Source organism: Halobacillus litoralis (genome assembly GCF_009856415.1).
Lineage (GTDB): Bacteria > Bacillota > Bacilli > Bacillales > Halobacillaceae > Halobacillus > Halobacillus litoralis_C.
Window position 1 is genome coordinate 459207 of sequence record NZ_WMEZ01000002.1, and the last position, 115343, is coordinate 574549.

Consider the following 115343-nt stretch of genomic DNA (forward strand, 5'->3'; position numbering starts at 1 on the left):
CATCCCACTTATCTGTAATCGTAACATCAACATCGCTTCCAGATACTTTGTTACCTAGTGTATCTACCAATGTAAGGTTAGCGATTGCTTGGGATCCACCTTCAACAGCGAAGTTAAGCGTTTGCTCCCCTTTATTAGCAGTGATTGTATCTGTAACTGTTTCGAAGACTCCTGGTCCACGAACAACGAATGTGTAAGATCCTTCCGCTAGATCTTCATCATCACCAATCATGTAAGTACCTTTATTTGCAGCATCATCCCACTTAACTCCATCTACTGCAACTAGAGTACCATTTTGATTGTAAACATACACATTACCAAAGACTTCTTCGTTCTCAAGATCTCCGTCATAACGTACATATCCTTCTACAGTAACTTCAGGATCTGCTTTGATTCCGAAATCAGCTGGAGATTGATCTGTGAATTCTACAACTTCAAATTCTTCTGAAGTGTTAGATTCAAATCCTGGAGCAGATACTTTGATTGTGTACTTACCAGGCTCAACGCTGTTAAAGAATGGTGAATCCATTGGGATAACCATATCACTGTCATCATTATCATATCTGTCTAGCTCAAGATAAGGAGATGTCTTAACTGTTTCACCATCAGCGTTTACAAGTTCTGCTGTTACAGGAACTTGTGTACCTTCAGGAAGGTCAAGTGTATTTCCGTCATTATCCAACAATGCTACATCTGCAGAAGCCGTTCCAGCTGGTTCAACTTCTAGGGATGGAGATGTCGTCTTATCTTTTACGATAGAAACAGTTTCAGATACTGGGTTTAAGATGTACTCACCTTCTACCTCAAACTTGTAATCTGTTGTTTCAGCTGTGTCAAAATCATAAGAAGCTACAAGAGCATCGTTATCAATAGTGTAAGTCAATTCGTTATTCGTATTAAGTGTATCCACCAATACTTCTACGCCACTTACTTCTTTATAAACATTCAATTGTCCCATGAACGTTTCACCAGTTGAATCTTTAGGGAAGCTTGTGAATGTGCTGGTAGCTGTAACTTCCTGCGCTGCTTCTAGAGAAACAGTAGAAGCTGTGTTATTTCCTTCCGTAACTTCAACAGCTACAATTTCAGTTGCAGCATTAGCATCGTTGATACGTAGGAAGTATGTTCCTGATGGAAGAGTTACTACTTCCTTACCGAATGCTTCAACCAAGTTGAATTCTGCTTCGAACTTATCATTGCTGTTCTTAGTATCATCACTTAGGTCTGCATTATCAAGAGAAGCTAGTACACTAGATCCATCTACATCAAGAAGTTCTACGGAACCGTTTTGAGTGTTCCAAGCACCTGAGAGCTTCATAGATTCGATTTCTTTAACTGGAGTAAACTCAGTTCCAACTGTTGTAAGAGCCATGTCATCACTAGAAGTGAACTCTGTTGTAGTCTCGTGGTAAACCTCGTCAAGATTACTGCTTGAAAGGTCTTTAGATACGACTACGCGGTACTCACTGTCCGTGCTGATTTCGTTTACACGCTGCCCCAAGATGTTCTCGAATTCAACAGATGCGCGGCTATCGTCAGCAGAAACACCACTGTTATAGAATCCGTATTTACCGTCGTCTTCTGTTTCTGTAAAGCCAAGAGTTAACCACTCGTCACCGTTCTTCTCTTGAAGACTAACCATAGCACCTTCAACAGACTCACCAGTCTTGTCATCGACGATGTTACCTTCAATTGCTAGTTCACTTACGTTTACAAGCTCAAGAGAAATGTTCTCAGCCGTTTTGTGGTTACGAGTAACATTTACTTCTTCCGTCTTCGTGAAGTAACCTTCTTTGCTTACTTCGATTTCAGCTAGTCCTGGAGTTGCAGGGATAGAGTAGTAACCATTGGAATCAGCAACGACTTCTTCGTCACCGACTTTAACTGTTGCGCCAGGAGTTACGAAACCTTGGATAGCTGTATCCGCTTCAACATCAGGATCGTCTCCACCGTCACCAGGGTTATCTGGTGCGTCAAAGTCAACGGTTACTGTGTACATTTCACCTTTGTATTCAACAGTTACTTCGTTTTCACCGTCAACAAGTACTTCATCGAGATCGTACTCCATTGTTTCACCGTCAGAGAACGTTACAGAAATTGTATCTTCATCGACAACAGTCGCACTGGATACTGTTACTTCTGGAGCTTCCTCATCGAATAGGCTTCCGAATTCTTTTTCAACGTTGTAAAGCAACCATGCAAAGTGGTCACGACGCATGTCTTCCATCGGGCTGAACTCTGTTCCTTCTTCGTTCGTACCAGAGATTAGACCGTGTGCGTATAGAGTTTCAATTGCTTCTGTGTACCAAGCATCTCCATCCACATCTTCGAAAGTAGTATCGGCAGATTTTTGTGGAATGTCATAAGCATTAACTAGAAGTACAGCAATTTGAGCACGGTTGATGTTATCAAGTGGACCGAATGTTCCATCCGGGTAACCATTGATATCACCGGAAGCTACAAGTGCGTTTACGTACTCTGCATACCAAGCTTCTTGATCAACGTCAGGGAAGTCAGCCGCTGCAACGTCCGTATCAAGTTTAAGCGCTTTTGTAAGCATAACTGCTGCTTGACCACGGTTAATGCTTGCCGTTGGGTGGAAGTCACCATCTGGGTAACCATTGATGACGTCTTTAGCTACTAGGGCATTGATCGCTTCGTTGAACTGGTAACCGTCCGGAAGGTCAGGGAAATTTGAATCCGTGCTTGCAGATACTGCAACTGGGGCTACAGCTGAAGCTACCATAGCAGCCGTCAATGATGTAGCAAACAATTTACGTTGTGATTTAGATTTGTAAGACATGTAAATAATTCCTCCTTGAATATACTATAAAATAATACTGATCCTAGAGACTCATAGATCGTGGATGCCATCATGAGTCTTTATGTATACAAATCTCCAAGATAAGTAATAAAACTACAACAAATTTCTGATGACACAAGTCTTAGTATATTTCACTTATACTGGAAGGTCAACCTTTTTACCTAATAAATTGGAAGAAAATAATTTTAGTAGATTCCATTTCCAATTACAAACTCATTACATAGGTATACAACAGAGAATAGGGTATTCCTTCCAAAAACGCCAATAAATTTACATAAATTTAGCACTTACATAGGAAATATCGACAGATTGTCTGAGATCTTTAACATTTTACTGGTATTTTTTCAAAAAAATAGCGCCACCGAATAAATATTCGGTGGCGCTATTTCAATTTAATTCCTCTATTATTTCAAATCTATTACTTTATAAAGCATGTAAACGACCTCGGATCGCGAGATGTTTTCCATAGGTCTATAGGTCCCGTCCGGGTATCCATTAACAATTCCTGTGTCTTTTAGAGTGGCTACACTGTCGTAATAATAATTGTCTTTTGATATGTCCGGGAAAGATTCCGATTCTTTATACCCCTCTATATTGAAAGCATAATGGATAAGAATAGCCACATCTCCACGTGTGACCGAATCTTTAGGCCTAAAGGTGCCATCAGGATATCCGTTAACAAATCCAGCTTCAACCGCTGAGTCTATATATCCTGATCCAAAAGTTTCTTTTGGGACATCTGAAAACTCCGTTTCTCTCTGTTCATTGTCTAAATCTAGGATCCTACCGATAATGGAAACAACTTCTTCCCTCGTAATCTCTTTTTGTGGCATAAATGAAGCATCTCTATATCCACTAATCCAATTATTTTGAGCCATCAACTCGAGGGCTTCACTGTACCAACGGGTTCTTTCAAAATCTGAAAAAGGTGTGGCAGGAGCCTGGATCATTCCGTACCCATAAATATTATCCTTGCCCTTCACTCCAAGGTCCAAACTGTTATTGATTGCAAGATTCAGCAACTCGTCTTTATTGAACTCAGGAAACATTTCTTTGTATAAGGTCAAAACGCCCGCGACGTGTGGGGCGGCCATCGAAGATCCACTCAGCATTTCATAACCACTCTGATCATCTTCCGTCGTGATATAGGTGCTCTTTATATTCATCCCGGGGGCTGTAAAATCAAGCGATGGCCCTCCATAGGTATAGCCCGAATCTGATTGGTCCTCTTCTACCGCCCCGACGCTTACGATTCCTGGATACCTGGCTGGATAAAGAACATCTGTCACATCCTCGTATGTACATACATCTTTATTTCCGGAAGCAGCCACTACAATAATCCCTTCATCCTTCGCATCTTTCAAAGCTTGTCTCGTTAAATCAGATGGAGTGCAAGCCGTCAAACTTAAATTGACAATATCCATTTCTTCTTCTATGGCCCATTCAATCCCTGCAAGTACTGAGCTGACAAGGCCATTACCATCCTGGTCCAATACTTTCACCGCATAAAGTTGTGCTTTAGGAGCTATCCCTACCGTTCCTTCATCGTTATCTAACGCTCCGATAATTCCCGCTACATGGGTGCCGTGCCCATTATCATCTACAAAGGTCTCGTCTTCCACAAAACTGACTCCACCAGTAACCTTTAAATCTGGATGATTTGTGTTAATCCCTGTATCAATGACGGCCACTTTTACTCCTTCACCAGTCAGGCCAAGGTTTTCAGATTTCTGTGTACCTACACTTGTGTACCCCCACCCTTCTTGCTGGGCACTTACTTTCACCCGCTGGTCTTCCTCGATCGACGTGATGGCCTCTTCTTTTTCCAATAGTGGAAGATCGGATTCGCTCACAGTTACCGCTGCCGCTCCCAACCGTTCATAATGATGATGAATCGTGTGAGGAATTTCGTCCAAAAAGGTCATTCCTTCATCCTTTTCATATGTGAGGATCACTCTTTTTTGATCATCTGTCTCAGATGATGCAGAGACGAAGGTTGGCGTTACAACTACTACCAGAAAAGCAACCAAACAGACTTTAACCCATTCTTTCATTTAAGGACCTCCTATGAATGTAATCTATGAAGTTAAAAAAAAGAGAGCGGAACAAAATCCCGCTCTTCATTTATCAATCTCTCCAATTGTAATAATCAATGATCCCTAAAGCAATAGCTTGAGCCGCTTCTTCACGATAATGTTGAGTTTTAAGCTTTCTTGCATCATGATCGTTCGTAAGGAAGCCGATTTCTGTCAGCACAGATGGTAGAGTGGTAGCTTTGATTACTCGATACCCTACATTTTTTACTCCGCGATTATTCATATCCATCGCTTTATACAAACGATCATTGATGAATTTTGCCAGATGGTAGCTTTTTCTTTCACGGTCGGTCATTCCAGCCGCATAATAGAACGTTTCAACACCAGTCGCACTGCTCATGAATGCATTGGCGTGGACACTGACAAATGCGTCCGCGTTACCTTTTTGCGCAATGGCTACTCGTCCATCCAAAGATGGGTACCAGTCACTTTGACGTGTCATCACCACATCAATACCAGAGTCTTTCAGGTAATCACGCACCATCAATGAAACATCCAAAACGACTTCTTTTTCTACTAAGCCGTTTGCTGAAGCCCCTGGATCTCTGCCTCCATGACCTGGATCAATGGCTACCGTTCGAGGTGTGGCCTCCCCTGGTTTAGCAACAAGGTAATAGGTGTGGACATAACCCTTTAGTTCCCCGTGAGAAACATAGGCCCAGTCCCCTTCCAGTTTATGAACTTTGACAGCGTTTCCTGTTGTTAATTTTCCAACGATATCGTAATCAATGCTTGGACCTTGACGAACATTCAAAGAATCCGCCGTGACAATCCTTTCATCAATTACCTCAACTGTTTCATCTTTCGGCTCTTCCGGTTCTTGAGGCTCCTCAGGCACATCTTCTGATGGTTCTTGAACAACGTAATCCCCGTTTTCGCTAATGGCCTTAGCAACTAAAATAGAGAACTCTTCTCTAGTCAGCTTATTATAAGGCTTGAATGTTCCATCCGGGTAACCGACAGAAATTCCTGCAGAAGCGATGGAATTGATCGCTTCATAGTAAAGGCTATCATTCTCTACATCCGGGAAAGATCTCTTCGTCTCCCCTTTAATATTAAAAGCACGGGAGATGATAATGGCCATTTGAGCTCTCGTTACCGTTTCATTCGGGCGGAATTTCCCATCAGAATGGCCTGTAATGATCCCTTTTTCTGTCGCAGATGCTATGTAACCTGAAGCATACATATGAGAGGTGACATCCGGGAAAGTCGTTTCTTGTTTTGTGTTGTCTAAATTCAAAGCACGACCAATCATTGCTGTAGCTTCTTGTCTGGAAACAGGATTCTTCGGTTTGAATGTACCATCTGTATAACCAAAGATGATCTCTTTTTCTATTAATAGTTGAATGTTCTCTTTAGATCGATCTGGGATATCACTCAATTCCTCAGCAGACACTTCTTGAATCGGTTGGAAAATGACCAGGGACAAAACAGAAAGGGCAAACAGCAGACTTCCAATTTTCTTCAGCATAGTAATTCTCATGCTCCTTCTATACATTATTTTAGATTGTCCATAATCCTCGCGTTCACGTTGACATTTGTAAAACTGACTCACCGGCCTCCCTTGTAGGTTCCTGTGCTATTTTGTAATTTTATGTAAATGAAACCAATATTTTGTCTCTTATTATATCGTTCACTATACCAAGGAATTTCATCATACAAAAGTCTCATTTTATTAATTTTTGTAGATTTTTAGATTTAATTATCATAAAAACGGGTATTTCCTGATCCTTTCGACCCCACTTTTCCAAAAATTCTTGAATTAAACTATTCATCCTGTTCATTATTTGATAGATTAATAGTGGTAAATAAAGGAGGATGGAATGTGAAAAAAATATCGTTACTTATGCTTTTTCTCCTCTTCTTCGCGTCTTTCGGCTCCGCTGTTCATGCCGAAGATGACATCACAGGAACACCTTTCGAAGAAGACTTAAGAGCATTAATTGAAGCCGGAATTATGACCGGGTACGAAGATGGTACATATCAACCAGAGAAATCAGTCACTCGTGCAGAATTTACAATTTTTATTAACAAAGCTTTAGAACTAGATGAAACGGAACTGGATGTTCCTGCTGATCAGTTCAGTGATATCCAAGTAGAAGATTGGTATTACGATTCTATTATGACTGCCTACAGTCACGGTTTGATCAATGGATATCCAGATGGGACTTTCCGCCCTAAAGAAATCATTTCACGTCAAGATATGGCGGTCATGATCATGAATGCGGCTGACTCCAAGAACATCATTTCTGAGCGTAAAGAATTAGCATTCGAAGATAATGACAAAATTCGTGAGTATGCGGTTGAATCCGTAGAACGCTTGACGAGCTTAGGAATTATCAGTGGAAAACAACACAAAGATGGAACCTTGTTCTTCGCCCCTTATGATGAAACTTCACGTGGGGAAACGGCTGCTGTAATCAATCGTTTGTTGAAGGTTCTTTATCCACCTGAGGATCCTACTGAGGAACTTGATTTTAAAGTTGCTTCTCTAACTGAGTTGGAAGATCCAGTGATTGAAGGAGAATATGAAACATACGAAGAAGCTGTGAAGAACGCTGAAGCGAACCAAGTTGTATTAAGCGGAAATCAGGTGGTATGGATTTCTGAAGGAGCAGCTGTCGCAAATACGAAGGCTACCATTTTCACAAGCGAATCCTTTACTTCTCACGCCACTTACATCCAGGCTGGCATCGAGGTAGAGTTATTGAATGTAAATGAGAACTCTTTAGAAGTTAAAATCGCAGATACAGAGGGTTTCGTTAAAAAAGAAGAATTCAACTTGATTCCAGTACATTTACTTAAAGGTAAAAGCTACTATTCCGTTAAGGAAGGGAATCTCCACCACTACATTTACTTCCCTATCACAGATGACCTTAGGACTTACATGTACGGTCCTGCACCTTCTTTCATGAACGAAGGCACCAAATACTATAGTGACAATGGGAATAGCTTTTTCGATGAAAACGGAAATCATGCAGGAGAAGCTTATCAATACTTCAACCGCATGCCGTTGTACACAGAAACGAAATACACAGCCGAACAATTGAATGAGTATCTAGAATATGGGCGGCCGGATAACCTCCTGATCGGGACGGGGGAATCTTTCAAAAAGGCAGAAGAACTTCATGGCACGAATGCCCTTTACCTCATGGCACACGCTATTCATGAAAGTACATGGGGTACAAGCCCGATTGCTGTAACTAAGAATAATCTATTTGGAATTAATGCCATTGATTCAGATCCAATGGCAGGTGCAAAAACGTATGATGATTATGAAACTGGAATTTTAGAGGCGGCTAAAGACTTTATTGTTCCAGGGTATTTCAACCAGGTTAATTGGAAGGCCAACGGTGCTCACTTAGGAAACAAGAGTTCCGGCATGAACGTCCGATGGGCTTCAGACCCTTATTGGGGACAAAAAATCGCCGGATTCATGTATCGGGCAGATGCCTATTTGAGCGAGAAATACGGTACAGATCCGGAATACGGTCAATATGAACTTGCCAAAACCGTAACACCAAACGTCAATGTCCGTTCTACACCTGAAACAGGGACTGACAACTTTCTTTACCAAATGAAAAAACCTGCATCAAATGTGCAGATTTTAAACACCATAGAAGGAAAGGGCACATGGTATGAAATCACGCCAAAAGCCTACGGTGACCATGATTATGAACAAGCTTTCGTCTACAGTCACGGTTACACAGCCTATGGCACGAGCTTAGAGAAGCTCCCAATAGCTGAATAATTCCGACTACACGAAAAACGGGGAGTAACAACTATATGTTACTCCCCGTTTTATGTTATATTATGGAGAGCGTGAATGTGTGTAAATTAAAGGAGTCACATCATAAAATGAAGCAGGTAAACATTTTAGGAATACCTTTTACCAACATGGACCATATCACCTTAGTCCAACAATTACAAAAACATATAGAAAACAAGGAAAAATCCTTCGTCGTAACAGCAAACCCTGAAATTGTTATGCGTGCTCATGATGATTCCTATTATATGGACTGCCTTCAACGAGCTTCCTATATAACTGCTGATGGAATAGGTATTGTGAAAGCTTCACAACTCTTGAAAGCCCCTCTTCCTGAGCGGGTGACCGGTTATGATATTATGATGGAATTCCTTGAAAAAGCGAATGAAAACAACTATCGAATCTACTTACTCGGTGCAAGAGAAGAAACCTTACATCGAGCTATAAAGAATATAAATATCGACTACCCGAATATTGAAGTGGTCGGCCATAGAAATGGGTACTTCACCTGGAATGATTCTTCCGTGGCGGAAGACATCAAAGAAAAGAAGCCGGATATTGTTTTTGTCGCTCTCGGCGTACCGAAACAGGAACGATGGATTGCAGAAAACTTCTCTAACTTTGATCGGGGTGTATTCATTTGTGTGGGAGGAAGTATTGATGTCGTGGCTGGTGATGTGAAACGGGCACCCTTGCGGTGGCAGAACATGAATTTAGAGTGGCTTTATCGCTTGCTCAAACAGCCGAGCCGATGGAAACGGATGCTCGCTCTACCGAGATTTGCCTACCAAGTCTTCCGACAAAGGTCTGATTCCCAATCGTGAAACCTTCTACTTTTCTCAAAAGTACCTTAATATTAACGGTAGCTACTCTGCTATCAAAAATTTTAGGAAGTTTATTCCGTGTGCCTTTGCAAAACATTGCAGGAGACGAAGTGCTTGGGATTTTCAGTCTTGTCTATCCCGTTTATATGGTCGCTCTCATTCTTTCAGTAGCCGGGATTCCCATCGCTATTTCGAAGTTGATCGCTGAAGCACGCGCATCTGGAACAAAACAGGATATTTACTATATTCAAAAGACAGCCCGCATTCTTGGCTTGCTGCTTGGTGCGATCAGTCTGAGCTTCATCTTGCTCTTTTCTCGTTCGATTTCCCAACTGATTGGCGGTATCTCGACAGAACCTGCTTTGATTGCGGTTTCCTTCACCTTACTCTTCGCCCCTTATATGGCTGTACATCGAGGGTTCTTCCAGGGGTATGAAGATATGAGACCTACGGCTGTCTCACAGGTCATTGAACAGTTCATTCGAGTGATTTTTATTATCGGTGTTGCTTCTTATATGGTTTCGCTAGGTTATAATCCCCCTTACATAGCTGCTGGAGTGATGGTAAGTTCGCTATTAGGCGTCCTCAGCTCCATGGTCTATTTAAAAACACGATTATACCGTTCCCATATAAAGGTCGACCGAACGTACAATTATAATCTGAATACATTTAAAATCTGGGGAAAGAGAATTCTATCTGTTTCCCTGCCCATTGCCATAGGTACTGTCACTATGGCTCTTTTTAACGTAGTCGATTCACTTACCGTCCCTCATTTCTTAAGGACAGACAGTGGAAGTGAAACGACCTATTTGTATGGCATCTATGGCCGTGGACTCGCAGTCGTGCAAATCGCGACCGTTTTTGCTACGTCTGTGGTGCTCCCGTTGATTCCATCATTAACCAAACATTTAGAATCAAAAAATATAAACGAAGCAAGAAAACTGATCGAGACGACGCGGTGGGCCACGCATGTGTTGTCATGGCCGGCAGCAGTTCTTCTTTTCATCCTAGCGGTACCGATCAACATTGCGCTTTTCACCAACACTGAAGGAAGCCTTATGTTGAGCATTACTGGCTTTTCTTCTGTATTCATCTCTATGACTCTCGTTGGAACAGCCATTTTACAAGGAATGAATGCTTCTCGATTAGCGGCGACCATCATTCTATTCGGTACTCTGTTCAAAGCAATAGCCAATGCCGTTCTCGTTCCTTTTTATAGTATAGAAGGTGCTGCAGCAGCAACATTGATCACATACCTTTTCATTGTTGTGATCAATAACAAGATGATCAGGAGACTTGTCGAAGTTCCTGTCATCCCTGTTCACTTGTTGAAAATCCTGGTGATGTCTGCCCTGTTAGGAGGCATGACTGCGACCACTTACTTACTTGCTAACCCATTTGAATGGTCCAGAGTTTTCTCCTTTTCGTTCGTGGCCATGACTGGTTTGCTCTTTGTAGCGATTTATTTCCTATCGCTCCTTAAGTTAAAAGCCTTCGATTACGAGATGATTCAGCATGTTCCCTTTTTGTCAAAATGGCTGAAGTGATGGCTCTGGTTCAAGCTTATCTAAGAGTTGTCTCAATAGGTGTAGGTTTGTAAGTGTTTGATATTAGTGGAAGAGGTGAGAACAATGAAGGTTGTACTGTCCGGTTATTATGGATTTGAGAATACAGGAGATGAAGCGATCGTAAAATCGATGATTCAACATCTGAGAACCTTCGACCCTGATATCCAAATCATTGTTCTATCTCAGAACCCATCCAAGACGGAAATCGATTATGGAGTATCCGCCGTGGATCGATGGAATTTTAAAGAAATCATTCGAGCGTTAAAGGAATCGGATGGCTTGATTAGTGGTGGAGGCAGTTTATTACAAGATGCCACCGGGCCGAGATCCGTGTTGTACTATACAGGCATCATGCATATGGCCAAATGGCTGAGGAAGCCTGTTTTCATATACGCCCAAGGCATGGGACCCATACGAAAACCTATCCACCAGCTGTTGGTTCGTATTGCTTTGAATGGAGTTACTGGAATTTCTGTTCGTGATAAGAAATCAAAAGAACTTCTTGAAAGAATCGGGGTAAGGAAAAGCATAGATCTCTTCCCTGATCCCGTTTTCGGTTACGACTACAAGGATAAGATGGAAGGTCAACATTCAGAAAAACCATTAATTGCTGTGAGTATCCGTGAATGGGGTGACTCAGAAGAACTTGTGGAGAAACTAACGGAAGCATTCTCCGGCTGTATAGACAAAGGGTATCGTCTTCGTTTTATCCCTATGCACGGGGAATCGGATGAAGCTTTTTCTAATAAAGTTGCTCAACGCTTGAACCAGGATGTAGAGGTCGTGTCCGGCCAGATGTCGATCGATGAAAAACTGCACTCGTTATCAGAGGCAGACGTATTGATCGGCATGCGCCTTCATGCCCTTATTTTTGCAGGGGTTTGTTCTGTGCCGTTTGTCGCCCTTTCCTACGATCCTAAAATTGATGCACTAGCAGCTCAACTCGATTTTCCTGTTACTGTCGATACCAACGAACCAGATTGGGAGTCTTCAGCCATCACGAAAGAAGTCGAGCGACTGTATGGAGATTTGCCGGCTCACAAAAAAAAGCTGGAACAGACGGTTTCTACCTTATCGACGAGAGCGAAAGAAACGGCCCGAGCGGCTTTACATCACATCCAACATAAAAAATAGAGAGCACCCTCAAGGGGATGCTCTCTATTTTTTCGTTTTCAAAACCTTCAACAAGAAGGTAGGTAATTTGATTTGACGTTTGATCCTCCACGGTTCTTTGATCAGTCTGTACAACCATTCAAGACCGACTTTTTGGAAGGCATCTGGTGCCCTTTTCACCCGTCCGGACAAGACGTCAAAAGAACCCCCTACTCCCTGGAAGACTTTCGTGTCCAACTCTTCCATGTGGTCGACAATCCAGTATTCCTGTCTAGGACTGCCTAAGGCCACAAAGACAATATCAGGTTTCGCCTGATTAATGGTATCTTTTATATAATCCTGGTCTTTTTCATAACCATCAATGATGCCGGCTATTTTCAAGTCAGGATACATTTCTTTTAAACGATGACTGGCCTTTTCTGCTACTCCAGGCTTTGCTCCATATAAAAATACGGATTTTCCATGAAGGGAAGCTTGTTCGCACAAGGCGAGCAGCATATCAATACCGGTGACTCGCTCACGTATCGTACCGCCGGTCATTCTGGAAGCGATCAGGATTCCCACACCATCAGGAATCTGATAGGTGGCGGTATTCAACAAGTGTAACAAGTCTGCATCCTTCTGCGCCTGCAAAATTTTTTCAGGGTTGATGGCCACAATAAAGGACTTGCGGTGCTCATTAATATCCGTCATTATATTTTCCTTGAGCTGATCGTATGTGTAATTACTAACGTCAACCCCTAAAAACTTTTCCTTCATGTTTTCACCTAGACCCTTATCCGTTTTTTGAATCTCCCAAGCGCTTCGTTACGTATCCTGCATTTTTCCATTCATCTAACGATAACGCATTTTTCGTATCAAAGACAAGCCTATTTTTCATTTTACCTTTTATATACTCAGGGTCAAGTTGTTTAAACTCATCATGATCTGTGAGGATGACTAGAATGTCGGCATCCTTAAGTGCTTCGTCCATATCCTGCGTTTGGTTGGAAGCCACATTATCTTTAATATGAGGGTCAAACGTCGTGAAACTGATCCCTTTTTCAACGAGTTCCATGATCACTTTAAGAGATGGGCTTTCCCTTTGGTCATCAATGTTTGCTTTAAACGAAAGACCGAATAAGGCCACTTTCGGATCGTTGATGAATTGTTCTTTCGATATCTGCTGAATTTGTTCAGCCGTGTACGTCGGCATATAATCATTCGTATTTCGGGACAACTGAATGATCTTAGAAAGATCAGGTTCAATTTCTGCTAAGAACCATGGATCAACAGCGATACAGTGTCCCCCAACCCCAGGGCCTGGCGTATGAATGTTCACACGTGGGTGGTAATTGGCAAGCTTAATCGCTTCCCATGAATTCACACCGATTTTATCACTGATGAGGGCCAATTCGTTGGCAAAAGCGATATTCACATCACGATAGGTATTCTCAATGACTTTGGCCATTTCCGCTGTTGTAGCATCCGTTAAATGGATGTTTCCTTTAACAAAAGATTGATAAAGCTCCTTTGTCATCGTAGAAGACTTCTCGTTGATTCCTCCAACGATCCGATCATTATCCACCAGTTCCTGGAAAACCTTCCCTGGAATGACTCTCTCTGGTGAGTGAGAAACGAAAAGCTCTTCGCCGATGGCTAGTCCGGTTTGTTCTAAGACGGGGATCATGACATCTTCAACCGTTCTTGGTGGGACAGTCGATTCCAAGATCACTAAGTTCCCTTCTTTAACAAAAGGTACAATCGCTTCTGTCGCTTTTCTTACGTAATCAAGGTTCGCCGTTTTATCTTCGCGGATCGGAGATGGTACGGCAATGACGAAGACATCTGCCTCTGTAGGTTCAACCGAAGCTTGGAACAATCCAGCATCTACAGCTTCTTCCAGCCGTTCCTGTAATCCATTCTCTTCTATATGAAGTTGTTTATTGTTGATCATTTCTACTGCTTTATGGTTGATATCCACCCCATGAACTTTATGACCGTGGATAGCAAACATTACTGAAGTGGGCAGCCCGATATAACCTAACCCGACAACACATAATGACTTCTTCATTCCAATACTCCCTTTCTCTTCCAAACATTCCTGCTGATCATCTTAACTAGATGCACTCACGATTGGCCGGTATTCCTTCAAAGGCGACCTGATGTAGATGAATTGTAATGATTTGTTCCATGATACTATAAAAACATAATTTCCTATGTAGAAAATTAGTTTAATCTTTGAATATCTTTGTGTCGTTGACGCCTTAAAGCGCTTTGTTTATATTATTCGTTTCTTCAGCCGGTTTGTGACGTTCCACTCCGACATTCATACTATTCTGTTTATTGCGAATAATCCTATGTGTCCATTACTCGTATTATCTGTTCACACGAACCATTCTATCCTATGGATCCACAGGGAATTTCCAATTATGATCATGTATTCACAACTATTCATTATACTTGTTTTTCCCTTGGAGCATCAACATAAATTTCGACTTGCCAACACCGTTAGACAAGTTCGATCATTTATAGACAGCTGTCAAGTAATGGTTTATACTTCAATGTGGCTAATCCCATATTCAAGGAAAATTACTGAGGTGTTATTCATGTCGAAATTATTAAACAGAGAACTGTTCGAAAAGCTCTTATTGATCTTCATCATCATACAGCCAATACTAGATATTTTAACATACTTTTCAATGCAAGCGTTGAATGCGAGCCTGACAATCGGCATAATCGTCCGGGTCCTTTTCATGGCCGCTTCTCTCTGGTTCATCTTCTTTGGTAATTCCAGCCGCTTGAAGAAATACGTCATTACTTATTTGATAGCCTTAGCCGCTGTGCTTACAATCGGATTGATTTATAACTTTTTTGCAAAACCGATCTTCAACCCGTTCCTTGAACTACAGTTCCTAGCGAAAACCGTGTATTTCCCGATTATGCTTGGAGCGTATCTGTTACTGTTTACCACGTTAGATAAAACATTAATCGTACGTATGCGAATCATGAAAGCCATCACGATTGCCATGGTCATCATCGCTGTCAGTATGTTCCTTGCCATCCTTACAGGAACGTCCTCAGAAACGTATGAATGGAACAAGTTCGGATTCAAAGGTTGGTTCAACTCCGGAAATGAAATCGGCTCAATCATCGCCATTTCTTTCCCATTGGTCTATATCTACACGTTGAATAAAGTCGATAACCTTAAAAAGCTGTATTACTTTATCCCAATGATCTTCATTGCCCTTGTTTCCATCCTTCTTGGAACGAAAGTCGGGTTCTTCGCCGTCCTGGGTGCTTCGGTCATTGTCTTTGTCAGCTACCTTATTTATTGGTTGATTTCGAAAGTGAAAACATCGACAAAAGAATCTCATCTGCATTTACGATTGATCAGCTCTCTGATCTTTTTGATCCTATTCTTGGTTGCCACACCATTCTCTCCGACCTTCTCGAACGTGTCAGGAGATGTCGGTCAAATCAATGAGCAAAGAGAAGCCACGGAAGACCCTGATCAAGATGGAATCGAAGAAGGAGCCGGTGAGGATCCAGCTGGTGAAGAAGATGGAGGAACGAAAGGTGGAGATGATGCTGCTGCAGCACTTGGCGAGCAGGCACTGATTGAATCACCTATTCTGAAAATTATCTTGAGTTCACGGAACATTTATTTCGCTCACATCTACGGCATGTATGAAGAAGCAGATGTTGTACAGAAAACTTTTGGCATGGGATATGCAGGAAATTATGAGGACATTCGAAAGTTGATCGAAATGGATTTCTTTGACCTCTTCTTCTCTTTCGGTATTCTAGGAATTCTTTTAATCCTTACACCATTCTTAATAATCGCCGGCCTGTTTTTAAAACTCCTCTTTAAAGCGCCGGGCGAAATGTTACATCCACAAAACATATTGATTTTACTGTCCATCGGATTTGGTACAGGAATCGCGTTTTTAGCTGGGCATGTGCTTTACGCTCCTGCGGTAAGTATCTACCTTGCCATCAGTATCGTCCTGCTATTGACGAATATGCTTCATCTTAATAATCGCTTACGCAAAGCTTAACAACTCTGAGGACTCCTATTTTAGGAGTCCTCATTTTCTTTCATCTGTTATAATGGGAAAGCAATACACCGTGAAAGGGAAGAAAACTATGACTGTCAGACATTATCAGCCTGGAGATGAAAATCAAATTCAGGAACTTTTCAAGAAAACATTTCGTCAAGATCGCCCCCTCCAATCCTGGAGCTGGAAGTTTATAGATAACCCGAAACAAACCGAGCCGTTTATTCTATTGTACGATGAAGGTGGCAAAATTCTAGGTCACATTAGTTTATGGATTACCGAAGCCTATATCGATGGCAAGAAATCAAAGATTGGGCTGCGAGCTGATACGATGGTGGACCCTGAAGCTCGAGGGAAAGGGATTTATAAGCAATTGAACGATTCTCTGCTCCTTGAGGCTAAACAGGCAGGCATTGACTATCTCTATGGTTTCCCTGCACCGAAAGCTAAAGAGTTGTTCCTGCGCTATACAGGAGCCCATCATATGACGGATATGCCTCGCTGGCTGTTTATCCAGCAGCCTTTTTCGCTTTTATCATCAAAAGTAAGTCCTCTAGGGATCTTTAAACCATTCGATAAGATTTATAAGAAATTCAGAGGACCTAAGAGAATAGACAGTGATTATAAGTTCAAGAAAATCAACAAGTGCGACCACTCTTTTGACCGCCTTGCTGATCAAGCAAAAGACCATTCACACGTTATGGTGGTAAGAGATTCAGCCTACTTGAACTGGAGATATCATGACCACCCGGAAAACTCCTATGACATGTACGGTTGTTTTGAAGGTGACGAGTTAAAAGGGTACGTGGTAACGACGAAAGAAGAAGGAAAATTCACCAACGGATTCATCGTGGACTGGCTTACCCTCTCGGACGATGTCTGGCCACTACTATTGCGACAGGTTTTTCTCAATCTTCATGATGCCGATATCATCCAGACCTGGTGTTTAGAACACTCCCCACCGGTAAAGGCGCTGAAGAAACAAGGGTTTGTCCATAAAGACAGCCCTATGCCTCTTGTTGGCAAAGAAATATCAGCCCATACCATCGGGTTAGAAGATCCAGAGAAGTGGTTTATTACATTTGGAGATGTGGATTCCTTCTAAATCAATGAAACCTAAAAAAGTCTTGCTGGACAGAAGCCAGCAAGACTTTTTTAATGGTCTTTCTCTTTCTTTTTTTCATTTTTCGTAAAGAGGTCAATGATCGGTCGCTTCCCTCGGTAAACGACTCCAGTCATTTCCGCAAACAAGTGAAGCAGTAAGAGCAAAACGAACGTAATGATCAATGAAATCCCAAATGACGTTAACGAGAATAATAAAGCTAAAAACCCGAATAGTGCACTGAACGCGTAAATAATAAGAACAGTGGCTCGGTGACTAAAGCCCGCGGCTAAAATTTGATAATGAATGTGTTTATTATCCGGCATCATGATTTTCTGTTTATTGATGAGCCTTCTTAATATGGAAAAGAGTGTATCGAATACTGGAATGGCCAGGACGATAATCGGAATCACAAAACTGAAGAGGGTCACGTTCTTAAATAAGCCAACCATTGAGATGACAGACATCGAGTATCCTAAGAAAAGCGACCCGGTATCGCCCATATAGATGCGTGCTGGATAAAAGTTATGGAAAAGGAAGCCGATATTACTTCCTATTAACACAACACAAAGGTAAACGATGGCCACTTGAGGTTCAATGGCCAGTGCCATGACCGCAATACTGATTAATGAAATGGTCGACACTCCAGCCGCAAGTCCATCAAGTCCATCAATTAAGTTGATGGCATTCGTAATCCCAATGATCCAAAAGAATGTAAAAAGGATACTGATAGGCTCATTTAATGTCACCATTCCAATAAAAGGGATACTCAACACATCAATTTTTAATCCCGAGAAGATGAGAATAGCCGCAGCTAAAACTTGCCCCCCCAGTTTCATGATCGGACGTATTTGGAAACGATCATCAAAAAGTCCTGTCAACACGATGATAATGGCTCCAATACAGATCGGAACGATGTAAGGCAGGTCCGGTCGTATAAAAATAATCCCTGCTGCCGCCCCTCCAAAAATAGCCAGTCCCCCCATCCTTGGGGTAACTTCTTTATGTATTTTCCGAAGTTCTGGATAGTCCATCATCTTCCATTTCACCGCTAGTTTCATAACAGGAAAAACCAGCAAATAACTGACGGTCATGGATAGTAAAATCGCTATTGTCATTTCTACATATATGTTCATAAAAATCCTCACTTATTTTAAAGTTTACGTGAATTTAGGCGGTTACATTATATCATACGGATGCAACCATCATGTCGTTTATTGTAAAAAATTCTCTAATTTCCAATTACACAGTAAATTTTGAGCATGTACCTCTTCCTACTGTATGTTACAATATTCGTTGTGCAGAAATATTTGAAACATTATTTTCCATTATGGAAAGGAGAAAAAAGACCTTATGAAGGTTCTTATCATTATACCAGCTTATAATGAAGAAGATTCGATTTATGATACCGTTCAAAGTGTAAAAGCCTCTACCGATTACGACTATATCGTTATTAATGACGGTTCAAAAGACCGCACCCCTTATATTCTTGAAGAAAATGGCATTCATCACCTGACCCTTCCTAATAACTTGGGAATTGGGGGAGCCATGCAAACCGGGTACAAGTATGCTCTAAGAAACGGTTATGATTACGCCATTCAACTGGATGCCGACGGCCAGCATAATCCAGTGGATTTGAGAAACTTGATTGATGAAATTGAAAATACGGGATATGACATGATCATAGGCTCCCGATTTGTTGAGCGAAGTGGTTACAGAGGAAGCATCACAAGAAGAATCGGAATCTATTACTTTTATGCCATGCTTAAGCTACTCACTAGAATCAGAATCACCGATCCTACCTCTGGTTATCGGGTAGCCAACCGAAAAGTCATTCAGGAATTTGCCAACCATTATCCTATCGATTATCCAGAAGTGGAAGTCCTGGTTCATTTAACGAAGAAGAAATTCAAAATTAAAGAAATTAAAGTCGAAATGAATAACCGACAGGGAGGACAATCTTCCATTACTCCCATCAAGTCTATTTATTACATGACAAAAGTCACCTACTTCTCTTTAATCAGGTCGATATTTTAAGGAGGACCTATGAGCATCGTACAAATCATCGTTATCGTCTCAGCTCTATTTTTTTTCGGGCAAGTGATGTACTTCACTTCCAAAAATAAATTACAAGATCAACAAGCGTTTATTTGGTTGATGTTTGCAAGCATCGGTGTCTTACTGGCATTATTCTTAGATAAAATCAATCAGCTCGCAAGTTCCATTGGGATCGCCTATATGCCATCCCTTATTTTTGTGCTCGCGTTCTTGATCATTTTGAATCTATTAATCTTTCACACCATCAGCCTTACGAAGCAACAGAACAAAGTGAAAAATTTAACGCAAGAATTAGCGTATTTAAATAAAGAAATACGAGAAATAAAGAAAAATCAACTCAAAGGATAGATGTATTACATGGGAATCGTGAACTTTGGTTTAATCTTTTTAAACACCCTAGTACTAGTTTCAGGACAATTTTTATGGAAATATGGACTCATGCAGAAAGAAGTCAACTTTCAAAATATCGGTGACATCATTTCATTATTTTTATCACCTTTTATCATTGGAGGACTGACTCTATACGGATTTGCAACCGTCCTTTGGTTGTTCATTCTAACAAGAGTCCCACTCAGTGTCGCTTACCCGATTCAAAGTATCGCTTATATTCTTGCTGTATTTGGCGCCTATTTCATCTTTAATGAGCCATTATCAACGACGAAAATTGCCGGTGTCCTATTAATTATGATCGGGGTTTCACTGATCGGCTTTTCTAGTAACAGCATGTAAGGAGCACGACATAATGATTTCTTTTCTCAAACGATATAAAAATCACTTCATCTGGCTCATTGTTGGACTGGCATTAGCCCTAAGGTTAACCGCTCTGCTCAATTACGGCTTGTCTCTATATCTAAATAGTGACGATGCCGGATATATCTCTAGTGCGGTTACCTTTCTTGAAACCGGTATGCTTACCTATCATGATCCTACACACCCGACCGTCCACATTATGCCTGGTCAGACCGTGCTGTTAGCAAGTATTTTCTTCTTCCTTGGTCATGGTGATTTAGGCATTTATGCAGCTAAAACCTTATTCATCCTATTAGGTACATTGAATGTGTACCTCGTTTATTGCCTTGGCAAGTACATAGCAAACATCAAGGTCGGACTTCTAGCCGCCTTTTTCTTAGCTATTTTTGTGCCCCAAGTTTTGACGGATAATTTATTATTGACAGAAACACCATTTATGACCTGCTTGCTCGGTCTCGTTTATTTTTCCATCAAATTAGCCAATGAGAAGAAAATGTCTCATTTCTTTCTATTGATGCTTTTTTACGTGAGTGCGATCATGTTCAAAGCTACGATCGCTTTATATCCATTCGTACTGCTCATCTATTTCATCGCAAAAAAATACCCGCTAAAGTTAGCTCTCAAACAAGCACTTATTGCGATTGGTATTTTACTCATCACTCTCGGCCCATGGTGGGTGAGGAATTATATCCATTATGACGAATTCATCCCACTGACGGGCGGATCCGGAAACCCTCTTCTACTAGGAACGTACCAGGGACATGGATATAATATTGGCGAACCCTATGAAAAAGTGAAGCAGGATATAAAAGATATGGACACTGCCCATGCCTACGAAAGGTTGAGTCTACAAAAAGAAGCAGCCATAGAAAGAATAAAAACATGGTGGGAAGAAGATCCCCAACTGTTTTTAAAGTCTTACATCGAATTTAAAACCATTAACCAATGGGAAACCCAATTCTATTGGATTGAAATATTCAATATAAGCAAAGAGCTGGTCAACAAAATCCAAGTTTGGATCATGTATTTAGGATTAGCTTCCTTAACGGTCTTCTTCCTGTTGCGAGAAGGGAAAAGAGAATACATGTTTTTGCTATTGCTCATTCTCTACACGACAATCTTAAACAATATTTTCTTTTCCTATGATCGGTACAACCAACCGTTCATGTTCATAGTATTCTTATTCATTGCCGGTTTTTTGACCACATTCATTCATTTGGTTATGAAGAAAGTATTCTCCCTAAAGCCGCAATAAAAAAAGACGTCCTCGCAGGGCGTCTTTTTCTATTCTTGCAGCTGCTCTATTAATTGATCAATAACTTCTCTAGACGATAGCAATTCAGCATTTTCTGTTCGTTGAATAATGTTTTGTAATACTTCCTGTAAATTATCCATGCTACCCACCTTTTCTGTTCTCTTAATCTCTTATATTTACTTAAACCTTCGTCTTTAAACGACTTTTTCTGACGGCTGTCTATGTATGTACTGCATTAGACGATTCCATCTCCTAAAAGGTTTCAAAAATCTACTTATTTCCTGGGAAATTTGTCTAAATAATAAACACTCATATAATAATAGCTTAATTTTTTAATAATTAAAAGCATTATATTATTAATTTATGAAAATCCTAGCCTCCCGTGAATAAAACGATTAAAAAGCCTAGCCCAAAATGATCTGGTTGAACTAAGCTTCCATTATTTTTTCATGAGGGTGTGGACGGTCCACGCTCTATGTTAAGAGACTGTAGCCCATGTTCTTCGGAGTGTCCTGAGCTTATAACTTCCTCCCACGTCAAACCTGTGTACATGTTTTTGGATGACCTCCAAGCCTTCGACATGGTAAGTGAAAAAGATGACAGCAGGGTGCATAAAGGAATCATAAAAAAAGAGGGGGTTAAAGCTTCTATTCACTTTTTTCAACTTCCACTTTCTTAGTAGATCCAACTGGCGAACATAGTCATCATCAATGATTGCCTGTGATATGACATCGGTTCTTCTATGACTATACTCCAGCAGGTGATGATAACACATCGCTGCTTGTACATAAGATAATGGAGACTCATCCCCTGCAATACTTAACATAAATTCCTCCTCATCTCCCCGTTCATAGTGATTAGCAACCACATCATTGTTTGAACACAATAAAGACCATCCATGTTTTAGGGATAGTTGTGAATACTGATGGACCACACCATCTAAACGGATGCTCTCCTCCGTTTTTAATGGAATAGGAGGGATGGGAAAGTTGATTTGATTTTTAAAGGTGGCTTCGCGCTTAAATATCGTTTTATTTTTCACACATGCTCCTCCTACTTTTCCATTTTAAGAAGCTCGTAGTTATTATTTTTTTGGAGAAAACCTTTGACGTCATCTATGGATAGCCCTCGTTCTTTTGCTTCTTTGATCAGAGTCACCCACTCATCATCCATATCTTTCTGATCATCACACAAGCTTTTTCTCCTTTCATTCACGCGTCACCTTTTCCCTTTGGTCATCTTCTCCGTACTTATGCGTCAATAATTCTTCTAATGGTACATCCAGTGTCCTTGCCAGTTTTCCCATGATAATGAGTGAAGGATTTTTTTGTACGCCCCTCTCGATATTACTGATGTATGACTTAGAAACTCCGGACTCTTTCGCAAATTCATTCACAGACAACCCTTTTCCTAAACGCAACACGCGGATCTTTTCCCCAATAGACATCATCCATTCTCCCTCACCTTCATTGTAATTGACTTTTGTTCTTTATAAAGAATATTATAATATCTCAGTTCTTTAAAGGAAACATCTGAATTTGTTTACTATCTACGTTTTATAAACAAAATACTACCGATATCATGCATATCCTTTATTTTCATTTCTTTTTTGAGAACAAAAAAACAGCCAAGATAACAATCCATGGCTGTTTAACTCTTTTCTATTTGATATTTTCGTCTAAATTCTTTTGGGCCGATGCCTTCCATGCTCTTAAAAACTCTCGTGAAGTAACTTTGGCTGTTGTATCCGAGCAGCATACTAATATCCATCAATGAGTGATGGGTGATACATAAAAGTTCTTTCGCTTCCTTAATTCGCTGCTGGTTAATAAAGTGAGTGATGGACATCCCTTTTTCTTTCGTAAACACCCCTGATAAGTAATTGGGATTCACTTTCAACGTTTCTGCAATCCCCTTCAATGTGAGCTCTTTCGTCAAGTTCTGAAAAATGTATTTCTGTGCTCTTTCTACCAGTGGTGAATGATAAGGGTGTTCATCAATTTTTTTTATACGATCGAGAAAGGATTGCAGGATGTTCAGTTCGAGAGACTTCAAATCTTCCAACAAAACCTTTGACTCTAAGAAATTGATATAGAAGTCACTAAGGGAGTTGATTTCATCCTGCTGGGCTCCTTTTTCAATGCATATGTAACCTAACTCGGACACAAGACGAATCATATGATTTTTCATCGTTCGCACGTCAGGGTTGATGAGGGATTTTTCTCTGTGTGCCTGATACTCTTCTAAAGCTTGTGCTTCCCCTTTCTTAAAGAGATCAATAAAATGCTGTTTTGAAGCTACAATTTCAGGGTACGAGTGAAGCGACTGAGTAAAAGCTTGATAATGGTTACGGACTTTTTCTTCCTCTAGTGCATATCTGACTTTATTTTCTTTATTTGGAAATAGTTGGTTAAGCAACCGTTTAACCGAATGGATTTGAACTTGATTCCATATAGGAAGCTGTTGGTAATATTGAACGAACTGTTCCTCGAATTCCGAATCCAGATCATTCATGACAAGACTCATTTTCACACGTTTTCTTGATACATCCTGCTGCAAAAATGGACCGACACCTAATACATACTCCTTACCTTCCATCTCCATGGGATAGAGAAAAAGATGTTGATCATAAGGATCTGTAAACAACTGAATGGTGTATGGACGTTTTCTGCTTTCATTGATATAACTTCTATGTAAGTCTCTCAATACGGACGGTGGTTTTTGAAAACTGTCTGGAAAATGGTAGGACAATTTGTTTCGTTCGTTAATTAACAAAACCGGGGTGTGTAGAGCGATGGAACAATCCTTTAATAAATTTATAATTTCATATTTCGTCATGATAGACCCCTCACTGCATCATAATACTCATTAATTCTATCATGTCAAAAAAAGAACACCCTTTCAAGTAAAGGGTGTCAAACCGTTTTCTTTTGTTTTTGATTCTTTTGTAAAAAGCGTTTGACCTCTTCTGTACTTAATCCTAGCGCTTTCGCTTCCTTTATGAGAGAAACCCATTCGTCATCCAACTTATACTTACCAGAAAGCGTCTCCATCCGGTCACCCTCCCTAATATGGTTAAATCGATGAGGTGAGCTTCATGATCGGTTGTATCCCCGATTCTATGAGCTCTCATGCTCCTATACCTATCTCTTCTATGTACTATTATAATAGATGGATATAGATGGAAATTTAAAAATACTCATTATTTTTTCACAAATTTCAGTTAATTTTTCTGATTTTTCACAAAGTTATTGTAACTTTTTGTAGAATGTAGTATTAGGATAAAATACCCAGGCATGATTAGGTTCATACCTGGGTGTTTTTACGTGTACATGTTATTCCATTTTTCAGTGAGAAGACGGAAGGCGTCTTCATCATTTTGATCGATCGCCTTGTCGATGAGGCGTCGAAGGTTGTTTTTTTCTAATTCACGGATGATTTCCTTTACTTCTTTAGATGATTGCTGACTGATTTCGATCCCCTCTTCATAATACGGCGACACAATCGTATGAAGGTGCTTGATAAACTCAGGCAGTTGCAGCAAATCGGAGACAGAAACATAAACCATTTTCTTGCCCCGTTGAAAAACGAATATATCGAAAACGTTATGCACCCGTTGACGATTGCGGTCGATTATAATTTCTCTTGATTCCATTGGGATGAACTGATACAACTCATTGTCAATGAATAGCGAAAAGTACTGGTAGGCTAGAACGACTCGAATGAAGCGTTTGTCTTCTTTAACATAGTATGGCTTTAGCATTTTTATGTTCAACATGGGCCCACCCCTTTTTCATTAAATCTGAATTTTCAGTATTTTATTCTATTATGGCGCATTTGTCAACAAAATGAAAGCGATTCATACGGAATGGGCTGTGGGTTGCGCTTGTTTTTAGAGTGGTGTTTAGGAAGGTTATGTAGCGATTAAACGCTGGTGGGGAACGACCCAACTTCGTGGAACAGCGATCTAACGTAGGTTCATAACGACTTAACATAAAAAAACCTCGGTCCCGCGTGAAACGGAATCGAGGTTTAATCATTCAGATGAGCGCATGCAAGCGTTCGTTGACTGTTGCTTTCACTGAGGCCAGTAGTTCTTCACTTTCTTTTCTTGTGTCGGATTTCACTCCGTAATAAAACTTGATCTTCGGTTCTGTACCTGATGGGCGCAAGCAGAACCAGCAATCGTCTTCAAGGATGAACTTGACGACATTGGATGTCGGAAGATCGATTTCCTCTTCCGTTCTGTCCTGCACATGTTTACGAATGGTCTTCGCGTAATCTTCGATAGCAACGACTTCTTTTCCACCCGCTTCTTTGATTTCCGCGTTACGGAAGTCGTCCATGATGGCTTTGATCTGTTCCGTTCCTGATTTTCCTTCGAGCTTCATCGACTGAAGGTCTTCAAGGAAGTAGCCGTGTTTTTCATACAATTCATCGAGCGCATCGAGCAACGTTTTGCCTTGATTCTTCCAATGCGCACCCACTTCTGCAGCAAGGACAGCGGCCTGGACAGCGTCTTTGTCACGGGCAAAATCTTTTACAAGGTAACCGTAGCTTTCCTCATAACCGAACATGAACGTGTGCTCGCCTGTCTGTTCGTATTCACGGATTTTTTCCCCGATAAACTTGAAGCCTGTCAGCGTATCGAGGGAACGGATGCCGTAGGAGTTTGCGATCACTCGCCCGAATTCAGACGTGACAATCGTTTTAATTAGGAGACCGTTTTTAGGCAATTGTTCAGATTGACCGAGAATGTAATCCAGTAACAACGCCCCAGTCTGGTTTCCTGTAAGGACGACATATTCTCCTTTTTCATTCGGAACGGCAACACCGAGTCGGTCGGCATCCGGGTCTGTCGCCATCAACAAATCAGCTCCGATGGCTTTTCCTTGGTCAATTGCCATTTCGAAAGCCTGATGTTCCTCAGGGTTCGGAGATGCGACGGTAGAAAATTCAGGATCCGGCTTCGCTTGTTCTTCTACAATATGGATGGAAGTGAATCCACTTTGCTCCAGTCCTTTTTCCACAAGATCACGAGCTGTGCCGTGCAGTGGTGTGAACACGAGGGATAGGTCCTTTTTGATATCCGGCTGGACGGTAACGCCTTTTAGTGCTTCAAGATATGCCGCATCAACGTCATCATCAATCCAGCGAAGCAGCCCTTTTTCTTCAAGCTCCTGCTGATCAGCGGCTTCAACTTTCAATTCGTTTTCCACTTTGTTAACGAAATCGATCATGATTTCCGCCTGCTCAGGAGGGAGTTGACCGCCGTCCTCGTTGTAGGCTTTGAAACCATTGTATTCCGGAGGGTTGTGGCTCGCCGTTACGACTACGCCTGCTGCTGCGTTCAAGTGACGGACAGCAAATGATAGCTCCGGTGTCGGTCTTAAGGATGTAAATACGTAAGAAGGAATGCCGTGGTGACCAAGGACACGAGCGGTCTCTACCGCGAACTCCTTGGACATATAACGGGAATCATAAGCGATCGCTACGCCCCTGTTGGACAAGCCCTGGTCGTTGACATACGTTGCCAGACCTTCAGCCGCTTTTCTCACGGTATAGATGTTCATGCGGTTTGTTCCTGGTCCGAGCTTTCCGCGCATTCCACCTGTCCCGAATTCCAGGTTCTTGTAGAAAGCATCTTCCAAAGATTGTTCATCTGATGTTAGTTCTTCTAGCTTTGATGCAAGATCAGCATCAAGTTCGGTAAATTCTTTCCAACGGTTGTAATCATTTTTCCACATGCACAACACTCCTTCGTAATTATTTTTTCTTTAGCTATTTAGGGAAGTTCTTTTCTAAGAGCGGAAATTCGACTAGTGACGGCTGTAGTAGCCCGACATAGAAATCCTGCTCGTTCTTCTCTAGTTCTTTTCATTCGCCATTATTTGGTCGAATTCCTGTTTTTTCGGCGCATTTAGATAGAAATCTTTTCATTTTCTTTACCTTTTACACCAATAGCTATGAAATTATGTAACTACTTATATAATTATAACATTTAAGTAGGAGGGTTCTTTTGTGGAAATATCTGTATGACCTGGTCACCCTATCTTTTCCATAAAAAAAAGAAGACCGCTGTGGCAGGCTAGCGGCCTTCTTCCTTTACTGCTCCAGGTGTGACTTTAATCTGAGGGGAAAAAATTAAGTAGGGATTTGTGGATTTCACCACAAACTTCCATGTGCATTGCATCTTGATTATAGCTGTTCTCTTTTTCTCTGTGTACTCGATAGGCTGTTCTCATGCCTTCGCGAATAAATTCATCTTTTCTCGTGTGTACACCCCATTTTTGCACCAGATCATTAATGTAACGGTCGTAAACGATTAATGAGAATGGCAGCATTGGGGGTCCCCCATATTTCATCTTTTTCACCTCCTGGAATATATTTTCATATTAGTTATAAAGTACCTTGAATGAATAGTCAATATCTCCTAATCTTCTTCTGTATTCGACCTTACAAACTTTACAATAAATTATTCTAAAAAATTGCATTTCTCCATGATAATCTTTTCGAAATCTAGTTTCTTTATAGTCAAGGTAGGTATAAAACTCTTTTATCAGCTGTTTATTAATCAATTGTAAATGTTATGTAAATTGTGTTTACATCCCTATTCCAAAATATGTATGACCAGGTCACCATAATAGATATTTCATAATTCCATTTTCTGGTGTACCAGGTCATACAATATTTGGTTATTATGAATCGTCGGATAATTCGGTCTTGTGCTTCAATTTCCTTTCCGTTACAATGTCCTTTATACAAAGAATAATGTTTATTTCAAGTAGACAAGGAGTGTGAACGATGAATAAAGCCATTACCGTAGGACTACTAGGACTTGGGACGGTCGGAAGTGGAGTGATTGAGATCCTCCGCGATCATAAAGAACGCATTGAACATAAGACAGGGTGTGATGTCACGATTAAGTCTGTGCTTGTCAGTGACATGTCCAAACCCCGCGAGGTTCCGGCTGAGACCCAGTTGACGGATCAGTACCAGGATATTACGAGAGATCCGGAGATTGATGTCATCGTAGAGGTGATGGGTGGGATCGATCACACGCTTACTATATTATTAGAAGCGATTGAACATGGAAAACACATCGTGACGGCGAACAAGGATCTTGTCGCCCAACACGGTGAACAGCTATTCGAAGCTTGCCAGAAGCATAACTGTGACTTGTATTATGAAGCGAGTGTCGCCGGTGGGATTCCGATTATCCGCTCGATCATGGATGGACTTTCCTCTGATCGTATTACGAAGATGATGGGGATCGTGAACGGTACGACAAACTATATCATGACGAAAATGGCGCAGGACGGCGTTGATTTTGACAGCGTCTTGAAGGAAGCGCAGGATCTTGGTTTCGCAGAGGCGGATCCAACGGCTGACGTGGACGGTCTGGATGCGGCGAGAAAAATGACGATTCTATCAATCTTAGGTTTTTCTATGCCTTATAGTTTAGAAGATGTCGATATCAAAGGCATCCGCGGCATTTCTTCTGATGATATTACCTATGCGGAAGAGCTTGGCTATCGCATCAAACTGATCGGGATTGCGGAAAATGACCACAATGGAGTTTCTGTCAGTGTCGAGCCGACATTGCTTCCGATTCAACACCCGCTTTCTTCTGTGAATGATGAATTCAATGCGGTTTATGTATATGGAGATGCCGTCGGCGAGACGATGTTCTACGGTCCGGGTGCCGGTAAACTTCCGACAGCGACGGCGGTTGTAGCGGACTTGATCGCCGTATTGAAAAATATCCGCCTCGGGACAACGGGTACAGCCTATGTGCAGCCACAATTCCCTAAGCAGGTGAAAACGAAAAAGGAACAGGTGACGAAGAAATATATCCGTCTACATGCCGATGACAAGGCAGGCATGTTGAACGACTTGACGAACATTTTCGCTCAATACGACCTCTCCTTCGATCAATTCACCCAGCGTTCCACCGACCAGGAAGGGGAACGTGAATTGATGATGGTGACCCACCAGGTGAGCGAGGAAGATTTTGAAAAAGCCATCCAGGATCTTGAAACACTCGATTCTGTAAGAAGCATTGACAGCATATTCCGTGTAGAAGGAGGAAACTGACATGTGGCGTGGATTAATTCATGAGTATGGCGAGTTTTTACCCGTTAACGAAAAAACACCAAAGCTGACGTTGCATGAGGGGAATACCCCGCTCCTTCCGATTCCGTCCATCTCGCAGGACCTTGGAATTGAAGGCTATGTAAAAATTGAAGGAGCCAACCCGACAGGCTCCTTCAAAGACCGTGGCATGGTGATGGCAATGGCCAAAGCCATTGAGGAAGGTTCAGAGGCTGTCATTTGCGCTTCTACAGGAAACACTTCCGCTTCGGCGGCTGCCTTTGCGGCAAGAGCAGGTCTTCGCTGCATCGTCGTCATTCCTGATGGGAAAATCGCAGAAGGAAAATTGGCACAGGCCGTCATGTATGGTGCGGAAATTTTTGCAATCAAAGGAAACTTCGATGACGCTCTTCGTATGGTCCGGAAAATGGCAGAGCATGAACCTGTCACACTTGTAAACTCCGTGAACCCTTACCGTATCGAAGGTCAGAAAACGGCGGCATTTGAAGTTTGTGATGCCCTTGGCTCTGCACCGGATATTTTAAGCATTCCCGTCGGTAATGCCGGAAACATTACGGCGTACTGGAAAGGATTCAAAGAATACAATGAGCGCCATGGTTCAGGCCTTCCCCAGATGATGGGCTTTGAGGCAAGCGGTTCTGCCGCGATCGTCCGTAACCAGATCATCGAAGACCCGGAAACGCTGGCTACAGCCATCCGGATCGGTAACCCGGCAAGCTGGGATAAAGCGTTGAGCGCACGCGATGAATCGAATGGATTGATCGATGAAGTGACGGACGAAGAGATCGTTGAAGCGTATCAATATTTAGCAGAAAAAGAAGGCGTGTTCGCTGAGCCTGCCTCCTGTGCTTCCATCGCAGGCATGATCAAAAAGGTGAAGGACGGCACGATTCCACAAGGTTCGAAAATCGTTCACGTGTTAACAGGAAATGGCTTGAAAGATCCGAACACAGCGATTGAAAAGAGTCCAGTCAAACCGGCGCGCATCGAAAATGATTACAACATTTTCGCTTCCGCTGTGACAGGTGTGCAATCATGAGCCGGTTTCAAATCCGAGTGCCTGCGACATCCGCGAATCTTGGCCCGGGATTTGATTCCGTCGGCATTGCGCTATCAAAATACGTGACGCTTGACTGTCAGCCGGCCGATGAGTGGTACTTTTCCGTTCCTGAGGAAGACCAGCCCTATATTCCTTCAGGTAAAAGCAACCTGATTTACAAAACGGCATTATTCACAGCCGAAGCTATGGGTTATGAAGAGCTGCCTCCGACACATGTGGAACTGACGAATGATGTGCCGATTGCCCGAGGCCTCGGCAGCTCGTCGACCGCCGTTGTCGGAGGCATTGAGCTCGCCGATCATCTCCTGGGGCTCGGCTTGAGCCGTTATAAGAAGTTCAAAATCGCCTGCGAAATCGAGGGACATCCTGACAATGTCGGCCCCGCGATTTTTGGCGGCATCATGGTATCCAATTACGATGGTGAGCATTTGGATTATGTCCATTTCACAGAGGGAATGGATGAGTTGACGTGGCTCGCGATCATTCCGGACTATCACTTGGAAACAGAAAAAGCACGTGGTTTGCTGCCTGTGGAGATGGACTATAAACAGGCGGTCAACAATAGCGGAAGTGCCAATGTCCTCGTCGCTGCATTAGCTACGAAAAATTGGCCGCTTGCCGGAAAAATGATGCAGAGCGACCGCTGGCATCAGCCTTATAGGCAGGTGCTCATTCCGGGCTTTTCTTCTTTTAAAGAGATCCTGGAAAAAGAACAGTCGCTCGGCCACTACATTAGCGGCGCAGGCCCAACCACCGTTGCCCTTTTTGATGAATGGGATGAAAGTAAACGGGAACGGCTTGAATTGGCACTAGAAGAATTCCAAGTCGAACCACTTCAAGTGAATCTGAGTGGTGCGGAAACATTTGTACTAGCTCCTGAAAAATGACGAAGAGAACCAGAGGATGCTCCGCTGGTTCTCTTTTTTGTTTTCTTTAAGAGAAGTTATGTTTCGATCGATCGGGCTTTTGAGGCGATTTTCCTTTCTGTGGTGTGGCTCGGTCCTCCTTTGGGGCGACTCGACCCCTTTTGGCGCGATACGGACTCCCTTTGGCGCGACCTGATTCTCTTGCGGCGCGCTATATACTAAAACGAACCACATGCATTAACGTTTGAAAATCCTTTTTCTGAAGAATAACAAAAGAATCACGCAGCCCCCGATCAAACCACCAACGCTGTCCAACACAACATCCCCTGCATAAGGCGTACGATTTGGTGTGAGCGACTGGTGATACTCATCAAAACAAGCATAGAGAACGGTGATGATGTAAGAAGCAATCAGCTTTCCTTTTAACCCCCATCCCGTGTTGTGATGGAAAGCGAGGAATGTCGTGACCATGAGGAGAAAGAACACGGTCAGGTGGGCCGCTTTCCGGATGAGAAACTCCAACATGCCGTCGACGCCGCGATTTTCTATATTGATCGTCTCGCCGTAATAGGTGAATTCGATTAATGATAGTACCGGTTTAAGTAAGTCTAAATTGATATATAGGTTCATTGTTGGACGTAGGTCCTGTTGTTCATAAGGTTGAGAAGAAAAATAGAATATCATCCCCATTACACCCAGGGGTAATAAACTATATATAATTTTTTTATACAAAGTAAGCCACACTTTCCTATTATCATTTCATTTAGCATACCTAATAGTTTACAACACCTGTAAGTGAATTTAAAAGATTTAAAGAATTACTAACTCCTACTATTATTATGGGTAAAATTTGTATACAATGTTACTAGAAATGAAAAGGGGGATTCGAAATGGCGAAGAAGAGTAAACAATACGATTATGACCTCAGCGAAGTGAAGCGTCTGATCGGCGAGACAGATAAAAACTACCGAGAGATCGCTGCTGAGACAGGATGCCCGTATGCGAGCGTCGTGTATCATGGTCGTAAGATCCGTGGACGCGTCAATCGTATGCGTCAGGAAGATATGATTGAAGAACAACCGCAATCGTTTTTGTCGATTAAAGAGGATCAACATACATCAGAGGATGCGACGATGTTGTCTGGCGGGACGACGCTGAGCATTTCCAGAAATGACGTCCATATCCAGGATGCAGAACAAGAAGCTGCTAAAATGATTAAAGCTGCCCGTGCCCTGGGATTGAGTAAAATAAACATAACCATTAATAAGTAAGCGCACAGTCTCGGAGTCTTCTCCGGGGCTTTTTACATGGTCGTTCCGAGTTCCTTCAGTTTCTTTCTCGCATGTCTGCCCCAGTTCTTCACAGCATCCTGGGTTACTTTTTCCAAACGGGCAATTTGTGAAATGGAACGGTCCATGACGATATAGTGATAGACCCACTTCCACTGGTTCGGTGTGAGATTCACCTTCACCTGATTCCACAGGTGTTCATCTGTAATCTCGTCCTCCCAATGGTCGCGCCCTTCCTGCACGATACGTTCGGCGATCCCCTCTTCCTGTTCATAGATTCTTGAATCTTTGCGGATTTTATCAATTAAGGCGTTGCGGACTTTCCAGTGCATGTATGACTTCAACGTTCCCGCCTCAGGGTCATATGTACGGTAGGCATTCCACAGGGCAAAAAGACCTTCGGCATAAAAATCTCCGTTACGATCTCTGATATTCAGCTTGTGAATGTGATAATGGATCAAATCTTCACTTTCTGCTACTAATCTTTCAAACATCTCATCTGTGACCATAAGACACCCTCCCTAAATGATCTTTCATACTATAATCGAAAGAAAAAGGGGTTTTGGTGTCATGGTTTTGCAAATTTTTCAATTTTCTCTAGGGGAAAATTTGATTTTTGCTTCCCTTCCGTTGGGAAATACAGGATAATAGATGCATAGAAAGGAGTGTGTCATGAAAGATTCTATTCTCGATTTCCACGCTTATCAACGCCTCATCCATTCCAGTCTCCGTCATTGGGACCTCCCAGAGTCTTATGAAGACTGCCTGCAGGAAAGCTACCTCATTTACTTACGTTGTGTAGAAAGGTATGACCCCGACCGAAGCAAGTTTTCCACGTTTTTCATTCAATCCTTGTACAGACACTTCCAAACGATGAACCGCAAAAACCATCGAAGCAGGGAAGCTGTTCACTTTTTCTCCATCCATCATCTACATGAAAAAGATCCTCTGCAAGAACCTCTTCTCCTTTTTGACATCCATCATTACTCTTCCCTGACCCTAAAGGAACAGATTATTTTTGAACAGTGCTATACCGGTTACACAGCGAATGAAATCGCTCTAAGGATAGGAGTGAGTCTTTCTACCATTAAAAGAGCGCGTAAACAGATGAAAAGGAAAGTTTCCAGCAGTTTATCAATGTAATAAATAGGGAAAATACTATTATCCTATTAAAAACGGAGGAATCTTCTTTGGAGCAAACGTCCCGATCCTTGTTCCCTCTAGCGAATATTTGGCTCGATGATGCACCAACAACATTCACCCATGCCTTCCTCGAGCGTCTCGCATACGAATGGATGGTGGAAATCGTCAACCCTTTCCCCCTGCCTCTGTTAGAAGATCGAGAACTAGTACTCGACATCTCCATCGAACAAACCGACGGCACGCTATTTGCCCACCTCCCCATTCAGTCCTACAGCATCGAAGCTGGCAATGAATTCACCGTCTACCGTTTCCACATGTATCCACCGGAGTAATCGCGATTTTCCTCCACGTTCCATAGAATGTTATACTATTGATGATGTTTTATGGAAAGGAAGAGACGATGCTCTATCTCGCTTTTGCAGGATTTTTTCTCATTTATTTAATTCTGGGATGGTTCACGAACGCCATTGAAATGTCGACGTTCAGCGCCATCTTCAGTGTCGCGTTTCTATGCCTGAACCTCTACATGTTCTGGAAAGAAAAGAAAAAACAAAGCTCCTCATAAAAAGATCCGTCTAAAAAGACGGATCTTTTTTGTTGAGCCGTTATAGAATTGATATGGATGGAATTATTTGTATGACCTGGTACACCAGAATTTGCAAGACCTGGTCCAACAATATTTGGAAATGATGCAGGAGTTTAGGCGCTTTTGTCGAATAAAGGAGAGGTGTGATATTTATATGAGGAAGGATTGATGTTATGCGTAAGCGTCGATGGTTTCCTAAGGCCTGGTACCATATAACGGCTAGAGGTAACCGAAAAACCGATATTTTTTATGATGAGAAAGACAGGTATAAGTATTTAACACTGCTGCAGGAAGCTAAGCTTTCCCACCCGTTTCACCTCCACTCGTTTTGCCTCATGTCCAACCACGTTCACCTTCTTATTGAAACGATCGAACTTCCACCGGGTGCCTTCATGAAGGATATCCACTCCCAATACGCGATGTACTTCAACAAGAAATACGGCTATGTGGGTCATCTTTTCGAAGGCCCCTATAAAGCAAAGCTTGAGAATGATGTGAATGCTGTACTTCAAGTCAGTCGCTATATTCACTTGAACCCTTGCCGGGCACTCATCACCTTCCAACCTGAAGACTACAAGTGGAGCAGCTACGCCCACTACTTATCCCCTTCCCCTTATCACTCCGAATTCGTTACCACCTCTACCATTCTCTCTTACTTCAAAGACGTGAAGCAGTACGAGTTTTTTGTGCAGTTGGCAAATAAAGTAAGACCTGGTCACCCAAGTAATGGGTGACCAGGTCTTACATAAAATCCCAATTAAGGCTGAAGGAAGGTTTCGACTTCTTCCAGGGCTTGGGTGGCGTCGGAGCCGATGCAGGTGACTTCGATTTCGTCGCCTTCTTGTAGTCTTAGATTGATCAGACCGAGGAAGCTTTTCAGGTTGGCTTCGTGCACGCTTCCCTGGACCACTTTCTTCAGAATGATTTCTGAATCATAACGCTGGATGATCTGGGATAGCTCCATAACCGTTTGGGTTTCTTTCATGTGTACCTTTACGTCTTTTGATACTTTCTCGCTCATTTCTTTACTCCTCCTTTATATGAATAGGTTCAATAATATAGGAATCGTGACGATACTGAATAACGTCGTCACTAAGGTGATGCTTGAAACAAGGTCCGGCTTCGAGTTGAACTGGACGGCATAAATCGTCGTCGTTGCGGCAGATGGCATCGCAGCGGAAACAATCAGCACGGCGGCCATCATGTCACTCATCGGCAGCACTAATGTCAGAACAAAGGCGATGAGTGGTGAACCGATCAGACGAAGGGTCGTGGCATAGGAAACTTTCGGCCACTCCAAGTTTCTTAATGGAATTCCTGCGAGCTGCATACCGAGTACGACCATCACCATCGGAACCGTTGCGGCTGCAAGCAAATCAATGCTGTTCATTAGGTTGTCAGGTACGGGCACTCCTCCCAGGTTCATCGGAAGCGCCACAAGTACCGCATACGTTGGCGGCATTTTCAAAACCGAGAGCAGCGCCATTTTCAGACCAGAGGTTCCTTTCGCTGCATAATAAACTCCGAAGAAGTTCATAATGATCGCCTGAAGAACCATGAAGGAAACGGAATACACAAATCCTTCTTCACCGAAAGCAAACAGAATAATCGGTACACCGTAGTTTCCGGAATTCATGAACGCCGTCGATAAAATCAGCCCGCTCTCCATGCTCTGATCATAGTTTTTCATCTTACTGACAATCTTGTTGATTCCAAGAATGCTGAAGAGCAACAGACCAGAGAAGACGAGCATCATCAAATATTCGCCATTCAAATCCGCTTCATAAAATGTCTGGAAAACTAAACAAGGCAGCATCACATATAGAGCGATCGTCGATACGGATTTCACGTCTAATTTAGCGATTTTTTGTATGGTAAAGCCAGCTCCGAAAATCAAAATGACCGGCAATACGACTTGGATGAATACACTCATAACAAAATTACCGTTCGGCTGCGTCCCGCCATCAAGCAGACAGCGTCCGCACCGCCTTTCTTTTTTAACTAATGGTTTTCATTTCATGTTACTATTTTGTCTTGTTATTCCAAGAGGCTTAGAGCCCATCAAAAGGAAAAAGTGGCTTTTCCAGGAACCCCTGAGCCCTGAAAACAAATCGAATCGAGACTTCTATCATTAGCCTATAAACCGAAAAACCCCTTGCCTAAAAGCAAGGGATCTCGGGTGACGTGCAAGGAGGGTCAGTCCTTTTTTCATCATTCAGCGAAGCTGATCAACCATAGAGATAACTCTGGAATAAACGTAATCATCAGTAACGAGAAGATCATCGCGAAAAAGTATGGGATGATCGCACGAGACAGCTGTTCGATCGAGAGCCCGGATATTCCGGAGCCGACGAACAAGTTTACTCCAAGTGGTGGTGTAATGAAACCAATGGCAAGGTTCACGACCATGATGATTCCGAAGTGGATCGGATCGTAACCAAGGTTTACGGCGATCGGAAGCAGAATTGGTGTCAAAATGATGATCGCTGCCAGCGTATCCATGAAACATCCGACAATGAGTAGAAGCAATGTAATCAACAGAATAAGAACGATTTCATTTTCTGAAATAGACAACATGAAGTTCGCTACTTGTGTCGGAATCTGCTCGATCGTGAGTAGACGACCGAAGGCTGTTGCGGATCCAACGATGATAAGAACGGTCGCTGTCGTCAAAGCAGAATCTGCGAAAATTTTCGGCATGTCTTTGATGCTGAGTTCACGATATAGGAACAATCCGGCGATTATACCGTATACGACGGCGATGACGGCCGCTTCTGTCGGTGTGAAGATTCCGCCATAGATTCCTCCCAGGATAATGACTGGAATGACAAGCGCCCATTTGGCTTCCCAGAAGGTTTTTCCGATGTTTGCGAGGGACGTTTTTTCTGCCAGACCTTTATACCCTTGTTGTCTTGAATAAATGTACGCCCAAGCAAGAAGTGCTCCACCGACGATGAATCCTGGGATGATCCCTGCGATGAACATGTCTCCGATGGAAGCTCCACCCACGACTCCGTAGATGACCATCGGAATACTTGGAGGAATGATGACACCGATGGATCCCGCTGCCGCTACAGTAGCTGTCGCGAACTTTTTGTCATACCCTTGTCTCACCATGGCTGGAATCATAATTCCACCGATGGCTGCAACGGTTGCTGGTCCAGAACCGGAAATCGCAGCAAAGAACATACATGTAACGATGGTCGCCATCGCAAATCCACCCGTTTTGTTACCAACGAGGGCGTTCGCGAAGTTGAACAGTCTCTCAGATATGCCGCCTTTCCCCATGATTTCACCGGCTAGGATGAAAAAGGGAACGGCCATCAATGGGAATGAGTCGACAGATGTGACGAGTTCCTTCATTAAAAACTGGACCGGAATGGCGCCAGTATAGAAGATGGTCGCAAGTGTCGATAATCCGAGAGCGATTCCAATCGGTACACTGAGCAATAGGAAGAGGGCGAATGTCCCGAATAATACGATTGTTGTCATGATTCATCCTCTCCTTCCTGCTTCTGCATACGATCGCGTTCATCGTCGACATCGAGTTCTTTTTTACCTATCAACATTTTGATCTGAACGATCAGGTTTTGTACAAGACGGATCGTCGTCAATGCAAACCCGACTGGTGTCGCCATGTAAACGAGCCCCATCGGTATATGTAAGGCCGGTGATTGCTGGCCAAACGATAGTAGCTGGGAAGCAATGCTATATCCATTGACGACCACATACAAACTGAAAACTAAGAATAGTAGATTCGCAATGATGGCGAGCATCAATTTCGCTTTTCCTTTAAGTAACAGCAGCATGACGTCCACTTTGATGTGGCGCTGCTTTTTCACTCCGTAACTGATTCCGATATACACTAACCAAATGAAGCAGTACCGTCCGAGTTCCTCTGACCAGGACAATGAATTTCCCGACACACGCATCGCGACTTGCAGGAAAATGACACTGACCATGATGGTCGAGAAAATGACGAGCAATACTTCTTCGAATCTCCGGTCGATCGCTCGAATGATGTTCATTTTCTTCACCTCAACTGACCCTGAATGGAGAAGAATACGCTGCAGTCCCGCTACAGCGTACCCTCTGTCATTCTATTATTTTTGCGCTTCTTCAATCGCTTTATAAACTTTGTCTACCGTTTCTTCACCGATCTTGCTCTTGTAATCTTCAATGACAGGAGCTACCGCATCGACCATTTCCTGGCGAGCTTCATCTGAGATTTCTGTGTACTCCATGCCTTCTTCTTGAAGCTGTTTCAAATACTTTTCGTTCGCTTCACGGTTCAACTTACGCTCATGCTTACCTGCTTCTACTGCTGCATCTTTCACAATCTTCTGCTGATCTTCCGTCAATCCATCATAGAAAGATTTGCTCATCAAGAATACGAATGGGCTGTAGATGTGGTGCGTGTTTGATACGTGTTCCTGAACTTCATAGAACTTTTGAAGATAGATGGTTGCATAAGGGTTTTCCTGACCGTCAACTGTCCCTTGCTGCATCGCTGTGAACAATTCTGTGAATGCCATTGGTGTAGGGTTTGCTCCTAGTGCTTTGAAAGCATCCAGGTGCAGATCGTTTTCCATGGTACGGATTTTCAGACCTTCGAAATCGTCGATGGACGCTACCGCACGTTCACTGTTTGTAAGGTCACGGAAACCATTTTCCCAATAAGCCAGACCCACAAGGTTCTGTTCTTCCAGTTTTCCAAGCAATTCTTGTCCAACTTCACCGTCTAAGACTTCGTCCGCTACTTGTTCGTTAGGGAAAAGGAACGGAATGTCGAAGACGCTGAATTCCGGTACGAAGTTCGCTAGTGGTGCTGTAGAAGGAACAACCACTTCCTGTGTACCAAGCTGAAGCGCTTCCGTCATGGAACGGTCGTCGCCAAGCTGACCACTGTGATATGTATCTACTTTGATCGCGCCGTCTGTTTTCTCTTCCACAATTTCCTTAAACTTCAATAGACCTTTGTACTGAGGGTGATCACTGTTCAGACCGATTCCGGCTTTAATCGTTTTTGTTTCGCCGCTATCACCTGAAGCGCTTTCACCTTCGCCACTGCTGGACTCTGATCCGCCGTTACCACAAGCGGCCAAGACCGTAATCAATAGAACCATAGACAATAAACCAAATAATTTCTTCATGTTCAACCTCTCTCCTTTTGTATGTAAAATTTTTTTCACAAAGCTTACGTACAACCCCGAATTAGTAACCGCTTTCAATCAACAGCCAACAAAACAGGAATCGATTCCATAGAAAATAACTTTCGGATGTTGATCTTCCCCTCCGCCCCTTTTAGAAGCGCTTTCAAAGAACCTCTAAAAAAAACGGGTTGAAAAATGTGAAAATTATTTTCTGTAATTTCGATTATACAATAAATCTTTTTTAGTTCAATAGTTTTTTAGAAAAAAATTTCACTGACCCCAAACTTTCTTTTGAAATAAATTTCATATACAATAAGAGAAAGTGGAAATTCGAAGGAGGAATCCCTATGATTGAAGCTCCCACGAAACATGTCATCAGTAGAATCCGTTCTTCTTATTCACAGTTCAGTGAAAAGGAAAAGCTGATTGCTGATTACATTTTGGAAAATACAGAAGATATCGTTCACTCTACCATTAACCAGGTCGCGGATGATCTTATGGTCGCCGATGCAACCGTTTTCAGATTTTGTAAGCGCTTAGGTTTTAAAGGCTACCAGGCGATGAAAATCGCATTAGCATCAGAAATCGTCAATCCGATTCAGGATATCCATGAAAAGATATCCGAAGAAGACACCGACTTTGAAATTACAGAAAAAGTTTTTCAAGCGAATATCCGGGCCCTCGAAACATCAAGGGATGTCCAGAATCCGCTCTCTTTAAAAAAAGCGATGGAATATTTGGTTGAAGCCGACCGGGTGTTCTTTTTCGGTAGTGGTGGATCGAACATTCTTGCTATGGATGCTCAGCACAAATTTATGCGGACAGGAATGGAAGCATATGCTTACCCGGACACGCACTTGCAGCTGATGTCTGCCTCTCAAATGAGGGAAACGGATGTGGCGGTCGTCATTTCCCATACCGGATCGAACCAGGATATTCTCGATATCGTGGATGTTGCGAAGGAAAACAATGTGAAGATTGTCGCCATTACGAACTTCGCTAAATCTCCACTGACAAAAGTGGTCGACTTGTCCTTATACACGGTCGCAGAGGAAACGGAATTTCGTTCAGAAGCCCTCGCTTCAAGGATTGCCGGCCTCTCGCTGATCGATTCCCTTTTTGTCAATTATAGTGTGAAAATGAAGGAGCAGGCGCAAACCGCTACGCAGCGCATGCGTGATGCGATCTCAAGGAAGCGTGTGTAGAAAGGAAGTTTATGATGAGTTATGTGATTGGATTAGATCTTGGAACGACGAGTGCCAAATCCGTCGTTTTTCATAAAAATGGAGAGGTTGCGGCTGAATACGAAGTGGCCTACCCTCTCTCCCACCCTGTCGTCGGCCACGCCGAACAGGACCCTCTTCAAATCGAGCAAGCCGCCCTTGAAGCGTTGAACTTAAGTACACGATCGATGGAACGCGAGGACATTGTCGGTGTCGGAATCTCTGCCGCCATGCATTCTCTTATTTGTATGGATGAAAAAGGAGCTCCTTTATCCCCGTCGATGATTTGGGCGGATGCGCGCAGTGCTGGGGAAGCGGCCACATTGAAGGAAAGCCACCCTGACGTGTATAAGCGCACAGGGACGCCCCTTCATCCGATGTCTCCACTATCGAAATTATTATGGATGAAAAACAACGCTTATGAACCAGGGCAGAAGGCCGACTACTTTGTCTCTGTGAAAGAATTTTTGCTGTATCGCTGGTTCGGGGAAAAAGTGGTCGACTATTCGATCGCTGCGGCTACGGGACTTTTCAACATTCACGAAAACATGTGGGATGAAGAAACGTTGGCCATTGCAGGCATCCGTCGCGAACAGCTTTTCCAGCCGGTTCAGCCTACGTATGCAATGAAAGGCATGCGTGGTGAGGCCGCTGAAAAGTCTGGTCTGGATGCGGAAACTCCTTTTGTCATCGGGGGTAGTGATGGACCGCTTGCGAACCTTGGTATTGGGGCCATTCAGCCTGGGGAGACAGCGATCACGATTGGTACGAGTGGCGCCATCCGCCAATTTTCCAGTGAACCACTGCTCGATGATCAACAGGAAGTGTTCTCTTACAGCTTTACCGATGATTTGTGGATTACCGGGGGGCCGTCCAACAATGGCGGGCTTGTGCTGAAATGGCTGCAGCAGCTTCTTTCGAATGAGGAGGAAATTCCAGTAGAAGAACTGACGAAGCTTGCGAGTGAAGTGGAAGCTGGTGCGGGGAACTTAATTTTCCTTCCTTACTTAAATGGAGAACGCGCGCCATTCTGGAACGCGGAAGCGAAAGGATCGTTCATCGGACTAACACCTGCCCACGGCAAGGGACATATGACGAGAGCCGCGATGGAAGGGGTCCTGTTTTCCATTTTACATATTGGAAGTGCCTTGGAACGTCTTGGCAATAAGCATGACAAAATTTACGCAAGCGGCGGATTTGCCCGTTCAGAAATGTGGGTTCAGATGCTTGCAGACATTTTCAACAAGCGTATCGACATCCCGGTAAGCCACCAAAGTTCCGCATGGGGGGCGGCCTGGGTCGCGTTGTACAGCCTCGGCCATGTGGACAGCTTGGCATCCATCAAGTCCTCCATTCCCATGAAGGATCATTACGAACCGAACGCTGAGAATCATGAGAAATACAAAGCTCTATTTGAAGTGTACGAGTCCCTTTCAGGCAAACTGCAAACCGACTTCGAAAAACTTCATCGCATGTAATATGTAAATAAATGGTGTACCAGGTCATCCAAATATTGGATGACCTGGTACACCTATTTTTTCCATTTTTTATTTGACGTTCTCTTTCAGCCAGTATTCTCCGTCTTTGTATTCGATTTGTTCCGGGTAGCGGAGGTCTGTGACTTCGTCTTGGGTTTGTTTCGATGGTGGTGCGGTCATGAGAGAGACAACAACGTTCGCTATAATAGCGGCTGATGCCCCGAAGACTCCAGCACCCGTATCGATGATCCCAAGAATAGTAAAGCCTCCGTATTTTGCTGCGAAAATGTACCCGAGCGTCACGGAAAGTCCGACAAGCAAACCGGCAATGACCCCCGGTCCATTGGCTCGCTTCCACCAGACACCGAGTAACAGCGCCGGGAAGAACGATCCGGATGCTAAGGCGAAGGCCCATGCGACGATTTGCGTGATGGCACCTGGAGGATTCAACGCAATCAAACCTGCGGCTACAGTAGCAAGGACGATGGACCAGCGTCCGACAGCGAGACGTTTTTTCTCACTCGCATTTGGATTGATGGAGCGGAAATAAATGTCGTGGGACAAGGCGGCGGAAATCGCGATCATCAAACCACCAGCCGTCGATAGGGCAGCCGCCATCGCACCCGCAGCCATCAAACCGATGACGAAGATGCCAAGGTTCGCGATCTCTGGTGTTGCCATAACGACAATATCGTTACTGATGACGAGTTCCGACCATTGCAGCACGCCATCACTATTGTTGTCCGCAAGAGAAAGCCGTCCGGTATCGACCCAAGCCTGTGTCCAAGCGGGCAAATTGTTCAATTGTGATCCAGCCACTTCCGTCATCAAGATGAAACGGGAAAAAGCGGCGTAAGCAGGAGCAGATAAATAAAGTAATCCGATAAATAGCAGTGCCCATGCGCCACTCCAGCGAGCGGCTTTCATCGTCGCTACCGTATAGAAACGGACGATGACGTGTGGCAAACCAGCTGTTCCCGCGGTCAGTGTGAACATCAGGGCGATGAACTGCCATTTCGATCCTTCTGTAAATGGAACGATGTATTCAGAAATGCCCAATTCCTGATCAATCGTACGCATCTCCGAAACGACGTCCCCGTATGAAATCCATGGTACAGGATTCTGCGTCAGCTGGAGCGACATGAAAATGACCGGAATCAAATAAGCGATGATCAAGACTAAGTATTGTGCGACCTGTGTCCAGGTGATCCCTTTCATTCCACCCATGGCGGAGTAAAAAGCAATCAAGACGACACCGATCAACGTCCCAGTGACCGTGTTTATTTCAAACAGACGTCCAATAACTACCCCTGATCCTGATAATTGTCCAACCGAGTAGGTGAAGCTGATAATAATCGTAGCTACAGCCGCTATCAAACGTGCGGTATTGCTTCGGTAACGGTCACCAATGAATTCCGGCACCGTGTACCGTCCATACTTTCTTAACTGTGGAGCCAAAAGGAACGTCAGCAGCAAATATCCGCCTGTCCATCCCATAATGTATGCGAGTCCATCATACCCAAGAATCATGACCGTACCGGCGAGTCCAATGAATGAAGCTGCACTCATCCAATCCGCTCCAATGGCCATGCCATTGTAAACGGGCGGCACCCCGCGGCCGGCAACGTAGAAATCTGATGTAGCCCTTGCTTTATTGTAGACAGCGATACCTATGTACAATGCAAAAGTAGCAACAATTAAAGCAAGGGAGACTATAAACTGTGCGTCCATATTTCTCCCCCTATCTTATTGGTTAACCGCTTGATTTTGATCCGTATCTTCTTTTGGAATTAAGCCGAATTTTTTATCGACAACATCACTGATGAGGGCATTGAAGAATAGAAGTACAATAAATGTAATGATCGCGCCCTGTGCTCCCATGTAATAAGGAAGGGGTATGCCCATCACTGTAAAGGACTGAAGACTTTCGGCGAAAAGAACCACACCGAAAGATACGATTGCCCCAATGGCAAGGTAGATGATAATTAAAGTCGTACGTAAACGGAAATACGCTTTCGCCTTCTGTGGATCCATCTTTTTCACAACGATTCACCTCCCTTCGCATTATCCCCGTAGGTTAAAAATGAATTGCACGGTTTCCCAGAATGGCATCGGGACCATAATGATCTTGCCAAGAGCGACACCGAAAAGTGCAATGAACGGAACCGCTAGTAAAAACGGCTTCTTCCTTTTCAGTGCGAAAACGACAGAAAGTACGGTAATGACGGAAAGAATAATCGGAATCAGCAACGACTCTACCCTCCTTCGTGTAAGCGTTAACATAAGCGCATAAAAATTTTGAGAATATTTAGATTTAACTGAATATTACAACTGTATTATTCTAAAATTCTCATTATTTGTCAACAGGTACGATATGACTAGACAAGTTTCGAGGGTTTGCGTAATGATTCAACTCGCTTGTGTGGTATTTTTGTCAGCGTAATTGCTTTCTTTGCTACCTTCTGGGATGATTTCTCGAGTTTGATCGATTTCCACTCTCTTCTGAGCGATTCTAGTAAAAAGACCAGCGTCCTACGAGGGATGCTGGTTACCAAACATTTTCCGCCATGTGTTTGGGCCTACGACGCCGTCCACTTCAAGACGGTGTTGTTGTTGGAAGGCACAGACGGCCGCTTCTGTTAATGGGCCGAAGTGGCCATCATCCTTTGTTCCGACTGCTCCTTGGATTCTTTGGACCACCGATCCTTTGGCACCGAAGTGAATGGGATAGCCGGGATAGGTGCGTGCGTTGAGTCTGTTTGTCGTCAACGGGCCTGCACTCCCGTCTACTTCTAATCCTTCCATATGTTGAAAAGCCTCTACCGCTTGTTTTGTCCGCGGTCCAAAAATGCCATCGATCGGTCCGGGTTCGTAACCTAATATCTGCAGCTTTGTTTGAAGGTCACGGACATCCTGGGATTTTTCCGGCCATTCGAGATGGGCATAATCTTTGAAACTCGACCAGTCCCCACCCCACTGAAAACCGAGAGACTTAGCGATACCCGCTACATGACGCCAATCCTGATTCACCGTCCAAAGCGCTTTTTTTCCATCAGAACTGACGAGAAAAAAATCGACCGCCCGGCCGCTGTGATGGTTGCTTTTTCCGGGTTTAGCATAGGTGACGATGTTGCCGCTATGTCCGTACCTTTTTCCGTTCCAATAATAATCCGGTCGGCCTTGACCATACAAATGGGCTTGCTCCTCATACGTGCGATGGCCGGAGGAAATTTGAACGAATATCCCATCTTTATAAGCTTGTTCGATCATCTTCCATACGCTTTCTTTCACAATCGTTTGGACGTTCCCCATTTTGTTCCGGCTGCGTTGTTTCAACGTTTCTACAGAAATCATAAAAAATCCCTCCCTGCTTCTATAATCGAAGCGGAGAGGGCTTTTGTGTCAGGAAGCTTTCAAGTTTTTCAACACATTGAATACAAAGGAAAAAATACCCAGGGATGTTACTGTTGCGCCGGTGGCTACAAGGGGCAGCAGTGCCTCATTTTTGAAGAGGATGACGAAAAACAGACCGATCATCATGATTGGAAGACCGATGTTGTGCAGCCAGAAGTGAATTTTACCCGTTAAGGATTGTGCAAGGGCAGGAAAAAGATGATATAAAATACCTGCAAGCGTAAGAGAAGTCCAGCCTAGTAAATTGATGTGGGCGTGAACGGGTGTCAGTGCATAGTCGTGCACAACTGACATGTAATACCCAAGCACCACCCCTACAGCAAAGTAGACGGCTGAAATTTTAATCAACGTAATCCCCATAAAGTCCAACCTCCTTTTTTTCCCATATATACGTTGGACCGCTCTGAAACAGAATCATGGAATTCCGTCGATAAGCATCGTAAAATGAAGGGGAAACTAATGAAGAGGTGAACGCAATGAAAATAGAAATTTGGTCAGATTTCGTCTGTCCTTTTTGTTATATCGGAAAACGCAGACTAGAAGAAGCTTTGGAACATTTTCCAGGCAAGCAGGTGGATGTCGTCTATAAAAGCTTTGAGCTTGATCCGAATGCCGAGCGCAACACGGGAAGAAACATGCATGAGAAACTGGCCGCTAAATACGGTCGTTCGATGGAAGAAGCGCGTGAGATGACGCAAAACATGACCGAGCAGGCGAAAATAGTCGGTCTCGATTTCCGTTTTGATTCGGTCGTGCCGACGAACACGTTCGATGCCCATCGTGTATCCCAGCTGGCCAATGAAAAAGGGGTAGGCAAAGCTTTTGCTGAACGCTTTTTCAAGGCGGTTCTGACGGACGGTAAAGATATCGGCGATCATGAGACCATCACAACGCTTGCCGTTGAGGTCGGACTTGACCGTGATGCAGTAGTTTCTGTACTTGAAGGATCTGATTATACGGAAGCGGTTCGCCGTGAAGAAGCAGAAGCACAGAAGATCGGTGTCCAGGGTGTTCCGTTTTTCGTTATTAATCGGAAGTATGCCGTCTCTGGTGCCCAGCCGACGGAAGTGTTCGTTCAAGGGCTTGAAAAAGCTTTTGCAGAAGAAGAACAGACGCCTGCTTTTGAGGATTTATCCAGTGAGAGTGGGGCGGCTTGTACGGAAGATGGCTGTGAAGTGCCTGGGGAAGAAAATAAATAAAAGGAAAGCCGCGGGGTGTCCCGCGGCTTTTTTGTGTGTTGATTGGTGTTATGTGTGAACCTTAGGGCATTATCTTTTTTATATGATTCCCTGGAACGTTAAGATGGCTTCTGCAATGAGTGCAGAGCCTAAAAACGTGCCAAGCATGACACACACGGCGACCACGATGCTGCGCCAACCGAGTTTGACAAAGTCTGTCCAGGAGCGTCCAATCGCAATTCCTGCATAAGCAAGGATTGGTGTGGTCAATGCAAGCAGCTCCACTTCACTTGTGGCGGAGACGATATATTCAGACCCCGGCATCCATGGCATGGAAAGAAGTACGCCCACAAGCGCCACGTAAGCAATACTTGGCAGCGAACCTGGAAGCACATCACCTAGAATTAACCCGACGAGGCAAATGCCGATGAGAATCAGCATCCCCGGTATAGCGGCTGTTGGAAGAATCTCATAGCCGATCCAGTTTCCGACCAGCGCGACCACCCCGAAAATCCCCAATAGCAGCACCCATTCTTGTATATTTTTAAGCATCGTTTACGCCCCTTTCCTTACACTTGTGTTGCTTTTCTTTTTTGTCATGAGTTGATACAAACGTTCTGTAAGCGGCAGTCCGATGAAGATGCTCATATACAACCCTGTTGATAAGGATAAAAGGTTACTGGCTCCTGCAAAGGCGAGGATATCATTTTCCATCCCCGGAAAAGCTGCAACGAGTGATCCACTGGCGGCGGCCATCATACTTCCACTTCCGATTCCAGAAGCCATGGCGAAAGATAACGGGTGAAGCGGTGTCCAAGTAGCAAGAAAACCTGAGATCAACCCCATAAATACCGCTCCGAACACGGTACCGAATATGTAAATCGCCATGACTCCGCGCCCTTCGGGTGAGTTGAATCCATACTTGTCCATGATCAATCCGACGTTCGGTTCACGTGCGACCGAGTGGGCCATCCCGATACTTTCGCGTTTCAACCCAAGCCAGACAGCTACAGGCAAGGCGATTAGAATCGTCCCGAGGTTTCCGAATTCCTGTAAAAGTAACGCTGGACCTGCCTCTATGATCTGCGGAAGCGACGGACCGATGATGACACCGATTTTCGCAATGAGGACCGTGACTCCAAGAACGATGAGCGGTTCTGCATTTTTCGACTGTTTCTCTTTGACCACTGGTGTAAAAAATAAAGCAAGACCAATAATGATGGCATAAAGCATCGGTAATAAAAGTACGACACCAGGACCGACATTGAAGGAGTGTGTGCCGATCGTTTCCGTAAGCAGAACAATCGCAAGGACAATCGCATGCAGCCTCCAATCTTTCCAAATGTTCGTCAGTTGTTGTTTCATTGGTGATCCCCCCTAAAAAAATAAATAATACTAATCATTATAATGTTCAGAAAATTTATTTCAAGGTCAATTTTTGACAAAAAGAGCGTTCCCCGTTTCACCCCTCCGGAACTGATTGAATAGCCTATGTAAAAAAGAGGAGGCATTTATATGGAATTGACAATGTCTCATTGGATTTACGGGCTGTTCACACTTCTCATCATCATGACGATGATTTTCCGTAAAGGGGTCGTGCTCCCCACCTTACTCGGTACTTTTTTAGTCGCCTGGATGTTTAATGGCAGCTTGATCAGTGGTTTTGTCGGTGTTTTCAATGCCAACCTTGTAGCCGCAAAAGAGTTATTCAATATCTTTTTGATTATTACGTTTATGGTCGCCTTGCTGCGTTCCTTGAAAGATCTCGGGGCGGATACACGGATGATCCAACCGATTCAAAAAGTAATGATCAACAGTCATGTTTCGTTTTTCATTCTCGTCGGTGTCACTTATGTCGTCTCCCTTTTCTTCTGGCCGACCCCTGCCGTTCCGCTCATTTGTGCCCTCCTTGTGCCTGCTGCTATCCGTACAGGACTGCCTGCGATGGTGGCGGCGATGGCTGTGGCGCTTGCCGGACAGGGAATGGCGTTATCTTCGGACTATATCATTCAAGTCGCACCTGAACTATCCGCAAAATCAGCAGGGATTGATACAGCGAGCGTCATGGATCAGGCACTGCTTTTATCAGTGGTTACAGGTGTCGTTGCCATCGGTCTTGCTTATTTGTTCAACAGGAAAAGTTTCCGTTCCAAGGATGACCCTCAGAACCAACAGGAAATCGTTCAGATGCAAGGTCTCAAACAAACCGAAGAAACAACAAGCTCACGTGTTCATGTCTGGAGCAAAGTATTCGCCGTCCTCGTCCCGCTCTCCATGCTCGCCGTAATGATTTATATGGTTTCGACCAAGCTCGGTTCAGGACGGATGGGTGGATTTGAAGGAGGCAACGGAGCGGCTTTTATCGGAGGTGTCGCCGTCGTTTTACTGCTCCTTTCTAGTGTTGCCTTTGGAAAGCAGAAAGCGCTCGATGATGTGAGCGAGCATATTACGGAAGGGTTCGTGTTTGCCTTTAAAGCCATGGGACCTGTCATTCCGATTGCCGGTTTCTTTTTTCTTGGCAGTGGGGATTTTGCCAAAGATATTCTTGTCCTTCCTGCTGAAGCGACCCCTTCCTTCTTGTTTGATCTCGTCCAATCAAGTCAGGATTATTTGCCACAGAGTGCGTTTTTGACCGCATTTAGTATTCTGATCATCGGAATCATTACAGGATTGGATGGCTCCGGTTTCTCAGGGCTTCCACTTACCGGCGCTCTGTCTGCCTCGCTCGCCAACGGAACGATCGACACTTCGACCCTCGCTGCCATCGGACAGATGGGGTCCATCTGGACGGGAGGCGGTACCATCATCGCCTGGTCGTCCTTGATCGCAATTGCAGGATTCTGCGGCGTCCCGGTTATGGAACTCGTCCGCAAAAACTTCATCCCCGTCATCCTCGGATTGATCGCCTCAACAACCCTGGCATTGGTGTTGTTTTAGTATCCTTTTTTTGGTGTACCAGGTCATCCATAATCTGGATGACCTGGTACACCAAATTTTGTCAATCAATCTTTCTCCTTAATTATGCTCTTGGTTTGTATTTCTTTAGACACACGAAGGATTCGATATCCAGGATAGATATCCTATCGAACACCTGTCCATTTGATTCATTTTTCTGAATATTAGTGAAACCGATTTCCTTACATGTTATATTTTGGTAAGTATTTCTATTAGAGGGGGAAATTTGATGAATAAGAAACACATCGTTCTTAGCTCGGCTATGGCTGGGTTACTTGTCTTTTCTGCTACACCGACGACATTTGCCCACGACATGCTTGATGATGCACTAGTAGAGAAAGGGCAGGAAGGGTCGCAAGCACTTAATGAGGTGCCTGTTTTAGAAGGGACGAAAAACGTAGGAAACTGGAAGGAAGTCGGTTCCGCGCAGTTAAAACAATATGATGGCGTCCAGAATAACACCGCTGATGTTTATGCCTATGATGGCTATGCTTATGTAGGTACACATACACGGAATGGCGGCGAAGGCGGCGTCCGTATCTTTGATTTGAAAGATCCATCCAATCCAGTTGAAATCGCCAAGTTTGCTGATGACATTCCTGGCACATGGCAGGAAAAAGTCATTGTAAAAAAAGTGAACACGGAAGAGTTCAAAGGGGATCTTGCTGTCGTAAGTGTCCAACAACTGGATCGTGAAGCTCCTGAATCCAAAGGTGGCTTTCTTTTATATGATGTATCGAATCCTGAGTCTCCTGAAAAACTTGGTTTCTGGGAAATGGACAAGCGCGTGCCGGGTACCCATGAACTTTACCTGACAGTGAAAGAAGGAAAGCCTTTCGTGTTGGCGGCAAATCCGTATGCGGACTACTATACCCACGGGAAAGAGAAGGATTTCGCATTAGTTGACGTTAGCGACCCTTCCGCTCCGGAAACGATTTACGAGTTCGATCCGCGCACCTTGCCTGAAGTCGATGAAGATTTCAACGGATATCACTGGGACTCTCCTGATGGGAAAACACGTCCTGTCTTCAACCACAGTACGATGACGGACAACAACGGAGATACTGCCCTTCTATCTTTCTGGGATCTCGGTACGATCATTCTCGATATCTCTGATCCTTACAATGTGAAGTTCGAAGGTCGGACAGACTATGCTCCGGATGTTCAGGGATCCGCACACTCCGCAGCCCTTGCGAAAGGCGGCAATGTCCTGATTGAGACACGCGAAGTGTACAATCCTACAAGAGAAGGCTATGAAGAATCCTATGGCTACACGAGAATATTTGATATTAAAGATAAGCAGAATCCGCAGCTGTTGAGCACGTTCAAGACAGAGCTCGTCGATGACGTAGAAGATGGTGTAACATTCGCGAACACCGTCCACGATCCAAAAGTTCATGGCAACACCTTGTATCTGTCCCACTATGCGGGAGGAATCCGTGCGGTGGATATCACCGATCCTAGCAATCCGGAGCAGGTTGGTGTTTATAATCCTGCCGGCGGTTATTTCTGGGGAACATTCGTTGATCGCAACTACGTGCTTGGCTCTGACATGAACCAAGGTTTGAAAGTTTTGCAGAAGAATAATAGCAATAAGTAAACCATTGAGCCTCTCGTTTACACGGGAGGCTTTTATCAACCAAAATTACGATATATCAATTAAATTTTAGATATATCAACCAAACTCCTAATATATCGGCCAAATCAAAAATATATCAATCAAACTAAAAAAGTGCAGGAGCTCCCTCCTGCACTTTCTCTATCCCTTCACAATTCTACTTTCAAATGGACCCAGCTTCTCCTTACCATACGACTTTTCCTTATCACTGTGATTCATCAAGAATAGGTAGGAATCTCCACCGATATGACGGCGATACACTTCCACATCGCTATCGGACTCGATCGTTTGAATGCCACGGTCCTTCGTCACATCGTCAGCAATTTTCTCCAAAGCCTCTTCACTCAAGCCACCGCCGACATAGTACACGCTCCCTTTTCCAAAGGTGTTCTTCGTCACGGCTGCGTACTCTTTGTAAAATTGATCCTGATACGAATAGAGCGTTTCTGCTTGTTCAGGAACGAGGAGGTCGCGCCAGACGGATATGTGAGCGGGTACTTCAGCAAACGCTCCTTCCCCTTGCAATTCAAGCTGATGGGCAGCCGTTAAAGATTCGATTTCCTCCACGCGTGCACCGATCATATCACGGACAGGGCCTGGCAGGACTTCCCCGAGTCGGATGTTGTTGTCCTTGCCTTTCAATCCGGCACGGAAGGAAAAGATGACGGTGCCGCCTTCGTCTGCAAAGGTCCGGAGCCGACTCGCGAGTGCATCGTCCATCAACTGCATGACTGGGACCAGTACGACTTTGTATGTACTGAGATCACGGCTGGCCGGGATGACGTCGATGTTCGTATTCTTACGGTAAAACGGGCGATACAAACGAAGCAATTCTTCGTTAAAATCAAAGTCTTTGCTCTGGATTTGTGAACGCCATGACCAGATGTTGTCATAATCATAGAGAACCGCAACATCAGAGTTGATTTCCGCATTCAACAGCTCTTCATACTCTTTGATTTCGCTGAAAAGAGATTGTACCTCTTTATATTTGCGTCCATATACGTTGTCATGGTCGACGACACCGTAACAAAACTGTTCGGCACCTTTGGTCATGCCACGCCAGCGGAAATAGAGCATGTTGGAACAACCGTGTGCGAACGCTTGGTACGACCACATTTTCGCTTGATTCGGTCGTGGCAGGTAGCCGATGACATCATGGCCCTGAGCTCCCATCAGTTCTTCGACGATCCAATAGTTTTGATCCAGTAAGCCACGGTTGAAATCATGCGTCATGGCGATCGCTTCTGGAGGGATCGGTTTTTCGAGGCCGCCCCATACCGGATAGTTATCATAGGAGACGAAGTCCATCGGCTTCACATTTTCCTCGTGGTCGAACCACTTATCGAAAAAGCCCCCGGACACGTTCGTTGTCACTGTCTGATGGCTGCCTTTGTGTTCGTTCACAATCGCCGTCATTTCATGGGTGAATCCGTTGACAGAAGCGGAACGGAAGCGTGCCCACTCCAGCTTCAACGTCGGATTGTGGGTCGTCACGGTCGGCTTCGGAATCGGAATTTCAGAAAAGTCGTTGTACGTCTGCCCCCAGAAAATCGTCCCCCATTCGTCATTCAGCTGATCCACGCTTTCGTATTTGTTTTGCAAATACTGATGAAAGGCACCATGGCACTGATCACAGTAGCACATGTCGCTTCCTTCATGACCGAATTCATTGTCAATCTGCCAGGAGACAATGGCTTCCTCATTTTTATAGTGCTGGACGAGTTTTTCCGTTATCCCTGCTGCGTACTGACGGTATTTGTCTGAGTTGAAGCAGTATTGGCGACGGCCACCGAACACCCTTGTGTTACCGTTTTCATTTTCAGATAGAATCGAAGGGTGTTTCTGAGCGAGCCAAGCTGGAAATGTCGCTGTCGGTGTCCCGAACATGACCTCGAGGCCTTGCTGTTTCGCTTTTTTAATCACACGATCGAAGTAGGAAAAGTCAAAAGCGCCTTCCTCTTTTTCCATGAGATGCCACGCAAATTCTCCAATCCGGATCATGTTCGCGCCCATCTCTTTGATGCCCTGAATGTCTTCATCCATCATTTGTTCCGGCCAGTGTTCCGGATAGTAATCGACACCTAAATACGTCATTTATAAGCCTCCTGTCTCGATGTTCAATGTCCACGTGTAAGAGCCGTGTGCTGGGATATAGGAAACTTTGCCGATTTTTTCAGCAAGATACACATCGTCATATACGCCTGTGCACGGTTCCAATGCGATATTATGCTCTCCCCGGTAGCCGCCGCGCGTTTTCCACACGCCAAGATACGGCACTTTATTTTCAGGAAAACGATACGTCAGTTTTCTGTTCAAGTTGGGTTGGACGAGCGAGCACCATCCTTTAGACAGCGGCTCTGTGAAATAAAATTTCTCTGCCGTTCCTTCTTCCATCGGCTCAAGCTCGCTGAGGTCGATCTTACTGCCTGTTTTCGCTGACTTTGTTTCCGGATAAGCGTGTGTCGTCCCCCAGTCGCCGAGGTGCTGCGATCCTTTTTCCACATTCATCACTTGCTTCATGTCTTCCGGCACTTCGATGGCGGTGTGTTCATCAAGATTGAGCAAAGCATGAGGGGTCCAAATGAATGGAAACGGCTCATCACTCTTGTTGATGGCTTCATATTTAATCGTGACGCCATCGCCGTGCAGACAGATTTTCTTTTTCAATGCATAAGGGAACTCTGGACTGTGGACCTCAAGCGAAACCCCATCATAGGTCGCTTTATATTCCCACGGAAGCGTCCATACTTCTCCGTGATCGGGGATCTCCTTCCAGTCTGTCGGATGAGGGCCCTTGTCGATCCCAGGAAACATCTCGTCAAAACCACTAGAATCATAGTTGGAAAAATCCGCTCCGTACGGCGGGATTTCGAGATTAGGACGGTCGGTCTGATACAACCATTCATAATCGGCTTCTTTATCAAAGAAACTGACCATCTTCCCTCCGTATCCCGGTAGGATCACCGCTCTTACCCTCTCATTTTCCAATACAACGGCATCCAGACTCTTGAATTTCGTCTTCTGGTACGTACAAACATCGACCATTGGTCACCGCCTCCTTAACCTAATTGTTTCAAGAAACGCTGGAACGCTTCCTTCCCTTCTTCTGTACGTTTGAACACCCCTGCATGTTCCAAAACTTCGGAAAATCGTTTACCGATTTCTTCTTGCATCTGTTCCCAAACGGCTTGTTCTGATGTTGTGTTCCAATGGATCTGCTTCGCCCACGGCACGTGTTTGGCGACAGCTCCATCATTCGTCGCTGCGTCTAATTTTTCTTCTTTTATAAAACGGCTCAGCTGCTCCATTTCATTCACCAATCGCCCTGGAAGCACGGCAAGTCCCATGACTTCGATCAGACCGATGTTTTCTTTTTTAATATGGTGCACTTCTTTATGAGGATGGAAAATCCCCATTGGATGAGCTTCATTCGTCCGGTTGTTTCTGAGGACGAGGTCGAGCTCATACTGCCCCTCTCTGTAACGGGCGATCGGGGTCACCGTGTTATGAGGTTCTCCCTCTGTTTCTGCGAAAACTTCTACTTTTTCATCCGAATAATTCCGCCATGACTGCAAGATGACGTCTCCGAGTTCCGATACCCGGTGACGGTCCTCGCCTCTCAAACGAATGACAGACATCGGCCAGTGGACAATACCAGCCTCGACATCTTTGAATCTTGGAATATCGAACGTTTCCTCCACGGGTGCTTTCGCCATCGGAAATTCATGGTGGCCACCCTGGAAGTGGTCATGACTCAGAATTGATCCGCCAACGATGGGTAGATCTGCGTTCGATCCTACAAAATAGTGAGGCAGTTGGTCCGTGAAATCGAGGAGACGATCAAAGCCTTCCTTGGAGACCTTCATCGGACGGTGCTCCCGTGATAAAACGATGGCATGCTCGTTGTAGTACACATACGGTGAATACTGCAGGAACCAGTGCTCCCCTTCGAGATCGACCGGGATGATACGGTGGTTGTCCCGCGCCGGGTGATCGAGCCTGCCGGCGTACCCGACATTCTCTTTACACAGCAGACAATCGGGATAAGAGGATTGTTTCTTCGCTTTTGCTGCCGCGATCGATTTTGGATCTTTTTCCGGCTTTGATAGATTGATGGTAATCTCTAACTCTCCATAGTCTGTCGTGCTGTACCAGTGTTTGTTTTTAGCGATGCGGTCTGTGCGGATGTAATGGGAGTTCTTGGATAGTTGATAAAAATAATCCGTTGCTGCCTGCGGTCCTTCTTTTTCGAATTTGTAATAAAAGTCCCTGGTCACCTCGGATGGACGCGGAACGAGGATATCCATGATTTTCGCATCCAAGAGGTCCCGGTCAGTGACCGTATCTTCTTCGATGATCTTTTTTTCAACCGCATAGGAAAGCATGCGGTGCAGGATGGCAACAGGAGTGGTGTAGTCTTCCTCTTCAGGAGAAACTTCCACGAAAGCGCCTTCAAGTTTGAACAAATGAAAGAAACGGTTCCGGACATAATCGACGTCCCATACCGAGATCAACCTTTTGTGCAGTCCATAATGAATGAGATGTTCAATGTCTTGATAAATCGTCATATCCTCACCACCCTTTTAATCTTCGTACCCATGTGGATGTTCTTGAAACCACTTCCATGCCGATTCAATCATTTTTTCAACCTCTGGATATTGAGGCGACCATCCAAGCTCTTTCCTCGCTTTTTCAGAGGAGGCGACGAGCTGCGCCGGATCGCCGGCACGTTTGGGTGCAACTTCAGCGGGCACCGGATGCCCCGTCACTTTACGAACCGCTTCGATGATTTCTTTCACGCTGAAACCTTGCCCATTTCCGAGGTTGTAGATGGTGCTTGCGCCTCCCTTTTTCAAGCGATCGATCGCCTGCAGATGAGCAGCCACCAAATCTTCGACGTGAATGTAATCGCGAATACAAGTACCATCAGCGGTCGGATAATCATCACCGAAGATCATGATCTTCTCCCTTTTTCCAAGGGCTACTTGTAAAACGATCGGAATAAGGTGGGTTTCCGGACGATGATCTTCTCCAATTCGTCCTTTGACGTCCGCTCCCGCCACATTAAAATAGCGGAGCACGGTGTACTGGATACCGTAAGCTTCTTCAGCCCATTTGAGCATTTTTTCAATGGCAAGCTTCGTCTCCCCGTATGGATTCGTCGGCTGTGTTGGATCGTTTTCCTGAATCGGCATCTGTTCCGGCTCTCCATACACAGCGGCCGTTGAAGAAAAGACCATCCGTTTTACGTCATGAGCTGCCATGGCCTTTAAAAGCGATGTCGCCCCTCCGACGTTGTTATCATAATATTGAAGAGGTTTTTCCACACTTTCTCCTACTAGAGAATCGGCAGCAAAATGGAGCACGGAGTCGATTTCATTTTCTTCGAATACAGAGTTCATGAAGGCCTCATCACGTAAGTCACCCTCATACCGTTTCACCCCATCCAGCACAGCTGGTCGGTGCCCTGTCTGCAGGTTATCCACGACGATGACGTTTTCGCCCTGATCGAGAAGCTGTGCTACGGCGTGACTTCCGATATACCCCGCTCCACCACATACAAGTACTGTCATATTCTCTCCTCCTCCAAGCGTTTCGCGCCATCCCCGATTTCCACGACATAAAAGTCTGCTTCTAAGCCCGTTTGTTCTTGATACCGTCGTCCGACCACTTCGATGAAACCATCCACATGCGTTCGTTTGACGAGGCTGATCGTGCAGCCGCCAAATCCGGCTCCTGTCATGCGGGACCCGACAGCTCCTTCTTTCCAGGCCGCTTCGACGAGGGCATCCAGCTCTTTCCCTGTCACTTCGTAATCATCTCGCAGTGATATGTGGGAAGCGTTCATCAACTTTCCGAACCCTTCAATATCCCCGGCATTCAGCTGATGGACCGCTTCAATGGTGCGCTCGTTTTCATAGACCGCATGTTTTGCGCGCTTTTGAACGGTTGCATCTTCTATCGTTGATTTGTGTGTTTCAAAATCTTCGACACTCAAATCTCCTAAACTATTGATAGAAGCGACTTGCTTCAACTGCTTCAGTGCCTGTTCGCATTCCTCTCTCCGCTCGTTGTACTTGGAATCAGCAAGGCCGCGCCGCTTATTCGTATTTGCAATAACCAAAGCATGGTTTTCGAGTCGGAGAGGCGTGTACTGATAGTCCAGCGTGTCACAGTTCAAAAGCATGGCGTGATCCTTTTTCCCCAATCCGATGGCGAACTGGTCCATGATGCCACAGTTGACACCGACGAATTCGTTTTCCGCCTGTTGAGCAAGCTGGACCATTTTCACACGGTCAATGGATAAATCAAACAGCTCTTCCAGCACGACCCCTGTGGCAACTTCAATGGATGCGGAGGATGAAAGCCCGGCCCCATTGGGAATGTTTCCGTAAAAAGCAAGATCGAGTCCTGTATCGATGTCATAGCCGGCTTTTCGAAAAACATCGATGACGCCTTTCGGATAATTGGCCCAGTCATGATCTTCCTCATATACAAGTCCTTCTAGATGAGTTTCGACAATTCCTTTGTCCGGAAAATTCATAGAGTAAAAACGGAGCTTCTGATCTTCTCTTTTTCTCGCAGCGACATACGTTCCGACACTCAGCGCACAAGGAAACACATGCCCTCCGTTGTAGTCTGTGTGCTCACCGATCAAGTTCACACGACCTGGAGCAAAAAACGTCTGCGCTTCCTGTCCTCCGCTGAATTTCTCCTCAAAAACGGAAAGTAAATCTTCCATTTCTATTCCCTCCTTCTTCATTTTTTCTCTTTGATAACAAAAAGCTGAGACTGGTGATCCCCGCTGCGTTCTGCTTTTTCATGATTCGCTCCATTGAACTCCACACCAAGGGGGAGTCCACGGTACATCAGTTCGTCCCCATAAAACGTAGCGGATGTTTCCTCTATTTCATACCGCTTCTCAGGATCCAGACCGCGCAGTTTTACAACCTGGTCGTTCTTAGGATTCGGAAAGTAATGCGCACGGTACCAGCCGACGACCGCCTGGGATTTTTCTTCTGAGACGACCATCCAGGCCGTATCCTGATTTTTAAATGGATCGGCCAACCGATAAAACGTGCCGGAATGAATCAAACGACGAAGCGATTGAAATTCGGTGATTTGTTCTTTTACGATGGCCTTTTCTTCCTTCGTCAATTGGCTGGGATCGAATTCATAGCCGAACGTCCCGAAGTAGGCAACATCAGCACGGAACTTCAAAGGCGTGTTCCGATACGTCTGGTGATTCGGTACCGCGGAGACATGCGATCCCATGCTGCATAATGGGTAGGCAAGAGACGTGCCGTATTGGATCTTCAACCGTTCAACGGCATCCGTATCGTCACTCGTCCATGCTTGTGGAGCATAATAAAGAAGCCCGGCATCAAACCGCCCCCCTCCACCCGCGCAAGATTCGAACAAGACATCCGGATATTTCGTCGTCAAACGCTCATACAGCTCATAGACTCCGAGGATGTACGGATGAAAAAAGTTGACCTGGTCATACAGATATTGGGAATAAGGTTCTGTGATGTTGCGGTTCATATCCCATTTGATGTAGTCGAGTCCTGTTTCGTCGATGAGCGAACTCATCCGTTCGAACAAGTAATCCACCACCTGAGGGTTGGTGAAATCGAGCACCTTTTGATTCCGCTCCAGCGTCTGATGTCTGTGCGGTGGACCGACGACCCATTCCGGGTGCTGTTTCATCAGTTCTGATTCAGGACTGATCATTTCCGGTTCAAACCAGAGCCCGAACTGAAGGCCTTTTGCTTTCACTTTCTTCGCTAACGTTCCAATCCCGTTTGGCAGTTTTTTATCATCGACAAACCAGTCACCAAGTGAAGTGGTATCATCATTGCGTTTTCCAAACCAGCCGTCATCAAGAACGAACAGCTCGACTCCGAGATCTCGCGCTTCATCTGTAAAACGATCCAATTTTTCTTCATTAAAATCAAAATACGTCGCTTCCCAGTTGTTGATCAGAATCGGACGTTCTTTTTCCATCCACCGAGGCGCAATCAAATGCTTGCGGTGCAAGTCATGGAACGTCTGGCTCATTTCGTTCAAGCCGTTTTCTGTATAAGTCAAGATCACTTCCGGGTTTTGAAAGCTTTCATTTTGTGCTAATTTCCATTGAAAAGCCTGCGGATGGATGCCCATCGACAAGCGGGTTGTACCATAATGATCGACCTCAGCCTGCGCGAGGAAATTCCCACTGTAGACGAACTGCATCGCCACCGCTTCCCCGCTGTCCTCGGTCGTCTCTTCCCTTTTTAAAGCCAGAAAAGGATTGTGCTGATGAGAGCTCGCCCCGCGCACACTTCCAATCGACGATACGCCGGCCGTGAGTTTTCTCGTTTCGATGTGACGTTCCCGGGCCCATGCGCCGGAAAGATGAACCATTTCATAATCCGCGTCAGGGAGGTCGATGGATGAAGACATGGAATGCTTCAAGGTGACCGGCTCTTTCCCATGATTGGTGAGGCGATTGCTTCTAGTGAGCGCAGGTAGGTCACGGAAGATCGTATACATGAGCTCCCACTCCACCTGTGCCTGGTCGTCGACGAGTGTGACCACAAGCGTTTCTGCTTCTGATTCTTGAGCGAAAGTTGCCGGAAGACCTTCTAAGTTCGGCTTCCCTTTGATTATCTGGTGTTTTTTATAACGAAAATCAGCGACGGATGCGCCGTTTTGTTCTTCTAAAATGATCGCTGGCGTACGAAAATCTCCTTTTCCGTAAACCGGTGCTTCCTGTCTGACGGTCTCTAATGAAAAACCAAGATCCCCTTCGAACGTATGTGTCGTCGAAGGGTTGGTATTTTTATAGTCTTGAAAATGGCGGAAGTCCCGGTCACGAAGTGCTTTGCCATAGTAGAGATGACCGAGCTGTCCGTTTTTCATGACGTGGAAAATATAACTGATTTGTCCATTGGTGAGATGAAATTGTTGTGTTTCTTCATTAATAAAGATCAATGGCTGCTCCTCCTTCTACTCTTTGACAGATCCGCCGAGAATTCCGGAGATGAACTGCTTTTGCAGCAACAAGAAGAAAATCATGATCGGCAATGTAGACAACGTTGTTCCCATCATGACCTGCCCGTAGTCAATCCGTGACATCCCGACAAGACTGGAGAGAGCGACCGGCAAGGTGTACATTTCCTGAGATTGCAGAACGACGAGCGGCCAAATAAAGTTGTTCCACTGGAACATGAACAAGAAAATCGCAACAGCGGCAAGCGCGGGACGCATGACGGGAAGTACGATGCGGAAGAAAATATGAAACTCCCCAGCCCCGTCCACACGCGCGGCTTCAAGCAAAGAATCCGGAATGGACTGCATGTTCTGTCTCATCAGGAAAATCGCGAATGGATAAGCGACCTGTGGAAGGATGACCGCCTGGAACGTGTTCAACCAGCCGACACTTCCGAAGATTTCGAACAAAGGAATCAACGTTACGTGATAAGGAATCATGATCGCGACAAGCAACATGAAGAAAATCGCGTTACGTCCTTTGAATTGGAACTTCGCAAACGCATAGCCCGCCGCCGTACAAACGATGGCCGAGATGGCCGTAAACGTCAGCGTAATGAACAAGGAGTTCCCCATGACGCGGATGATGCCAATGTTTTCATTCAAGTTTTTAAAGTTCTCCCAACCATAATTCCCTGGAAGGAAGTTCGGTGGAACCTTGAAAATTTCTCCTGACGGGTTCGTCGCCCCGACAAACATCCAATAGAACGGGAAGACGGAAATAATGACCCCTATGAATAAGAAAGCATATAGAAACGTCTTTTTAAGTGGACTGATCTGTTGCTTCATTTATCTTCACCTGCCCATTTCATTTGTGCCCAGGAAAGGACCCCGATGATTAATACAAGAACGTAAGCAATGGCGGATGCGTATCCGAAATCAAAGTAACGGAAGCCATTTTGGTACAAATAAAGCGTGATGGTCAGCGTGGCATTATTTGGACCACCCTGCGTAAGAATGTAAGGCTCATCGAACAACTGCAGCGTACCGATCGTGGATAATACGAAAGTGAACAAGAAGATCGGCTTCAATTGTGGCACGGTAATGTAAAAGAATTGACGAACCTTTCCTGCACCGTCCATCTCCGCTGCTTCATAAAGCGAACCAGGAATGTTTTGCAGACCTGCTAGGAAAATGACCATGTTGTACCCGGTCCAGCGCCACGTAATCGCCGCCATCAGTGCAACTTTTGCCCAGAATGGATCAGACAACCAGGCGATCGCCTCAATACCAAACAGTGAAAGTACATAGTTCGCAAGGCCATAGTTTTCATCAAGTATAATCATGAAGATGATGGAAGATGCGACCAATGCTGTAATTGCAGGCATGAAGAAAGCAATACGGAAGAAGCTCTTCATTTTCACCAGTTGTGAATTAAGCGCAACCGCGATGACGACAGCTAAGAACAACTGGATCGGTACTTGAATGAGCAAAATGAGGAACGTATTTCCGAGGGCTTTGTAAAATAAGGTGTCCTGGAACAATCGAATGTAGTTATCCAGTCCGACAAATTCATACCCTGATCCTGCACGCGTCTGAAAACTCAATAATAAAGACGAAAGGACTGGATAAACGGTAAAGATCAAGAAGAAGGTTACGGCTGGAAGAATAAATAAGTACGGCACCGTTTTCGGTGTAATCCACTTCTTACGGGATTTCGGTTTTTGGCTGGACGGACCCGGTTTCTTAGATGGCTGTTTGTTCGGTCCATGGTTGGTATTTGCCATCTGTTCTGCATTCGGTTGACTCACAATGTTCTACCCCCTCAAAGATATTGGTCAGTGCTAAAAGCGCCTTCAAAATTAAGCATTTAGACTTTGTTAATTAATTTAATTTACTTAATAGTAACATAGCTTCCTGTGTTTGTCTGCTTCATTTTCAGAAAAATTACATTCATTTTTTTCCTTAATAAAAGCTCCTTTGTTACAGGTTCAGACTCGATCCATAAAGGCTGTATTCGTTAGGGTCCAAACCAATGGAAGTCCAGGAAATCCCTTGTTCCTGAAGCGCTGATGTTTCTCCTCGATCTGCAATGGACCGAGTATATGCTTTAACAAAAAAGGTCGATCTCCACTTTGGGAGATCGACCTTTTTCGTTCTATTTTTTATAGGGAGTCAATTAGTTGGCGCTGCGTCCTGTCTCACTTTCAAGCTTGTCCGCTGCGTTTTGAAGTGCTTCTTCAATCGGCGTTCCGTCAAGCAGGATGGATGCTTGTGTATCAGACATCGTATCAAATGCACGTGCATAATCAGACGTGTAATTCGCTACAGGGATATCGGATACTTCATCCGCAAACAGTTGGAAGACAGGTTGGTTGTTAAAGTATTCGGATTCCTGGCTGAAGTAATCTTCTTCATATGTTGTTTCCAAAGATGGGAAAATACCTTTTTCTTGAAGCGCCTTCATCTGCGGATCTACTTCTGTTGTGAAGTACTCAACGAATGCATAGGCTGCACTTTCGTTGTCCGTAGAAGATGGAATCACTAGGTCAGACCCACCAAGGTTGGCTGCGCGGTTGCCGCCTTCCTCGAATGCCGGCAAGTAGAAGACATCCCAGTTGCCGCTTTGGTCAGGTGCCTGGTCCATGATCGTACCTGAATACCATACTCCGAATGGAACAGTTGCCACTTCGCCGTTAACTGTTGCAGAAACGACGCCGTCCCAACCGTTGTTGTTCAGGACAAGATCTTCATCATGCAAACGCTGAATCACATCAAACGCTTTTTGTGATTCTTCGGAAGCCACATCAATGTTGCCTTCCTCATCATAGTAGAAAGCACCTTGCTGGTTCATCATCATACGGTAAAGCGCATCGTCTGCTGCGATGTCAATCGGAACCATTTTTGTTCCCGTTGCTTCTTGAATCGTTTTCCCTGCTTCAATGTAGTCATCCCACGTTTTGATATCATCTGGGTTGACGCCCGCTTCTTCAAAAATATCAGTACGATAGAAGACACCTGCAGGTCCTACATCCCAAGGAGCTGCGAAAAATTCACCGTCTTCGTTTTGAGTCACCGACTTTTTATATTCTCCGAATTTATCTGCGTGCTCATCGTAACCGAGCTCAGAAAGGTTAGCGATCGCATCCGGGAATTGATCATGATAGTTCGCTAGACGATCAGACTCGACCATCACTACGTCCGGAAGTCCATTTCCTCCAGAAGCTAGTCCTACGGTTAACTTTTCATATACATCCAAACGTCCGATATCTTCCACATTCACTTCAACATCTGGGTACTGTTCTTTGAACCCGTCAACAGCAAGTTCCATCGATTCAGCAGCTACGTTCCAGCCCCAAACGGTAATTTCGCCGGATGGGTCTCCGCTTTCGCCACTCTCACCAGAGGATTCTCCTCCTGTTTCACCGGAACATGCAGCCAGTCCACCAGCCACAAGGCCTACCAAAAGAAAACTCTTCAACCAATTTTTCATACTGTCTTCCTCCCCCTTATTTGATAGCGTTTTCAAAACTTAATAAAATAAATTAACTAACTAGTTATAAGGTAGCATAGAACCATGTAAATGAAAAGAGTTTTTTCAAAATTAACTCTTTTAAAGGAGAACTGTTCTATAATAGATGCCGTAGGAACAGTGTTTGCGACGCTAACTTAGTAAAATAAATTTAATAAGTTTCTTTTTATGGTAAAATGGAAGCAGTACAACATAGTTGGAGGAATCTTATGAGCACGCACTATACTAGAGGCAGTTTTCAGTTGATGAAATCGATGAACCGCTCGATTATTTTGAATATGATTCGCGAGCATGGCCCGATCTCCCGGGCGGATATCGCGAAGCAATCGAGATTGACTCCACCCACAGTGAGCAATATTGTTAAAGAACTGATCCAAACACAGTTTGTGATTGAAACCACCCAGGGGCAGTCTAAAGGTGGACGCAAACCGACATTACTCGAAATCAACGCGGATCATTTTTATATCATCGGTGTCGATGTAGGGACCTTCCACATGAATTTTGTCGTCACGAACTTATATGGAGAACTAAAGGATGCCGTAAAAAAAGACATTCCTCCGTATCCGTCCAAAGAGGATATTCTAGAAACGATGAAAAGCGGCATTCGCGAATTTTTCGCATCAGGTAAATGCGATCCGAAGAAGTTCCTGGGCATCGGTATCGGAATGCACGGAATCGTGGATCCGATTGAAGGAGTCTCTCGTTTCGCTCCATCCTTCCAGCTCTACGATATCCCCATAAAAGCGGAGCTTGAGAATGAGTTCGATATGATTGTCAAAGTAGAGAACGATGCGAAGGCGATGACGCTTGGAGAGTATTGGTTCGGCAATGGAAACGATGCGGATAACATGGTCGGTGTCAACGTCGGGAACGGAATCGGCGCGGGGATGATGATTAAAGGACAACTTTTTCATGGAGAAAACAATATCGCGGGAGAGATCGGTCACATCACGATCGACCTTTCCGGGCCAAAATGTACGTGTGGCAATTACGGCTGTCTGCAGACGCTTGCGGCCGGTCCAGCCATTGCAGAGAGAGCCCGTAAAGAATTGAAAACTGGGAAGCCATCTATGATTCGTGACCTTGTGGATCACGATTTTGAAAAAGTGGATGGAAAGCTTGTTTATGAAGCAGCCTGTGAAGGAGACGAGTTCAGCATTGAACTGTTGAATCAGACAGGAAGGTTTCTCGGTATCGGCTTGACCAATTTGATTCATACCTTGAACCCGAAACGGATTATTATTGGCGGGGGCGTTTCGAAGGCGGGAGACTTTCTGATGGACGGAATCAAAGAAACCATCCACTCCCGGGGATTGACTAGTAAAGCGAAGGAAACACACATCGTACTATCCAAATTAGAAGAGCACGCATCAGCCATCGGGGCCTGCGTATTAATATTAGAAGAATTTTTCTCGAGGTAAGAAAAGAACCTGCCGGCAGTGGGGAAGCTGACGGCAGGTTCTTTTTATGGGTTGTTTTGCATTTGCAGGACCATTCCCTCTAACACGTGGATGTTCCTTGCATTGTACCGGATCCCTTTGTAATCAAAAACAAGGATCTGGCTGTCTTTCACATTGAGGAGTTCTTCATAATTTTTTTCGGCCACGATTTTTTGATAGCTGATGGTGGCGATGATATTTTTCCGAGCCAGATACACTTTCATTCCATTCAACTGGGAACGGATTTTTTTGTCCGGTGGTTCTTCATCATAAAAATAAACAAAATGCAGTTCATTCTCCGTAGAGGATGTAAACTGTTGGATCGACCTCTCTGTCGCATTCTGTGCACATCCCACTAAAAGACCCAAAACGAGCAACAGCCCCAACCACTTTCTCAATTTACATTCCTCCAAAAGAATAGCTTATACCACTATATGCCGGCCCCTTCCCTCGTACCACACCTTCCAGAAAATAACGCACCAGGTCATCCATATTCTGGATGACCTGGTACACCAGTATTTACCAATCAAGTGCTGTATCTCCCTCTCTTCATGGGAGAGTTTTTACATGTATCTACAAAAATCGTATAATAGGATAGTAGTTTATAGAAAGAGGTGGGTGAATGGAACGCAGGGAGCTTAAGAGAAAGAAAAGACGTAAACGCAGACGCTGGAAAGTCCTCCTATTTGTAGTAGCATTCATATTTTTAATCGGAGGCGTTTATTTATATACCATCTATAATGAAGTTCGTACGACTGTGAACCAGGATTTACACGAAGATGTAACTTCAATCGATACAGATCAGACCAAAGAAAAAGTAGATAACAAGGAACCGTTGAACATCCTCCTTCTCGGTGTCGATGAGCGGGAGAATGATGTCGGTCGTTCCGATACGATGATTGTCATGACGCTTGATCCCAACAATGACCAAATGCAGATGGTCAGTATCCCCCGCGATACGTATGCAGAAATTGCCGGCGACGGACGTAAAACACGAATCAACCATGCCTACGCCTACGGGGGTAGTGACATGGCTGTGAATACCGTTGAAAACTTCCTTGACATCGAACTGGATTATTACATCCGGGTCAACATGGAAGGATTATCTCAAGTTGTTGATGCCGTGAATGGAATTACCGTCAATAACGATCGTGCTTTCAGCTCAGGTCCATTTGATTTCAAAGAAGGCGAAATTAAACTGGACGGCCGCGAAGCGCTTGCTTTCGTGCGCATGCGTAAAAATGACCCTAACGGTGACTTAGGCCGTAATGAACGTCAACGCCAGGTCATCCAGGGAATCATCGATAAAGGAGCGCGTCTCGACGCTGTAAACAAAGTCGGTGATGTCATGGATGTACTCGGTGACAATGTGAGCACAAACATGCAGTTCGCGGATATGCGCAGACTCGTCACCAATTACAGCAGTGCCCGTAAAAATTCGACCACCTATCAAATGGAGGGAGAAAACTTCCGGGCGAACGGCATGTATTTGATTGATATGCCGGAAGAAGAAATTCAAAAGACGCATGATATGATTGTTAATTTCGGTTCTGAATAAAACGAAGCCCCCTTCTCGCTTGAGAAGGGGGCTTTTCATTTGAAGACAAGCCGCCTTGCTTAGGCGGCATCCTGGTCTTCTTTTTTATTAGCTGTATATTTTTTTATGACACGGATGATTCCAATGAAAACAAAATAAATGCCAGCAAACAGGAAAAAGCCCAATACGCTGACCACGGCATCTGCGAACTCCATGTTTCCGCTGCCGGTGATTTTCTGCTGAATCTCTACGGCAAAAACAAAGACAAGTACCATCGCGAATGTAAATAAAAACGAAATAGCCGTGATGCTCCATTTTGCTATGGCATGGAAAAGAATATCCACAAAAATAAGTCCGATGATTCCAAGAACGCCAATGACCCAGAAATGGAGGTCCTTATCTGTCAGATTCCACCCCATCATTTGCGTGAATTTCAAAATGACGTCATGCCAAACATTGACTACATCAGCCAACAATAAAATAACTTCTCTCATTGCTAGTCTCTCATTCTCCCATCTCAAAAGCTAAAACAAACCAAAAGATTAAACTAAAAATACCATAAGGAGAAACGATTGTATATGGTTTCTTACAAATACTGTTAGACCTGGTCATCCATTTCATGGATGACCAGGTCTAACAGTTATTTCCATATCATACATACATGTAACGCATCATCACATGAGCAGCAAGTCTGCTCGTCATATCCCTGAAATCTTTGGTAGGATCGACTTCTACGATATCCATTCCTTTGACTAGAGGATGAGCGGCAGCGAGAGAAACACTGCTGAGCAGCTCCCTTGCCGTTAAACCTCCTGGACCGATGGCTGGACAACCAGGTGCATACGCCTGATCAACAGCATCCATATCGACAGACAAATAAATGCAGTTGCACTTATTTTCCAATATCTGTATGACCTGGTCTGTTAGATTATGGATGCCTTTCTCTTCGACATCGCCCATGGTGTAGGTGTGGATGTTATGGTTTCTGGCATAGTCGGCGTAGGCTTTGGCGTTGGAGAAGTCACGGATGCCGATTTGGACGAGATCCTCGCCATGTATGACTCCTTCTTCGATTAAACTTCGAAAGGGAGTACCGTTTGTCCGTCCGCCATCTTCCACGTTCCGCAGATCATGGTGAGCATCCCATTGAATGACTCCGACTCTTCCGTATTTCTCCTGAAAGGCAGAAATACTAGGGAAACTAACCCCATGATCCCCGCCAAGCATGACGTACTTGGAACAAGCTTCGGTGTCGATCATTTCTTTCACACTCGTCTTCAACCGCTTCCGTGTTTCCTCGTTATCCGTCGGATGTACAGGGACGTCCCCAAAGTCCAACACCTTCATATCTTCATAACTTTTGTCTTTCTCCCCTGAATACGTACTGTAAGATCCTAGGGCTCTTCTAATCGACCCAGGCGCTTCCGATGCGCCTGACAATGAAATGGAAGTTTTAGATAAAGGAAGGCCAAGAATCCCTATATCCCCGGTTTCCCCAGGCTCGTAATACGAAACTGTTTCATCTACCTTTGTCGTATGACGATCTTTGAATCTAGCATCCCTGCCCGGGTTGAGGTACTGAAAAGACACGGGCTCCCCTCCTTTCCCACACCTTTCTTCCATTCTTCCATACCGCCTTCGCATGATTCGCCGCATAGTGATACGGAATGTACTTATAATTCGGAACATCCCACAGTACGACATCCGCTTTTCTACCGACACTCAAACACCCGGCAACGTCTCCTCTTCCAATCGCATGCGCAGCATTCACCGTGACGCTATTCCATATCTCCTCCGGCGTCATTTTCATTTTCAACGCGGCAAGGGACATGATCATCTGCGGGTTGTATGTCACACAGCTCCCAGGGTTGAAGTCGGTGGCCAGGGCGACGGCGGCTCCGCTGTCAATCATTTTTCTAGCATTTGCGTAATAATCTTTTCCTAAGTAAAAAGTTGTTCCCGGAAGCAGCACAGCCACCGTATCGCCCTCAGCGAGGCGGTCGATCCCCTCATCAGAAGCTGCGACAAGGTGATCGGCAGATGCCGCTCCCATGGAAACGGCAAGCTCTGTTCCTCCAAGCGGGTCGATTTCATCGGCATGAATCTTCGTTTGGAATCCAAGTGCCTGGGAAGCTTTCATAAAACGCCGGGACTGCTCAATGGTAAAGACACCCGTTTCACAAAAAATATCCGTAAACTCCGCCAACCCTTCCTCACTGATTTCAGGAAGCAGGCGGATCATGTCATCAAGAAACGCTTCTTCGTTTCCCTTATACTCCGGTGGAATTGCATGTGGACCTAGAAAAGTCGAAACCAAATCGAGTAAGCTTTCTTCGTTCAAACGTTTGACGACTCGAAGCTGTTTCAACTCTGCTTCCCGCTCAAGCCCGTAGCCGCTCTTCGCTTCAAGCGTCGTTACTCCATGGGCTGCCATCTGTTCCAGCGTCTGTTTTGCTTTTTCATAAAGGTGTGTCTCACTCTCCGCGCGTGTAGCTTCTACCGTTGATAAAATCCCGCCCCCTTGCTGCAAAATCTCCAAATAAGGAACGCCAGCCTGCTTCAGTGCCAGCTCGTTTTCCCGCGATCCTCCGAAGACGAGGTGGGTGTGCGGATCGACGAGACCAGGTGTTACAGTTTTTTCCATAGCATCGACACGCTCGTTGGCTTTGAGTTTCCGTGCTTCTTCGTTGGGGCCGATCCAGGCGACTTTCCCGTCTTCAAAAGCGATGGCCATGTTTTCTTTTACTTCCAGCTGCTTCATCGCATCCCCTTTTAGTGGGCCTTCCGCAGGTAAAATCAATTGTCCAATATTTTCAATCAGCGTATCGTACATCACTATCCCCTCCTCTTCATTGGTATATCAATGGCATGCTTATCCGCTTCTTCCATCGCTTTATCGTAACCCGCATCAGCATGACGAAGTATGCCCATGCCAGGGTCTGTCGTGAGGACACGTTCCAGTCTATCTTCGGCGAGGTCGGTGCCATCAGCCACAACGACCATTCCTGCATGAAGCGAATAGCCCATTCCGACACCACCGCCGTGATGAAAAGAAATCCACGATCCGCCGGCCGCTGTATTAATGAGTGCATTCAGCACCGCCCAATCACCGACCGCATCACTGCCATCCATCATCGATTCCGTTTCCCTGTTCGGTGAAGCGACCGATCCACAATCGAGGTGGTCCCTGCCGATCACCACAGGCGCACTCAACTCCCCTTTCCTCACAAGGTCGTTGATCGCCATCCCCATTTTCTTCCGCTCCCCATAACCGAGCCAGCAAATCCTCGACGGAAGTCCTTGAAACTGGACTTTTTCCTGTGCCATATCAATCCACCGGAGCAACTTCTCATTATCAGGAAAAAGTTCTCTGATCAGCTGATCTGTGCGGTAAATATCTTTCGGATCACCAGACAAAGCGGCCCAACGGAACGGCCCTTTCCCTTCACAAAACAACGGTCGGATGTAGGCAGGAACGAAGCCGGGAAAATCGAACGCATCGTCTACGCCTTCTTCCAGTGCGACCTGACGGATGTTGTTGCCATAGTCGAAAACGACGCTGCCTTTTCTTTGAAACTGCAGCATGAGCTCTACGTGTTTGGCCATAGATTTTGATGAGAGGCGCACATACTTATCCGGATCCTTTTTTCTCAAAACGGCCGCCTCCTGCAGCGAATACCCGACAGGTACATAGCCATTCAGCGGGTCATGCGCAGAGGTTTGGTCTGTGACAATATCAATCTCCAGCCCATTTTGTAAAAGTCGTTCATGCATCTCTGCCGCGTTCCCTAATAGAGCAATCGAAAGAGCCTCTCCATTCGCTTTCGCTTCTTTTGCCCATAAAACTGCCTCATCCAGAGACGCTGTACTCACATCGCAGTAGCCGGACTGCAGCCGTTTGGAAATCCGGTCAGGATCCACTTCGACAGCAATGACGACACCTCCGTTCATCGTGACCGCAAGCGGTTGTGCTCCTCCCATGCCGCCAAGGCCCGCCGTCAGAGTAATCGTTCCTTTCAACGATCCTCCGAAATGTTTTTCAGCAAGGGACGCGAACGTTTCATACGTTCCTTGCAAGATGCCCTGTGATCCAATGTAAATCCAGCTGCCTGCCGTCATTTGGCCATACATCATGAGACCCTTCTGATCGAGTTCATGGAAATGCTGCCAGTTCGCCCATTTCGGAACGAGGACGGAATTTGAGAGCAATACTCTCGGCGCGTTTTCATGCGTTTTAAAAACACCCACAGGTTTCCCGGACTGGACAAGCATCGTTTCATCCTTTTCCAGACGCTTCAGCGTCGCAACGATTGCATCAAACGCTTCCCAGTTCCGTGCCGCTTTTCCAATGCCACCATAAACGACGAGCTCTCCGGGTATTTCTGCGACCTCTGGATCAAGGTTATTGCAGAGCATCCTTAGGACAGCCTCCTGCTCCCATCCTTTACATTCCAGCTGTGTTCCTGTTTTGGCTTTCACTTTACGAGTTGTCGACATACGTTTCTCCTCCTTCATGAACGGATTTCCACTTTTCCCAGTCAAAAGCGCTCTCCTTCAACCATTGCTCCACGTTTTCGATATCCTTAGAAAACACTCGATCCTGCGTCACTTTCGGTACGACTTTTCGTGCTGATGTAAAAAGGTCCTGGGCAAGTACCGATGCCCGCTCGATCCCCCTCAGTTCCAGCGCCTGAAGACTGCAGATCAACTCGATCGCTACAACTTTTGTTGCGTTGTCAATGACCATGGCGGCGTGCCGGGCTGCTGTAGTACCCATGCTCACATGATCTTCCTGATTCGCAGACGATGGGATCGAATCGACGCTTGAAGGGTGGGCGAGCGTTTTATTTTCAGAAACTAACGATGCGGCCACATACTGTACAATCATCAACCCTGACTCCAACCCCGGATTCGCACTGAGAAACGGAGGAAAGTCGTTCAACTGCGGGTTGACGAGACGCTCAATTCTCCGCTCCGAAATATTAGCCAACTCACTGATCGCAATTTTTAAAAAGTCCATCGCAAACGCAATCGGCTGGCCGTGGAAGTTTCCACCGGATACGACCACTTTTCCACCTTCTAAAAGCAGTGGATTGTCTGTCGCTGCATTCATCTCAATCGTCAATTTCTCACGTACGTAATGCAGCGTCTGCCATGTCGCTCCGTGTACTTGTGGAATACATCGTAAGGAATAGGCGTCCTGCACTCTTTTCTCTCCTTGAAAAGTGACGAGATGACTGCCGTTAATTAGATGCCGCATCCGCTCAGCCACAGTCATTTGTTCCGGATAGCCGCGCGCTTCATGGATGCTCGGATGAAAAGCGTCCCGAATGCCTTCCAGGGCCTGCAACGTAAGGCTTGCCACCCAGTCACACTGCAAAGCCAGCCGCTCCGCTTCGATGTAACTGATGACTCCGACCGCCGTCATCGCCTGGGTCCCGTTAATGAGCGCAAGCCCTTCTTTGGCCTTCAACGATAATGGTTTCAGCGACAACTTCTCCAATATATCTTCTGTTGCGTGCCGGTTTCCTTCATAAAAAACTTCCCCTTCGCCCATTAGGACAAGGGCTAAATGGGCGAGCGGAGCCAAGTCTCCGGATGCCCCGAGTGATCCTTGTGAAGGAATGACCGGATGGACATGAAGGTTAACAAGATCGCACAGCCTCTGAACAAGCACTTCCCGCACGCCTGAATAACCTTTCATGAGCGCATTCAACCGAAGCACCATCATGGCACGGCTCACTTTTTCAGAAAAAGGTTCCCCCACACCGCACGCATGTGAACGGATCAGGTGGTGCTGCAGACTGTCAACGTCTTCCGCAGCAATTCGGACATCACTCAGTTTCCCGAACCCTGTGTTAATGCCGTACACGGAGTGCCCTCGGGTCACGATATCTTCGACGGTTTCCCTGCTTGCCCTGACATCGATCAGACTCGCATTTGATAATCCGATTTTGGCATTATCGAAACAGATTTCCTTCATTTGCTCCATCGATAAGTCCCTTCCATTCAGTTCGATCATCCACAATCCCCCTTTCACACGAAAAGATTCTGGTGGATTTTCTACAAAAAGGGGCGACAATGGCATGGGAAATACCATTGTCGCCCCCTCATCGCTCATGACTATAGGCCACCTATTCTTTATATATGATTGATACCGAGTCCAAATGTCTCATGTTCCAAACCTTTTACCGGCGCCCCGATTGTTCCATAAAAAGCCACGGCGATCCACTCGCCTTCTTCTGATCGGTCATAAGGCTTTCCACGTACGACGGCAAAACGCAGTCCAACGGTCCGCATCATATTGCCGACCCCAATCTGTCCCCGCGTTACGCCCTGCAAGGATTCTAAAATCGCATGATACAGCGCGTGCGTCTCCCTGTAGACATGTTCAGAGATAATACCGTTTCGCTTAGCCGCTGTTTCGACGGCTGCAATCACTTTTTGAACTTCCATCGAACCTGCTTTCCCCTGGCAGTACTCCACCTGTTCGAACGCGTCTATAAAAAGCTCCCTCTCGCTCTCATCCAGGGAAGCAAGCAGCATCGCAAGCTTTCCTATTTTCACCGTTTGGGTCATACCATCTCCACCCTGCTTATCACTAATAACTACTTAAATTGTAACCGCTTTCTTAAATGTCCGCAATACAAAAAAGATGACCTCATCCAAACGGACCAGGTCATACAGTATTTTCCATGTTATTCAGTTTCAAATAAAGCCTGTAGTAGGCGGAGAAAGCGAGAAAGGCGATGATGGATCCGGTGAAGATCGGAATGATCAGCGGGAAAATGTACAGACTGACGGCCAGGATGAATCCTGAGCTGATTGCGACTGTCAAAAACAGCACCGGGCTGACAAATGTAAGCATAAATGCTTTTTTCAGCGCTGCTCCTACTTTTAAATCAAAATGGACAAGCGTACTGAACGTATTAATGGTGTATACGAACAATAAGATTCCCAAGATGAGAAACAGATTCATGAGCAGGGAACTCATCGTAGAAAAATAATAGAGATCAGCGCCAAGCACACTCCACAAAATCGTAAGAACGATTCCAGCCTTCATGCTGTTTTTGTAATTCTCTTTGTAATAGCTGAGGTAAGACCGATCAGCTGTTTCTTTATGATCCTTCCTCACCCAGTCGCGCGCTTTTGCAAACATGGCGGTCGTGGCAGGGAAAAAGATGAAAGGCAGCAAGAGGACAAGCGGCGGCAGCAAATACCACAATTCCTGTATGTCTCCCACGTTCAATAAGCTCAACAATAATAGTGCGACTGGCAAATTGAACAACGCCCACTGAAGGTTGGTTAATGCGAATTTACTGATCCACTCGCTAACGGCATAAAGGCCGCCTCTGATTCCTGATGACTGTTTCATAATCTTCCCCTTCCTAATTAGAAAAGCGCAAGCGCCCCGAGAGACACAACACACATAAGCAAAACGGCCGTAGGAAGGTGCTGGTTCCTTCTTCCTTTCAACAGATTATTTGCTTATGTCGCGAGCGCCCGGGCGCTGGAGCTGTCCCCACACTTCTTTGACCCTTTGTAAAAATAAAAACCCCTCAAAAGTCAGAGGGGTTTTGCTGTTTCCAAATTAAGCCCACCACATCTCCGTTGCCGGTTCTTCAATCAGCACAGATTTCAAGTTTTTCACGGCTTGATTGAATCCTTCGTTGATCGACATGATCGGATCTTCGTGCTCGATACTGACGACATGATCATAGCCGTACGTACGGAGTGCACTGATGATGTTGGACCATTCTTCGATTCCGTGACCGTATCCGACGGAGCGGAAACTCCATGCGCGCGTCTGCACGTTTCCGTAATTCTGCATGTCTGTCAGACCGTACATGTTGACGTTATCCTGATCGATGTACGTATCTTTTGCATGGAAGTGATGGATCGCATTTTCTTTACCCAAAATCTTGATTGCTGCTACTGGGTCGATGCCCTGCCACCACAAGTGACTTGGATCCAGGTTCGCTCCGATGGCATCACTTGTCGCTTCACGAAGTTTCAACATCGTGTAAGGCGTGTGGACAAGGAACCCTGCGTGCAGTTCAAGACCGACTTTGACGTTATGTTCTTCGGCAAACTTCCCTTGTTCTTTCCAATAAGGGATCAGTTTTTCGTTCCACTGCCATTCTAACACATCTGAATATTCCGGTGGCCATGGAGTGACCGGCCAGTTCGGAGCGGTATCGTTTTCGTGTCCGCCTGGTGTACCTGAGAAAGTATTCACCACAGGTACATCCATCAAGTTTGCTAGTCTTACCGATTTCACAAACGCTTCATGAGACTCTTCAGCGAAGGCTTTATCCGGTGATACCGGGTTGCCGTGACAGCTGAAAGCACTGATGGTAAGCCCGCGGTCATGAACTTTCTTTAAGTACTCGTTTCGTTTCTCTTCACTTTCAAGTAGCTCATCTACGTTACAGTGAGCATTGCCAGGGTAGCCGCCTGTCCCGATTTCGACCGCTTTCAAACCTGCTTCTTTCGCGTGGTCCAACATCTCTTCAAAGGATTTATCGGAAAATAATACCGTAAAAACGCCTAATTTCATGAACAATCTCCTCCTGCTAAGTTTATAGTTTCACACTCGTACCTGTTTCACTGCTTTGATAGATCGCTTCCATCAGCTTCGTCACTTTCAAAGCCTGCTCCGGCTTCACGACTAATTCATCATTTCCTAAACAGCTGTCGATAAAGTTTTCTGCCTGAGCGAGACCAGGTGTCGGTTCGCCTTCACGGATTTTCGCTGTACTATCGAGCAGCGCTCCGTATTTGGCTTGATAAAGTTCAAATGGATAGACACTAAGGCCACCGTCGACACCGGAGATCGAAAGCGATGTATGGTCTTCCTTGATATTAGCCGCCCACGAACACTCAAACTGAAGCGACTCTCCGTTTTCAAACGTAATATAACTCGTCACATGGTCATCGACGTTGAACGTTTCATGATTGAACGCTCCCCAGTCGTTCACCTGTCCCGGTGTTTTACTCAACCGATCGTAGGTGCGTCCCATCACTTCGACAGGTTTTGGGTCATCAAGGAGCCAAAGCGCAAGGTCAAGCAAATGACATCCAAAGTCAATCAAGCTGCCGCCGCCTTGCAAATCTTTGTTTGTGAATACACCCCAGCCTGGCACTTTCCGGCGTCGCATCGCCTGGACTCTCGTTACGAGAGGATCGCCAATTTCATTATTGAGGATCGCTTTTTTAGCCAGCTGCGCTTCCGGTGTGTATCGGTAATGATAGGCGATGGATAAAAGGCGGTCATTTTTCTTCGCTGCTTCCATCATGGCTTCGCATTCTTCTGTCGTAATCGCCATCGGCTTCTCACATAGCACGTGAACCCCAGCTTCAAGGGCGGCAATGGAAATTTCGGCATGAAACTTGTTCGGCGTACAAATCGTGACCGCATCGACCTTTTCGAACATATCTTGATAATCTTTGAAAACGTAGGGAATCTGATGGGCTTCGGCTACTTCTTCCGCTCGTCCTTCATTCACATCTTGGACAGCCGTCAGCTCCACTTTGTCTTTTAAATCAAGGAAAGAGGGAATATGCCGCCCTTGGGCAATTCCCCCTACTCCGATGATTCCCATTTTCAAACGTGTCATTTCGTGACTTTCTCCAGGCTGCTGATTTGTCTCGTTTCGCCTGAGCGGAGGGCACCGAGGATGACTTCCAATGATTTCATACCTTCTTCTCCAGTGATCAGAGGCTCGGTATCATTCACAATGCTGTCAACGAAGTGGTCGATGACATGAGAATTGCTTTGTCCGCCTTCTTCGTTGGATTGAATTTTTCCAAGCTGATAATTGACGATATCGCCATTCGTGTATTGTGCGATCAAGGAGTATTCTGGATCGTCTTCAAGGCGAAGCGTTCCTTTTTCCCCGTAGATCACGGTTGAGTTGTCTTCGTTCGGATTGTAAGCCCAGCTCGCTGCCATCGTTCCGACAACGCCAGATTGAGAACGTAGAATACAGACGGCATTATCATCGACCGTGATGTCTTTCTTCGCATTGTTCTCGACAAAACCTGCGACCTCCACGAATTCTTCGCCAAGGATGTAACGGAGCAAGTCTGCTTTATGTACTCCTAAATCACCCATGGCGCCGATGAACGCCTGATCTTTCTTGAAGAACCAGCTGTTTTCTCCTTCTGCACTCCATCCTTCCGGTCCACCGTGGCCGAAAGCCGTACGGAAACTGTACACTTTTCCGATTGAACCTGATTCGATCAGTTCTTTCGCTTTCACGTGAGACGGCACAAAACGTTGGTTGTGTGCGATCATCAATTTCTTACCGTTCTTCTCTGCTGCTTGAATCATTTCTTCTGCCTCTTCTTTGGAAGTCGCCATCGGCTTTTCACACAGGACATGTGCACCGGCATTCAGTGCAGCAATGGAGACGGGTGCATGCAAGTAGTTCGGCAGGCACACGCTCACCGCGTCCACTTCTTCTTTCTTTAACAGCTCTTCATAGTCTGTGTAAAGAGTCGCACCGTGCAAAAGCGCTACTTCCCTCGCACGTTCTTCAACAATGTCACAGACCGCTTTGACTTCAACATTTTCATTCGCAACGTATTCCGGAAGGTGACGATTTTGAGCAATGCTTCCGCATCCAATTACAGCAATTTTCAATTGTGTCATAGTAAAAGCTCCTTTTATGATTTAGTCGAAATTTCTTCTAAAGGTTGAGCATTTCCGTAAACAGGTGTCGGCGTTTCTGTGTTGTTCGCCCATTTCACACCATTACGGATGACGGTTTGTACTTCTTTGTTGTAATACGTTGGATACGTTTCATGCCCCGGACGGAAATAAAAGACTTTCCCTCTTCCACGACGGAAAGTAGCCCCGCTACGGAACACTTCTCCACCTTCAAACCAGCTGACGAAAATCAATTCTTCAGGAGTCGGGATATCAAAATGTTCGCCATACATTTCTTCTTTTTCAATTTCAATGAACTCTCCGATGCCTTCTGTGATCGGGTGACTCGGATCGACGACCCAGATGCGTTCCTTTTCATCCGCTTCACGCCACTTCAAATCACAGGATGTGCCCATCAACTTTTTGAACGGCTTAGAAAAGTGAGCCGAGTGAAGAACGACCAGTCCCATGCCTTCGAGTACACGCTGCTTTACTTTTTCCGCGATTTCATCCTGCACTTCATCATGGGCTTTATGTCCCCACCAAACAAGTACATCTGTTTCTGCTAGCACTTCATCGGTCAATCCATGCTCTTCCTCATCTAAAGTCGCTGTTTTCACATTTTCATGGTCTTCGCCAAGAAAATCAGCGATGGCACTATGAATGCCCTCTGGATAAATATCTGCGACAACCTGGTTTTCTTTTTCGTGACGGTTTTCATTCCATACTAGTACGTTCATGTTCATTCCCCTTTTCTGTAAAAATAAGCGCTTTCTTTCTGCGAAAAAAATTAGTCCATTTGTTTGATCGTTTTTCTTGGGTGACAGGAATCCCGCTCTACGATGACCGTCGGAATGATGATGCTTTTTTTGATCATGTCCGGCCTGTTCAATAAATCGATCAAGCTCCTGGCTGATTCATGACCCAATTGAAACGACTGAGTATCCACTGTTGTGAGTGCGGGATTTGATAAACGGGCAATCATCGTGTTGTTGAACCCGACGATGCTCATATCCTCCGGCAGGTTCAAACCTTTGGAGGTCAATGCTCTCATGACGGTCAATGCATTATAATCGTCAGTGATGACAAGGCCTGACGGCGGGTCCTCGACCTGCAGCAGTTCATCCACCACTTGCTCGGCATCCGCCAGTCCGGTTTGAATATTTTTTTGTAAATTTTTGTCTTCCTCTAAATGACCATTCGCCAATGCTTGTCGAAATCCTTCTAAACGGTCCCGGGCCACTTCAAAATGAGAATCCCCTCCGATGAAGCCGATCCTCTCATGACCCAGTTGAATCAAATAATCCGTCACTTCTTTACTTGCGAGAATGTTGTCATTATCGACAAACATCGTTTCACCTGCCCGGTTGACAGGTTTTCCGACCATCACGAAAGGAAAATTACAATCCCTTAAATACGGGACGACTTGATCATCTTCACGGGAGTATAAGACGATGACCCCATCGACCCGTTTTCCCTGCACCATTTTGACAACTTCTTTGAAGATGGCTTCTTCCGTGTTTCCAGTCGTCAAATAAATGCTGTAATCCTCTTCATGACATGCATCGCTGATTCCCCTCAACAATTCTGAGAAAAAAGGGTTATCAAAAGAGTGGACAGAAGAAACTTTGGTTACAATCCCGATCGTCTGCGTCGATTGACTGACAAGGACGCGGCCGTTGTAATTGATGTGATACCCCAATTCCTCCATCACTTTTCTCACTTTCCGCTTCGTCCGTTCACTGATCCGCGGACTATCGGAGATGACTCTGGATACCGTAGAAGGAGCGACATTCGCAACTCTCGCCACATCTTTAATTGTGACAGACACGCCCATCGCCTCCTTTCCTCTATTCATCTTTCATTTTCTACCCTAACCAATGGAATGTATCGGAATGACTGATGTTCAAAACCCCTTATTTAAGAAGTGTTGAAAACTTATTTGACAGCACCCTCGGATACGCCATTGATGATTTGTTTTTGAGCGAAGAAGTAGCCGATAATGACTGGCAGAATAGCGATCGTCAGACCGGCAAGTGCCAAGTGCCATTGTTTCGTGTATTGGCCGAAGAAGTAGAACATCTTCAGTGGAATCGTCGCATTGGACTCACTCAATACAAGAGATGGAAGGAGATAATCGTTCCAGATCCAAATGACGTTCAAGATCGCTACGGTTACGGAAATCGGCTTCAACAATGGGAAAATGATGTACCAGAACGTTTGGAAACGGTTCGCTCCATCGATGATGGCCGCTTCGTCCATGGACTTCGAGATCCCTGTCATCGCTCCGTGATAAAGGAAGATCGACAAACTACAACCGAAACCTAGGTACATGAAAATCAATCCACCAGCGTTCAACATGTCCGCCTGTCCGAAAATAGAGACGAGTGGAATCATGACCGACTGGAACGGGATCAACATCGCAGCAACGAAGATGAAAAAGATGATGCCGCTGAGTTTACTTTTGTTCCTCGCTAAGGCGTATCCAGCCATAGAAGAGAACAGGATGATGATGGCGATACTTAAACCTGTGATCAGAACAGAGTTGAACAGTGATTTCAAGAATGCCAGGTCAATGAATGCTTCTACAAAGTTTGAGAATACAGCTTCTTCCGGGAACCCTAGGACGCCAGAAAAGATGTCCCGCTTTGTTTTGAATGCGTTGACAATCATCAAATAGAAAGGCGCAATCCAGATGAGACCAAGCAGAAGGCCGAGAATTTCAATGGAGATTAAATTCCGTTTTTCTTTATTCTTTTTCATTACATCTCAACCTCCCGTTTCTTGTTGTAATACACTTGCGTCAATGCGATGACAGCAACGATCAAGAAGAAAATGACGGCTTTGGCCTGAGCGTAAGCCATTTGATTATCAGAGAACGCGGTACGGACAATTTCCATCGCTACCATTTGTGTCGAGTTGAATGGTCCGCCGTTTGTCAGGGATAAGTTTTGGTCATAGATCTTGAAGGCCATGGAAAGCGTCAAGAACATACTGACCGTAAAGGCCGGTGCAACGAGCGGGAACGTAATGTTTTTGAAGCGTTGGAAGCTGCTTGCTCCGTCGATTTTCGCTGCTTCAATCAACTCTTTCGGAATGTTTTCAAGGTAAGCAATGTAAATGATCATGATATATCCAGCCATCTGCCATGCGGTCAGGATGACAAGACCCCAGAAACCAGTGTTCGTCGTAGACAGCCAACCGTTCAATCCCTCAATTCCGGTAAGGCCCGCAATATCTCCAAATACACTGATGAAAATGAACTGCCAGATAAACCCTAAAATCAGACCACCGATCAAGTTCGGCATAAAGAATACGGTACGCAGAAGGTTCCCTGATTTGATGTTACGTGTAACAAGAAGAGCCAGTCCAAGACCCATGATGTTCAAAAGGATGACGGTTACAACGGCGAATTTAACCGTAAACCAGATCGAGTCCATGAATTCACTTTCTTGGAAAAGGTTGATGTAATTCTCAAAACCTATGAATGCATTTGCTGTAATCCCGTTCCAATCCGTGAAGGAATAGAAGAGACCATATAAGAAAGGAATGACGACGACTATACCAAGACCCATGATCACCGGCGTCAGGAACAGCCAGAAAGATAAACTTCGATTCTGCATGTATTACTCCTCCAATGCTTTAAGCGGCACGAACCGCGCGTTATGATATCGATCTCATATGATTGGATAAAACATCCCATCTATTAACATACTTACCTATTTAAATATCCTAATAGAGGGGATCTTTTATAGTACCAGTAAGGGCAGCAAGCCCTTACTGGTTCCAATTCTACTGATTATTGACGAGCGTCTTCCCAAGCTTGAGTCGCTCTTTGTTCTACTTCTTCCCAGCTGATGTCTCCAGCAAGGTATTCTTGTACAGCTACTCCGAATGCGTCCTCAGTCCAGCCCGTCGGCGCTCCAAGGAAGACCCATCCAAGCGTATTGCCTTCGTTCGCATACTCATAGATTTCCTGAGAAATCGGATCTGCAATTTCCTGATCTTCATATCCTTCGTATGCCGGAATGAACTTGAATTCTTCCGTTACGAATTTCTTACCTTGATCAGATGTGTACATCCAATCCAAGAAATCTTTACTTGCTTGTACGACTTCATCTTCAGACTCTTTGTTCACAACCCAGTAGTTCGGTACACCAACAGGGATGCTTCCTTCGTAACCTTCTACAGGGATCGGAAGAAGACCGACGTTGTTCTCAGCAAATTCAGGATCCATGGATTCAATCGTGTTGTAAACCCAGTTTCCTTGCTGAATCATCGCAACTTTACCAAGAGAGAAGTTTTCTTCTACCTGTTGAGAGTAATCAAGGCTAAGTGTCGGTTGAACAGAGTACTCGTTTTGAAGGTCTACGAAACGCTTCATTTGGTCACCCATCTGAAACTCAATCGTGTCCGCTTCATAAGCTTCCATGATGTCGTTGTTGAATTCATCTGCAATATACGCGTTGGCTAAGTGGTTACCAATGACCCACTTCTCTTTCGCCGGGAAGGCAAATGGTGCGTCGATTCCAAGCTCACCTTTTTGATCTTCCAACGTTTGAACAGCTTCTTCTAGAGCTTCAAATGTTGTAATTTCTTCCGCATTAATTCCTGCTTCTTCAAAAACTTTTTTGTTATAAAGGAGACCGTATCCTTCCTGGTTGAAAGGAAGACCCAATACTTGATCATTACGGGATACGCCGGAAAGTGTCCCTTCAAGTGCTGCGTTTGCAGCTTCTGTATCAGAAAGGTCTGCTAAGTATTTCTCATACTCATCGACATCTGTAGGTCCACCGACGTTGAAAATATCAGGCTCTTCTCCAGAAGAGAAAGAAGTCTTCAATGAAGCTCCGTAATCGTTTCCACCACCGACCGTTTTAACGTTGATGTTCACGTCTGGGTTTTCTTCTTCATACATGGACACAAGCTCTTCAAACTGGTCCTTGAACTCTACTTTAAACTGAAAGACATCGACGGTAACGGCATCGCCTGAAGCATTGTCGTCTGAACTGCTGCTGTCGTCGGATCCAAATGAACAACCAGAAAGAGCTACAGTAGACGCCAACAATGCTGTGGCAATCCCAGAATAAAATTTGTTTCTTTTCATCTCATCCACCCCTATTTATTTATTAATCATTGAATCCGCTTACATATCACATCTAAGAAAAGAGTTTTTCAACTTGTGCAACCTCAGCGCATACGTTTGCGCAAATGGTAGTTAAAAAACTCATCGGCTTGTCCAACAATGAGCTATAAAAGTGCTATAGATTAGGATGTGAATACGTTTGCACAAAATTCATTGATTAATGAAGTTGAGTAAATCATAACATGGGGGGCATACAAATACAACACCATTTTTCAAATAATTCTCCAAATAGACAGCGTTTACATAGATTCGTTTTTTCCGTCTTTCATATGTCGGGTCATGAACATCCACCATTCCACATACTTTGTAAGAGTGAGGTGAAAGAAATGAAGAAAAAGAACGGTCCGATCAATTGGGAGGCTTTCTCGGAAAATGTGGAGAAGGTGTTAGGAGAGGATTTCTGGAACGACATGCATCATGTCATTCCGAAACGCGGCCCTTCTTACGACCTTTTTGAAACGGAAGATCAGGCTGTCCTTGTGATTGAACTGCCAGGTTTGACAAAAAATGACCCGGTCTATCTGACTCAGGAGGGCACGTCCCTGATCATCCGGGGGGAGATCACTCCCGATTACCCCGTAGCAGAAGAAGAGTTAATCCATAACGAGCGTTTGAAAGGGAGCTTCAAGCGTGTGATTCCAGTGCCCTTTCATTTTACTGCGGAAGATATCGTGACCGCCTACAAAGAAGGTCTGTTGATCGTCACCATTTTTAAACGCCACAAAAACAGGGAGATCCCCATTGAATTAGAGGACCATCAATAATGCAAAAAGATCTCTTTTTCATCGGAGCTCTTTTTTTGTAAACGAACTTCAATCGCCCCATCCTGGTACTGTGCAAACCCATTTCTTCTGCTCGTCTGAGCAGGCAGCGCAATCTCCATCCTCTCAGCCCATATTCCACCTACAAACAATTTCCCGCTTCCAACACTCAATCGTATGCCCTCTACATCCACTTCGTAAGGAACAGGGATGGTGACGACAACTTCCTTCATTAACTCCATCACCTTATAATCACTGCTCGGTTGTTTTGATTTCTGTTGATCTTTTGGCGTCAGAGCATCCTGGATCGATTTTTGCACAAAATCATTCATCTTTCCCATATCCATCAAATCGTCAGGAAGGAAAGAGCTCTCTTTTCCTAAAGGGTTGAACCAATTTGTAATGTCTTTCATGCTTATCTTTTCCTTTCATACATTAGTCATAGGAGGTGATGATATGAGTCACATTCAATTCAGGAATTTGTCCGTGGACCAAATCACTGATGCATCTGGAATCTTTTCAGGAACAAACCTCCAGTCTGGATTTAAGGCCGTGGAACAAAGATGGGAAGGAAACGGGAAAATCATTGGTCATAAAAACACCCTCCAACATAATAAACATCTAATCATCAAACGGCCTTCTAAAAGAGTGTAGCCGGCATGTTCTTTAAAAAACGCCGTGACAAGCAAGCGGATATCGATCATCTTGTAAAAGAAATTCATGAATTAAAACAAATGATCCAAGGCATGCAGGGAAAGCATGTGGAATACCATATTCATTTTGACCAAGTGGATATCCATGATCCCAACCTTGAGCAGCTGACGTTCCAGTTAGACCACCTAGATATCGATGAATTGAGTGGAGCTCTTAACATGGGGAACAATTTCGGTGTGAATGTCAAACCGAAGCCGAATTCTTCCCGTCCTGAATTGAGTCGAACGGATAATGGCTTGAAATTCAGCTTTAAATCAAAGGAGGATTCCTAATATGGCCGGTCTGTCTCCTTACTTTTTCATAGGAAACATAAGGATTGGAACAATTGAAAATGCCTCCTGTTTGAATATGGGAAACAATATCCCGACAGGTTTTGAGAGTTACCAAAAACATAACCAGGGCTTTGGGAATGTCTATGGTGATGGCAATACTCTTGAAGGGTTACGTTCCATTTTAAGTGACTCAGCCATACTTGACCTGATGTCCCAAGAAAACGCCCAGGAAATCCCGGAGTGGATACAAAAACTCATGGAAAAGAAAATGGAGGATCATCCTGCAGAATGATCGGCTCCATTCTCCTTTTTTGAAGGACGTGCCATTTTCGTAATCGGCATATCGATTTCATCGTTATCATGAATGACATTAACATTATAAGAAATGATGTTCCCATCTCCTACGACTGTACCAAGGGCCGAATTTTGCTTTTCCTGCGATTCCCAATGGTTTTGAGTATTCGGACCGACAAATATGCCGGAGTTGTTCGTCATGTGATTGACATAGATGGAGTCGAATTGGATATCGATCAGAAGCCCCCCTAATATTGGACGTTTGGTTGAGGGTTGCTGACGGTAGGGGTAACGATTGGTGTATCATTAACATCATTATCAATAATTGTATTCACATTGTTGGTCGCAATGAAAAAGCCGACGGGAATTCCTGCAGCATTATTGTTCTTCCCTTGCCAGGACCAATCCGGCTGATTATTTTGCCCCGTGGCTATGATTCCATTTTCAGTAATGGAGTTGACAGCGATTTGGTTGAAGACGACAGATACGGGCATTCCTATTCACCTCACCTTTTCTTCTGTTATCCTATTCTAGAACATTTGGAATGTGTCTTTTTCGGACAACCCTGCTTCTCCCCCGTGCTTCCCGTAACACTCAAAGCAAAAGTCAATGTCAAGGGTCCCTCCATCTGTAACCGTACACACGTCATATTCACGGAGCTCTTTTTTACACATCCAGCAAACCGTATGAACTTCATTCATCTCTTGCATCGTTTCTTTCCACCCCATTTGGATCCCACCTTTGATTGTTAAGTTATAGCGTTATCATACGCAATACCCAACCATTTTCATAATCATTGATATGGCCTCTCTCCTCTACTTTGGACTGACATTTTTCTACTTTCAGCTGGTTATTTTTCGTTTTCGGAAGGGAATTCGACAATGGAAATCTAATTTTGTTAAGAGTAGGAATTTAAATGAAAATGAGGATGAAAGGAAAGGGATCGAAATGAACACACCTATACCTATCGCAGTACAGCTTTATACCTTACGAAATGAAACAGCCGCAGACTTTGCCGGCACGTTAAGGAAAGTCGCCGATTTAGGCTTTGATGCCGTAGAGTTTGCCGGATTTGGTGATCTGACAGCTTCCGAAGTCAAACGTTTATTAGACGAACTTGGCTTGAAAGCTGCTTCCAGCCATGTACCTTTGGATGAACTGAAGAACAACCTCGCACAAGTCATCGAAGATCAAAAAACGATCGGGAGCGAATATGTGGTATGTCCGTACATCGAGGATCGAAGTGAATCTGATTATGTGCATTTAATTGAGGATTTGAAAAAAATCGGTGATGAATGCCGTCAGCATGGTCTTACTTTGTGCTATCATAATCATGACTTCGAATTGGAGCCGCTGCCGGATGGAAGAAAGCCACTGGACGCGATCCTTGAGGAAACGGATGAAAACCAAGTCCAGGCGGAGTTTGATATCTACTGGCTTCAAAAAGCAGGCGATCAACCTTCTGCATGGATCGACCGCTACCAGGGGCGCACGCCTTTGATACATTTGAAGGACATGACCCTGGATGAAGAACAATACTTCGCTGAACTCGGGACAGGCGGCGTTGATTTGGATACCGTATTTGTTCTTGGTGAGAAAGCTGGGGTGAAGTATTGGATCGTCGAGCAGGATGAAAGCCGACGCACACCTTTAGAAAGCTTGGAAATCAGTATGAATTACTTAAAAGAAAAGTTTCCTCAATTGAATAAATAAACGGAAGGGCGTGATTTCTTCACGCTCCTTCTTTATGTAAGGAGAAACGCATGGACGAAGCATTCGTAACATGGATTTATGATTTTTCTGAAGCCGGATGGGTGGATGCACTGATGATCTTCTTCTCATCATGGGGATACAAAGCGATGATCGGGTTATTCTTTTTGTTGGCATTGTTGAAAACGACTCGGAAACTTGGACTCGCAGCCATCGCAGCCTCCCTAGTAGGTTTAGTCATTAGCAGGACCATGCGCTGGATAGTGCCGCGGGAAAGGCCTTTCGTAGCCCTTGAAGAGGTCACACCATTGATCGAAAAAGAAGCTAGTGCCTCTTTTCCCAGTGAGCAAGCCTTATTTGTCGGCATCTTGATCGCCTTGCTGTGGATGATCGGAAGCAGTCTGAGATGGGCCGGGGTTCTTGTTGGATTGGTTATTCTTGTTTCAAGAGTGTACCTTGGTCACCATTATGTTTCAGATGTACTGATGGGAGCTGTATTGGGTGGGTTTCTTTTTGTCACCATCTACAAATGGTTCAGCATCCAGCAGAGTTTCCCGGTGGAAAAAGAGAAAAGCCTGACCTCTTAAAAGAGTCAGGCTTTTATTTATTCTGGTGGATTCTCCATTTATTAAACTCCAGATATTCACGGAATTGTTCTTTAGAGATCCCTGAATTCATCGCTTCCTGAACCAAATTCATCCAATCTTTGTCCAGCGTTTCATCCTGAGGTTCGTTTTCACCATGGAGTAAAAAGTTAATTGAAACGTCTAGTTCCTGAGATATTTTAGTCAAGAACTGAATGGATGGATTGGTCTGGATATTCCGCTCAATCGAACTCAAGTAAGATTTTGCGACTCCTGCCCTTTCGGCCAATTCAGATAGCGACATATGTCGGTCTTTACGAATCTTTTGAATGCGTTCACCGATCATGATCTCACCTTCTTTCCTGTTGATATGAGTATAGCACAGATTGAACAACCGTTCTATTTAAAGCACGAAAAATCAATACGGAGTCCTATGTATGCTTTCGTTTCCCCTATGTGTATACTTCCTATTCCCTATCTTTTTTATCGTACAATCATACAAATTATTTAGTGAAAGTTTTACTTTAACGAACGTTTTTTTAGCTTTTGTTCAAATATATGTCAGGATTCTTGAAGACTCCGTTTCGAGACTTTTGTTGAGTGGTTGGGGGCGGAGGGGAATGAGTCGCTTTCCGTGGGAGCGCGGTGAGCCTCCTCGGACTTCGTCCTGTGGGGTCTCAACATGCACTTTTTTCCCACAGGAGTCTCCCCATTCCCCTCCGCCCCTGTGCCATGGAAGATTCTCGAAACCACTTCTAAAAAATCAGCTTTTATCATTAACGATAGTGGATCATATAAACCGCTCTACAGAACGTAAAAGCATGATGCAGAGCGCTTTGCACTTCTAACAATAGGATAGTGGAAGACAATCCAACTTGGTAAAGGAGTTCGTTTCTCACCTATATCGAAAGGGGTGGTTGGGAAGATGCGAGACTCCCGTGGGAGAAGGAGTTAGGCGAGATCCCGCAGGACGCAGTCCGAGGAAGCTCGGCGCTCCCCCACAGGAAAGCGAGTAGCTTCCCAGCCACTCCTAACTCCCATTTTGGCAAACGAAGCCCGAAAGCATCTCGAAACTGAGTCTTTCACAATCGGGAGGTATCGTTGAATAAAGCTTTGGGTAAATCGTAAACGAATTTAGGTTATAATGAATCACTTTTGTGTAGGATTCACACACTAACTGTAAAAATGAGTGAGAATCCTTAGGAAAAGGTGAACAAAATGAATGACATTGTGGAGCAGTTTGAAATTACATTCAACCAAATCCATCAACATTTGAAAGAACTGAATGGCTTCCCGAAAAATGATAATTTCGTGGAGCTTCTTCAGCGTTCCAAACTGAAGCATAGCGTCATCCGTGTCCACTTCGATCAGTTGAAGCAGTACGCGAAACTCAGAAATGCGATTGTCCACGAACGGATCAGTGGAGATTATTTTATCGCCACCCCTCATGAGGATGTCGTTAAGGCACTGAAACGAATTAAACGAACGCTTGACCAACCACCAGAAGCCCTCGAATTCGCCACTCGTTCCGTCCTCTTTTTCAAAGAAGACACAGCGCTTAGTCATGTGATGGAGGCGTTCGACCAGCACGGCATCTCTCAATTCCCTATTTATACAAAAGAACGGGCATTCTCAGGATTACTTACCAATGACGGCATCGTCCGTTGGCTGTCTCAAAATCATAATAACGGTAGAATCGTCCTTGAAAACATTTGCGCTTCAGACGTCCTCCCCGTAGAAAAGGATCGAAGTGTGGAATTTTTAAAAGCAAGTGCCACTGTATTTGATTTAGAAGAACGGTTTGAGAAAAGTTTGAATGAAAACCGGAAGCTGAAAGCGGTCATTTTGACTGAAACGGGAAGTCCTGATGACTTGCCACTAGGAATTGTGACTACATGGGATTTGATTAAAGTGGACAGACGTGAAAGTGAAGAAGATTGAGTTTTTTCGAAGTGAAAAAGCTAAAATTATTGAACGTTCACCCTTGAGAGGATATGATTAAACCATCATAGTTTAGGAAGAGGGATGTAAGCATGAATGAACGCAGACATGAACCCTTCCGGTACCCATTCCAAACACCTCTGCCGGGTTTTTACAACAAGAAGTTCAGCAGCCATATATCAGGTCCTATGGAAGTAAAAGACATCAGTATGAACGGCTTACGTTTTTCCTGTGATTCTCAACCTGGATTGTCTATGAAAGATGAGTTGTTTCTCACCTTCCTATATGAAAATAAGACATTCACAGCAGAAGGACGACTCATTTGGATGAAAACGGAAGATCAGCATATGACGTGTGGTGTACACGTGTTTGAATTTCCAGATCAACTTAAAGAGATCATCGAAAAGCTCGGGGACTCCCTTGAGGCTGTTCAGAATGATCCGCTGGAAACGAAGTCTCCGTAATGGAGGCTTTTTTATTTTGCTGTAAGTGATGGGTGTCCCTTTCTTTGGTTTCCATTACGACCTTTATTGGTGCCTGACACAAATAAAGGTACCAATAAAGTCATCAATATGTAAAAAAATGGTGTACCAGGTCATCCAATATTTGGATGACCTGGTACACCAAAAAATGTAAGTTACTCTTTCTGGGCTCTTTTTTGGAAGAAGCCGGTGATTTTGTTGGATAGGTCGTCAAAGTATGTGTAGACGACAGGAATGAGTACAAGCGTGAAAAAGCTCGATACAGTCAATCCGAAAATGATGGTGACCGCTAGAGGTTGTTGAGCCTCAGCACCTCGTCCAATTCCAATGGCTAATGGGACCATGCCGAGCACTGTCGTCAGAGTTGTCATCAAGATGGGACGAAGACGGTTCGGTCCTGCCTCTAGAATGGCTTCATAACGATCGTACGATTTCCGTCTCAGGATGTTGATGTAATCGACCAAGACGATGGCGTTGTTTACGACAATCCCAGCCAGCATAATGATTCCAACAAAGGCCGGTAAGCTGAATGGCAGGCCGGTCACAAATAAACCGCCTGAGATTCCGATAATGGTTGCCGGTAAAGAGAACATGATGATAAAGGGGAACAAGAAGTTCTCAAATTGAATCGCCATGACGGCATAGACGAGGAAAATCGAGAAAATCAAGGCAAGGGACAAATCCCCGAAAGCTTCCTGCATATCCTGCGCCTGTCCTCCTATGGTGTAGGAGTAGCCATCAGGAAAATTCAGCCGTTCCAACTCTGCCCGCACTTCTTCTGTTGCCGTCCCTAAATCAATATTGGAAATCTCCGCTTCCACATTCACTTGTGGCTGTTGGTTTTGACGTAGAAGAGACACAGGTCCTTGAACTTGGTTCAACTCTGCAATGGTAGCAAGTGGGATGAGTGATCCGTTCGGTGTCTGGACCGACATCCCTTCTAAATCTGCAATCGTCTGGCGCTCATCTTCCGGAAGGATAAAACGAACATCGATTTCATCCGTTCCATTCCGATACCGTGTCGCCACCTGCCCATTGAAACCGAGCTGCACCTGGCTGATCACTTGTTGTTCCGTCAGACCATATTGCGAAGCTTTATCCTGATTCACTTCAATCTGCATTTCAGGACGTCCTTCATCCGTCGATGACGTAGCATTTTGCACCCCGTCGATTTCATTCATCAAATAAGCGACTTGACCCGCAAGCTCATCCAATACTTCATATTCGCCACCATTGATTTGGACTTGCAATGGTGCACCCGTTCCGAGACCAGCATCCAACTCACTTACTTCTATTTCAGCACCTGGGATGTTGGAAAGAGAATCACTCAATTCTTCCATGACGGTTTGGGTCGTTTTTTCCCGTTCTGAAGGTTCGACAAGCTGAATCGTATAGGAAGCAAAGTCAGACGAGCCATTCCCGATACTGCCCATTGAGCCTCCACCAATAGAAAGGTAGCTGACATCTATGATTTTACTAAAGTTCTCAATTTCGGCATCAATTTCTTCTGTGAGAGCTTCGGTCTCCTCAATCGATGTCCCTTCAGGCATGTTCACTCGAACTTCCACCTGTCCTTGGTCAGACGGTGGAATGAACTCTGTTCCAATCAAAGGAATGAGCGCTACACTCCCTGCAATGAGAGAGAATGTAATCGCGATGGTCGTTTTTCTGAATTTCAGTACCCACCTTAAAATCGAGCGATAGCCATCATTCACTTTATCTAAGAAGCGGTTAAACCAGTAGCGGCGTCCTTCTTCTTTCAAAGATTTTGTTAACAGTTTCGAAGACAGCATCGGAATCAAGGTCACAGACACTGCTAAGGAAGCTATGAGCGCAAACATGATCGTCAACGCAAGCGGTGTGAACAATTCAGATGCGATGCCTTCAACGAATATGATTGGTAAAAAGACGACGAGTGTCGTTGTGGCTGATGCTACAACCGCAGGGGCAAGCTCTGAGGCCCCTTGTTTAGCCGCTTCGACCATCGAGTATCCGCGCTGGCGATAGCTGACGATGTTTTCTAAAATGACGATGGAACTGTCGACCATCATTCCAATCCCAAGGGCAAGTCCGCCCATCGTCAGCACGTTTAGTGTCTCACCGGTGAAGTACATTAAAGTAAATGTCGATATGATCGCAATCGGTATCGATAACCCAATGACGAGCGTTGCGCGTACACTTTTCAAAAACAGCAATAGAATCAAGACGGAAAAAATACCGCCGAGGATAATGTTCAATACAACACTGTTGATCGATATTTTAATAAATTCTGATGTATCTAAAACAATGCTTGTGCCGACACCTTCAGGGAGGTCGGATTCCAACTCATCCATCGCTTCCCGCACGTTATCGGCGGTTTCAACGGTGTTCGCATCCGTCTTCTTCAAAATGGACAGCACGACCGAAGACGAACCGTTCACCTTGCTTATGGTATTGGAATTGGTAAGCGTTTCGTTCACCTCAGCAATTTGACCAAGCGTCACTTGTGCCCCGGTTGGAGATTGAATTCTTGTATCTCTCACATCTTCCACAGAGCTGAATTCCCCATCAATTCGGATTTGCAGATCCTTCTGCCCTTTTTCGATGGTCCCTGCTGAGGCTGATTGATTGGCTGCATTCAGAGCCTGAATCAATGTTTGGGAATCCAAGCCGTATGTAGCCATTTGAGCACGATCGACGAGGACTTGCACTTCTTTTGTCTGGCCGCCTTCTATACTGACCGAGGCGACGCCCTCTTGCCGTTCAAGAAAAGGGACCAACCGGTTTTCTGCTACTTTCTGGAGCTCATCCGGCGTATCCCCTGACAGACCGACGGTCATGATCGGAAGCTGTTGTGGATCAAATCGGAGGACACTTGGATCTGACGCGCCTTCTGGTAAAAGTCCTGTCACTTGATCGACGTTTTCCCTGACTTGTAAGAGGGTGCTATCAAGATCCACACCTGTATTGAACTGCATAAGAACGAGTGACGCCCCAGCCTGTGATTGAGACTGGAGCACCTCGAGTCCTTCAATACTACTCACGGAAGATTCGACAGGCCTGCTGACGAGTTTTTCGACTTCTTGTGGTGCTGCTCCTTCATAAGAAGTCGATACAACGGCGATCGGCAGGTCAATTTCCGGATATAAATCAATTGTCAAACTTCTTAGTGATACAAAGCCGAGACCAAGAATTGCAGCAACAATCATGATGACTCCGACTGGTCTTTTGACGGAAAGGTTCACAAGCTTCATCAGGAATCCTCCTCCATGATGGTGACTTGATCCCCGTCTGACAGGGTCAGCTGTCCTGTCGTAATCACCGACGCATCTTCAGGAAGGTTTCCGGACACCGCTGTGAAATCCGACTGAGACTCTAAAACTGAAACGAGAACCTGGACGGCTTTCTCATCAACAACCTGATAGACGAATGTTTCATCATTCTGTTCAACCAAACTGTCTGTCGGGACAATGAGGGTATTTTCCACAACATTTTCAGGAAGTAAGAACGTCGCCATCATCCCTGGTTTTATCTTTTCGTCGCCATTATTCACCGTCGCTTCGACCGGATAGAGGCCTGTATCATCAGGAACAGATGATACGTAGCTGACGGTTGAGGTCACCTGTTCTTCCAGGGAAGGAAGGTCCACAGTCAGCTCCGCTCCTTTTTCAAAAAGGGAAAGTTGATCGGCGGTGACGGAAGCTGTAATCGTCATAGGATTCAGACTGACGATGGTAGCGAGCGGCTGTTGGTTGCTTACCATATCCCCTTCACTTGCATTGAGTGTCGACACTTCACCAGAAGTAGGTGCAGTGATGGCTTCATTCTCCGCTTGTTCCTGAGCCTGATTCAATTGGACATTGGCTTGTTCTACCTGAAGCTCTGCCTGCTCAACGGCTACACGGGCCTGCTCCAATTGTTGTTCTGCTTGATCAACTTGTGCCTCTGCTTGTGCTACGGCGGACGAAGACTGCGGCTGTCGCCCTTCTAACTGCTGATATTGAGCATATGCTTGATCTGCACGGTTCTTCGCTTGTTGATAGAGCGCATCAGGAATGGTCCCTTCATCAGCCAATTTTTTCGTTTCATCAGCCAGTTGCTTGGCTTGTTGGTATTGTTGCTTCGCTGCTTCCGCTGCCTGAGCCGTTTGACTTGCCTCCGATTGCGTAGCCTGTTTTGCAAGATCGACCTGCTCTTTCGCATTTTCAACGCCCTCGGCTGCTTGCTCTTTTGACACTTGCGCATTTTCGAGCTGTGTTTGCGCTTGACGTAGGGCGATTTGCTGCAACTCTACCTGATTATCTACATTTCCACCAGGACGGACGACGGCTACAGTTTCCCCTTTTTCCACTCTGTCCCCTTTGGCAACGTTTAAGGTCGCCAATTCTCCTGGGGTTTCAGGCAGGACAGGTGAAGTATCGGCAGCGGTCGCACGAGCCACCAACTTACGTTCCACCACAAAATCTTCTTTTTTCACGGACTCCACTTTGACCGGCGTGATCCGCTCCTCTATTTCTTCATTGGTTTCTTCTTGATTACAAGCGGTTACAAAGAAGAGAACCAAAAACATGAAAAACAACCGTTTCATTCTAAGACTTCCTCTCCATATCAGACTCTCGTAAATCCCACGGACTCTTGTCTATCATCATCTTTATTTTTCCCCTTTGTTACTGAGAGGATACCTTTTCAAACGTACTGACCATGTAGTCATAATTACGATTAATGTTACTAAATCGCGATTTGTAATGCAACTTGTAGTATTCCTACGAAAATGACAAAATTGTGACTAAAATTGGAAGTGAACGACTTTCATACCTGACCCCTCCGTTGCTTTTTTTGGTACCAGGTACGGCCCGATAAAAAGCTGTACCTGGTACCGCTCCATAAAAGCAGGGGACCAGGTACAAAATTATTCCTACATCTAAACCCCTTGCACGATAAGTTATCAAATGAACGGCATAAAAAGGCACAAAAAAAGCTGAACCTCTTGGATCAGGTTCAGCTTTTTCTTTCTTATTGCAGATTATTTCCAAGTTGGGCAACGATCAAGTCCAACTTTTTGACTTTCGGCAGCTCATAGCCTGGAAAGCGTTCATCAAAATGCGCGAAAACAGGTTCAAGGGCTTCATCTTCGAGGAGTTCTTCATAAGTCCGGAATGTATGTTGGTACTGTCCGATATAACGCTTCATCTTTTTATCAAAGCCGGATAAATGGTACGTGGAAGAGTAATCGAAGGCTTTGACAATATCACTATCATACGTTGGGAAACTCGGGTTAATGGTGTGCAGCATAGATGCAGCTAAAGGAAATTGCATCGTCGGGTTTCCTTTGTGATTTTTCACTTCGTAAAGGCTTTTCGTAATGTGGACGATGTTCGGGCGTTCATATCCACGTTGTTCTTCCATCAGTTTGAAATAGTATGTTTCAAACTCCTTCGTCAGACTTGGATTGTCCAGGCGGAAGAAGTGCCGAAAGATGAATTGATAAAGCGTGTCGTCAGGTACATAAGTATCCTGAAAGACCGTATGAAGATAGACATACACATCCAATTTTTCCAGTGGGATACGGTTCACCACTTTTTCATAGTCTTCCAAGATCAAATCTTTCAGGTCGTTTGCCGTTCTGTATTTCATCAATAATCACCTCTATTCGCTTATTCCACACATGAGAAACCTGAAAACTCCTGATTGTAAAGTTTCTATGAATATTTCTACTTCTATTTTACATAAGATTCTAACGTTTTCCAAAGGTTTTCAAAGATCCGGACTAAGATATAGTTCGTCCGCGATCTTGCTTTAGTTTATAAAGAACGAACCGATGGTATAAGAAAAGGAGGAATTAGATGGATATCGCAGCACTATCCATGGCTATGAGCACAACAAGTCTGAAGCAACAATCCAGTTTAGCTTTGATGGATAAAGTAAAAGGAGATGCAGAAGAAAAGGGGAACCAAATGGTCGAAATGCTTAACCAATCCGTTCCTCATCCTGACCTCGGCAACCGGATTGACTTGAAAGGATAAAAAAGAGAGACAGTAAGGAGCTCCTTACTGTCTCTCCTTAAGGGGTGATTTTCATAGGACAACGCCTGGCTCTGACCGGTTTCACCTTATTCATGATTGGAATAGGCCTCTACCTCCTCCAACCAATAAATATTTTTGGGTTTCTCACCCCTGTTTTCACAATTGGTGGAATATGCATGATTGCTATTTCCACTTTCCTTTCCATGAAAAAAAGCCGCTGAGAGGGCGGCTTTCTTTTATTCGTTATTGTTTTCTTCGTCTGTTGGTGCACCATCATCTGTCATGCCGTCTTGATCTTCTCCGCCATTTTCACCGTCTGTCATATCATCTTGTTCTTTTTCTTCTTCGTTTTCGTTCATGTCCCCTTCATCTTCCGTAGCGTCATCCATGTTGTCTTCTTCGTTGTTGCCTTCTTCCATATTTTCTTCTTCTTCCATGTTGTTTTCTTCTTCTTGAGGCTCTTCTTCAGCCGCACACGCTCCTAATAGGGATACGGCAAAAAACGCGACCAAAAGTTTCATAAGTAATGCTTTCATCGGTGTTTCCTCCTTTTAATGATTTCCCAAACTAGTATGTCCACATATTGTAAGTTCATCCATATATACTAAAATTTTTTCTATTCCCTTATTCCAGTGATGCTCCCTGTTCTTGAAGGCTCAGTTTCGAGATGTTGTGGCGATTCGTTGCCGTGTTGGGCGTCAGGTGTGGCTGGGAAGCTACTCGCTTTCCTGTGGGGATGACGGCAAGCCTCCTCGAGCTTCGCTCTGTGGGGTCTTGCCAGCCAATCCATTCCCACGGGAGTCTCGCAGCTTCCCAACCACCCCATTCGATGTATGTGAGCAACGAATCCCTATACCAAGATGGGGAACGTTTTCCACCCCAACCCAAAAACATACATAAAGTCTCTGTCAGGCCTTTCACGCTGAGAATCACCACTAAAGAGGACTTTATATTATTCACTTCGCTTAAGCATCCTAGCGGAGTTGCCAGGAAGTGGTTTCGAGAAACTGATATAGACTAGGGGCGGAGGGGAAAGGCGAGACTCCTATCTTAAGTGTGGAGGCGCCTCGATCAGCGGCGTATGGACTGGACTGAGCTGGCGGAGATAAAGGAAACACGAAGAACGAAGTGATTCGATGTTGACTTATCGTACAGAAGCGAGGGAAGTCTCACTAGCCGCTAGGCGCCGGAACCGGATATCTTAAAGGAACAGAGTGCTTGGTGAGACCCCACAAGGCATTAGCCTGAGGAGGCTCACCGCGCTCCCGCGGAAAGCGAGTCATTCCCCGCAGCCCCACCCACTCAACAAAAGTCTCGAAACTGAGTCTTCCACAATCCTGCCATATACTAAAAAAAGAACACAGCGGCTGCTGTGTTCTTTTTCTTGGTTATTTCAAAGCAAACATGATTTCCGCTTCACATGCAACTTGTCCATCGACGGAGGCTGTTGCTTTTCCTTTTCCTACAGGACCTTTCAAACGGACGATTTCCACTTCCAACTTCAAACGATCACCGGGCTTCACTTGGCGTTTGAAACGGCATTTGTCGATTCCTGTGAAAAAGGCTAACTTACCCTGGTTTTCTTCCTTTTTCAACATAGCTACAGCACCCATTTGCGCCAAGGCTTCTGTAATTAATACCCCTGGCATGACAGGGTAGTCAGGGAAGTGTCCCTGGAAGAAGGGTTCGTTCATAGTTACATTCTTGTATCCGACCGCACGCTCGCCTTCTACAATCTCTTCTACTTGGTCAATGAGTAGAAAGGGATAACGGTGTGGGATGATTTCTTTGATTTGTTGTATGTCTAGCATGATCAGGCTCCTTTCCTATTCCATGCTTTCATTATAAAAGAAGCATACGCCAGGGACAAAGTTTTTTCTGAGGGTTCGTTTTAAATAAGCTTTATAGGGAAAATATACAACTAAGTTCACCTATTACAATAGAGGAGGCCACGGAGATGCTTTGGACGATTTTAATTATCATCCTCGTTCTATGGCTATTAGGCTTACTTGGGGGTATTGCCGGAAACTTGATTCATATTCTACTTGTGGTAGCCCTCGTCGTTCTTATCGTTCGTCTTGTGCAAGGACGCGGGCGATTATAGCCAAACGAGAGAAACCGCTATGGACGCGTCCATAGCGGTTTTATTTATGAGCTGCGAGTCAATTCATTTGTAGAGGAAGTGCTGGTAGAGAGTGTTTGTTCACTACTTCCTGCCATTTGGGTATGTTTCATTTCCTTCACAGGACTCGTAGGGCTCAACCAAAAGGTGTACCACGATCCTTCTTTAATGATCGGATCAAGATCGAACAGTTCATATTTGCAGTTTAGTGAGACCTCTTTCAGTTCTCCTTTGTTCGGTAAGGCAAAAAGGTTGGAGTGAGCGACAAAGAAGCTGTTAAAGGCTGAAGAGAACGCTTCACCATGTTCCGTTTCATTGATTGGTGTAATCACAGATATCAGCCCTTGGTTATTCACGTAGGTATGAAGGTGGTTCAATAAATTTCTGCGGTCTTCCGGATGGATATAATGAAAGATGTTATGCAGGAGAACAACATCCACACTTTCCCCCTCCCGAGGTTTCCACTCATTAATATCCCCGACTTCAAAACTGATGTTTGGATAACCCTCTGATAATGTTCGTGCTTTATCGATAACCTTCTGATTAATATCTACTCCGATCATTTCGATGTGTGGGTATTCCATGGCGAGCTTCCTGAGATATCCTCCATGTCCACAGCCTAAATCAACGACAGAAGTCACTTGTTTATCTCTAATCATCCGTTTAATTTTCTTAATGGCAAAATGCTCAAGGAGTGCCGATGTTTCTGCTACCACTTCTCCATGGCGCTCATGATTAAATTCCGCCCGTTCTTGGGATTTCATGATGTCTGGATACTTCAGCAATGTCGGCAAGTGTAATTCCATCATTTCTTTCAGTAAGGCTTTGACTCCAGGTGACTGGTCATCTCCCATCAAACTTGCGCATTTTCTCTTTGATGTTCGATAACGGTTGTTCGGTCGTTTCTTCATATGTTTGACCGCCACTCCCACCTTAACCCAGGAAGCGAGCAAGTCATACGGGTAGCCCGTTTTCTCACTGATTGCTTCAACCGTCCTTGCTGTCCGGAATTCATCAAAAAGGCCGAGTTCTGACCCCACATACGCGTGCCAGCTTGGTAAGAACGATTCGTTCTTTTTCATCCATTTCCTTGCCTGCATCGCTATTACCCATTCATTCATGATATCCTTCCTTTCTCGTTTCTTTTCCAAGGATAATCTTCCACTTCAGAAAAGAGGTACTGACGCTGTTTTTGGTCTGATACCCTATTTTGTCTCAGTGGAAGCATACTGCCTTGTACGGCTCTGTCCACCAAAGTGAAATCCCATTTTCCCAGTCCTGATATGTTCAACATTTGTTTGACGTGGAGTTGGTCATCATCATAGATTCTCTGCACAGCTTTCATTCGGAACTTTCTCCACCATTCGTATTGGAAAGAATACACAAGAGCGGATAAGTGACTCAAGTTGAGTAAAAATTCTACACGGGGTCTGCGAACATCTTCATAATAATGGAGGTGATCCGTGTAGTTTTTCCCCTCTTCCTTACACCACGCTAGAAGTTCACCTAAAACATCAGCATCCTGTATGGCAAGATTCATCCCTTCTCCGGCCATCGGGTGAACGGTGTGTGCCGCATCCCCTAGGATTGCTAGATTTCCGGAATAATAGCGATCGACATGATACGTAAACGGAATCATCAGTTGGACCGTTTTCCAATCTTCAATGGTCCGCACACCTTCTGATAGCTCAGGTTCTAGTTCACTATAAGCCTGATAGAGGGACTCCAAACCTTTTTCCTGAATTTTTTTATACTCTCCTGCTTTGATTAAGAATACGGTCCGTACTTCGTTATCAGGCAGAGGGAATAATCCTAAAAAACAGCTGGATGTCGTAATGATTTTTCCTTTTGTGAATGATTCTGGCCGGGGAATGGTCACAGTTAGGAAATGGTGGTTGTAATCCTTTCTTTTCACGTGGACATTCATTGCATCACGGGTGGGTGAGCTTCGTCCCTCTGCTCCTATGTACACTTGAGCATGGACGTAGAGTGTCTCCTTCTTGCGCTTCACCTTTGCCATTCCTTTTTCAAACCCCATGAACCTTGATCCGGGAAGGTAATGAAAGAATTCTTCAAACTCCTTCCCCTTATTCCTGAGGATTTCTTTAGTTTTTTCATGTGGAACCATTAAAGCGTGATCGTAGATGCTTGCTACACGGCTGTAACTCAGCTCTGTCAGGTTGATCTCTTCAGGAGTAATGCCACGGTTGCGGTGAACTTCCTGAAAACGTAATTGGTCGATGACATGACCATTCTCTTCCACTTCGTCCAATACGCCCAATCTTTCCAGAATAGCCAATGTCTTTGGTTGCAAAAGTTCACCTTTATATACAGGAGACTCTCTTTTGAGCTGCTCTGCTATGACTACGTGCACACCGCGGCTCGCGAGCTTCGCAGCAAGAGCGAGCCCTCCTACGCCACCACCTGCAATGAATACATCTGCCTTCATGATTATGATCCCTCCCCGCTGCTTTGTCCTCTGTACGGATGTAATTCCCTAATCCATCGCTTGAAAACATCTGATGCGTCGCTTAATCGGTAAGGAAAGAGAAATATCCGTACCTGGCACGCTATTGGCGGCGAGCGGTGCCTGGCACCATAAAAGGTGTGAAATATCAAATTCAGTGCCTGGCACCATCAGCCGTATGCGAGGTGCCAGACTTTATGTTAAAAAAATCACAAATGCAACCAAAAAGAACACGAGCCGTAACGGCTCGTGTTCTGCATATTGAACAGGCTTATATCATAGAATGAAGTACAAGCTATAGTTATTCTGTTTTCGTAACGATATCCCAAATATGGCGCCATGTATCCATTTCAAGCGCATCTGTCGGGTTCCCATCACCAATCACTCCATATCCGACCATCAATCCAATCAGTAAGGCAGCCGCACTGAAAAGAAGGACAAGAATGATACGCAGCCATATCGGCAGGACTCGCCGCCGTCCTTTTTTCGGAAATTTCTCTTTAGCTTCCGATTTCTGCTTTTTGGACGATGCTTTCGCAGGCTTCTGCTTCGTGGCTTCATCTAAAGCTTGACGCTTTTTTTCTCTTTCCTGCTCTTTATTTAGCTTTTTGCCTGTTGATTTAGGATCTGTTGCCATGGTCCGTCAAACTCCTTACGTTTATGATCTCAGTTGACTCACAAGCCCCATCATTTGATCACCTGTGGATATGGATTTGGCGTTGAATTGATAGGCACGCTGAGCCATCAGCATTTCTGTCATTTGCTTCGCTACATCCACATTCGATGCTTCAAGCGTCTGGGACTGCATCTTTACATCTCCAGAAAGCACATCTTCCATAATTCCATCCTCTTCTACATTGTCGGGAATACGGAAACGATTCGCCCCTACCGATTCTAACATACGTGGTCGGACAGCTTCACTAATATCCAACGTACCTTCCACGACTTGGTTTTGACCTCTTGTAACGACGACCCTTCCATTTGTATCGATATTGATCGCTTGAAAGTCGTCTTCAAGGATAATATTTTCACCGTTAGCTCCGATGACAGGATGACCATTCGCATCTGTCAGCAGCAATTGACCGTCATCGACTGGGTTCAGATAGAAGTTTCCTGCACGTGTGTACTGAACTTCCTCCCCTTGTTCCGTCGTTACTCGAAGGCCGAACATATGTCGGTCTTCCAATAAAGCCACATCCAGCTCCCTGCCTGTATTTTGGAGGCTTCCCTGATTCATATCAAGATTCGTATGACCAAGCTTTGCACCCGTACCAATACGGACGCCTTCAGGGGTCAGCCGTCCGACCTCTGCAGCAGAATGAGACTGATTGTCGATTTGTTGATACAATAATGAAGAAAAATCGGCGTTTCGGCTTTTGTATCCTGTCGTTTCACTGTTGGACAAGTTGTTTCCGACAAGGTCCAGCTTTTTCTGGAGTTGTCCCATCGTCACAGCCGATTGGATCATTGAACGATTCATGAAAGATGCCACACCCCTTAACTAATTCTTCCGATTTCCGTTACTGCTTTTTGCATGCTTTGATCATAAGCTTTTAAGACACGCTGGTTCATTTCGAATGAACGGTATGTATTCATCATTTCTGTCATGGTCCTGTTCGGGTCAACATTTGAACGCTCCAGATGGTGTTGATGGATGGAGTAACCCACTCCATCTTCCGCTCCAGGGTTCACGATCAAGTTCCCCTCTTCAGAAAGACGAAATAGATCGTTCCCTTCTTTGACCATTTGAGAAGCATCCGGTGTGTAAGACAGCCCAAGTGTGAATGCCTGTCCATCCACAGTAAGCTCTCCATTTTGTGAAACATCAAACTCCATGCCACCCGTATCAATCGGATCACCATTTCCATCCAAAACATAATACCCGAGGTTTGTCGTCAAGAAACCTTCGCCGTCTACGGTGAAATTCCCATTACGTGTGTATCTTTCTTCCCCATCCTCATTCTGGACACGAAAAAAAACGGAACCGGATTCGTCAGGTACCTCATTTTGTACAAGGGCAAGGTCTGTCCCCACCCCTGTTTCTTTCATGTCTCCTTGAACAAAAGAAGGAACGGCTTCCTGCATATACACACCAGTGTTAAGGGATCCTACATGTCCGCCATCAGGTATTTTGAATCCATTCTTCGTCGGGATTGTCTTGCTTCCCATCCGCTCAATCAATAGCTCCGGAAAAGCGCGCATCGTCCCCTGGTCTGCTTTGTACCCGGGTGTGTACGCGTTTGCCATATTATTCGACAAGGTTTCCTGCATCCTCTGGTTGGCCATCATACCTGCTGCTGCTGTGTAAAATCCCCTTAACATGGTGTCTTCACTCCTTCCGTCCCAAATAAACTATAGCTTCGTAGAAATACGCTTATCGATATTTTCAAGCATAATGCCTGTACCTGTAGCGACACAATCCATCGGAGATTCAGCTACAAGAACAGGAACCTTCAGTTCTTCGGCAAGCAGTTGGTCGATGCCATGCAAAAGAGCGCCCCCGCCCGTCATGATGACTCCACGGTCAATAATATCCGCAGATAATTCAGGTGGTGTACGTTCTAGTACTTGTTTCGCTGCTTGGATGATCACTTGAACAGACTCACGTAAAGATCTTTCAATTTCTTCAGAATTGACGGAAATCGTTCGTGGCAATCCGGACACCATGTCTCGTCCGCGAATCTCGATTTCCTCTTTTCTTGAACCAGGGAAAACCGTGGCCACACTGATCTTGATATTTTCAGCTGTCCGCTCTCCGATCAACAGTTTATACTCTTTTTTGATGTATTGTAGAATCTCATGATCAAACTTATCACCGGCCATTTTAATGGATGAAGCCGTGACAATATCACCCATAGACAAAACAGCGACATCCGTTGTACCGCCTCCGATATCGACAACCATGTTCCCGCTTGGTTGGAAGATATCCATACCGGCACCAATCGCTGCTACCTTAGGCTCTTCTTCTAAATATACTTTTTTACCACCGGATTTCTCAGCCGCTTCTTTGATCGCTTTTTGCTCCACTTTCGTAATGTTCGTCGGGCAACAGATCAACATGCGCGGTTTTGACAAGAATCCTTTCACGTTCGTTTTTTGGATAAAGTGCTTCAGCATCGCCTCAGTAACGTCAAAATCTGCAATGACACCGTCCTTCAACGGTCGGATGGCTTCAATGTTGCCTGGCGTACGTCCCACCATCCGGCGGGCCTCTTCACCTACCTCGAGCACCTTTCCAGTGTTACGGTCCATGGCAACCACAGACGGTTCGTTCAATACAATTCCTTTGCCTTTTACGTGGATGAGTACGTTCGCTGTACCCAGGTCAATTCCTATATCTCTCGCAAACATGTTCTGTAGATCCTCCCTATTGTAAAAAACATAATCCAAGTAACGTCCAGGACCCTCGTAATCCGTTACGTTACACCGGCAATGGAGATCAATCTCCTTCAACTTATATTTCCCTATTGTTTCAAGTTCTATTTTCGATTTAAATCATGCACATCTAGTTCTTTATTCTATCACAAAATTACGACATCCGTCTCTTGAGATATGAAAAAAGTTACCAAATATCGAGGGAATGTGACAAAGGGAGGAAATCAGAGTTCATGCGAGAGGTTGAACAGGTTGATCATCCACAAATTGCGATTTGTACTTTCTCCTGGTCGCTTCTCCACCTCTGAGGTGGCGGATTTCTTTATGGTGGTCGAGTATCTTCTTTACTTCCTTGGCAAGTTCGGGATTTACTTCTGGAAGTCTTTCGGTCAAGTCTTTGTGGACCGTACTTTTAGATACACCAAACTCTTTGGCAATCACTCTTACCGTTTTTTTCGTTTCAATAATGTGCTCTCCAATCTTGATGGTCCTCTCTTTGATGTAATCATGCACTCCACTCGCCTCCTGTGATTGACTATCCAAGGGGGTGGGATTCTTAGGAAAGCGGTTCAATTGTGTTGTGTGGGTGTTTACTCTGGAAGTTAACTCATGCTGGATCACCCTGGATGTTACCGAGTGCTCGGTTATCCTCATTGTATTAATAAAAGTTCTAAGATATGCCAGATGATGCATGGGCTGATATGATTTCTTGTAATTTCATGCTCGATTTACATCATTGAAAACCATTTCTTCATCTTATGTAACACAAAGGGCTTCATACATGCGTAAACGCATTACCCTAACAAACAGATACCAGCTTCACCGAATGATACAAACAAATAAAAAAATGAGGGCAGAACCCTCATTTTTTAAGTCTGTGTGGTAGAGATGGAAGAGGCACTATCTTCATCTGGTGTTTGCTCTTCATCTTCAGAACCAGCTGGATCTTCATCCGTATTCAATTCTTCCTCTGTAGACTGCTCAGCATCGTCAGAAGATTGCTCTGTACCTTCAGAAGGCTCTTCGCCATCTTCTTGCGGCTCTTCGCTATCTTCTTGTGGCTCTTCAGCTGGGGCATCTTCTTCTTCCTGAACTTCTTGTCCAGCATTCTCAATGATCTTACTCATCGGCTGACCGAAAAACTCTTCAGGGTTGACAGGCTGTCCATCACTGCGCACTTCAAAGTGTACGTGGACCCCACTCGCTTGACCGAAGGAGTTCTTACCTGCAGAACCAAGAACATCACCTTGCGCTACATCAGATCCTGCTAATACATCGACATCTTCTAAACTAGCATACACAGTTGAAATGTTTTCATCATGTGTGATTTCAATAACATTGCCGTATAGCGGATCCTCTTTCACTTCTGTAACTGTTCCTGACATAGCTGCTGTAACTTCGAAAGCTTCTCCATCTTCTCTAGTAATGTCTACGCCTTCGCTTTGGTAGTACTTATTGTTGTATAGGACCAGTGCACTTTCTTGATCTTGCTCGGAAGCGTCGTAATCATAGAATTTAGTGACAATGGATGCTGCCTTTTCATCTGCTACAGGCATTTCCAAGTTTTCCTGATGTTCCATAACTGGTACAGTATCTTTCTCGTTGTCTGCTGTCAAAAATTCATCCTGGACTTTGGAATCTGGTTGCTCTGCGATTTGGTCTTCCAAATCACTAGCTCCTTGTTGATACCAGAACACTCCGACAAGTACTAATGCAGCCACTGACAAATACAATGCTGGATACAACCACTTCTTGCGCATCAAGCGTTTGAACTTTAATTTAGTCACGCTTTTTTTACCTTCCTCTTTCATGTTCATCACCTCAAAAACCATTCTGAACACTTCTTTGGGATTATATACATTCACAGGAAAAAATTATTAAATCATAGAGTTCTTGCACAAGAATCGCTCCCTTTTCTTGAAGACTTAGTTTCGAGATGTTTGTTGGAGCTTAGTGGCTCCGTGAAACGGTTCGCTTTCCATGGGGCGGGCGCTGAGCCTCCTCAAGCTGCGTTCTGTGGGGTCTCAGCTGTCACGTATCCCCATAGGAGTCTCACCGTTTCCCTCCGTCGGCGAGTGGCTTCCCAACCACCCCTGACACTAAACACGGCCACGAAACCCAATTAACTTGATATCGAGTCTTCTACAATACTGCACGACACTTTAAACAACAAAAAAAGAGCTGCTTAAGGCAGCTCTTTAGTTTACTGTGTCTTCTTTTTCAATGGTTAACGAAGCCGTTTGTGTGCTTAGTGGGGCAATTTCTGTGTCTTGGTAATAGTGATGGATGATTTCTTTATAATCCTTGCCTGATTTCGCCATGCCATTGGCCCCGTACTGGCTCATTCCTACGCCGTGCCCATAGCCTTTCGTTGTGAAGATGACATGGTCTCCTTTTTGCTTGATGCTGAAGTCACTGGATGGCAATCCGATTTTTTCACGGATTTCTCTTCCAGAAAACGTATGATCCCCGAAATGAACTTCGTCTACTCGATTTCCTTCTGTCTTCGTCATCGTAGTCTGTTGGATTCCTGACCCTATACTTACTCCTAAGGTTTGTTCAAGTTCTGAAACGGTGATGATTTTTTGATCGACGAACTTCGGTGATTCCTGATCCCATGGGCTTTCTACACTTTGAAGGTATGGGATATCATGCTCCCAATAATCTCCGGCGTTTTCTGTGTATCCGTTGCTCGTTGAAAAGAAAGCGGCTGTGATGGGCTGTTGTTCGTACGTAATGATTTCACCTTTTGTCGCGTTGACAGCTTCTGTGATTTTTTTCATATTCTCTTCATAATTGTCTTTCCATTGACTTCGTAGTTGATCTTCATCTTTATAAACTTGGTGGCTGACCGTATCGGTCACATCGGCTTCTGAAGAAACTCTTTCACCCTGGACCAAATGGCGAGTAATATAAGTCCTCGCGGCTAGGGCCTGGGCTTTCAAAGCCTCCATTTCGAAATTCACAGGCATTTCAGAAGCGACGACTCGAGCGACATAACTTTCCAAAGGAACTTCTTGGATCTCTTTTGTCGTGCTACGCAATACTTTGACAGCAAACGGAGACTCCTCCGCGCTCGCTACTTCTTCTGTCTGCGGGGTTTCCTTCACTTCTTCTGTACCCCCGGAATTCGTAAATGGGACGACGATCATCGTTGGTAGGATAAGTATTGTTGCGAATAAACCACATACAGCAAGTATTCCAATTCCATTGTTTTTTTTCATCCGCATCCTCCTGGTTACATAGTAAATCCCTCTACTAAAAATGTATCCAGAAATAGAAGATGATAGAACTAAAAAAGCTTACCTATTTCAAAAATATTGAAACAGGCAAGCTATAAAGATGTATATATTATAATGTCGATACTGATTCGCTTGGTTCGTGATCTTCTGAATAAACTTCTTCTTCTCTGACACGCTCAATATCAGCGCCGAGTGTAGCTAATTTCTCAGCAAAATCCACATATCCGCGATCCAAGTGCTTAAGTTCCGTTACCCTTGTATATCCGTCAGCAACTAAGCCTGCAAGAATCAAGGCAGCACCGGCTCTCAAGTCGGTTGCGGCAACTTCTGCACCTTGTAGGGAAGATGGTCCTTCTACGATGACACTGCGACCCTCGATTTTCAAATTCGCGTTCATACGACGGAATTCTTCTACATGCATGAAACGATTTTCAAAAACAGTTTCTGTAATGACGCTCGTGCCTGCTGCATTCAGCATCAGAGCCATCATTTGAGATTGCATGTCTGTCGGGAAACCAGGGTGTGGCATCGTTTTGATGTCTGTTGCTTGAAGAATATCTGGTCCAATAACACGAAGACCACTTTCTTCTTCTTGAATGATGACGCCCATCTCTTCCATTTTGGATACAAGGGGACGTAAATGTTCGTGCATGGCACCTTGTACGAGAACATTCCCTCCAGTAATCGCTGCAGCTATCATGAATGTACCTGCTTCAATTCGATCCGGAATGATGGTATGAGTCGCACCCGTGAGCTTCTCAACACCTTCGATGCGGATCGTTTCTGTTCCTGCACCGACGATGTTTGCGCCCATTTTATTCAAATAATTGGCCAGGTCGACAATTTCCGGTTCCTTCGCACAGTTCTCAAGAATTGTCTTTCCTTCTGCAAGAGCTGCAGCCATCATGACGTTTTCTGTCGCACCTACACTTGGAACATCGAAGTAAATTTTCGCGCCTTTTAAGCGGCCGTTCACTTCAGCTTCAACATACCCGTTTCCAACGGTTACTTCAGCTCCCATTGCCTCAAAGCCTTTCAGGTGCTGATCAATCGGACGTGAACCAATGGCACATCCTCCTGGCATAGCAACCTTAGCATGGCCATACCGGGCCAAAAGTGGTCCCAGTACAAGAACAGAGGCGCGCATCTTTCTTACATATTCAATTGGTGCTTCTGTTTCCAATACATTAGAAGCATCTACCGTGACTGTATTCCCCACCATATTTACATCTGCATTCATATGTCGGATCACTTCATTGATCGTATATACATCAGCTAAAGCGGGTACTTCGTGCAGTACGCTTTTTCCTTCACTTGCGATAATACTTGCTGCGATGACAGGCAGTACGGCATTCTTGGCACCTTCTGCTTTCACGGTACCATTCAGCTGCCTCCCACCACGGACGATGATTTTTTCCAAGGTTCATTCTCCTCCGCGTCCATATTCACTATTATTAATATTCAGCAGTTATAATGGGTGTGCCAATCGTGATGTTTGTCTCCCCGCCCAAAGTTCGGGTTGCGAATTGTACGTTCATCATTCGATCCCCGGCATCAATGGCCTGATCCCACTTTTTGGTGTAGCCGGTCCTGCTCGTCCAACCGTTTTCGTCGATTTCATCTATTGTTGTTATGTCGAAAGCTAGTTTGAATTTTTTATACACTAAAACATCATCAATAATACCACTAAATTTGGCCTTAATACAAGAGAAATTAGTGACATTTTTTGAGAAAAATCGACGAGATATCTCATTCATGCTTGTTTGATTAATGTTTGTTAATGAAGGTGTTCCCTGTCCTTCTGTGGTATAAACCACTTCTACATCGCTCCACGCATTTTTTGGAACAATCATGCTAAACCTTTCGATGATTTGTCCGTTTTTATGACTGTTTTTGACGGTATACTTCACGGCATTCATCGTGATCTCTTCCGTAACGACAGGATCAGACCAATACTTCTTCAGGTCCTTTCTCAATCGGTCGACCTTTTTTTTCGACACCTTTTCTTTCATCGTTATCGTCCAGCCACTCACTTCAAGCTGCTTATCCGCAGCAAATGACGAAAACTCCATCAGAGTTTCTTGAGCTCCTGTCATTTCCTGTGGATAAGCACCCGTTCCTATAATAAATAGAGCAATGATTCCAGTCAAAACACTTTTCATTTTGAATGCCTCCCCAAGCATTTTCTTACTATAAGTTTGACCTGAGAAGAGGACATTCATACGAAACATTTCCTAACAACTTTAGACATTTGTCTATCGTCATTAAAATAAATAAATAAGGCTGTTTGACCACTTAATAAAATCAAGAAAGAAATTGCTGACTGTTGTACCTAGAGCAATGGTTACGATTATGAGCAAGGCTCTTGCTTCAAAGACTTTGTTCTTCCTGAACAATGCATCAAAATTAATTGATTGCAACACCCTCCAAGTAATGATGATGAAAATCAAATGTGAGGTCATGCTAAGAATCGCTTCTTCCGCAAAGTATTGTTCCATTTGTTTTGCTCCTTCCCTGGTGAATGTCGAGATCCCTCAATTCTTTATCAACTATTCAAGATAAACTGACAAAAGAGGGAATAATCCACTCCATTTCCCGGGCAATAATAGACATTTTACATCTTTTTGACGGGACTATCCAAATTTCGCTGGCGAAAAAAGCTGGTATTGTTCACAAAAAAACTGCTCTCATAAAGAAAGCAGTTTAGAAGTTGTTCTCATAAACATTCAAGCGATTCAAGGCACGCTTGAGTGCCATTTCAGCCCGTTGGAAATCAATGTCGGCTTGTTTGTCCTGAAGGCGACGTTCGGCACGTTCTTTGGCCATTCGGGCACGATCGATATCAATATCCGCTGGCTTTTCAGCAGATTGAGCGAGAATCGTGACTTTATCTGGACGAACTTCCAAAAAACCGCCACTTACCGCGATTCGATCGGATCTGCCTTCCCCTTTAAGACGAACAGCGCTGATCGTCAAAGGCGCGACCATCGGAATGTGACCTGGAAGAATCCCAAGTTCACCGCTTTCCGCCTTACAGCTGACCATTTCAAATGCATCTTCCAACACCGGGCCATCAGGAGTGACTACACTCACCGTCAGTGTGCTCATTCGTATTCCTCCTTGGCTGATCATGAAGAGGAAGAGGAACTTTATTCAAGCCCCTCTATCCACCAGACCTGTTTATTGCATTTGTTTTGATTTTTCAACGACTTCTTCAATACGTCCAACTAGACGGAACGCATCTTCCGGAATATCGTCGTATTTGCCGTCAAGGATCTCCTTGAAGCCTTTAACTGTTTCTGAAACAGGCACATAAGAACCAGGCTGGCCAGTGAACTGTTCAGCAACGTGGAAGTTCTGAGAAAGGAAGAACTGTACGCGACGTGCACGGGATACTGTCAATTTATCCTCATCAGAAAGCTCATCCATACCTAGGATGGCAATGATATCCTGAAGCTCTTTATAGCGCTGAAGCGTACGCTGAACTTCGCGGGCAATTTCATAGTGCTCATCGCCGACGATTTCAGGGTCTAGAGCACGAGAAGTAGACGCAAGTGGGTCCACGGCTGGGTAGATCCCTTGTTCAGATAGCTTACGCTCAAGGTTTGTCGTTGCATCCAGGTGTGCGAAAGTTGTCGCAGGCGCTGGGTCCGTATAGTCATCGGCAGGGACATAAATCGCCTGGATGGAAGTAACGGAACCTTTGTCTGTCGATGTGATTCGCTCCTGAAGCTGCCCCATCTCTGTAGCAAGCGTCGGCTGGTAACCAACGGCTGATGGCATACGTCCAAGCAGGGCAGAAACTTCAAGACCACCCTGAGTGAAACGGAAAATGTTATCGATGAAGAATAGAACGTCCTGTCCTTCTTCATCACGGAAGTATTCGGCCATCGTTAGTCCAGATAGGGCCACACGCATACGTGCTCCAGGTGGCTCGTTCATCTGTCCGAATACCATGGCTGTCTTCTTGATAACTCCGGAGTCAGTCATTTCATAGTATAGGTCGTTACCTTCACGTGTACGTTCACCAACACCTGCGAATACGGAAATACCACCGTGCTCTTGTGCGATGTTGTTGATCAATTCCTGGATCAGTACGGTTTTACCTACACCGGCACCACCGAACAAACCGATCTTACCACCTTTTACATAAGGAGCGAGAAGGTCTACAACTTTAATTCCTGTTTCAAGGATTTCAGTTTCTGTAGCCAGGTTTTCAAATTTAGGAGCTTCACGGTGAATCGGGTCACGGCGGACATCACCGAGTGGCTCATCAAGGTCGATCGTGTCGCCTTCTACGTTAAATACGCGTCCAAGTGTTACTTCCCCTACAGGTACAGAAATCGGCTTACCTGTATCCGTAACTGTTGTACCACGCATGACACCATCCGTAGATGACATGGCAACGGTACGAACGGTATTGTCACCCAAGTGAAGGGCAACTTCCAATGTAAGATCGACGCTCTTTTCGTTTTCGTTTTTCGCTTCGTAACTTACGTGCAATGCGTTATTAAGATCAGGGAGATGTCCATCATCGAACGTTACGTCAACAACGGGTCCCATGATTTGGGTCACGCGTCCATTACTCATCGATTTCCCTCCTAACTTACTGTTCAAAATCCGAGAGATCCTATTCTAGGGCAGCTGCACCGCCGACAATTTCGGTAATCTCCTGGGTAATAGCAGCTTGACGGGCACGGTTATAAGAAAGAGTAAGATCTCCGATCAAATCATCAGCATTATCTGTCGCACTCTTCATTGCCGTCATACGTGCTGCATGCTCACTGGCCTTACTGTCGAGTAAAGCGCCATAAATCAAGCTCTCAGCGTATTGAGGAAGCAAGACTTCCAAAATCTCTTCTTGGTTCGGCTCATACTCATACGAACTTTGGCTCGCTTTGCCCTCTTTATTCAAGTCTGTCAGCGGAAGAATTTTCTTCTCTGTCACTTCTTGAGTGATGGCACTGACATAATGGTTGTAATAGATAAAGAGCTGATCTATTCTTTCATCTGTGTACAGCTGTACGGTATCTGAAGCGATATCTTTGATATCAGAGAATTCTGGTTGATCCGATATTCCCGTGATATCCATATCGACCGGCATATTCCGTTTACGGAAAAAGTCACGCCCGATACGTCCGATTGTAATCAGGGTGTATTCATCCGCTGAAGTATGCTTGCTTCGGATTTGCTGGTACACCTTACGAAGAATGCTGCTGTTGAATGCTCCAGCAAGTCCACGGTCAGAAGTGATGACGAGATACCCTGTCTTTTTGACATCACGGGCCTCAAGCATCGGGTGACTCGCATCTCCGCCACCTTGGGCGATGCTTGCCACAACTTCCTGGATTTTCTCGCTATAAGGAACAAACTTCTTCGCATTCTGCTCGGCACGGTTCAGCTTGGAGGCAGATACCATCTCCATCGCTTTCGTGATTTGTTTCGTCTTTTTCGTTGACGTAATCCGACCTTTAATATCTCTAAGGGATGCCACGCTGTTTCACCGCCCTTTCTAGCTATGATTCATTTATTCAGAAACGACAAACGTTTTCTTGAATTCTTTCACAGCACCACTCATATCTTCATCGTCTGCAAGCTTACCTGTCTCACGAATTTGAGCCAGAAGCTCTTTACGGTTGTTGTCCAACCAGTTATGGAACTCAGATTCGAAGCGAGTGATATCTGCGACTGGAATTTCATCTAAGAATCCTTTTGTCAGTGCGTAAATGATCATGACTTGTTTTTCAACGGCTAGTGGTTGGTGAAGACCTTGTTTCAAGACTTCAACCGTACGAGCACCACGGTTCAATTTGGCCTGAGTGGATTTATCCAGATCAGAACCGAACTGAGCGAATGCTTCCAATTCACGATAGGAAGCCAAGTCAAGTCTCAGCGTACCGGCAACCTTCTTCATCGCTTTGATTTGTGCGGAACCACCAACACGAGATACAGAAAGACCTGCGTTGATCGCTGGACGTACACCAGAGAAGAATAAATCAGACTGCAAGAATATTTGACCATCAGTAATGGAAATTACGTTTGTCGGAATATATGCAGAGATATCTCCTGCTTGTGTCTCTACGAAAGGAAGAGCCGTTAGAGAACCGCCGCCTTTCGCATCACTAAGCTTCGCTGCACGCTCTAGCAAACGAGAGTGTAGGTAGAATACGTCTCCCGGGAAGGCTTCACGGCCTGGAGGACGACGTAGAAGTAGAGAAAGTTCACGGTAGGCAGCCGCCTGTTTGGAAAGGTCATCATAAACGACCAATACGTGCTTGCCGTTGTACATGAAGTCCTCACCCATGGTTACACCTGCATATGGTGCAAGGTATAGTAGTGGAGCAGGCTGAGAAGCACTTGCCGTTACTACGATCGTATAATCAAGCGCACCATGACGACGTAGAGTTTCTACTGTGCCACGAACCGTTGATTCTTTTTGACCGATTGCTACATAAATACAAACCATATCCTGGTCATGCTGGTTCAGGATGGCATCGATTGCGACAGATGTCTTACCTGTCTGACGGTCACCGATGATCAATTCACGTTGACCACGTCCGATTGGTACAAGAGCATCGATGGCTTTGATACCTGTTTGAAGTGGCTCATCAACGGATTTACGATCCATAACCCCTGGTGCTGGAGATTCGATTGGGCGTGTTTTCGTCGTTTCAATCGGTCCGCGTCCATCGACCGGTTGTCCGAGTGGGTTTACGACACGGCCAAGCATTTCTTCCCCGACAGGTACTTGCATGATTCGGCCTGTACGACGTACTTCATCGCCTTCTTTAATATCTGTATATGGTCCTAGAATGACAAGACCAACGTTACTTTCTTCCAAGTTTTGTGCCAATCCCATGACACCATTAGAGAATTCAACGAGCTCACCAGCCATGACATTATCAAGACCATGAGCACGGGCAATACCGTCACCAACTTCGATTACGGTTCCCACATCATTGACTTCTATATCTGATTCATAGTTTTCAATTTGCTGCTTAATCAGCGCACTGATTTCTTCAGCTTTGATGCTCATGCCATTTCACCCCTATCATCTATTGTTCGCAGAAACTAACTTGCGCTCTATGCGGCGAAGTTTTCCACTGACAGAACCATCAAATATGCGATTACCGACTCTCAGGCGAAGGCCGCCGAGGATGGAAGGGTCTACGATATTCGTAAGGTTCAACGATTGTTTACCTACTTTCGGTGCAAATGTTTCTGAAATGCGCTGTTTTTCAGCTTCAGAAAGTTCCCTTACAGAGTAAACATCCGCATCTGCAATACCTTTCGCATCGTTCATCATTTCGATATAAAAACCGATCATATCAATAATGATTTCCTCACGGTGCCTTTCTACCAACAGCTTTAAAGTATTAACGATTTCTGCAGAAAAAGACTGAAAAGAATCGCCAACAAACTTTTTCTTCTGTTCCATAGAGAACCGTGGGTGGTTCAGGAATGAGATGATTTCCTTGTTGCCGCGAAAAACATCACGTATAATTACCAATTCGGATTCAAATTGTTCTAGTTTCGACTTTTCTTTTCCAAGTTGAAAAAGTGCGTCTGCATAGCGTTTAGCAATGATAGATTGACTCATCGCTCTTCGCCTGCCTCATCGATATATTGGTTGATCAGCGCCTCTTGATCCTTTTGTGAAAGTTCTTTCTCAATCACTTTCGATGCAATCATGACAGACATGGTTGCCACTTGATCTTTAAGGGCTTGGACTGCTTTTTCTTTCTCCTGCTCAATTTCTTGACGAGCAGATTCCTTGATGCGTTCAGCTTCAGCACGTGCTGACTCAAGAATATCTCTTTCTTGCTGGCCTGCTGTTTTACGAGCATCCTCAATGATATTCTGTGCATCCTGGCGTGTCGCTTTCAACTCTTCAGAAGCTTCACGCTGCATGCGTTGCGCTTCTTCACGACTTTTTTCGGCCGTGTTGATTTCATTTGCTACATAATCTTCACGTTCTTTCATCATGTTCATCAATGGTCCCCATGCGAACTTACCTAAAAGAGCAAGTAAACCAAGGAAGAAAACAAGTTGAATGATCATGTCACCTATATTAAGCCCTCCAGCTCCGAGGACCAGACTCTCTGTGAATCCTTGCACAGTTTTCACTCCTCTCCACACCATCTCGTAACAGGTTTACACTTCATTAATTCCGCAGCCCTATCTGTTGATGCTAGGGCTAGACAAGCGAAAAACCCGGCTTCCGCTGTAAAATACAGCTTCCGTCGAAGTTTTCTTACCGTGACTTTCGGGTATAAAGTTTTCGTAAGGTATAAAGGAAAGGCGAAGATCGATGGAGTTGAACTTCGCCATAAGCGTATATGCTCGTCCTAATTATTGTCCCATTACGATGAATGCAATAACAACGCCGATGATAGGAATCGCCTCTACTAGGGCAACACCGATGAACATTGTTGTTTGAAGTGCACTGCGCAATTCTGGTTGACGCGCAATCCCTTCTACTGTACGACTAACAATCAAACCGTTACCAATACCAGCACCTAGTGCTGCTAAACCTACTGCAATTGCAGCTGCTAAAAGACCCATAATGAAAATCCTCCTCAATATTTTTAAAAAAATTATTATAATGCTTTATATTAATGG

General features: G+C 44.8%; 118 protein-coding genes (2 of these 118 cut by a window edge). 35 read left to right on the forward strand and 83 right to left on the reverse strand.

Annotated features, from left to right (window positions below):
* The 3 genes from GLV98_RS07775 to GLV98_RS07785 all read right to left on the reverse strand — a co-directional run.
* A protein-coding gene (locus GLV98_RS07775) for an S-layer homology domain-containing protein (protein ID WP_160913761.1) crosses the window boundary here: on the reverse strand, positions 1 to 2803 show its 5' portion. Its footprint begins 458 nt before the window's first position; the window shows 2803 of its 3261 coding nt (coding positions 1–2803); the start codon lies at positions 2801 to 2803; its stop codon lies off the left edge, out of view.
* A 425-nt stretch (positions 2804 to 3228) separates the two neighbouring features.
* Entirely contained in the window at positions 3229 to 4878 is a 1650-nt protein-coding gene (locus GLV98_RS07780) for a S8 family peptidase (protein WP_160913763.1), read from the reverse strand.
* A 73-nt stretch (positions 4879 to 4951) separates the two neighbouring features.
* Entirely contained in the window at positions 4952 to 6391 is a 1440-nt protein-coding gene (locus GLV98_RS07785; protein ID WP_160913766.1) for an N-acetylmuramoyl-L-alanine amidase, read from the reverse strand.
* A gap of 354 nt (positions 6392 to 6745) precedes the next feature.
* Here GLV98_RS07785 and GLV98_RS07790 point away from each other — a divergent pair, with 354 nt between their 5' ends.
* From GLV98_RS07790 to csaB, 4 genes are all read left to right on the forward strand, one after another.
* Positions 6746 to 8671: an S-layer homology domain-containing protein gene (locus GLV98_RS07790; protein WP_160913768.1), complete on the forward strand. Its 1926-nt coding sequence runs from the start codon at positions 6746 to 6748 to the stop codon at positions 8669 to 8671.
* A gap of 107 nt (positions 8672 to 8778) precedes the next feature.
* Entirely contained in the window at positions 8779 to 9510 is a 732-nt protein-coding gene (locus GLV98_RS07795; protein ID WP_160913770.1) for a WecB/TagA/CpsF family glycosyltransferase, read from the forward strand.
* The gene (locus GLV98_RS20345) at positions 9507 to 11057 is read left to right on the forward strand and encodes an oligosaccharide flippase family protein (protein WP_160913773.1); all 1551 of its coding nucleotides are present in this window, start codon (positions 9507 to 9509) and stop codon (positions 11055 to 11057) included. The genes GLV98_RS07795 and GLV98_RS20345 overlap by 4 nt, the downstream gene beginning before the upstream one ends.
* Positions 11058 to 11141: 84 nt before the next feature.
* Entirely contained in the window at positions 11142 to 12212 is a 1071-nt protein-coding gene (csaB, locus tag GLV98_RS07805; protein ID WP_160913775.1) for a polysaccharide pyruvyl transferase CsaB, read from the forward strand.
* A 24-nt stretch (positions 12213 to 12236) separates the two neighbouring features.
* On the opposite strand, the gene GLV98_RS07810 is transcribed toward csaB, so the two are convergent.
* Positions 12237 to 12950 (reverse strand): WecB/TagA/CpsF family glycosyltransferase, encoded by a 714-nt coding sequence (locus GLV98_RS07810; protein WP_160913777.1) that lies wholly within the window; start codon positions 12948 to 12950, stop codon positions 12237 to 12239.
* 16 nt (positions 12951 to 12966) lie between these two features.
* Entirely contained in the window at positions 12967 to 14244 is a 1278-nt protein-coding gene (locus tag GLV98_RS07815) for a nucleotide sugar dehydrogenase (RefSeq protein ID WP_160913779.1), read from the reverse strand.
* 535 nt (positions 14245 to 14779) lie between these two features.
* On the opposite strand from GLV98_RS07815, the gene GLV98_RS07820 reads away from it, so the two are divergent.
* Both GLV98_RS07820 and GLV98_RS07825 read left to right on the forward strand, forming a co-directional pair.
* Positions 14780 to 16231, forward strand: a complete 1452-nt coding sequence (locus tag GLV98_RS07820; RefSeq protein WP_160913781.1) for an O-antigen ligase family protein — start codon at positions 14780 to 14782, stop codon at positions 16229 to 16231.
* A gap of 88 nt (positions 16232 to 16319) precedes the next feature.
* The gene (locus GLV98_RS07825; RefSeq protein ID WP_160913783.1) at positions 16320 to 17336 is read left to right on the forward strand and encodes a GNAT family N-acetyltransferase; all 1017 of its coding nucleotides are present in this window, start codon (positions 16320 to 16322) and stop codon (positions 17334 to 17336) included.
* A 50-nt stretch (positions 17337 to 17386) separates the two neighbouring features.
* On the opposite strand, the gene GLV98_RS07830 is transcribed toward GLV98_RS07825, so the two are convergent.
* Positions 17387 to 18469, reverse strand: coding sequence for an MraY family glycosyltransferase (locus GLV98_RS07830; RefSeq protein ID WP_160913785.1), 1083 nt, complete (start codon positions 18467 to 18469; stop codon positions 17387 to 17389).
* Between the two features lie 217 nt (positions 18470 to 18686).
* Here GLV98_RS07830 and GLV98_RS07835 point away from each other — a divergent pair, with 217 nt between their 5' ends.
* The 4 genes from GLV98_RS07835 to GLV98_RS07850 are packed head-to-tail and all read left to right on the forward strand — an operon-like array spanning position 18687 to position 21396.
* On the forward strand, positions 18687 to 19370 hold the full coding sequence (locus tag GLV98_RS07835) for a glycosyltransferase family 2 protein (protein ID WP_160913787.1): 684 nt from the start codon (positions 18687 to 18689) through the stop codon (positions 19368 to 19370).
* Between the two features lie 9 nt (positions 19371 to 19379).
* Positions 19380 to 19739, forward strand: coding sequence for a DUF2304 domain-containing protein (locus GLV98_RS07840; protein WP_160913789.1), 360 nt, complete (start codon positions 19380 to 19382; stop codon positions 19737 to 19739).
* Positions 19740 to 19748: 9 nt separating this feature from the next.
* Entirely contained in the window at positions 19749 to 20120 is a 372-nt protein-coding gene (locus tag GLV98_RS07845; protein ID WP_160913791.1) for an EamA family transporter, read from the forward strand.
* A gap of 13 nt (positions 20121 to 20133) precedes the next feature.
* Positions 20134 to 21396, forward strand: coding sequence for an ArnT family glycosyltransferase (locus tag GLV98_RS07850; protein ID WP_202409963.1), 1263 nt, complete (start codon positions 20134 to 20136; stop codon positions 21394 to 21396).
* A gap of 478 nt (positions 21397 to 21874) precedes the next feature.
* On the opposite strand, the gene GLV98_RS07855 is transcribed toward GLV98_RS07850, so the two are convergent.
* The 8 genes from GLV98_RS07855 to GLV98_RS07890 all read right to left on the reverse strand — a co-directional run bounded on the left by GLV98_RS07855 (position 21875) and on the right by GLV98_RS07890 (position 27761).
* Complete coding sequence (locus GLV98_RS07855; RefSeq protein ID WP_160913793.1) at positions 21875 to 22438, reverse strand: hypothetical protein; 564 nt, start codon at positions 22436 to 22438, stop codon at positions 21875 to 21877.
* Positions 22439 to 22449: 11 nt separating this feature from the next.
* Positions 22450 to 22590 (reverse strand): anti-repressor SinI family protein, encoded by a 141-nt coding sequence (locus tag GLV98_RS07860; protein WP_237417069.1) that lies wholly within the window; start codon positions 22588 to 22590, stop codon positions 22450 to 22452.
* Between the two features lie 13 nt (positions 22591 to 22603).
* Positions 22604 to 22843, reverse strand: coding sequence for a helix-turn-helix domain-containing protein (locus GLV98_RS07865; RefSeq protein WP_237417070.1), 240 nt, complete (start codon positions 22841 to 22843; stop codon positions 22604 to 22606).
* A gap of 203 nt (positions 22844 to 23046) precedes the next feature.
* Positions 23047 to 24234: a helix-turn-helix domain-containing protein gene (locus GLV98_RS07870; protein WP_160913797.1), complete on the reverse strand. Its 1188-nt coding sequence runs from the start codon at positions 24232 to 24234 to the stop codon at positions 23047 to 23049.
* 77 nt (positions 24235 to 24311) lie between these two features.
* Complete coding sequence (locus GLV98_RS07875) at positions 24312 to 24449, reverse strand: anti-repressor SinI family protein (RefSeq protein ID WP_160913799.1); 138 nt, start codon at positions 24447 to 24449, stop codon at positions 24312 to 24314.
* 269 nt (positions 24450 to 24718) lie between these two features.
* On the reverse strand, positions 24719 to 25174 hold the full coding sequence (locus GLV98_RS07880) for an IDEAL domain-containing protein (RefSeq protein WP_160913801.1): 456 nt from the start codon (positions 25172 to 25174) through the stop codon (positions 24719 to 24721).
* Between the two features lie 262 nt (positions 25175 to 25436).
* Complete coding sequence (locus GLV98_RS07885; RefSeq protein WP_160913803.1) at positions 25437 to 27143, reverse strand: phospho-sugar mutase; 1707 nt, start codon at positions 27141 to 27143, stop codon at positions 25437 to 25439.
* Between the two features lie 378 nt (positions 27144 to 27521).
* Positions 27522 to 27761: a hypothetical protein gene (locus tag GLV98_RS07890; protein ID WP_160913805.1), complete on the reverse strand. Its 240-nt coding sequence runs from the start codon at positions 27759 to 27761 to the stop codon at positions 27522 to 27524.
* A 439-nt stretch (positions 27762 to 28200) separates the two neighbouring features.
* Between GLV98_RS07890 and GLV98_RS07895 the strand changes: the two genes are divergently transcribed.
* The 3 genes from GLV98_RS07895 to thrB are packed head-to-tail and all read left to right on the forward strand — an operon-like array spanning position 28201 to position 31458.
* A complete protein-coding gene (locus GLV98_RS07895; protein WP_160913807.1) occupies positions 28201 to 29493 on the forward strand; it encodes a homoserine dehydrogenase in 1293 nt (430 codons plus the stop codon).
* A gap of 1 nt (position 29494) precedes the next feature.
* Entirely contained in the window at positions 29495 to 30550 is a 1056-nt protein-coding gene (gene thrC / locus GLV98_RS07900; protein ID WP_160913809.1) for a threonine synthase, read from the forward strand.
* Positions 30547 to 31458, forward strand: coding sequence for a homoserine kinase (gene thrB, locus GLV98_RS07905; RefSeq protein ID WP_160913811.1), 912 nt, complete (start codon positions 30547 to 30549; stop codon positions 31456 to 31458). The genes thrC and thrB overlap by 4 nt, the downstream gene beginning before the upstream one ends.
* 216 nt (positions 31459 to 31674) lie before the next feature.
* Here the strand turns inward: thrB and GLV98_RS07910 are convergent, their stop codons facing one another.
* On the reverse strand, positions 31675 to 32127 hold the full coding sequence (locus GLV98_RS07910; protein WP_160913813.1) for a VanZ family protein: 453 nt from the start codon (positions 32125 to 32127) through the stop codon (positions 31675 to 31677).
* Between the two features lie 200 nt (positions 32128 to 32327).
* On the opposite strand from GLV98_RS07910, the gene GLV98_RS07915 reads away from it, so the two are divergent.
* Positions 32328 to 32708: a hypothetical protein gene (locus GLV98_RS07915; RefSeq protein WP_160913815.1), complete on the forward strand. Its 381-nt coding sequence runs from the start codon at positions 32328 to 32330 to the stop codon at positions 32706 to 32708.
* Between the two features lie 32 nt (positions 32709 to 32740).
* On the opposite strand, the gene GLV98_RS07920 is transcribed toward GLV98_RS07915, so the two are convergent.
* The gene (locus tag GLV98_RS07920) at positions 32741 to 33235 is read right to left on the reverse strand and encodes a sigma-70 family RNA polymerase sigma factor (RefSeq protein WP_160913817.1); all 495 of its coding nucleotides are present in this window, start codon (positions 33233 to 33235) and stop codon (positions 32741 to 32743) included.
* 163 nt (positions 33236 to 33398) lie between these two features.
* On the opposite strand from GLV98_RS07920, the gene GLV98_RS07925 reads away from it, so the two are divergent.
* The 4 genes from GLV98_RS07925 to GLV98_RS07935 all read left to right on the forward strand — a co-directional run bounded on the left by GLV98_RS07925 (position 33399) and on the right by GLV98_RS07935 (position 35189).
* The gene (locus GLV98_RS07925; protein WP_160913819.1) at positions 33399 to 33869 is read left to right on the forward strand and encodes an RNA polymerase sigma factor; all 471 of its coding nucleotides are present in this window, start codon (positions 33399 to 33401) and stop codon (positions 33867 to 33869) included.
* 47 nt (positions 33870 to 33916) lie between these two features.
* Positions 33917 to 34201, forward strand: a complete 285-nt coding sequence (locus GLV98_RS07930; RefSeq protein WP_089652072.1) for a hypothetical protein — start codon at positions 33917 to 33919, stop codon at positions 34199 to 34201.
* 41 nt (positions 34202 to 34242) lie between these two features.
* A complete protein-coding gene (locus tag GLV98_RS19965; RefSeq protein WP_237417094.1) occupies positions 34243 to 34434 on the forward strand; it encodes a hypothetical protein in 192 nt (63 codons plus the stop codon).
* Between the two features lie 194 nt (positions 34435 to 34628).
* Positions 34629 to 35189: a transposase gene (locus GLV98_RS07935; RefSeq protein ID WP_160913822.1), complete on the forward strand. Its 561-nt coding sequence runs from the start codon at positions 34629 to 34631 to the stop codon at positions 35187 to 35189.
* Between the two features lie 23 nt (positions 35190 to 35212).
* Here the strand turns inward: GLV98_RS07935 and GLV98_RS07940 are convergent, their stop codons facing one another.
* The 5 genes from GLV98_RS07940 to GLV98_RS07960 all read right to left on the reverse strand — a co-directional run bounded on the left by GLV98_RS07940 (position 35213) and on the right by GLV98_RS07960 (position 39608).
* A complete protein-coding gene (locus GLV98_RS07940; protein WP_160913824.1) occupies positions 35213 to 35476 on the reverse strand; it encodes an HPr family phosphocarrier protein in 264 nt (87 codons plus the stop codon).
* Positions 35477 to 35491: 15 nt separating this feature from the next.
* Positions 35492 to 36388 carry an AEC family transporter gene (locus tag GLV98_RS07945; RefSeq protein ID WP_160913826.1) on the reverse strand — a complete coding sequence of 299 codons (897 nt, stop codon included), beginning with the start codon at positions 36386 to 36388 and terminating at the stop codon, positions 35492 to 35494.
* Positions 36389 to 36666: 278 nt separating this feature from the next.
* The gene (locus GLV98_RS07950; RefSeq protein ID WP_160913828.1) at positions 36667 to 37947 is read right to left on the reverse strand and encodes a TRAP transporter large permease; all 1281 of its coding nucleotides are present in this window, start codon (positions 37945 to 37947) and stop codon (positions 36667 to 36669) included.
* Positions 37944 to 38483, reverse strand: coding sequence for a TRAP transporter small permease (locus GLV98_RS07955; RefSeq protein ID WP_160913829.1), 540 nt, complete (start codon positions 38481 to 38483; stop codon positions 37944 to 37946). Before GLV98_RS07955 ends, GLV98_RS07950 begins: the two co-directional genes overlap by 4 nt.
* A 75-nt stretch (positions 38484 to 38558) precedes the next feature.
* Positions 38559 to 39608, reverse strand: coding sequence for a TRAP transporter substrate-binding protein (locus GLV98_RS07960; protein WP_160913830.1), 1050 nt, complete (start codon positions 39606 to 39608; stop codon positions 38559 to 38561).
* A 347-nt stretch (positions 39609 to 39955) separates the two neighbouring features.
* Here GLV98_RS07960 and GLV98_RS07965 point away from each other — a divergent pair, with 347 nt between their 5' ends.
* On the forward strand, positions 39956 to 40813 hold the full coding sequence (locus GLV98_RS07965) for a MurR/RpiR family transcriptional regulator (RefSeq protein ID WP_160913831.1): 858 nt from the start codon (positions 39956 to 39958) through the stop codon (positions 40811 to 40813).
* A gap of 14 nt (positions 40814 to 40827) precedes the next feature.
* The gene (locus GLV98_RS07970; RefSeq protein ID WP_160913833.1) at positions 40828 to 42309 is read left to right on the forward strand and encodes a gluconokinase; all 1482 of its coding nucleotides are present in this window, start codon (positions 40828 to 40830) and stop codon (positions 42307 to 42309) included.
* A 69-nt stretch (positions 42310 to 42378) separates the two neighbouring features.
* Here the strand turns inward: GLV98_RS07970 and GLV98_RS07975 are convergent, their stop codons facing one another.
* The 5 genes from GLV98_RS07975 to GLV98_RS07995 all read right to left on the reverse strand — a co-directional run bounded on the left by GLV98_RS07975 (position 42379) and on the right by GLV98_RS07995 (position 46083).
* Positions 42379 to 44040, reverse strand: a complete 1662-nt coding sequence (locus GLV98_RS07975) for a sodium:solute symporter family protein (RefSeq protein WP_160913835.1) — start codon at positions 44038 to 44040, stop codon at positions 42379 to 42381.
* Positions 44041 to 44055: 15 nt separating this feature from the next.
* Positions 44056 to 44352, reverse strand: coding sequence for a sodium/substrate symporter small subunit (locus tag GLV98_RS07980; RefSeq protein ID WP_160913837.1), 297 nt, complete (start codon positions 44350 to 44352; stop codon positions 44056 to 44058).
* A gap of 21 nt (positions 44353 to 44373) precedes the next feature.
* On the reverse strand, positions 44374 to 44559 hold the full coding sequence (locus GLV98_RS07985; RefSeq protein WP_160913839.1) for a hypothetical protein: 186 nt from the start codon (positions 44557 to 44559) through the stop codon (positions 44374 to 44376).
* A 282-nt stretch (positions 44560 to 44841) separates the two neighbouring features.
* Positions 44842 to 45663, reverse strand: coding sequence for a peptidoglycan-binding protein (locus tag GLV98_RS07990; protein WP_160913842.1), 822 nt, complete (start codon positions 45661 to 45663; stop codon positions 44842 to 44844).
* 48 nt (positions 45664 to 45711) lie between these two features.
* Complete coding sequence (locus GLV98_RS07995) at positions 45712 to 46083, reverse strand: cbb3-type cytochrome c oxidase subunit I (protein WP_160913844.1); 372 nt, start codon at positions 46081 to 46083, stop codon at positions 45712 to 45714.
* A gap of 116 nt (positions 46084 to 46199) precedes the next feature.
* On the opposite strand from GLV98_RS07995, the gene GLV98_RS08000 reads away from it, so the two are divergent.
* Complete coding sequence (locus GLV98_RS08000) at positions 46200 to 46922, forward strand: DsbA family oxidoreductase (RefSeq protein WP_160913846.1); 723 nt, start codon at positions 46200 to 46202, stop codon at positions 46920 to 46922.
* Positions 46923 to 47000: 78 nt separating this feature from the next.
* Here GLV98_RS08000 and GLV98_RS08005 read toward each other — a convergent pair whose 3' ends face one another.
* Positions 47001 to 47453 (reverse strand): hypothetical protein, encoded by a 453-nt coding sequence (locus tag GLV98_RS08005; RefSeq protein WP_160913848.1) that lies wholly within the window; start codon positions 47451 to 47453, stop codon positions 47001 to 47003.
* A 3-nt stretch (positions 47454 to 47456) separates the two neighbouring features.
* Complete coding sequence (locus tag GLV98_RS08010; protein ID WP_160913850.1) at positions 47457 to 48266, reverse strand: DUF3100 domain-containing protein; 810 nt, start codon at positions 48264 to 48266, stop codon at positions 47457 to 47459.
* Between the two features lie 150 nt (positions 48267 to 48416).
* On the opposite strand from GLV98_RS08010, the gene GLV98_RS08015 reads away from it, so the two are divergent.
* Both GLV98_RS08015 and GLV98_RS08020 read left to right on the forward strand, forming a co-directional pair.
* Positions 48417 to 49838: a hypothetical protein gene (locus GLV98_RS08015; protein ID WP_160913852.1), complete on the forward strand. Its 1422-nt coding sequence runs from the start codon at positions 48417 to 48419 to the stop codon at positions 49836 to 49838.
* A 247-nt stretch (positions 49839 to 50085) separates the two neighbouring features.
* The gene (locus tag GLV98_RS08020) at positions 50086 to 51456 is read left to right on the forward strand and encodes an LVIVD repeat-containing protein (RefSeq protein WP_160913854.1); all 1371 of its coding nucleotides are present in this window, start codon (positions 50086 to 50088) and stop codon (positions 51454 to 51456) included.
* Between the two features lie 159 nt (positions 51457 to 51615).
* Here GLV98_RS08020 and GLV98_RS08025 read toward each other — a convergent pair whose 3' ends face one another.
* From GLV98_RS08025 to GLV98_RS08065, 9 genes are all read right to left on the reverse strand, one after another.
* A complete protein-coding gene (locus GLV98_RS08025) occupies positions 51616 to 53568 on the reverse strand; it encodes a beta-galactosidase (protein WP_160913856.1) in 1953 nt (650 codons plus the stop codon).
* The gene (locus GLV98_RS08030) at positions 53569 to 54519 is read right to left on the reverse strand and encodes a DUF5107 domain-containing protein (protein ID WP_160913859.1); all 951 of its coding nucleotides are present in this window, start codon (positions 54517 to 54519) and stop codon (positions 53569 to 53571) included.
* Positions 54520 to 54533: 14 nt separating this feature from the next.
* The gene (galT, locus tag GLV98_RS08035) at positions 54534 to 56042 is read right to left on the reverse strand and encodes a UDP-glucose--hexose-1-phosphate uridylyltransferase (protein WP_160913861.1); all 1509 of its coding nucleotides are present in this window, start codon (positions 56040 to 56042) and stop codon (positions 54534 to 54536) included.
* A 15-nt stretch (positions 56043 to 56057) separates the two neighbouring features.
* On the reverse strand, positions 56058 to 57047 hold the full coding sequence (gene galE / locus GLV98_RS08040) for a UDP-glucose 4-epimerase GalE (RefSeq protein ID WP_160913863.1): 990 nt from the start codon (positions 57045 to 57047) through the stop codon (positions 56058 to 56060).
* Positions 57044 to 58216 carry a galactokinase gene (locus GLV98_RS08045; protein WP_160913865.1) on the reverse strand — a complete coding sequence of 391 codons (1173 nt, stop codon included), beginning with the start codon at positions 58214 to 58216 and terminating at the stop codon, positions 57044 to 57046. The genes galE and GLV98_RS08045 overlap by 4 nt, the downstream gene beginning before the upstream one ends.
* Before the next feature lie 17 nt (positions 58217 to 58233).
* Positions 58234 to 60450, reverse strand: coding sequence for an alpha-galactosidase (locus GLV98_RS08050; protein WP_237417072.1), 2217 nt, complete (start codon positions 60448 to 60450; stop codon positions 58234 to 58236).
* Positions 60451 to 60465: 15 nt separating this feature from the next.
* Complete coding sequence (locus tag GLV98_RS08055) at positions 60466 to 61296, reverse strand: carbohydrate ABC transporter permease (RefSeq protein ID WP_160913867.1); 831 nt, start codon at positions 61294 to 61296, stop codon at positions 60466 to 60468.
* Positions 61293 to 62258, reverse strand: a complete 966-nt coding sequence (locus tag GLV98_RS08060) for a sugar ABC transporter permease (RefSeq protein ID WP_337193730.1) — start codon at positions 62256 to 62258, stop codon at positions 61293 to 61295. The genes GLV98_RS08055 and GLV98_RS08060 overlap by 4 nt, the downstream gene beginning before the upstream one ends.
* A 368-nt stretch (positions 62259 to 62626) precedes the next feature.
* Positions 62627 to 63940, reverse strand: a complete 1314-nt coding sequence (locus GLV98_RS08065) for an ABC transporter substrate-binding protein (RefSeq protein ID WP_160913870.1) — start codon at positions 63938 to 63940, stop codon at positions 62627 to 62629.
* Positions 63941 to 64188: 248 nt separating this feature from the next.
* Here GLV98_RS08065 and GLV98_RS08070 point away from each other — a divergent pair, with 248 nt between their 5' ends.
* The gene (locus GLV98_RS08070) at positions 64189 to 65400 is read left to right on the forward strand and encodes an ROK family transcriptional regulator (RefSeq protein WP_160913872.1); all 1212 of its coding nucleotides are present in this window, start codon (positions 64189 to 64191) and stop codon (positions 65398 to 65400) included.
* A gap of 44 nt (positions 65401 to 65444) precedes the next feature.
* On the opposite strand, the gene GLV98_RS08075 is transcribed toward GLV98_RS08070, so the two are convergent.
* On the reverse strand, positions 65445 to 65816 hold the full coding sequence (locus GLV98_RS08075) for a hypothetical protein (RefSeq protein WP_160913874.1): 372 nt from the start codon (positions 65814 to 65816) through the stop codon (positions 65445 to 65447).
* A 224-nt stretch (positions 65817 to 66040) separates the two neighbouring features.
* Between GLV98_RS08075 and GLV98_RS08080 the strand changes: the two genes are divergently transcribed.
* Positions 66041 to 66976, forward strand: coding sequence for an LCP family protein (locus GLV98_RS08080; RefSeq protein WP_160913876.1), 936 nt, complete (start codon positions 66041 to 66043; stop codon positions 66974 to 66976).
* A gap of 59 nt (positions 66977 to 67035) precedes the next feature.
* Here GLV98_RS08080 and GLV98_RS08085 read toward each other — a convergent pair whose 3' ends face one another.
* The 15 genes from GLV98_RS08085 to GLV98_RS08155 form a co-directional block, all read right to left on the reverse strand.
* On the reverse strand, positions 67036 to 67449 hold the full coding sequence (locus tag GLV98_RS08085; RefSeq protein WP_160913878.1) for a hypothetical protein: 414 nt from the start codon (positions 67447 to 67449) through the stop codon (positions 67036 to 67038).
* A 157-nt stretch (positions 67450 to 67606) separates the two neighbouring features.
* A complete protein-coding gene (gene hutG / locus GLV98_RS08090; RefSeq protein WP_337193731.1) occupies positions 67607 to 68545 on the reverse strand; it encodes a formimidoylglutamase in 939 nt (312 codons plus the stop codon).
* A complete protein-coding gene (gene hutI / locus GLV98_RS08095; RefSeq protein WP_160913883.1) occupies positions 68508 to 69788 on the reverse strand; it encodes an imidazolonepropionase in 1281 nt (426 codons plus the stop codon). The genes hutG and hutI overlap by 38 nt, the downstream gene beginning before the upstream one ends.
* 2 nt (positions 69789 to 69790) lie before the next feature.
* On the reverse strand, positions 69791 to 71452 hold the full coding sequence (gene hutU / locus GLV98_RS08100; RefSeq protein WP_237417073.1) for a urocanate hydratase: 1662 nt from the start codon (positions 71450 to 71452) through the stop codon (positions 69791 to 69793).
* Positions 71436 to 72977: a histidine ammonia-lyase gene (gene hutH, locus GLV98_RS08105; protein WP_160913885.1), complete on the reverse strand. Its 1542-nt coding sequence runs from the start codon at positions 72975 to 72977 to the stop codon at positions 71436 to 71438. The genes hutU and hutH overlap by 17 nt, the downstream gene beginning before the upstream one ends.
* Before the next feature lie 119 nt (positions 72978 to 73096).
* Positions 73097 to 73534, reverse strand: coding sequence for a hut operon transcriptional regulator HutP (gene hutP, locus GLV98_RS08110; RefSeq protein WP_160913887.1), 438 nt, complete (start codon positions 73532 to 73534; stop codon positions 73097 to 73099).
* A 100-nt stretch (positions 73535 to 73634) separates the two neighbouring features.
* On the reverse strand, positions 73635 to 74330 hold the full coding sequence (locus GLV98_RS08115) for a YesL family protein (RefSeq protein ID WP_160913889.1): 696 nt from the start codon (positions 74328 to 74330) through the stop codon (positions 73635 to 73637).
* Between the two features lie 216 nt (positions 74331 to 74546).
* Entirely contained in the window at positions 74547 to 75515 is a 969-nt protein-coding gene (locus GLV98_RS08120) for a sugar phosphate isomerase/epimerase family protein (protein ID WP_160913892.1), read from the reverse strand.
* Positions 75516 to 75537: 22 nt separating this feature from the next.
* The gene (locus GLV98_RS08125; protein WP_160913894.1) at positions 75538 to 76575 is read right to left on the reverse strand and encodes a Gfo/Idh/MocA family protein; all 1038 of its coding nucleotides are present in this window, start codon (positions 76573 to 76575) and stop codon (positions 75538 to 75540) included.
* Positions 76572 to 77612, reverse strand: a complete 1041-nt coding sequence (locus GLV98_RS08130) for a Gfo/Idh/MocA family protein (protein ID WP_160913897.1) — start codon at positions 77610 to 77612, stop codon at positions 76572 to 76574. Before GLV98_RS08130 ends, GLV98_RS08125 begins: the two co-directional genes overlap by 4 nt.
* 14 nt (positions 77613 to 77626) lie before the next feature.
* A complete protein-coding gene (locus GLV98_RS08135) occupies positions 77627 to 78349 on the reverse strand; it encodes a ThuA domain-containing protein (RefSeq protein WP_089652021.1) in 723 nt (240 codons plus the stop codon).
* Positions 78350 to 78399: 50 nt separating this feature from the next.
* A complete protein-coding gene (locus tag GLV98_RS08140; RefSeq protein WP_160913899.1) occupies positions 78400 to 79440 on the reverse strand; it encodes a substrate-binding domain-containing protein in 1041 nt (346 codons plus the stop codon).
* A 107-nt stretch (positions 79441 to 79547) separates the two neighbouring features.
* Entirely contained in the window at positions 79548 to 80372 is an 825-nt protein-coding gene (locus tag GLV98_RS08145) for a carbohydrate ABC transporter permease (protein ID WP_160910985.1), read from the reverse strand.
* A complete protein-coding gene (locus tag GLV98_RS08150; protein ID WP_089652024.1) occupies positions 80372 to 81232 on the reverse strand; it encodes a carbohydrate ABC transporter permease in 861 nt (286 codons plus the stop codon). Before GLV98_RS08150 ends, GLV98_RS08145 begins: the two co-directional genes overlap by 1 nt.
* Before the next feature lie 176 nt (positions 81233 to 81408).
* Positions 81409 to 82716 (reverse strand): ABC transporter substrate-binding protein, encoded by a 1308-nt coding sequence (locus GLV98_RS08155; RefSeq protein WP_160913901.1) that lies wholly within the window; start codon positions 82714 to 82716, stop codon positions 81409 to 81411.
* 365 nt (positions 82717 to 83081) lie between these two features.
* On the opposite strand from GLV98_RS08155, the gene GLV98_RS08160 reads away from it, so the two are divergent.
* Positions 83082 to 83519, forward strand: coding sequence for an Hsp20/alpha crystallin family protein (locus GLV98_RS08160; protein ID WP_160913903.1), 438 nt, complete (start codon positions 83082 to 83084; stop codon positions 83517 to 83519).
* Here GLV98_RS08160 and GLV98_RS08165 read toward each other — a convergent pair.
* Positions 83513 to 83929 (reverse strand): hypothetical protein, encoded by a 417-nt coding sequence (locus GLV98_RS08165; protein ID WP_160913905.1) that lies wholly within the window; start codon positions 83927 to 83929, stop codon positions 83513 to 83515. The genes GLV98_RS08160 and GLV98_RS08165 overlap by 7 nt on opposite strands.
* 43 nt (positions 83930 to 83972) lie before the next feature.
* Here GLV98_RS08165 and GLV98_RS08170 point away from each other — a divergent pair, with 43 nt between their 5' ends.
* Genes GLV98_RS08170 through GLV98_RS08180 form a run of 3 tightly spaced genes read left to right on the forward strand, consistent with a single transcriptional unit; the run spans position 83973 to position 84794 of the window.
* Positions 83973 to 84170, forward strand: a complete 198-nt coding sequence (locus GLV98_RS08170) for a hypothetical protein (protein ID WP_160913907.1) — start codon at positions 83973 to 83975, stop codon at positions 84168 to 84170.
* A 5-nt stretch (positions 84171 to 84175) separates the two neighbouring features.
* Positions 84176 to 84502, forward strand: coding sequence for a hypothetical protein (locus GLV98_RS08175; protein WP_160913909.1), 327 nt, complete (start codon positions 84176 to 84178; stop codon positions 84500 to 84502).
* 1 nt (position 84503) lies between these two features.
* Positions 84504 to 84794 (forward strand): hypothetical protein, encoded by a 291-nt coding sequence (locus GLV98_RS08180; protein WP_160913911.1) that lies wholly within the window; start codon positions 84504 to 84506, stop codon positions 84792 to 84794.
* On the opposite strand, the gene GLV98_RS08185 is transcribed toward GLV98_RS08180, so the two are convergent.
* Genes GLV98_RS08185 through GLV98_RS08195 form a run of 3 tightly spaced genes read right to left on the reverse strand, consistent with a single transcriptional unit; the run spans position 84779 to position 85524 of the window.
* A complete protein-coding gene (locus tag GLV98_RS08185; RefSeq protein WP_160913913.1) occupies positions 84779 to 84997 on the reverse strand; it encodes a hypothetical protein in 219 nt (72 codons plus the stop codon). The two genes, GLV98_RS08180 and GLV98_RS08185, sit on opposite strands and share 16 nt — an antisense overlap.
* A gap of 47 nt (positions 84998 to 85044) precedes the next feature.
* The gene (locus GLV98_RS08190; protein ID WP_160913915.1) at positions 85045 to 85290 is read right to left on the reverse strand and encodes a hypothetical protein; all 246 of its coding nucleotides are present in this window, start codon (positions 85288 to 85290) and stop codon (positions 85045 to 85047) included.
* A gap of 36 nt (positions 85291 to 85326) precedes the next feature.
* Positions 85327 to 85524 (reverse strand): hypothetical protein, encoded by a 198-nt coding sequence (locus tag GLV98_RS08195; RefSeq protein WP_160913917.1) that lies wholly within the window; start codon positions 85522 to 85524, stop codon positions 85327 to 85329.
* Positions 85525 to 85744: 220 nt separating this feature from the next.
* On the opposite strand from GLV98_RS08195, the gene GLV98_RS08200 reads away from it, so the two are divergent.
* Both GLV98_RS08200 and GLV98_RS08205 read left to right on the forward strand, forming a co-directional pair.
* Positions 85745 to 86509 (forward strand): sugar phosphate isomerase/epimerase family protein, encoded by a 765-nt coding sequence (locus GLV98_RS08200; protein ID WP_160913919.1) that lies wholly within the window; start codon positions 85745 to 85747, stop codon positions 86507 to 86509.
* A 50-nt stretch (positions 86510 to 86559) separates the two neighbouring features.
* Positions 86560 to 87093, forward strand: coding sequence for a phosphatase PAP2 family protein (locus tag GLV98_RS08205; RefSeq protein ID WP_160913921.1), 534 nt, complete (start codon positions 86560 to 86562; stop codon positions 87091 to 87093).
* Between the two features lie 13 nt (positions 87094 to 87106).
* Here the strand turns inward: GLV98_RS08205 and GLV98_RS08210 are convergent, their stop codons facing one another.
* Complete coding sequence (locus GLV98_RS08210; protein WP_089652036.1) at positions 87107 to 87436, reverse strand: helix-turn-helix domain-containing protein; 330 nt, start codon at positions 87434 to 87436, stop codon at positions 87107 to 87109.
* 872 nt (positions 87437 to 88308) lie between these two features.
* Between GLV98_RS08210 and GLV98_RS08215 the strand changes: the two genes are divergently transcribed.
* Entirely contained in the window at positions 88309 to 89031 is a 723-nt protein-coding gene (locus GLV98_RS08215; RefSeq protein WP_160913923.1) for a CBS domain-containing protein, read from the forward strand.
* A gap of 92 nt (positions 89032 to 89123) precedes the next feature.
* Positions 89124 to 89495: a PilZ domain-containing protein gene (locus GLV98_RS08220; RefSeq protein WP_160913925.1), complete on the forward strand. Its 372-nt coding sequence runs from the start codon at positions 89124 to 89126 to the stop codon at positions 89493 to 89495.
* Between the two features lie 173 nt (positions 89496 to 89668).
* Here GLV98_RS08220 and GLV98_RS08225 read toward each other — a convergent pair whose 3' ends face one another.
* From GLV98_RS08225 to GLV98_RS08235, 3 genes are all read right to left on the reverse strand, one after another.
* On the reverse strand, positions 89669 to 92746 hold the full coding sequence (locus tag GLV98_RS08225; RefSeq protein ID WP_160913927.1) for an efflux RND transporter permease subunit: 3078 nt from the start codon (positions 92744 to 92746) through the stop codon (positions 89669 to 89671).
* The gene (locus tag GLV98_RS08230; protein ID WP_160913929.1) at positions 92746 to 94080 is read right to left on the reverse strand and encodes an efflux RND transporter periplasmic adaptor subunit; all 1335 of its coding nucleotides are present in this window, start codon (positions 94078 to 94080) and stop codon (positions 92746 to 92748) included. Before GLV98_RS08230 ends, GLV98_RS08225 begins: the two co-directional genes overlap by 1 nt.
* A gap of 425 nt (positions 94081 to 94505) precedes the next feature.
* Positions 94506 to 95126: a hypothetical protein gene (locus GLV98_RS08235; protein WP_160913931.1), complete on the reverse strand. Its 621-nt coding sequence runs from the start codon at positions 95124 to 95126 to the stop codon at positions 94506 to 94508.
* A gap of 209 nt (positions 95127 to 95335) precedes the next feature.
* Here GLV98_RS08235 and GLV98_RS08240 point away from each other — a divergent pair, with 209 nt between their 5' ends.
* Complete coding sequence (locus GLV98_RS08240) at positions 95336 to 95515, forward strand: YjfB family protein (protein ID WP_160913933.1); 180 nt, start codon at positions 95336 to 95338, stop codon at positions 95513 to 95515.
* Between the two features lie 236 nt (positions 95516 to 95751).
* Here the strand turns inward: GLV98_RS08240 and GLV98_RS08245 are convergent, their stop codons facing one another.
* Both GLV98_RS08245 and fabZ read right to left on the reverse strand, forming a co-directional pair.
* On the reverse strand, positions 95752 to 96051 hold the full coding sequence (locus tag GLV98_RS08245) for a hypothetical protein (protein ID WP_160913935.1): 300 nt from the start codon (positions 96049 to 96051) through the stop codon (positions 95752 to 95754).
* Between the two features lie 852 nt (positions 96052 to 96903).
* A complete protein-coding gene (gene fabZ, locus GLV98_RS08250) occupies positions 96904 to 97326 on the reverse strand; it encodes a 3-hydroxyacyl-ACP dehydratase FabZ (protein ID WP_160913937.1) in 423 nt (140 codons plus the stop codon).
* Between the two features lie 146 nt (positions 97327 to 97472).
* Here fabZ and GLV98_RS08255 point away from each other — a divergent pair, with 146 nt between their 5' ends.
* Entirely contained in the window at positions 97473 to 97619 is a 147-nt protein-coding gene (locus tag GLV98_RS08255) for a lmo0937 family membrane protein (RefSeq protein ID WP_115823967.1), read from the forward strand.
* Between the two features lie 44 nt (positions 97620 to 97663).
* Here GLV98_RS08255 and GLV98_RS08260 read toward each other — a convergent pair whose 3' ends face one another.
* The 20 genes from GLV98_RS08260 to atpB form a co-directional block, all read right to left on the reverse strand.
* Entirely contained in the window at positions 97664 to 98758 is a 1095-nt protein-coding gene (locus GLV98_RS08260) for a class I SAM-dependent methyltransferase (RefSeq protein WP_160913939.1), read from the reverse strand.
* Positions 98755 to 100086, reverse strand: coding sequence for an FAD-dependent oxidoreductase (locus GLV98_RS08265; RefSeq protein WP_160913941.1), 1332 nt, complete (start codon positions 100084 to 100086; stop codon positions 98755 to 98757). The genes GLV98_RS08260 and GLV98_RS08265 overlap by 4 nt, the downstream gene beginning before the upstream one ends.
* Positions 100087 to 100405: 319 nt before the next feature.
* Positions 100406 to 100741 (reverse strand): DNA-directed RNA polymerase subunit beta, encoded by a 336-nt coding sequence (locus GLV98_RS08270; protein WP_160913943.1) that lies wholly within the window; start codon positions 100739 to 100741, stop codon positions 100406 to 100408.
* A 21-nt stretch (positions 100742 to 100762) separates the two neighbouring features.
* Positions 100763 to 101584 (reverse strand): flagellar hook-basal body protein, encoded by an 822-nt coding sequence (locus tag GLV98_RS08275; protein WP_160913945.1) that lies wholly within the window; start codon positions 101582 to 101584, stop codon positions 100763 to 100765.
* 17 nt (positions 101585 to 101601) lie between these two features.
* Positions 101602 to 102426 (reverse strand): flagellar hook-basal body protein, encoded by an 825-nt coding sequence (locus GLV98_RS08280; RefSeq protein WP_160913947.1) that lies wholly within the window; start codon positions 102424 to 102426, stop codon positions 101602 to 101604.
* 30 nt (positions 102427 to 102456) lie between these two features.
* Positions 102457 to 103455, reverse strand: coding sequence for a rod shape-determining protein (locus GLV98_RS08285; protein WP_160913949.1), 999 nt, complete (start codon positions 103453 to 103455; stop codon positions 102457 to 102459).
* A gap of 255 nt (positions 103456 to 103710) precedes the next feature.
* A complete protein-coding gene (gene spoIIID / locus GLV98_RS08290) occupies positions 103711 to 103992 on the reverse strand; it encodes a sporulation transcriptional regulator SpoIIID (RefSeq protein ID WP_160910936.1) in 282 nt (93 codons plus the stop codon).
* A 356-nt stretch (positions 103993 to 104348) separates the two neighbouring features.
* Positions 104349 to 105266, reverse strand: a complete 918-nt coding sequence (locus tag GLV98_RS08295) for a peptidoglycan DD-metalloendopeptidase family protein (protein WP_337193732.1) — start codon at positions 105264 to 105266, stop codon at positions 104349 to 104351.
* Positions 105267 to 105677: 411 nt separating this feature from the next.
* A complete protein-coding gene (gene spoIID / locus GLV98_RS08300; protein ID WP_160913954.1) occupies positions 105678 to 106703 on the reverse strand; it encodes a stage II sporulation protein D in 1026 nt (341 codons plus the stop codon).
* Between the two features lie 127 nt (positions 106704 to 106830).
* On the reverse strand, positions 106831 to 108141 hold the full coding sequence (murA, locus tag GLV98_RS08305) for a UDP-N-acetylglucosamine 1-carboxyvinyltransferase (RefSeq protein ID WP_160913956.1): 1311 nt from the start codon (positions 108139 to 108141) through the stop codon (positions 106831 to 106833).
* Between the two features lie 34 nt (positions 108142 to 108175).
* The gene (locus GLV98_RS08310) at positions 108176 to 108883 is read right to left on the reverse strand and encodes a YwmB family TATA-box binding protein (RefSeq protein ID WP_160913958.1); all 708 of its coding nucleotides are present in this window, start codon (positions 108881 to 108883) and stop codon (positions 108176 to 108178) included.
* Positions 108884 to 108985: 102 nt separating this feature from the next.
* Positions 108986 to 109219 (reverse strand): DUF1146 family protein, encoded by a 234-nt coding sequence (locus tag GLV98_RS08315; RefSeq protein WP_160913960.1) that lies wholly within the window; start codon positions 109217 to 109219, stop codon positions 108986 to 108988.
* Between the two features lie 205 nt (positions 109220 to 109424).
* Entirely contained in the window at positions 109425 to 109829 is a 405-nt protein-coding gene (locus tag GLV98_RS08320) for a F0F1 ATP synthase subunit epsilon (protein WP_146817591.1), read from the reverse strand.
* 72 nt (positions 109830 to 109901) lie between these two features.
* Entirely contained in the window at positions 109902 to 111311 is a 1410-nt protein-coding gene (atpD, locus tag GLV98_RS08325) for a F0F1 ATP synthase subunit beta (RefSeq protein WP_089652058.1), read from the reverse strand.
* Between the two features lie 40 nt (positions 111312 to 111351).
* On the reverse strand, positions 111352 to 112215 hold the full coding sequence (locus GLV98_RS08330; RefSeq protein WP_160913962.1) for a F0F1 ATP synthase subunit gamma: 864 nt from the start codon (positions 112213 to 112215) through the stop codon (positions 111352 to 111354).
* Positions 112216 to 112248: 33 nt separating this feature from the next.
* Positions 112249 to 113757: a F0F1 ATP synthase subunit alpha gene (gene atpA / locus GLV98_RS08335; RefSeq protein ID WP_160913965.1), complete on the reverse strand. Its 1509-nt coding sequence runs from the start codon at positions 113755 to 113757 to the stop codon at positions 112249 to 112251.
* 15 nt (positions 113758 to 113772) lie between these two features.
* Positions 113773 to 114321, reverse strand: a complete 549-nt coding sequence (locus tag GLV98_RS08340; RefSeq protein ID WP_160913967.1) for a F0F1 ATP synthase subunit delta — start codon at positions 114319 to 114321, stop codon at positions 113773 to 113775.
* Complete coding sequence (gene atpF, locus GLV98_RS08345; RefSeq protein ID WP_089652062.1) at positions 114318 to 114839, reverse strand: F0F1 ATP synthase subunit B; 522 nt, start codon at positions 114837 to 114839, stop codon at positions 114318 to 114320. The genes GLV98_RS08340 and atpF overlap by 4 nt, the downstream gene beginning before the upstream one ends.
* 234 nt (positions 114840 to 115073) lie before the next feature.
* Positions 115074 to 115286 (reverse strand): F0F1 ATP synthase subunit C, encoded by a 213-nt coding sequence (atpE, locus tag GLV98_RS08350; protein ID WP_014644824.1) that lies wholly within the window; start codon positions 115284 to 115286, stop codon positions 115074 to 115076.
* 50 nt (positions 115287 to 115336) lie between these two features.
* Positions 115337 to 115343, reverse strand: the 3' portion of a protein-coding gene (atpB, locus tag GLV98_RS08355; RefSeq protein WP_160914515.1) for a F0F1 ATP synthase subunit A. Its footprint extends 716 nt past the window's final position; 7 of the gene's 723 nt are visible here — the last part of the coding sequence; the start codon falls outside the window, past its right edge; the stop codon is at positions 115337 to 115339.

What these genes read in the sequence shown, in the direction of transcription:
- GLV98_RS07780 (WP_160913763.1), bottom strand. Translation starts at nt 4,878, where the DNA reads ATGAAAGAATGGGTTAAAGTCTGTTTGGTTGCTTTTCTGGTAGTAGTT.
- GLV98_RS07785 (WP_160913766.1), bottom strand. Translation starts at nt 6,391, where the DNA reads ATGCTGAAGAAAATTGGAAGTCTGCTGTTTGCCCTTTCTGTTTTGTCC.
- GLV98_RS07795 (WP_160913770.1), top strand. Translation starts at nt 8,779, where the DNA reads ATGAAGCAGGTAAACATTTTAGGAATACCTTTTACCAACATGGACCAT.
- csaB (WP_160913775.1), top strand. Translation starts at nt 11,142, where the DNA reads ATGAAGGTTGTACTGTCCGGTTATTATGGATTTGAGAATACAGGAGAT.
- GLV98_RS07810 (WP_160913777.1), bottom strand. Translation starts at nt 12,950, where the DNA reads ATGAAGGAAAAGTTTTTAGGGGTTGACGTTAGTAATTACACATACGAT.
- GLV98_RS07815 (WP_160913779.1), bottom strand. Translation starts at nt 14,244, where the DNA reads ATGAAGAAGTCATTATGTGTTGTCGGGTTAGGTTATATCGGGCTGCCC.
- GLV98_RS07820 (WP_160913781.1), top strand. Translation starts at nt 14,780, where the DNA reads ATGTCGAAATTATTAAACAGAGAACTGTTCGAAAAGCTCTTATTGATC.
- GLV98_RS07825 (WP_160913783.1), top strand. Translation starts at nt 16,320, where the DNA reads ATGACTGTCAGACATTATCAGCCTGGAGATGAAAATCAAATTCAGGAA.
- GLV98_RS07830 (WP_160913785.1), bottom strand. Translation starts at nt 18,469, where the DNA reads ATGAACATATATGTAGAAATGACAATAGCGATTTTACTATCCATGACC.
- GLV98_RS07835 (WP_160913787.1), top strand. Translation starts at nt 18,687, where the DNA reads ATGAAGGTTCTTATCATTATACCAGCTTATAATGAAGAAGATTCGATT.
- GLV98_RS07840 (WP_160913789.1), top strand. Translation starts at nt 19,380, where the DNA reads ATGAGCATCGTACAAATCATCGTTATCGTCTCAGCTCTATTTTTTTTC.
- GLV98_RS07845 (WP_160913791.1), top strand. Translation starts at nt 19,749, where the DNA reads ATGGGAATCGTGAACTTTGGTTTAATCTTTTTAAACACCCTAGTACTA.
- GLV98_RS07850 (WP_202409963.1), top strand. Translation starts at nt 20,134, where the DNA reads ATGATTTCTTTTCTCAAACGATATAAAAATCACTTCATCTGGCTCATT.
- GLV98_RS07865 (WP_237417070.1), bottom strand. Translation starts at nt 22,843, where the DNA reads ATGTCTATTGGGGAAAAGATCCGCGTGTTGCGTTTAGGAAAAGGGTTG.
- GLV98_RS07870 (WP_160913797.1), bottom strand. Translation starts at nt 24,234, where the DNA reads ATGACGAAATATGAAATTATAAATTTATTAAAGGATTGTTCCATCGCT.
- GLV98_RS07875 (WP_160913799.1), bottom strand. Translation starts at nt 24,449, where the DNA reads ATGGAGACGCTTTCTGGTAAGTATAAGTTGGATGACGAATGGGTTTCT.
- GLV98_RS07880 (WP_160913801.1), bottom strand. Translation starts at nt 25,174, where the DNA reads ATGTTGAACATAAAAATGCTAAAGCCATACTATGTTAAAGAAGACAAA.
- GLV98_RS07885 (WP_160913803.1), bottom strand. Translation starts at nt 27,143, where the DNA reads ATGTGGAAAAATGATTACAACCGTTGGAAAGAATTTACCGAACTTGAT.
- GLV98_RS07890 (WP_160913805.1), bottom strand. Translation starts at nt 27,761, where the DNA reads ATGAAATATGGGGGACCCCCAATGCTGCCATTCTCATTAATCGTTTAC.
- GLV98_RS07895 (WP_160913807.1), top strand. Translation starts at nt 28,201, where the DNA reads ATGAATAAAGCCATTACCGTAGGACTACTAGGACTTGGGACGGTCGGA.
- thrC (WP_160913809.1), top strand. Translation starts at nt 29,495, where the DNA reads ATGTGGCGTGGATTAATTCATGAGTATGGCGAGTTTTTACCCGTTAAC.
- thrB (WP_160913811.1), top strand. Translation starts at nt 30,547, where the DNA reads ATGAGCCGGTTTCAAATCCGAGTGCCTGCGACATCCGCGAATCTTGGC.
- GLV98_RS07910 (WP_160913813.1), bottom strand. Translation starts at nt 32,127, where the DNA reads ATGGGGATGATATTCTATTTTTCTTCTCAACCTTATGAACAACAGGAC.
- GLV98_RS07915 (WP_160913815.1), top strand. Translation starts at nt 32,328, where the DNA reads ATGGCGAAGAAGAGTAAACAATACGATTATGACCTCAGCGAAGTGAAG.
- GLV98_RS07920 (WP_160913817.1), bottom strand. Translation starts at nt 33,235, where the DNA reads ATGGTCACAGATGAGATGTTTGAAAGATTAGTAGCAGAAAGTGAAGAT.
- GLV98_RS07925 (WP_160913819.1), top strand. Translation starts at nt 33,399, where the DNA reads ATGAAAGATTCTATTCTCGATTTCCACGCTTATCAACGCCTCATCCAT.
- GLV98_RS19965 (WP_237417094.1), top strand. Translation starts at nt 34,243, where the DNA reads ATGATGTTTTATGGAAAGGAAGAGACGATGCTCTATCTCGCTTTTGCA.
- GLV98_RS07935 (WP_160913822.1), top strand. Translation starts at nt 34,629, where the DNA reads ATGCGTAAGCGTCGATGGTTTCCTAAGGCCTGGTACCATATAACGGCT.
- GLV98_RS07940 (WP_160913824.1), bottom strand. Translation starts at nt 35,476, where the DNA reads ATGAGCGAGAAAGTATCAAAAGACGTAAAGGTACACATGAAAGAAACC.
- GLV98_RS07945 (WP_160913826.1), bottom strand. Translation starts at nt 36,388, where the DNA reads ATGAGTGTATTCATCCAAGTCGTATTGCCGGTCATTTTGATTTTCGGA.
- GLV98_RS07950 (WP_160913828.1), bottom strand. Translation starts at nt 37,947, where the DNA reads ATGACAACAATCGTATTATTCGGGACATTCGCCCTCTTCCTATTGCTC.
- GLV98_RS07955 (WP_160913829.1), bottom strand. Translation starts at nt 38,483, where the DNA reads ATGAACATCATTCGAGCGATCGACCGGAGATTCGAAGAAGTATTGCTC.
- GLV98_RS07960 (WP_160913830.1), bottom strand. Translation starts at nt 39,608, where the DNA reads ATGAAGAAATTATTTGGTTTATTGTCTATGGTTCTATTGATTACGGTC.
- GLV98_RS07965 (WP_160913831.1), top strand. Translation starts at nt 39,956, where the DNA reads ATGATTGAAGCTCCCACGAAACATGTCATCAGTAGAATCCGTTCTTCT.
- GLV98_RS07970 (WP_160913833.1), top strand. Translation starts at nt 40,828, where the DNA reads ATGAGTTATGTGATTGGATTAGATCTTGGAACGACGAGTGCCAAATCC.
- GLV98_RS07975 (WP_160913835.1), bottom strand. Translation starts at nt 44,040, where the DNA reads ATGGACGCACAGTTTATAGTCTCCCTTGCTTTAATTGTTGCTACTTTT.
- GLV98_RS07990 (WP_160913842.1), bottom strand. Translation starts at nt 45,663, where the DNA reads ATGATTTCTGTAGAAACGTTGAAACAACGCAGCCGGAACAAAATGGGG.
- GLV98_RS07995 (WP_160913844.1), bottom strand. Translation starts at nt 46,083, where the DNA reads ATGGGGATTACGTTGATTAAAATTTCAGCCGTCTACTTTGCTGTAGGG.
- GLV98_RS08000 (WP_160913846.1), top strand. Translation starts at nt 46,200, where the DNA reads ATGAAAATAGAAATTTGGTCAGATTTCGTCTGTCCTTTTTGTTATATC.
- GLV98_RS08005 (WP_160913848.1), bottom strand. Translation starts at nt 47,453, where the DNA reads ATGCTTAAAAATATACAAGAATGGGTGCTGCTATTGGGGATTTTCGGG.
- GLV98_RS08010 (WP_160913850.1), bottom strand. Translation starts at nt 48,266, where the DNA reads ATGAAACAACAACTGACGAACATTTGGAAAGATTGGAGGCTGCATGCG.
- GLV98_RS08015 (WP_160913852.1), top strand. Translation starts at nt 48,417, where the DNA reads ATGGAATTGACAATGTCTCATTGGATTTACGGGCTGTTCACACTTCTC.
- GLV98_RS08020 (WP_160913854.1), top strand. Translation starts at nt 50,086, where the DNA reads ATGAATAAGAAACACATCGTTCTTAGCTCGGCTATGGCTGGGTTACTT.
- GLV98_RS08025 (WP_160913856.1), bottom strand. Translation starts at nt 53,568, where the DNA reads ATGACGTATTTAGGTGTCGATTACTATCCGGAACACTGGCCGGAACAA.
- GLV98_RS08030 (WP_160913859.1), bottom strand. Translation starts at nt 54,519, where the DNA reads ATGGTCGATGTTTGTACGTACCAGAAGACGAAATTCAAGAGTCTGGAT.
- galT (WP_160913861.1), bottom strand. Translation starts at nt 56,042, where the DNA reads ATGACGATTTATCAAGACATTGAACATCTCATTCATTATGGACTGCAC.
- galE (WP_160913863.1), bottom strand. Translation starts at nt 57,047, where the DNA reads ATGACAGTACTTGTATGTGGTGGAGCGGGGTATATCGGAAGTCACGCC.
- GLV98_RS08045 (WP_160913865.1), bottom strand. Translation starts at nt 58,216, where the DNA reads ATGGAAGATTTACTTTCCGTTTTTGAGGAGAAATTCAGCGGAGGACAG.
- GLV98_RS08055 (WP_160913867.1), bottom strand. Translation starts at nt 61,296, where the DNA reads ATGAAGCAACAGATCAGTCCACTTAAAAAGACGTTTCTATATGCTTTC.
- GLV98_RS08065 (WP_160913870.1), bottom strand. Translation starts at nt 63,940, where the DNA reads ATGAAAAATTGGTTGAAGAGTTTTCTTTTGGTAGGCCTTGTGGCTGGT.
- GLV98_RS08070 (WP_160913872.1), top strand. Translation starts at nt 64,189, where the DNA reads ATGAGCACGCACTATACTAGAGGCAGTTTTCAGTTGATGAAATCGATG.
- GLV98_RS08080 (WP_160913876.1), top strand. Translation starts at nt 66,041, where the DNA reads ATGGAACGCAGGGAGCTTAAGAGAAAGAAAAGACGTAAACGCAGACGC.
- GLV98_RS08085 (WP_160913878.1), bottom strand. Translation starts at nt 67,449, where the DNA reads ATGAGAGAAGTTATTTTATTGTTGGCTGATGTAGTCAATGTTTGGCAT.
- hutI (WP_160913883.1), bottom strand. Translation starts at nt 69,788, where the DNA reads ATGTACGATACGCTGATTGAAAATATTGGACAATTGATTTTACCTGCG.
- hutU (WP_237417073.1), bottom strand. Translation starts at nt 71,452, where the DNA reads ATGTCGACAACTCGTAAAGTGAAAGCCAAAACAGGAACACAGCTGGAA.
- hutH (WP_160913885.1), bottom strand. Translation starts at nt 72,977, where the DNA reads ATGATCGAACTGAATGGAAGGGACTTATCGATGGAGCAAATGAAGGAA.
- hutP (WP_160913887.1), bottom strand. Translation starts at nt 73,534, where the DNA reads ATGACCCAAACGGTGAAAATAGGAAAGCTTGCGATGCTGCTTGCTTCC.
- GLV98_RS08115 (WP_160913889.1), bottom strand. Translation starts at nt 74,330, where the DNA reads ATGAAACAGTCATCAGGAATCAGAGGCGGCCTTTATGCCGTTAGCGAG.
- GLV98_RS08120 (WP_160913892.1), bottom strand. Translation starts at nt 75,515, where the DNA reads ATGAAATTAGGCGTTTTTACGGTATTATTTTCCGATAAATCCTTTGAA.
- GLV98_RS08125 (WP_160913894.1), bottom strand. Translation starts at nt 76,575, where the DNA reads ATGACACGTTTGAAAATGGGAATCATCGGAGTAGGGGGAATTGCCCAA.
- GLV98_RS08130 (WP_160913897.1), bottom strand. Translation starts at nt 77,612, where the DNA reads ATGACACAATTGAAAATTGCTGTAATTGGATGCGGAAGCATTGCTCAA.
- GLV98_RS08135 (WP_089652021.1), bottom strand. Translation starts at nt 78,349, where the DNA reads ATGAACGTACTAGTATGGAATGAAAACCGTCACGAAAAAGAAAACCAG.
- GLV98_RS08145 (WP_160910985.1), bottom strand. Translation starts at nt 80,372, where the DNA reads ATGAAAAAGAATAAAGAAAAACGGAATTTAATCTCCATTGAAATTCTC.
- GLV98_RS08150 (WP_089652024.1), bottom strand. Translation starts at nt 81,232, where the DNA reads ATGCAGAATCGAAGTTTATCTTTCTGGCTGTTCCTGACGCCGGTGATC.
- GLV98_RS08155 (WP_160913901.1), bottom strand. Translation starts at nt 82,716, where the DNA reads ATGAAAAGAAACAAATTTTATTCTGGGATTGCCACAGCATTGTTGGCG.
- GLV98_RS08160 (WP_160913903.1), top strand. Translation starts at nt 83,082, where the DNA reads ATGAAGAAAAAGAACGGTCCGATCAATTGGGAGGCTTTCTCGGAAAAT.
- GLV98_RS08165 (WP_160913905.1), bottom strand. Translation starts at nt 83,929, where the DNA reads ATGAAAGACATTACAAATTGGTTCAACCCTTTAGGAAAAGAGAGCTCT.
- GLV98_RS08170 (WP_160913907.1), top strand. Translation starts at nt 83,973, where the DNA reads ATGAGTCACATTCAATTCAGGAATTTGTCCGTGGACCAAATCACTGAT.
- GLV98_RS08175 (WP_160913909.1), top strand. Translation starts at nt 84,176, where the DNA reads ATGTTCTTTAAAAAACGCCGTGACAAGCAAGCGGATATCGATCATCTT.
- GLV98_RS08180 (WP_160913911.1), top strand. Translation starts at nt 84,504, where the DNA reads ATGGCCGGTCTGTCTCCTTACTTTTTCATAGGAAACATAAGGATTGGA.
- GLV98_RS08185 (WP_160913913.1), bottom strand. Translation starts at nt 84,997, where the DNA reads ATGACGAACAACTCCGGCATATTTGTCGGTCCGAATACTCAAAACCAT.
- GLV98_RS08190 (WP_160913915.1), bottom strand. Translation starts at nt 85,290, where the DNA reads ATGCCCGTATCTGTCGTCTTCAACCAAATCGCTGTCAACTCCATTACT.
- GLV98_RS08195 (WP_160913917.1), bottom strand. Translation starts at nt 85,524, where the DNA reads ATGGGGTGGAAAGAAACGATGCAAGAGATGAATGAAGTTCATACGGTT.
- GLV98_RS08200 (WP_160913919.1), top strand. Translation starts at nt 85,745, where the DNA reads ATGAACACACCTATACCTATCGCAGTACAGCTTTATACCTTACGAAAT.
- GLV98_RS08205 (WP_160913921.1), top strand. Translation starts at nt 86,560, where the DNA reads ATGGACGAAGCATTCGTAACATGGATTTATGATTTTTCTGAAGCCGGA.
- GLV98_RS08210 (WP_089652036.1), bottom strand. Translation starts at nt 87,436, where the DNA reads ATGATCGGTGAACGCATTCAAAAGATTCGTAAAGACCGACATATGTCG.
- GLV98_RS08215 (WP_160913923.1), top strand. Translation starts at nt 88,309, where the DNA reads ATGAATGACATTGTGGAGCAGTTTGAAATTACATTCAACCAAATCCAT.
- GLV98_RS08220 (WP_160913925.1), top strand. Translation starts at nt 89,124, where the DNA reads ATGAATGAACGCAGACATGAACCCTTCCGGTACCCATTCCAAACACCT.
- GLV98_RS08225 (WP_160913927.1), bottom strand. Translation starts at nt 92,746, where the DNA reads ATGAAGCTTGTGAACCTTTCCGTCAAAAGACCAGTCGGAGTCATCATG.
- GLV98_RS08230 (WP_160913929.1), bottom strand. Translation starts at nt 94,080, where the DNA reads ATGAAACGGTTGTTTTTCATGTTTTTGGTTCTCTTCTTTGTAACCGCT.
- GLV98_RS08235 (WP_160913931.1), bottom strand. Translation starts at nt 95,126, where the DNA reads ATGAAATACAGAACGGCAAACGACCTGAAAGATTTGATCTTGGAAGAC.
- GLV98_RS08240 (WP_160913933.1), top strand. Translation starts at nt 95,336, where the DNA reads ATGGATATCGCAGCACTATCCATGGCTATGAGCACAACAAGTCTGAAG.
- GLV98_RS08245 (WP_160913935.1), bottom strand. Translation starts at nt 96,051, where the DNA reads ATGAAAGCATTACTTATGAAACTTTTGGTCGCGTTTTTTGCCGTATCC.
- fabZ (WP_160913937.1), bottom strand. Translation starts at nt 97,326, where the DNA reads ATGCTAGACATACAACAAATCAAAGAAATCATCCCACACCGTTATCCC.
- GLV98_RS08255 (WP_115823967.1), top strand. Translation starts at nt 97,473, where the DNA reads ATGCTTTGGACGATTTTAATTATCATCCTCGTTCTATGGCTATTAGGC.
- GLV98_RS08260 (WP_160913939.1), bottom strand. Translation starts at nt 98,758, where the DNA reads ATGAATGAATGGGTAATAGCGATGCAGGCAAGGAAATGGATGAAAAAG.
- GLV98_RS08265 (WP_160913941.1), bottom strand. Translation starts at nt 100,086, where the DNA reads ATGAAGGCAGATGTATTCATTGCAGGTGGTGGCGTAGGAGGGCTCGCT.
- GLV98_RS08270 (WP_160913943.1), bottom strand. Translation starts at nt 100,741, where the DNA reads ATGGCAACAGATCCTAAATCAACAGGCAAAAAGCTAAATAAAGAGCAG.
- GLV98_RS08275 (WP_160913945.1), bottom strand. Translation starts at nt 101,584, where the DNA reads ATGAATCGTTCAATGATCCAATCGGCTGTGACGATGGGACAACTCCAG.
- GLV98_RS08280 (WP_160913947.1), bottom strand. Translation starts at nt 102,426, where the DNA reads ATGTTAAGGGGATTTTACACAGCAGCAGCAGGTATGATGGCCAACCAG.
- GLV98_RS08285 (WP_160913949.1), bottom strand. Translation starts at nt 103,455, where the DNA reads ATGTTTGCGAGAGATATAGGAATTGACCTGGGTACAGCGAACGTACTC.
- spoIID (WP_160913954.1), bottom strand. Translation starts at nt 106,703, where the DNA reads ATGAAAAAAAACAATGGAATTGGAATACTTGCTGTATGTGGTTTATTC.
- GLV98_RS08310 (WP_160913958.1), bottom strand. Translation starts at nt 108,883, where the DNA reads ATGAAAAGTGTTTTGACTGGAATCATTGCTCTATTTATTATAGGAACG.
- GLV98_RS08315 (WP_160913960.1), bottom strand. Translation starts at nt 109,219, where the DNA reads ATGGAACAATACTTTGCGGAAGAAGCGATTCTTAGCATGACCTCACAT.
- GLV98_RS08320 (WP_146817591.1), bottom strand. Translation starts at nt 109,829, where the DNA reads ATGAGCACACTGACGGTGAGTGTAGTCACTCCTGATGGCCCGGTGTTG.
- atpD (WP_089652058.1), bottom strand. Translation starts at nt 111,311, where the DNA reads ATGAGTAATGGACGCGTGACCCAAATCATGGGACCCGTTGTTGACGTA.
- atpA (WP_160913965.1), bottom strand. Translation starts at nt 113,757, where the DNA reads ATGAGCATCAAAGCTGAAGAAATCAGTGCGCTGATTAAGCAGCAAATT.
- GLV98_RS08340 (WP_160913967.1), bottom strand. Translation starts at nt 114,321, where the DNA reads ATGAGTCAATCTATCATTGCTAAACGCTATGCAGACGCACTTTTTCAA.
- atpE (WP_014644824.1), bottom strand. Translation starts at nt 115,286, where the DNA reads ATGGGTCTTTTAGCAGCTGCAATTGCAGTAGGTTTAGCAGCACTAGGT.